Raw genomic sequence first — 84957 nt, 5'->3', positions numbered from 1 at the left:
TCGTTGTCCTGGCAGTAGGCGTTGTTGTTGCCGCGCTGGGTGCGGGCGAACTCGTCACCATGGCTGATCATGGGCACGCCCTGGGACAGCATCAGCGTCGCGATGAAGTTCCGCATCTGCCGGGCGCGCAGCCGCAGCACGTCGGGGTCGTCGGTCTCGCCCTCGACCCCGCAGTTCCAGGACCGGTTGTGGCTCTCGCCGTCGCGGTTGTCCTCGCCGTTGGCCTCGTTGTGCTTGTCGTTGTAGGACACCAGGTCGTGCAGCGTGAAGCCGTCGTGGCAGGTCACGAAGTTGATCGAGGCCAGCGGGCGGCGCCCGTCGTCCTGGTACAGGTCGGACGAGCCGGTCAGCCGCGAGGCGAACTCCGCGAGGGTGCGCTGCTCGCCCCGCCACAGGTCGCGCACGGTGTCCCGGTACTTGCCGTTCCACTCCGTCCACAGCGGGGGGAAGTTGCCCACCTGGTAGCCGCCCTCGCCGACGTCCCACGGCTCAGCGATCAGCTTGACCTGCGAGACCACCGGGTCCTGCTGTACCAGGTCGAAGAACGACGACAGCCGGTCCACCTCGTGGAACTGCCGGGCCAGCGTCGCCGCCAGGTCGAAGCGGAACCCGTCGACGTGCATGTCCGTGACCCAGTACCGCAGCGAGTCCATGATCAGCTGGAGCACGTGCGGGGAGCGCATGAGCAGGGAGTTCCCGGTCCCTGTCGTGTCCATGTAGTAGCGGGGGTCGTCCGTGAGCCGGTAGTAGCGCGAGTTGTCCAGGCCCTTGAAGGACAGCGTCGGGCCCAGGTGGTTGCCCTCGGCGGTGTGGTTGTAGACCACGTCGAGGATCACCTCGATCCCGGCCTCGTGCAGCGCCTTGACCGCCGATTTGAACTCCAGCACCTGCTGGCCCCGGTCGCCCCAGGACGCGTAGGCGTTGTGCGGGGCGAAGAAGCCGATCGTGTTGTAGCCCCAGTAGTTGTTGAGGCCCATGTCGACCAGGCGGTGATCGTTCACGAACTGGTGTACGGGCATCAGCTCCAGGGCCGTGACCCCGAGCTCGGTGAGGTGCTCGATGATCGCCGGATGCGCGAGGGCCGCGTAGGTGCCGCGCAGCTCCTCCGGGAGCCCCGGATGGCGCATGGTGAGGCCTTTGACGTGGGCCTCGTAGATCACCGTGTGGTGGTACTCGGTGCGCGGGCGCCGGTCGTCGCCCCAGTCGAAGTAGGGGTTGACCACGACCGACGTCATCGTGTGCGGCGCCGAGTCCAGATCATTGCGCCGGTCGGGGTCGTCGAAGTGGTAGCCGTAGACCTCCTCGCCCCAGCGGATCGAACCGCTGATCGCACGCGCGTACGGGTCGAGCAGCAGTTTCGCGGAGTTGCAGCGCAACCCGCGCTCCGGGGCGTACGGGCCGTGCACCCGGAACCCGTACCGCTGCCCCGGCATGATGCCCGGCACGTACGCGTGCCGCACGAACGCATCGCTCTCCCGGAGCTCGATCGCCGTCTCCGAGCCGTCGTCGTGGAGCAGACACAGCTCTACTCGGTCCGCGGCCTCCGAGAAGACCGCGAAGTTGGTACCGGCGCCGTCGTACGTGGCACCGAGTGGATACGCCTCGCCAGGCCAGACCTGCATGGATACGACTCTTTCAGGTGTGCGGCGCCGGTGGGGACGCCTTGGTCCCGAGTCTCCCCGAAAGTGAGGGAACCTCCTATGACTTATCTCCCTCTTACCGAGTGACCAGTGCATACGCGGTATGCCGAACTAGTGGGGCCAACACATACTCCCGGGGCTGTTGGGGGAGTAGGGGGAAGACGTGCGCAACATAGTGCACCGCCACCTGGGCAAGATGGTGGCCGGTACGACCATCGCGGTGGCCGGAACCGCCGTGATGGTGGCGGTGACCCTGCCGGGCACGGCGGGGGCGGACGACAGCGGGACCCGGGCGGGGCGGTCCGCCCCGCAGGCGGCCGGGGCTGCCGGGGCCGCCGGAGCCGGTGAGGCGGCGGCGGGCGGCCGGGCCGTGGCACCGGGGGTCGTCGAGGCGGCGCCCGCCGAAGGGCAGCAGGGCGAGGGCCGCGATCCGCTGACCGACGACGAACTGCGGCGGGCCGAGAAGATCGCCCTCAGCCGGCAGCTGTTCCGGAGCAGTGAGAGCGTGGACGGGGACCGCGGTCCGCAGCCCCTCGGCGTCGACCTCGCCGAGCCCGAGGCCGACGAAGCCGGCCGGCCGGACGCGCCCCGCCGGGCCGACGTGACCTTCTACGACTACCGGGACGACACCCTCGTCACCCGGACCGTCGATCTCGGCACCGGCAAGGTGGTGGCGACCGGCACCCAGCGCGGCGTCCAGCCGCCCCTGAGCCGCGCCGAGAAGGCCGAGGCGGCCGGTCTCCTGATCGCCGACCCGCTCGGTTCCGGCCTGAAGGCCGACTACAAGGACGCCACCGGCAAGACGCTCACCTCCCCTGACCAGCTCCAGCTCAGCGGAGCCGTCTACCGGGCCGCGCCGGGCGCCCAGCCCGCCGTGCTCGACCAGTGCGGAGAGCACCGCTGCGTCCGGCTGTTCCCGAAGATCAAGAACGGCCCGTGGGTCGACGCCCGGCAGCTGGTGATCGACCTGAGCGCCCGCAAGGTCGCCCGGCTCGACCGCTGACCCACCTTCTTCGCTCATCCGCCCACCCCGCTCCTCCTCGTCAGGGAGTCATCTCGTCATGCGCGTGAACAGCAACACCAAGGCCCGTACCCGGGCGGCCGCGGGCCTGACCGTGGCCGCGCTGGCCGCGGGTGCCACGGCCGGCGCGGGACCGGCCACCGCCCAGCCGAAGGCCGCCCCCGCCGCGGCGGCGGCCGAGTGCAGCGCCGCCTACCGCATCGAGCAGAAGCTCTCCTCCGGAACCACCTGGCGGATGTGCTGGCGCTACGACGGCAAGGCCGGCCTCGTGCTGGAGAAGATCTCGTACCAGCCCAAGGGCGAGCCCAAACCGATCAGGGTCCTCAACAGCGCCCGCCTCGGCCAGATCCACGTCCCCTACGACGACGGCTCGGTCGAGTACGACGACCTCACCGGCTTCGACTTCGCCCAGGGCCTGATGAACCTGGCACCGGGCGAGTGCCCCGGCGGCACCATCAAGACCGTCAAGGTCCCGGACTCCTGGAACGAGGACCCGAACGTCAAGGGCCTGTGCACCACCACCCGCTCCCGTGGCCACGCCTACCGCATGCAGGGCGACACCGCGAACAAGGTCTTCCAGGCCGAGGGCAAGGACCTCCTCGTCTACACGGTCAACCAGGTCGGCTGGTACGAGTACATGACCGAGTGGCGCTTCCAGGACGACGGCGCGATCACCATGAACGTCGGCGCCACCGGCAGCCTGTCCTGGGAGGACTACGACGCCGGCGACGGCCGCGGCTGGCCCATCGGCAAGGGCGCGAGCGCCAAGGCCACCAGCCACAGCCACAACGCCTTCTGGCGGCTCGACTTCGCCCTGGACGGCTCCACGAAGAACCGCGTCGAGCAGTACGACTCCACCGTCAGCGCGCCCACCCGCGGCCGGCGCGCCCCCACCACCAAGACCACCCGCACCAAGGTGACCAAGGAAATGGCCGGGGACAGCAAGGCCTACCGCTGGTGGCGCATGGTCAGCGCGACCGGCAAGAACAAGGACGGACACGCGCGCTCCTACGAGATCGTCCCCGGGGTCACGACCAAGTACCCCGGCCGCAGCTACACCAAGCGCGACCTGTACGTCACGCAGTACAACAAGTGCGAACTGTTCGCCAGCCACAACCCGGGCAACTGCGGCCCCGGAGCCGGGAAGTCCGTCGACAAGTGGGTGAACGGACAGACCCTGACCCACCCGGTGGTCTGGATGAACATCGGCTTCCACCACATAGCCCGGGACGAGGACCAGCAGCCCATGCCCGTCCACTGGCAGGGCTTCTCCATCGCCCCGCGCGACGTGACCGCCATGAACCCGCTCACTCCGGCCGAGCTCGCCTGGCAGAACGGCCAGTGGCGGCCCCGTCGTTGAGAACGACCCTGCCCATCCGGCTGCACCGCCGACCGCTCCCGGAGTACCCTTCCTTGATCGTTGACAAGGGGAGTGCTCGGGGGAGCGGAAGGCGGTGCGCGGGTGGGCTCGGGAGGGCTGGAGCTGCCCCCTGGTGACGAGGGTCACGAGGGGAACTCCACAGACGTCCCGACCGGTGCCGTGTCCCTGGCGCGGCCGATGGACGCGACGGGCTCGATCGGCCCGGAACTGGACTGGGACGCCGACGCCTGGCGTGAGGTGCGTACCCGCGCCCAGCGGGTCGGCCGGGCCTACATCTGGCTCAACCTCGTCGAACAGCGGTTGCGCGCCGTGGTCGCCGCCGTGCTGCGGCCCGTCTACGAACCCGTCCACGGCGAGGACTGGGTGGTGGCGGCCGCCGGACCGGCCGGCCAGGAGTGGGTGCAGCGCGCGGTGGCCGTCCGCGAGGTCAGCCGCCGCAAGGGCTATCTGCTCGACCCGGCCGACGACAACGTGCTCTCCTTCCTCACCCTGCCGCAGCTGCGCGAGCTGATGGTGCAGCACTGGCCCTGCTTCGAGCCGTACTTCGACGACCGCCGGGACGTCGAACTCGCCCTGGACGAGCTGGAGGTGACCCGCAACGTAGTCTCCCGCAACCGGGCCCTGTCCGAGGCCGTGCTGAGCCAGGCGGAGCGGGCCTCGGCGCGGCTGCTGGAGATGCTCGGCGCGGGCGGGGACGTGCCGTCGGCGCGCCGGCTGCCCGTCGACGCGGTCGAGGACCTGGTCGGCGACCGTTACGCCGACGTGGTCGCCGTCCACCCGGACCGGGTGCGGCTGATGCGGCAGTTCCCGGCCGAGGACATCTTCGGCGGTGCCCGCCGTCTCGACGCCATCGGCATCGGCCTCAACCTGCTCGTGCAGAACTTCTCCGGCCGGCGGCTGGTGCGGCTGGCCGAGTCCGGCTGCCGGGTCAGACTGCTGTTCCTCAACCCGGCCTCCAGCGCGGTCAAACGCCGTGAGCGGGAGCTCGGCATCAAGCGCGGCGAACTCAGCCGGGCCGTCGAGATGAACATCCTGCACATGCGCCGGGTGCGCGCCCGGCTGCGCGACCCGGGGGCCTTCGAGATCCAGGTCTTCGACGAGACGCCCCGCTTCACGGCGTACCTCGTGGACGGCGACGGCGCGGACGGCATCGCGGTGGTGCAGAGCTATCTGCGCCGCACCCGGGGCATGGAGGCACCCGTGTTCGTGTTGCGCAACGGCAGCAAGGTGGTGAAGCCGGGCGAGGCGGACGAAAGCGGCCTCTTTCCCACCTACCGCGAGGAGTTCGAGGTGATGTGGGCGGATTCACGACCGGTGTCCTGAACTGTGCCGTGCTGCACGGTGGTTCCCGGGCCCGCCGCCGCGGGTAACCGGAACGCGGTCCTCTGATTGTCAGTGGTGCGTGCGAAGGTGGGGACCACTGGGGGAACGCACCGCAAGAAGGGGGACCGCCCATGGGCTGGCACCGGGAGCTGCTCGTCGGCTTCGACCTGGAGACGACGGGCACCGATCCGCGCGAGGCGCGCATCGTCACGGGAGCCGTGATCGAGGTCAGGGGCGGAGAGCCGATCGGGCGCCGGGAGTGGCTGGCCGACCCGGGGGTGCCGATCCCCGAGGACGCGGTGGCCGTGCACGGCATCAGCAACGAGCGCGCGGCGGCCGAGGGCAGACCAGCCGACCAGGTGGCGGACGCCCTGGCCGACGTCCTCACCTCCTACTGGAAGACGGGCGTGCCGGTCGTCGCCTACAACGCGGCCTTCGACCTCACCCTGCTCTCCGCGGAGCTGCGGCGGCACGGCCTGCCGTCCCTGCGCGACCGCCTGGGCGGCGTGGACCCGGCGCCGGTCATCGACCCGTACACCATCGACCGCTGGGTCGACCGCTACCGCCGAGGCAAACGCAACCTCGAAGCGGTCTGCGCCGAGTACGGCGTCGTCCTCGACGCGGCGCACGACGCCATGGCCGACGCCCTGGCGGCGGCCCGCCTGGCCGGGGCGATAGCCGACCGCCACCCCAAGATCGCCATGCTCGGCCCGGCGGCCCTGCACCACCGCCAGATCGAGTGGTACGCGCAGTGGGCGGCGGACTTCCAGGCATTCCTGCGCGGCAAGGGCGACCCGACCGCCTCCGTCGACGGGACATGGCCCGTGCGGGAGCCGGCGGACGAGCCCGTCTGAGAGGGCTTCAGGCAGCGTCGGACGGCCCGATCAGAAGGGATACCACCGCACCGTCTCGTCCCCGTCCCGCAGCGACCGCACCCGCCGCTCGAACTCGGCCAGCGCCCTGGGGTTGCCCGGCGCATGCTGGGCGACCCACGCGCAACTGGCCGTCTCCCGGGCCCCGCGCAGCACACCGCAGCCCTCCCACTCGCGCACGTCCCAGCCGTAGGCCCGCGTGAACGAGGTATAGGCCTCGTCCCCGAGCCCGTAGCGGTCGTGGGACAGCGCCATCACCACGAGATCGTGCTCGCGCAGATCCGCGGACACCGTCTCCAGGTCCACCAGCACCGGACCGTCGGGCCCGACATGCACATTGCGCGGCAGCGCGTCCCCGTGGATCGGCCCGGGCGGCAGATGCGGCGTGAGCGCGGCGGCCCGGGCGGCGAACCCGTCCCGCCGCTCGCGCAGAAACGCGGCGTCCGCGGGATCGACCGCGTCCCCCGCGAGCCGCAGCCACCGCTCCACACCGCCCAGCAGGTCACGGGCCGGAAGGTCGAAGGGAGGGAGAGGCGTGGCATGCACGACCCGTAGCAGTTCGGCCAAATCCCGCGGCTGCGCGGGCCGTACGGCATCCGGCAGCCGATGCCACACCGTCACCGGATGTCCGTCGGCGAGCAGCGCCTCCGGCTCGGCGGCCCGCACCGCCGGCACGCCCGCCCCGGCGAGCCACACCGCGATGTCCAGTTCCCGGCGCGCCCGGTCCAGGAGCTCGGCATCGCGGCCGACCTTGACGACCAGGTCACCGGCGGCGAACACCGCGTTCTCGCCCAGGGCGAGCAGCCGCGCCTCCCCGGCCGCACCGGGCGGCAGCACCCCTGCCGCCGCCAGTACCTCCCGCGCCCGCGCCTCGTCCATCGTCCGCCTCCGTCGTCCACGCCTCGACCGTCGGGTTCCGGCCAGTCACCGGCCAGTGTCGCATCGGCACAGGTCGGGCGGCGTACGCGGTGCCTTGACGAGGCACACGGCCTTCACGAGCATGACCAGGCCGGCCGAGCGTGCAAAGGGGCTGATTCCGTGACATCGGTGACCGAGGCGTCGCCCCCTTCGCCACCGGCGCGGCGAGCCGGCCGCGGACCCGGCCCGGAGCGTCCCCGGAAGGCCGTCGACCACGGCGCCTGGTTCCTGGTGCTGCCCGCTCTGATCCCGATCCTCGTCCTCAGCGTCGGGCCGCTGCTGTACGGCGTCCTGCTGGCCTTCACCGACGCCCAGTCGGGCCGCACCGAGCCCACCCGGTGGATCGGCGCCCTCAACTTCCGGGACCTGCTGCACGACACGCTGTTCTGGGAGTCGTTCCGGGTCGGGCTGGTGTGGGCGGTCGGCGTCACCGTGCCGCAGTTCCTCCTCGCGCTGGGCCTCGCCCTGCTGCTCAACCAGGACCTGCGGCTGCGCTGGCTGGCCCGCGCCCTCGCGATCATCCCCTGGGCGATGCCCGAGGTCGTCGTCGGCATCATGTGGCGGCTCGTCTACAACCCGGACGCGGGCATCCTCAACGAGACCCTGCGGGGCATCGGCCTGGGCAGCGGCCGGGACTGGCTCAGCGGACTGGCGACCGCGCTGCCCGCCGTGATCGTCGTCGGCGTCTGGGCGGGCATGCCGCAGACGACGGTCGCCCTGCTCGCCGGTCTCCAGAACACCCCGCGCGAACTGCACGAGGCGGCGGCGGTCGACGGCGCGGGCGCCTGGCGCCGGTTCCGCACGGTCACCTGGCCCGCCCTCAGGCCCATCGCCCTCGCCATCACCGCGCTCAACCTCATCTGGAACTTCAACTCCTTCGCCCTGGTCTACGTCCTGACCAACGGCGGCCCGGGCGGCCGGACGAGGCTGCCCATGCTCTTCGCCTACGAAGAAGCCTTCCGCTACGGGCAGTTCGGCTACGCGGCGGCGATGGGCTGCGTGATGGTGGCCGTGATCTCGGTCGCGCTGGCCGTGTTCCTCGCCGGCCGCCTCAGGGGAGGTGACGACGCGTGAGGACCAGCCGCCCGGCGCGCATCGGCCAGTACACCGCCCTGCTTGCCTACCTCGTCTTCCTCGCCTTCCCGTTCCTCTGGCTGCTCTCCACCGCGTTCAAGCCGCCGCGCGAGCTGGGCAGCCTGCACCCGACGTGGATCCCCGAGGACCCCACCCTCGGCAACTTCCGGCAGGCCTTCGACGAACAGCCGCTGCTGCACGCCGCTCTCAACTCCCTGATCGCCGCGCTCGGAGCCGCCGTCATCGCCGTGCTGATCGCGACGCCGATGGCCTACGTCGTCGCCCGGCGCCGCACCCGGCTCGCCAAGGCCGTGGGGGGCTGGGTGGTGGTCAGCCAGGCGTTCCCGTTCGTGCTGCTGATCATCCCGCTGTTCCTGGTGCTGAAGAACCTCCGGCTGATCAACTCCGTGCCGGGTCTGGTGCTGGTGTACGTGGTGTGGGCGCTGCCCTTCGCGCTGTGGATGCTCGCCGGGTACGTACGGGCCGTGCCGACCGAACTGGAGGAGGCCGCGGCGGTCGACGGGGCGGGCCGGGTGCGGACCCTGGTCTCGGTGACCGCGCCGCTGCTCGCGCCCGGCATCGTGGCCACCGGGCTCTTCGCGTTCGTCACCGCGTGGAACGAGTTCTTCTTCGCACTCGTGCTCCTCAAGACACCGGAGAAACAGACCCTTCCCGTGGTGCTCACCCACTTCATCGGCGCCGAGGGCGTCGCTGACCTCGGCCCGCTCGCGGCGGCCGCGTTCCTCGCGACCCTGCCTTCCCTGGTCGTCTTCGCCGTCATCCAGCGGCGGATCACGGGCGGCATGCTCACCGGGGCGGTGAAGAGCTGATGCGCGCACGCCTGCCGGCCCTGGTCCTGGCCCTGATGCTGCTGCTCGCCGGCTGCTCCTCGGGCGGCACCCACGACGACGGCCGGATCACCCTGCGCTTCCAGTCCCTGGCCTGGCAGGAGGAGTCCGTCGAGGCCAACCGGCAACTGGTTGCGGAGTGGAACGCCGCCCACCCGGACATTCGGGTCGAGTACGTCCAGGGCAGCTGGGACAGCGTCCACGACCAGCTCCTCACCGCCTTCGAGGGCGGCGAGGCCCCCGACATCATCCACGACGCCTCAGACGACCTCGCGGACTTCGCCTACGGCGGCTACCTCGCCGACCTCAAGGGCCTGTTGCCCGCGAGGCTGACATCGGACATCCCGCAGCGCAGTTGGGAGACCACGACCTTCGGGGACGGCGTCTACGGCGTGCCGTTCCTCCAGGAACCGCGCGTGCTGATCGCCAACGCCACCTGGCTCAGGAAGTCCGGCGTGCGGATCCCGACGCCGGACAAGCCGTGGAGCTGGACCGAGTTCCGCCGGATCACCGAACGCCTCAGCACAGGGGGGAAGTACGGTGTCGCCTGGCCGCTGAAGGAACCCGTCTCCGCCACGCTCAACCTCTCCCTGTCGGCGGGCGGCCGGCTCTTCCACCGCGGGCCGGACGGCAAGGTGACGGTCCGGTTCGAAGCGGCCGACCGGACCGTGCCGCGCACCATCCACGACCAGGCGAACACCGACGGCAGCGCCTCGCCCACCACCCTGGGCAGCGGCGGCTCCGACACGCTGCCCGGCTTCTTCGGCGGCCGGTACGCGATGGTCCCGCTCGGCTTCTCCTACCGGCAGCAGATCGCCCAGCAGGCCCCCAGGGGCTTCGACTGGCAGGTGCTGCCCGCCCCGGCGGGCACCGACGGGCTCACCCAGGGCGTCAGCCCCCAGACCCTCTCCATCGCCGAGGACTGCCCCCACAAGAAGGAGGCCGCGGAGTTCCTCGGCTTCCTGCTGCGGCCGCGGAACATGGTCCGCCTCGCCCTCGGCGACTGGATGCTGCCCACCGGCACGCAGGCGCTGGAGGACCCCGCCCTGCGCACCACCCGGCACGGCTGGGCCACCGGCACCGCCCTCGCCGCCCACCTGCGCCCGGCCCCGGCGCAGACGGTCCGGGGCTACCCGGAGTGGAAGGACAAGGTGGCGACCCCCGCCTTCCAGGAGTACTACAGCGGAGCCATCGGCCTCGACGAACTGCGCGAACGGCTGGAGGAGGACGGCAACCTGGTGCTCGCCCGCTACCAGCGCTGACCCCGGCGGAAACCCGTTACCGGCCCACGTGTCGTCGAGGGGGACTTCCTGGCCGCGCGTCCGCCCCGGCAGGCCTTCTCGGCGCCTGCCGCAGCGGGGTGGGCTGACCCGGGTGGGGGCTGGTGGGCTGGGTGGCCCCGGCACGGTGGCTGCGTCTGCATGAGGTTCTGGCCTCGTGGGCCCACCCCACGGAGGAGGCGACCGGCTAGCCCCCGCATGCGGCCGCCCTCGCCCTGACCGGCGAGCCCGAGGTGGCCCGCCGGCTGAAGGAACTCCAGGCGCAGACCCGCCGCGGAGGGCGGCACCGGGCGGGCAGCCGACCTCATCGAGGCCGAACTGGCCGTACACAGGCCCTGAAGCCGCCGCGCCGCATCGGGCCGTCGTCACACCGCGACGGCCTGGCGGGTGAGGGTCAGGCGGGCGTTGTCGAGCGTGGCGTCCATGCGCGCCGACTGCCCCTTGGTGAACATGAACATCGCGGCGTCGTCGGTGTAGTCCATGTAGTTCATGAACATGTCGCCGTCGGGCCCGTTGCCGCACGTCACATGGGGGAAGGTCGGCGAACCGGCGTTCGCGCCGGCCTGGTTGGGGGTGTCCGCGACGAAGTCGCTGCCGCTGCACCCCTCGTCGTCGTCGCCCCAGATGTGCCGCAGGTTCAGCCAGTGCCCGATCTCGTGCACGGCCGTGCGGCCGCCGTCGAAGGGCGCCGTCGCGGTGCCGGTGGTCCCGAGGGCGGTGTGCGTGACGACCACGCCGTCCGTGGAGGCTGCGCCGCCCGGGAACTGGGCGTAGCCCAGCAGCCCGCGGCGCAGCTGACAGACCCAGAGGTTCAGGTAGATGTCCGCCGGCCAGGCGTCCTGACCACCGCTCAGGCTGAACTTGACCAGGTCGTCGGTGTCCCAGCCCGTGTTCGTGGTCTGGGTCCGCGTGATGCCGTCCGTGGGGCGGCCCAGCGGGTCGGTCCGGGCGAGGTGGAACTGCAACCGGGAGTCGGCGACCAGCTCCTGCCAGACCGCCGGGACCTTGCTCACGTCCGGGTTCGTCGCACGGAAGTCCCGGTTCAGCACGTCGATCTGACTGTGGATCTGGGCATCGCTCACGTTCTGCTCGGGCGTGTTGTGCACGACGTGCACCACGACGGGGATGTCGATGAGGCCCTGGCGGGCGGTGACCTGGTCCATCGACTCGTAGGCGAAGGCGGTGTTCTCGATCAGGGCCCGGTTCTCGGCGTACTCCGGGTTCAGGGTGAGGAGTCTGCGGTGCACCTCCATGGCGCCGCACCAGCGGCTGTAGTCGGGCGAGGTGGCGCGAAGGAATGCCTGCGCATCGGACATGGCTTGCCCCTCGGGGGAGCTGGGGTGTGCCGCGCACGCGGCTGCGGAACTGCGCGTGTCTCACGCGCCGCGAGGGCCGGGCGACGCCGGGCGGAGCGTTCGGTTGCCCGTTCCCTGCGAACCCATACACTGATAATTCTAGTCACTTCGGTGTAAGAGCGGCAATGTGGACGGCTTGGGTGAGTGAGGTGGCCGGGTCATGGGAGAGCCCCCGTCGGACCTGTTCCGTTCGTGGCTCCACTCCTACGAGGAGGATGACGACGACGTGCGGGTCTACCGGCCCGACGACTTCCCCTTCCCGCCCGCGCGCGGGCGCCGCGGCATGGAGTTCGCACCTGACGGCACCTTCGTCGACCACCCGCTGGGACGCGGTGACGCCCCCGGCACCGTGCCCGGGCGCTGGCGGCTCGTAGCGGACCGCCGTATCGAGCTCACCTTCGGGGGCGACCGCCCGGACCGGGCGCTGGAGATCGTGCGCTGCGACGCGGACGTCCTCCAGGTGCGGCGCCTGACCTGACGCGGGGCGCCTGACGCGGGGCGGCGAAAGGCCCGTTGGTTGCCCCGGCAACCAACGGGCCGATGACCCCGCAGCGGAGATCAGACCTTGAGGGGCTCGCCCTCGTCGTCCCGCACCACCGCTCCGGCGACCGCCTGCGGCGTCTCGTCGTGCGTGAGGTCCGGCAGCCGGTGCAGCCACTTCGGCAGGTACCAGTTGCGCTCGCCGAGCAGCGCCATCACGGCCGGCAGCAGCACACCCCGGATGATCGTCGCGTCGATGAGCACCGCTGCCGCGAGGCCGACGCCCATCTGCTTCATGGACTGCATCGACAGCGTCCCGAAGATGGCGAACACGGCGACCATGATGACCGCGGCACTGGTGACCACCCCGGCCGTGGTGACCACGCCGTGCCGGATCGCGTCCTTCGTCGCCAGACCCCGCAGCCGCGCCTCGCGGATCCGGGAGACCACGAACACGTGGTAGTCCATCGACAGACCGAACAGGATGACGAAGAGGAACAGCGGCAGCCAGGTGATGATCGCGCCGACGCCCTCCGCGCCCACCAGGGACGCGCCCCAGCCGTGCTGGAAGACGGCCACGAGGATCCCGTACGCGGCGCCCACCGACAGCAGGTTCAGCACGATCGAGGTGACGGCGATGGTCAGCGAGCGGAACGACAGCAGCATCAGCGCGAAGGCGAAGACCACGACGAACGCGAACACCGGGACCACAGCGCCCGCCAACTGGTCGTTGAAGTCCTTGGAACCCGCGACCTGCCCGGTGATGGGCGCCTCGACCCCGGCGACCTTGCCGAGCGTGGCCGGCCGCACCTCGTCGCGCAGCTTGTCCAGGCTCGCACCCGCCTTGTCCAGATCGGAACCGCCGACGAGCGGAACGTAGACGAACGCCATGTTCTGCGCGTCGTGCAGCTTGATCTCCACCGGCCCGCGCGAGGCGCCCGAACTGATCGCCCGGTCACGGAAGTCGGCGAGCGCGGACTTCACCTCGGGCGCGTTGATGTCGTCCGCCTTAACGACCACCTCGGCCGGCTCGGAACCGCCCGGGAAGGCCTCGTTGAGCCGGTTGTACGTCTGGACGATCGGCAGCGAGTCACCGAACTCCTGGTCCAGCGTGAGCTGCTGCGTCTTCATGCCGAGCGCGGGAGCCGCGATGGCCAGCAGCGCTCCGGTCGCGACGACCACCGCGATCACCGGCTTGGCGAGGACGCGCCGCAGCACGGCCGTCCAGAACCTGCTGTCCTGGCTGCCGCCGCTCTTCCTGCGCCGGCGCAGGAACGGGATGCGGCCCTTCTCGACGCGCTCACCGAGCAGCGACAGCAGCGCGGGCAGCACCGTCACGGACCCCACCATCGCCACGGCCACCACCATCAGCGACGCCAGGCCCATCGCCTCGAACTCGGCGAGGCCGGTGAACAGCATGCCCGCCATCGCCACGCACACCGTGACACCCGAGACGACGATCGCCCGGCCGCTGGTCGCGGCGGCGATCCTGAGAGCCGTCTGCGCGTCCCGGCCGGCCTCGCGCTCCTCGCGCTCGCGGCGCAGGTAGAACAGGCAGTAGTCGACGCCGACGGCCAGGCCGATCAGCAGCATCACGGAGTTCGCGGTGTCGCTCATCGGCATCACATGGCTGACGACGCCCATCAGGCCCATCGTCGCCATGATCGCGGTGATCGCCAGCACCACCGGCAGCAGCGCCGCCACCAGCGCGCCGAACGCGATCAGCAGGATGCCGAAGGCCACCGGCACCGCGGAGTACTCGGCCTTCTTGAAGTCGTCGCCGAACGCGTCGTCGAACGTCTTCATCATGCTGGCGCCGCCGATCTCCTCGATCCGCAGCGCCTCGTGGTCCTGCTGGACGCCCTCGACGGCCTTCAGTACCGGCTCGACCCGCTCGCCCGCGGTGTCGGACTCGCCGCGCATGTCGAACTGCACGAGCGCGCTGCGGCCGTCCTTCGAGATCGTCTTCGTGTCGTACGGCGAGGCCACCTCGGTGACCCGGCCGGTCCCCTCGACCGCCCGCACGACGGCGTCGACGGCGTCCCGGAACTCGGCGTCCGTCGCCTTCAGGTCACCGCCCTTGGCCTGGATCAGCACGTTCTCACTGGCCGGCTCGTCGATCCCGGCGTCCTCGATGATCCGCGCGGCGGTGTGCGTCTCGCCCTTCAGCTGGTCGCTGTCCTTGACGTCGACCCGGCCCGCTGCCGAACCGAGCCCCATCGCCAGGACGACGAACAGCACCCAGATACCGACGGCAGCCCATCGGTGCCGGGCGCTCCAGCCGCCGGCCCGGGCGGCGAGGCCCCGCACCCGTATGTCTCCGTTCCCCATGACGGGCTTGCCCCCTCGAAGTGTGGTGGCGGCCCCCTGCCGCCCCCTTTCGCTTCGAAGGTATGGGCCGGATAAGGCCATCTCGTCGTGCTGTCCGGTGAAGTGGCGGAGCCCGGGCTCATCCCCATGGAGCGAGCTCCCTCCCCACTGGGGAGGACCCCCACGGACTGTGGCCCCTTACACCTATCGTCAGACATATCGGTCTCCTCGGGTGTGTGGATCCTGAGCAGACGGTTGTGTCCCGCGAAGACGGGTGAGTAATTTACGGGGCCGGGCAGCTGCCCGCGGCGGCCGTCGTGCCCACCCCCACGGGGCACGACGGCCGCTTTATCGTGAGCGGATGACGACGACATACGCGGCCCTGCTGCGCGGCATCAACGTGGGCGGCAGCCGGAAGGTCCCCATGGCCGGCCTGCGCACACTCCTGACGGACCTCGGCCACGACGACGTCCGCACGTACCTCCAGAGCGGCCAGGCCGTGTTCTCCTCCGGCCACGGCAGCGAGGAGTCACTGGCCGGCGAGATCGCGCAGGCCATCGAGAAGCGGTTCGGCTTCGGCGTCGACGTGATCGTGCGCGACCACGCCTATCTGCGGGCGATCGCCGAGGCCTGCCCGTTCCCCGCGGCCGAACTGGAGCCCAAGCAGCTCCACGTCCCCTACTTCTCCGCGCCCGTCACCCCCGACCGCTTCGCGGAGATCGACCAGAACGCCTGCCTCCCCGAGGAGTTCCGCCTCGGCGACCGGGCTCTGTACCTGTACGCCCCGAACGGCCTCGGCCGCTCCAAGCTGGCCGAGCACCTGTCGAAACCGCGCATCAACAAGGGCGTGACCGCCACGACCCGCAACTGGAACACCGTCGTCAAGCTGGTGGAGATGACAGGTGTCTGAGCGCAACCCGGCCGTCGAGTCCGCGATGGAGGGCGAACTCGCCCTGCTCACCCCGAAGGTCCGCCGGTCGCCCGAGCGGGTCGGGGCGCTGCTGCACCCCGACTTCCACGAGTTCGGAGCCTCCGGCCGGCACTGGAGCCGGGCCGCCATCATCGCCTCCCTGGCCGCCACCGCCGAGTCCGGCACCGAGGCCGTCGCCGTCTCCGCGCTGAGAGGCGTGCAGCTCGCCCCGGACCTGGTGCACCTCACCTACGACACCGAGTACGACGGCAGCCACGCCCACCGCAGTTCGCTGTGGCGGCGCACGGAGGGCCGCTGGCTGCTCTGGTTCCACCAGGCGACCCCGTTCAGCGCACGGGCGAGTTGACCCTGCGGTTCCCAGGCGGGGCCGTGGCCGGAGCGGCCCCCCGGCACGGGCAACCCGCCGGCTGTTCCCGTGAACGCGCCCGTCGCCCCCTGCGTACCTACGGAGGGACGGCACGAGAACGGAGTCTCGCGAGAGGAATCGCACGGCGACCGACAGGAGCCCGCAGTCATGAGCGACACGAACCTCGTCTACACCTACGCGGTCCTGCGCCGCACCCCCGAGGCCGCGGCGGCCACGGCCCACCTGCGCGGTGTCGCCGGGGAACCGATCCACCTGGTCGCCCCGGCCGTGAGCGGCCACCAACTCGCCTTCGCCATCGGCCACGTCCCGTCCGCCGACTACGACGACGTCCCCCTCCAGGCCCATCTCCACGACGTGGACTGGCTGGAGTCCACGGTCCGTACCCACCACGCCGTGGTGGCCGCCCTGGTCGCCTCCGGCGCCGCCGTGCTTCCCCTGCGCCTGGCCACCGTCTACCCCGACGTGGACCGCGCCCGGCAGGCGCTCGACACCCGCCGCGGCTACTTCCTCTCCCTTCTCGACCGCCTCACGGGCCATGTCGAACTCGGCGTCAAGATCTACGCGGCCCCGGACATCACCCCGCCCGAGGACGGCCCGGAGCCCGCGCAGGACCCGGTCACCGGCCTCGGAGTGGGCCGCGCCTACCAGGTGATCCGCCGCCGCAGACAGCGCCGGAACGAGGAGGCGTGGCGCACGGTCGTCCAGGCCGCGGCCCGCCTCACCGACACGGCCCGCACTCTCGCCGTGGACCGCGTCGCCCACACCCCCGAGCGCGGCAGCCTGGCGGGCACGGCCCCCGGCACCAACGTCGCCAACGACGCCTACCTCGTCCCGGCCGACCGCGTCGTAGCCTTCCGCGCGGGCATCCTCGCGGCCGCCCAGGGCGTCCCCGGCCTCCGCGTGGAGATCACCGGCCCCTGGGCCCCGTACTCCTTCGCCCTCCAGCCGGAACCCCACGAGGAACCGGCGGCGTGACGGCCGGCCCGTCCGGCTGACGTATCAGGCGCTCACGGCCGACGGCAACGGCATCCGAGCCGCCTCGTACCGGTCCAGCACGACCCGCGCCACCTCCGGCGCCGGGCCCAGGACGTCCGCCAGGACGTCCGCCTGCGCCGCGCCCCGGGCGATGCGGTCCGGGAGGAAGCCGGGGGCCAGGACGTAGGGGGCGACGGCGACGCGGGTGCAGCCGAGGGCGCGGAGTTCGCGGACGGCGTCCTCCGTGCGCGGGAGGGATGCGGAGGCGAACGCAGGCCGCACGGCGCACCAACCGGTGTGCCGCCACTCCCGCGCGATTTCTGCGATCACTGCGATCGCCTCCGGGTCGGTGGACCCCGCCGAGGCCAGGACGACCCCCGTCGAGGACTTGTCGGCGGGGGTCAGGCCCGCCTCGTACAGGCGGCGTTCCAGTGCCGCCAGGAGCAGGGGTGAGGGGCCCAGGACGTCCGCCTGGTGGATGCGCAGCTGCGGGGGCGCGTCCGCGAGGACCGCCGGGATGTCCGCCTTCGCGTGGAACGCCCGGGTGAGGAGCAGGGGCAGGGCCACGACGTCGCGCACGCCCTGCACCGCCAGGGACTCCAGGACCCCCTGCACCGAAGGGACGTTGAAGTCCAGGAAGCCCGTCTCCACCCGTACGTCGGGGCGCGTCGCGCGCACCCGGCGTACCAGGGCGTGCACCGTCGCGGCATGCCGCGGGTCGCGGCTGCCGTGGGCGATGACGAGGAGAACGGGCTTGTTCGTCATGGGACTCAGCTCTTCACCAGCAGGCCGCGGCTGCGCAGCACCCACCGCTCCAGCGGGCTGAAGATCAGCAGGTCGATGGCGATGCCGACGATCAGGATGAGCAGGATCGCCTCGAACACCATGGCCATGTCGCTGGCGTTGCGGCCGTTCTCCAGCAACTGGCCGAGTCCGACGCCGAGGTCGGGGAAGGACGCGATGATCTCGGCGGCCATCAGGGAGCGCCAGGAGAAGGCCCAGCCCTGCTTCAGGCCCGCCACATAGCCGGGCAGGGCCGCGGGCAGGACGATGTGCCAGGTGCCCTTCAGGCCCGTGGCGCCCAGCGTGCGGCCCGCGCGCAGGAACAGCGGGGGGACCTGGTCCACGCCGGAGACCAGACCGTTGGCGATCGACGGGACCGCGCCGAGCAGGATCACCGCGTACATCATCGAGTTGTTCAGACCCAGCCAGATCACCGCAGGAGGCACCCAGGCGACCGACGGCAGGGACTGGAGGCCCGACAGGATCGGGCCGATCGCCGCACGGACGAACTTCACGCGGGCCACGATCAGACCCAGCGGCGTGCCGATCAGCAGGGCGAAGCAGAAACCGAGCAGGCCACGCGAGACGCTGGTCCAGATGTAGCCGAGCAGCTCGCCCTGGAGCCACGCCGTGCGCACGACGTCCCACACCGCGGACGGCGCGGGCAGCTTGGTCGGGTCGTCGACGACCTTGAACGAGACGAGCGCCTGCCAGACCGCCAGGACCAGCGCGACGGCGAGGACGGGCGGCAGGATCTTCTGGGTGAGGGTCTGCCGGAACGGGGTCCGGCTCGTCTGCCGCGTCTCCAGCGCGTCGAGACCCGCCTCGAGCCCGGCGAGATCGTTGCCGTCCTTGGCGACGGTCGGCGAATCAGTGCTGGCCATGACGGCGGATCTCCCCACGCAGTTCTTCGGTGATCTCGACGGAAAGCTCCGCCACGGCGGTGTCCTCGATGCGGCGCGGATGCGGGATGCCGACCGTCCACTCACGAGCGATCCGCCCGGGCCGGGAGGACAGCAGCACCACACGCTGCGCCAGCCGGACCGCCTCGCGCACGTTGTGCGTGACGAACAGGACGGACAGCTGGGTCTCGCGCCAGATGCGGGTCAGCTCGTCGTGCAGCACGTCCCGCGTGATGGCGTCCAGCGCCGCGAACGGCTCGTCCATCAGCAGCAGCTTGCTCTCCTGGGCGAGCGCCCGCGCCAGGGCGACGCGCTGGCGCATACCGCCCGACAGCTCGTGCACCCGCTTGCCGTACGCGCCCTTCAGCCGCACCAGTTCGAGCAGTTCCTCGGCCCGCTCCCGGCGCTCGGCCTTCGGCACGCCCCGCAGCTTCAGGGCGAGTTCGATGTTCTTGCCCGCGGTCAGCCACGGGAACAGCGCGTGCTCCTGGAACATCAGCGCCGGACGGCCGTCCGTGGCGATCTCGCCGGCGCTGGGGCGGTCCAGGCCCGCCACCAGGTTGAGCAGCGTGGACTTGCCGCAGCCCGAGGCCCCCAGGAGGGTGACGAACTCTCCGGGCGCGACATCGAGGGTGATGTCGTCCAGGACGAGCTGCTGCCCGGCGGGCCCCGCGAACGACTTGGACACGTGGTCGATCCGGGCGGCGTGCGTGGCCGACTCGGTGCCGTCGGCGGCCTTGGCGAGGGTCGTGGCCATGGTCGTCACCTCCTGGGAACTCTTCACAATGCGCCTTCGGGATGCGGCTTCGGGATGCGGGCTTACTTCACGCCGAGTCCGGCGTCGTCGACCGCGGGCAGGCCCTCGGCCTTCAGGACCTTGTTCAGCGGCGCGAGGTCGTAGATGCCCTTCAGGTCCGGCTTCTCCAGCAGCCCCGCCTTCACCGCGTGCTCCGCCTCGGTGCTGAGGGTGGAGGCCAGCGGGTCGTCGGTGAACCGGATCGACTTCCACGCCGGGTCCAGCACGTCGGCGGGCAGCGCCTTACCGGTTTCCTGCTCCAGCAGCTTGTTCGCCGCTTCCTTCGCCGCGTCCGGGTTGGCGTTGATCCACTTGTTGGTCTCGACCGAGCCCTTGAGCACCGCCTCGACGACCTTCGGGTGCTTCTTGAGGAAGTCCTGCCGCACGATGATGTTCGTGATCACGAACTTCTTGTCCGGCCACAGCGTCGACTCGTCGAGCAGGACCTTGCCGCCCTCGGCGACCAGCTTCGACGCGGTCGGCTCCGGCACCCACGCGCCGTCGACCGACCCGGCCTTGTAGGCGTCCGGGGTGACCTTGTTGTCGCTGCGGACGACCGTGACATCGCCCTTGCCGCTCTGCGGGTCGACCTTCCAGCCCTGCTCCGCGGCCCAGTTGAGGAACGCCACGTCCTGCGTGTTGCCGAGCTGCGGGGTCGCGATCCGCTTGCCCTTGACGTCCTTCAGCGACTTGATCCTGTCCGGGTTGACCACGAGCTTCACCCCGCCGGACGCCGAACCGCCGATGATGCGCAGGTTCTCGCCCGCGGACTTGGTGTAGCCGTTGATCGCGGGGGAGGGACCGATCCAGCCGATGTCGATCGAACCGGAGTTGAGCGCCTCGATCTCCGAGGGGCCGGCGTTGAAGACGGCCGGTACGACCTCCGTGGCGCCGAGGGCCTTCTGGAAGATGCCCTTCTGCATGCCGACCAGCGCGGTGCCGTGGGTGAGGTTGCCGAAGTAGCCGATCTTGACTTGGTCGAGACCCTCGATCTTCTTCGCCCCGGCGGCGACCTTGGCGGTGCCGTCGTCCTTGGCCTGGGAGCCGTAACCGCAGGCGGCCAGGGTGAGCAAGGGGACGGCGGCGATGACCGCGAGGCCGCGGCGCAGAGCGGATGATGCAGGCACGGGAGGTGGTCCTCTCGGAGGCCCGGCGGTCACGTCCGGTTCAGGTCGTGGCCGGGAGTTCGGCGGGTTTTCGTCGACGGCGGTGGGGGGTGAGGGCGCGCAGGCAGTGCGCGTACGTCAGCGCACACATCGCGCAACCCCGCCCTGCCCGCTGCCGAGAGCACCGCTGCCGACGCGGCCGCCCTCCTTGGCGAACATCGAGTAGAAGTCCGGGGAGGTCATGTCAGAAGTCCCACCCGTCGTCCTCGGACTCGTCCTTGACCGGCTCCGGGGCCGCGAAGGACTCGCCGACCATGCCGGCGGTGAGGGTCTGGCCGTCGTTCGGGTCGATCAGGATGAACGAGCCGGTACGGCGCGAGTCGGCGTAGGAGTCGACCGGCAGCGGCTCGGCGGTACGGACCTTCACCCGGCCGATGTCGTTGGCGACGAGCTGTCCCGGGTGCGGGTGCAGGGACAGGTCGTCGAGTGTGAGACGGGACGGGATGTCCTTGACGATCGCCTTGACCGTGCGGGTGCCGTGCTTGAGGAGTACCCGGTGGCCGACCGTCAGCGGGGCGTCGGCGACGTGGCAGACGGTCGCTTCGATGTCCTGCGTCGTCGCGGGCGCGTCCTTGCTCGGCACGATCAGGTCGCCGCGCGAGATGTCGATGTCGTCCTCCAGCAGGAGGGTCACCGACTGCGTCGTCCAGGCCACGTCCACCGGCTCGCCCAGCAGGTCGATGCCGGAGATCTTCGAGGCCCGGCCGGACGGCAGCACGGTGACGGACTCGCCCACGCGGAAGGAGCCGGCCGCGATCTGCCCGGCGTAGCCCCGGTAGTCCGGGTGGTCCGCGTTCTGCGGGCGGATCACGTACTGGACGGGCAGCCGGGCGTGGCAGTGGCTCAGGTCGTGGCTGACCGGCACCGTCTCCAGGTGCTCCAGCACGGTCGGGCCGCCGTACCAGTCCATGTTGGCGGAAGGCTCCACCACGTTGTCGCCGACGAGTGCCGAGATCGGGATCGCGGTCACCTCGGGGACACCCAGCTCGGTCGCGTACGCCGTGAACTCCTCGGCGATGCCCGCGAACACCGTCTCCTCGTAGCCGACGAGGTCCATCTTGTTGACGGCCAGCACCACGTGCGGCACGCGCAGCAGGGCAGCGATGGCCGCGTGGCGGCGGGTCTGCTCGACGACGCCGTTGCGGGCGTCGACCAGGATCACCGTCAGCTCGGCGGTGGAGGCGCCGGTGACCATGTTGCGCGTGTACTGCACGTGGCCCGGGGTGTCGGCGAGGATGAACCGCCGCAGGGGCGTGGCGAAGTAGCGGTAGGCCACGTCGATGGTGATGCCCTGCTCCCGCTCGGCGCGCAGGCCGTCGGTGAGCAGTGCGAGGTCCGGGGCCTCCTGGCCGCGGCTCGCGGAGACCCGCTCCACGGCCTCCAGCTGGTCGGTGAGCACCGACTTGGAGTCGTGCAGCAGCCGCCCGACGAGGGTGGACTTGCCGTCGTCGACGGAACCGGCGGTGGCGAACCGCAGAAGCGTCGTTTCCGCGAGTTCCTCGGTGGTGATGGTGCTCATCTCTAGAAGTACCCCTCGCGCTTGCGGTCTTCCATCGCGGCCTCGGACATCTTGTCGTCGGCGCGGGTGGCGCCCCGCTCGGTGAGCCGGGAGGCGGCGATCTCCACGATCACCTTCTCGATGGTGTCGGCGTCGGAGTCCACCGCGCCGGTGCAGGACATGTCACCCACGGTCCGGTAGCGCACGAGCCGCTTCTCGACCGTCTCGCCGTCCTTCGGCCCGCCCCACTCGCCGGCGGTCAGCCACATGCCGCTGCGGGAGAACACCTCGCGCTCGTGGGCGTAGTAGATCTGCGGCAGCTCGATGCCCTCGCGGGCGATGTACTGCCACACGTCCAGCTCGGTCCAGTTGGACAGCGGGAACACGCGGACGTGCTCACCGGGCGCGTGCCGGCCGTTGTACAGGTTCCACAGCTCCGGGCGCTGGCGGCGCGGGTCCCACTGGGAGAACTCGTCGCGCAGGGAGAACACCCGCTCCTTGGCCCGGGCCTTCTCCTCGTCGCGGCGGCCGCCGCCGAAGACGGCGTCGAACTTCTCCGCCTGGATCTTCTCGGTCAGCGGCAGCGTCTGGAGCGGGTTGCGGGTACCGTCCGGGCGCTCCTTGAGGACACCGCGGTCGATGTACTCCTGCACGGAGGCCACGTGCAGCCGCAGCCCGTGCCGCTCGACCGTGCGGTCGCGGTAGTCGAGGACCTCGGGGAAGTTGTGCCCGGTGTCCACGTGCAGCAGCGAGAACGGCACCGATGCCGGCCGGAAGGCCTTCAGCGCCAGGTGCAGCATGACGATGGAGTCCTTGCCGCCGGAGAAGAGGATCACCGGCCGCTCGAACTCGCCCGCCACCTCGCGGAAGATGTGCACCGCCTCGGACTCCAGGGCGTCGAGGTGGGAGAGCGCGTACGGGCTTTCGGTCCCCTCGGAAACGGTGGCGACGGTCGTCGTCATGCCAGTCCCCTTTCGCTGAGCAGGGCGTACACCGACGCCGCGGACTCCTGCACGGTCTGGTTCTGCGACTCGATGCGCAGGTCGGGCGACTCGGGCGCCTCGTACGGGTCGTCGACCCCGGTGAGCCCGGTGAGCTCGCCCGCGGCCTGCTTGGCGTACAGGCCCTTCACGTCCCGCTCGCTGCACACCTCGACCGGCGTGGCCACGTGCACCTCGACGTAGGCGGTGCCGTTCGCCTGGTGGCGCTTGCGCACCGCCTCGCGGCTGTCCTGGTACGGCGCGATGACCGGGACGAGGGCCAGCACGCCGTTGCGGGCGAGCAGTTCGGCAACGAAGCCGATGCGCTGCACGTTGGTGTGCCGGTCCTCGCGGCTGAAGCCGAGACCCGCCGAGAGGAACTCGCGGATCTCGTCGCCGTCGAGCACCTCGACCCGGTGGCCCTCCTCGCGGAGCCGGCCGGCCAGTTCGTGGGCGATCGTGGTCTTGCCGGCGCTCGGCAGACCCGTGAGCCAGACGGTGGCTCCGGTCGTCACGTCACTCTCCTGAATCGTCGTCGTCATCCGTGCAGCCCGCACTCGGTCTTGCTGCGGCCCGCCCAGCGGCCGGCGCGCGCGTCCTCGCCCTGAAGGACCCGGCGGGTGCAGGGCGCGCAGCCCACGGAGGCGTAGCCGTCCATCAGCAGCGGGTTGGTCAGCACGCCGTGTTCGGTGACGTAGGCGTCCACGTCGTCCTGGGTCCAGCGGGCGATCGGCGAGATCTTGACCTTCTGCCGCTTCTCGTCCCAGCCGACCACCGGGGTGTTCGCCCGGGTCGGGGACTCGTCGCGGCGCAGACCGGTCGCCCAGGCCTGGTAGTCCTTCAGGCCCTCTTCCAGCGGCTGGACCTTGCGCAGCTTGCAGCACAGGTCGGGGTTGCGGTCGTGGAGCTTCGGGCCGTACTCGGCGTCCTGCTCGGCGACCGTCTGCCGCGGGGTGAGCGTGATCAGGTTGACGTCCATCACGGCCTCGACCGCGTCGCGGGTGCCGATGGTCTCCTCGAAGTGGTAGCCCGTGTCGAGGAAGACCACGTCGACGCCGGGCATGGCACGGGCGGCGAGGTGGGCGACCACCGCGTCCTCCATGGAGGAGGTCACGCAGAACCGCTTGCCGAACGTCTTCGCCGCCCACTGGAGGATCTCCGGCGCGGAGGCGTCCTCAAGATCGCGGCCCGCCTGTTCGGCGAGCTGCTTCAGGTCCTCGGTGGTGCGCTCTTCCTGAGCGGTCGTCATATCTGTGCCCCTCCGGAGTCGGATCGCTTCAGTCCCTGGGCCAGCAGCCCCAGGAACTTCAGCGAGAAGGCCCGGCTGCACGCCGCGCATTCCCACGCGCCGTGCCTGCCCTCCGCGGCCTCACTCGGACGCAGGTCCTCGTCGCCGCAGTAGGGGCAGTAGAACGGTGCCGCCCGCTCGCTCATGACAGGGCCTCCTCACTGGCCCGCGCCGCCCACGCGGCGAACCGCTCGCCGTCCTCGCGCTCGGCCTGGAACCGCTTCAGGACGCGCTCGACGTAGTCGGGCAGTTCCTCGGAGGTGACCTTCAGACCGCGGACCTTGCGGCCGAAGCCGGCCTCCAGGCCCAGGGCGCCACCCAGGTGCACCTGGTAGCCCTCGACCTGTTCGCCCTGGTCGTTGAGCATGAGCTGGCCCTTGAGACCGATGTCCGCGACCTGGATACGGGCGCAGGCGTTCGGGCAGCCGTTGAGGTTGATGGTGAGCGGCTCGTCGAAGTCCGGCAGACGACGCTCCAGTTCGTCGATCAGCTGCGCACCGCGCTGCTTGGTCTCGACGATGGCGAGCTTGCAGAACTCGATGCCGGTGCAGGCCATGGTGCCGCGCCGGAACGAGGAGGGCCGGGCGGTGAGATCGAGCGCCTCCAGGGCCTCGACGAGCGAGTCGACCTGGTTCTCCTCGACGTCGAGGACGATCATCTTCTGCTCGACGGTGGTGCGCACCCGGCCCGAGCCGTGGGCCTCGGCGAGGTCGGCGATCTTCGTGATCGTGGCGCCGTCGACGCGTCCCACCCGCGGGGCGAAACCGACGTAGAAGCGGCCGTCCTTCTGCCGGTGCACACCGATGTGGTCGCGCCACAGCTGGGACGGCTGCTCCGGGGCGGGCCCGTCCACCAGCTTGCGCTTGAGGTACTCGTCCTCCAGGACCTGCCGGAACTTCTCGGCGCCCCAGTCCGCGACGAGGAACTTCAGGCGGGCGCGGGTGCGAAGCCGCCGGTAGCCGTAGTCACGGAAGATCGAGATGACGCCCTCGTAGACGTCCGGGACGTCGTCGACCGACACCCAGGTGCCCAGCCGCACGCCCAGCTTGGGGTTGGTGGACAGGCCGCCGCCGACCCACACGTCGAAGCCGGGGCCGTGCTCGGGGTGGACGACGCCGACGAACGCGACGTCGTTGATCTCGTGCACCACGTCCAGCACCGGCGAGCCCGAGATCGCCGTCTTGAACTTGCGGGGGAGGTTCGAGTACGCCGGGTTGTTCAGGACGCGGCGCTTCATCTCCTCCAGAGCCGGGGTGCCGTCGATGATTTCGTCCTCGGCGATGCCCGCCACCGGCGAGCCGATCATCACACGCGGGGTGTCGCCGCAGGCGGTGACCGTCGACAGGCCCACGCCCTCCAGCCGGTTCCAGATCTCGGGCACGTCCTCGATCCGGATCCAGTGGTACTGGACGTTCTGCCGGTCCGTGATGTCGGCGGTGCCGCGCGCGAACTCCTGCGAGATCTCGCCGATGACCCGCAGCTGCCGCGTGGTCAGCGCCCCGCCGTCGATCCGGACGCGCAACATGAAGTACTCGTCGTCCAGCTCCTCCGGCTCCAGGATCGCCGTCTTGCCGCCGTCGATGCCGGGCTTGCGCTGGGTGTACAGCCCCCACCAGCGCATCCGGCCGCGCAGATCGTTCGGGTCGATCGAGTGGAAACCGCGCTTGGAGTAGATCGTCTCAATGCGTGTCCGCACATTGAGACCGTCGTCGTCCTTCTTGAACTGCTCGTTGCCGTTCAGCGGGGTGTGGTGCCCCACGGCCCACTGACCCTCACCGCGGTGACGGCTCACCTTGCGGCGGGGAGTCGCGTCGGCAGGCTTCTGCGGGGTGGCGGCCATGGTTGATACGTCCTTCGGACAGGCGGGAATGCGGCTCTGACCTGCGCGTGCGCGCACGGGCATAGGTGCGCGTCATTGCGCGGGAAAGGAGAGGAGAAAGGGGATGTCGGGCGCGGGCTGAGTACGCTCAGTGCGCCGGACAGATGGCGCTGGACATGCGGCCGAGGTCGACGTGCCGCCGACTCACCAAGGCAATTCCAGTTCCGGACATGACGGAAGCGTGTCACGGCGATCTGGACACAGTCCAGCTTCGTCCAAAATGCGGACACCCTTGTCTCGCAGAGCAAGACAAGGGTGGTGTAGGTCACATGGGGTGGTTCTGAGGTGTCCGTCCAGGTCAGACGGGGAACGCCCCAGGCCACGGTCCCGGAGCGGCGGCCTCCGCCTCCTCCTCGACCTTGGTGTCGAACAGCGTGAAGCCCCGCCGCAGATAGTTGTCCATCGCGTGCTCGCCGTCCTTGCTGCACGTGTGCAGCCACACCCGCTTCGTCGGCGCCAGTCCCGCCCAGCGGTCCGCGAGGTCCCAGGCCCGGGCCGTGCCGTACGACAGCAGGTGACCGCCGATGCGCCGGCCCCGGAAGGCGGGGAGCAGCCCGAAGTAGACGATCTCCACGACCGCGTCGTCCTGCGCCTCCAGCTCCACGTACCCCGCGGGCGTGCCCCGGTCGTAGGCCACCCACGTCTCCACCCCGGGCCGCTCCAGGTGCTCCACCCAGCGCGCGTACGGCCAGCCGAGCCGGTCCGTCCAGAGGATGTCGCCGCCCACCGACGCGTAGAGGAACCGGCTGAACTCGGGCGAGGGCACCTCGGAGCGGACGACCCGGACGTCCCCGTCCGGCGCGACGGCCGGCAGCAGGTCGGTCGGGGCGGTCTGCTCCAGGGACCAGGTGGTCACGGCGATGGTGGTCATGCGGGCCAGAAAATCATCCGACCCACTCGTCTGTCGATCGGCCCCGTGCTCCGCGCGCGGCTCCGGTCAGTCCAGCGCCCGGTCGATCGACGTCAGCGGCAGGGCGAACAGCATCCGCCCCGACTGGGACCAGACCTCGCCCGTCTCCTCCCAGTAGGACAGGGAACCCGACCGGCCGCTCCAGCAGTGCCGCGTCCCGTCCGTGCCGCACTCCGTCGCCCGTGCGCCGTCCGTGTCCTGGCGCCACAGCGTGCCGTGCCCGCCCGGACTGCCCGACGCCCGGTCCAGGTACCAGCCGGTGCGGTGGGCCAGGACGCCCCGCACGTCCGCCGTCTTCGTCTCGTACGCCTCGACCGGGTTGGCGTCCCCGGACGAGTCGGTGGCGAGCAGCCCGGAGCGGGCCGGGTCCCGGCTCAGCGCGTAGCGCCACAGCCGGGTGGGCCGGTCACCGTCCGCCGGCACCCACTCGCTCGCGACCAGGCTGTCGGGGGAGGTGCTGCGGTCCAGGGAGACGGTGGCCGGGCGGGCCGCGTCGTCCCCGCCGGGCAGCGTGTACGAGCCGACGGCCGGCAGCACGAACCGGTAACCGTGCGCGGCCCAGCCGCCCCGCACCCGCCCGACCGCGTCGGACTCGACGGTGGCGCGCTGGATGCGGTCCATGTCGTACACGTAGAGCGCGTCCCGGTCGCCCTCGCGGGTCGTCACCAGCAGCTTGTCCTGGTACCAGACCATGCCGGACAGCGGGGAGACCAGCCCCCGGTAGTCCCGCCCGCCGTCCACCGGGACGGCCAGCAGGGCCCATGTGTAGCGCGGCGCGCCCGGGTCGTTCGCGTCGACGAAGGCGACCTTGGCCAGGCCCTGCCCGGGGGCCGGACCGTCCAGGGAGCCGCCCTCGGCGCCCCGGGTCCAGCCGGACAGGATCACGCGGTTCGCGCCCCAGCGGCCGTCGTCGTCCGCGTCGCCCGAGGTCGTGACCGCGCCGGCCCGCCAGCCCCGGGTGCCGGCGGCGCCGAAGCAGTACGCGCGCGTGGCCGCCGGGTCCACCGGCAGGGCGTGCTTCTCGGGGCCCGGGCAGTCGGCCGCCTCCCGCAGCGGGACGTCGGCGTTCTCCAGGACCGTGCCCACGCCGACGGGCCGGCCCATCTCCGACGCGAGCCGGTCCAACCACCGCCCGGGCACCCGGTGCTCGGCCAGCGGCAACCGCCCGGCACCGTCGGACGCGGAGACCGGCTTGAGAGCCCCGGGGGCGTCGGCGACGGTGGCCTGCGAGGCGCTGATCATGGTGGCGGCGGCGGTGAGCGCGAGAGCCGTCCCGGCCAGGGTCGCGCGCAGCGCCCTGCCCCGCCTGCGCCGCCGGTGTCTGCCGCGATGCTTCATAACGTCCTCCCGAGACGGACCAACTGCGCCTGTTGATCCGCACGTTGACGGAGGAGCAGGTGGGGTGGCCCGTAGAGGGATGCTACGGCAGGTGAGCGGCGCGCGGGACGAAGACCCTGCAAATATGCGAAAGATGCACCCCTCGGGGCGCCTTGTGCGGCACGCGCCGTGAACCTCAGGGTGCCGCTGCGGATCCCCGCTGCCCGCTCACCGCCGGTGCGGTCGAGTGCGGCAGCAGATCCCGCGGATCGTCCGGGAGCAGCACCTCGATCTCGGTGCCCTCGGCGAACCGGTACGGCCGGTGCTCCAGAAACGCCCCCAGATACCGCCGCACCCGCGACATCTCGGCACGCACCGTCACCGTGCGGGCCGGATCGCCGAACACGTCCCCGGCCAGGCCCGAGGCGCTGCGGCCGGCGCGGTGAACGGCGAGCAGATACAGCAACTCCGCATGCCGCGGGCTCAGTTCCCGGGTCCAGGAGCCCGCCCCGCCGAGCACCTCCACCGACCAGCGCCGCGCCTGCCTGAGGTCCAGCACGATCCTGGCCGGGCCGCGCGGCACCGGCTCGTCCCCGGCCGCCCGCACCAGCCAGCCCCCCGCCAGCGGCTCCACCGAGCACAGCCCGAGCGCCGGCAGCCATCTCGGGCCCGCCGACAGCGACTTCGGCAGCGCCACCCGCCGCGCGTACGGCATACCGCTGACCGCGGCGGTCCAGCCGTCCGGATCGACGACCAGGGCGCGGCCGCCGATCCGGGCCAGCACCGGCGCCGCCACCGCCCGCAGCCGCTCCAGCGACTCCGTGTGCATCTCCCGCAGCCGGGCCTCGGCGAGCCGGGCCACCGATCCCACCCAGGCGAGCGTGGCCGGATGCATCGTCTCCAGCGGACCGCTCACGTCCACCACACCGAGCAGCCGGCCGTCCCGCGGATCCGTCAGGGGCGCGCCCGCGCAGGTCCAGTCGGCCTGGGAGCGCACGAAGTGCTCGGAGGCGAAGACCTGTACGGGCCGGCGCACCACTGCCGGGGTGCCCAGACCGTTCGTGCCGACGACGTCCTCCCGCCAGTCCGCGCCGAGTTCGAAACCCAGCCCGTCGGCCCTGCGCAGCACCGGCGGGCTGCCCTCGCGCCACAGCACCCGGCCCTCCTCGTCGGCCACCACCATGATGTGGTGGGCGACGTCCGCGGCCGCCAGCAGCCCCTCCCTCAGCACCGGCAGCACATGGCGCAAAACCGACGTCTCGCGCCGCCGCTGCACCTCCTCGCGGGACAGCGGATCCGCCCGCACGTCGTGGTCCGGATCCACACCACTGCGCATCATCCGCTCCCAGGACCGCTCGATCACCGGACGCGGCGCCACCGGAGCGGGCTGCCCGGCCAGCCGCGCCGAGCGGACCTGCTTCAGAACCCGGGCCGCGCGCGTGCTGTCGACGGCGGCCAAGTGCGTGACGTCCATCCGCGTGCGCCCCCCGGAGTGGCTTCTGACTGTGCGTCTCATAGTGCCGTCTGCCCCCGGTGGCGCGCGCACACTCCGCACACAGTCAGCAGCAAGTTGCAACCCCCTGCAACCCTGGTGGACGGCCCGGACGTGTCCGAAACTTGAGCGGCGCCTCCCCGAGCGGCGTTCAGCCGCTCGAACGGGCCCGTACGGCGGGGGTGGTGCCGTGTCGGCGCAGCACCACCCCCGCTCTTCCGCGCACCCGTACGACGGCCCTGCGGATCAGGACACCGGCCGCGCCCGCTCCACCACCGACGCCAGGTCCAGCGTGTGCGGCAGCGTCCCGAACGCGGCCCCCGCGTCGCCGCCGAGCCGCCCCGCGCAGAACGCGTCGGCGACCTGCGGCGGTGCGAAACGGACCAGCAGCGAGCCCTGGAGCACCAGCGCGAGCCGCTCCGCGAGCCGCCTCGCCCGCCCCTCCACGCCCTCCAGATCCGCGAGTTCGGTCAGCAGGTCCTTGATCGCCCCGTCCAGGCGGTGATCGGCGCCCCGCGCCTGCCCGACCTCCCGCAGATACGCGTCCAGCGCGCCCGGCTCCCGCTGCAACGCCCGCAGCACGTCGAGCGCCTGGACGTTGCCCGCGCCCTCCCAGATCGAGTTCAGCGGCGACTCGCGCACCAGCCGCGGCATCGGGGACTCCTCCACGTACCCGTTGCCGCCGAGGCACTCCGCCGCCTCCACGGCAACCGGCGGGCACCGCTTCGTCACCCAGTACTTGGCGGCCGGCACCGCGATCCGCAGCAGCGCCCGCTCCTGCTCACCGCCGTCGTCCCAGGCCGCCGCGAGCCGCAGCGCCAGGGCCGTCGCCGCCTCCGACTCCAGCGCCAGGTCGGCGAGGACGTTGCGCATGAGCGGCTTGTCGACGAGCTTCCCGCCGAACGCCTCGCGGTACGTGCAGTGGTGCACCGCCTGCGCCACCGCCTGCCGCATCAGCCCGGCGGAGCCGAGCACGCAGTCGAGCCGGGTCGCCGCGACCATCTCGATGATGGTGCGCACCCCGCGCCCCTCCTCGCCGACCCGGCGCCCCCACGTCCCGTCGAACTCGACCTCGGCGGAGGCGTTCGACCGGTTGCCCAGCTTGTCCTTGAGCCGCTGGATCCGGAACACGTTGCGCGTGCCGTCCCGCAGCACCCGCGGCACCAGGAAACAGGTCAGCCCGCCCGGAGCCTGCGCCAGCACCAGGAAACCGTCGGACATGGGCGCAGAGCAGAACCACTTGTGGCCGGTCAGCTCGTACGTCCCGTCCTCGGCGAGGGGCCGCGCCGACGTGCGGTTGGCGCGGACGTCACTGCCGCCCTGCTTCTCCGTCATCCCCATCCCGAACAGCGCCCCGGCCTTGAGGTGCGCCGGCCGCAGCTCCTGGTCGTAGACCATGGACGTCAGCCGCGGTTCCCACTCGGCGGCCAGCTCCGGGTCGGCACGCAGGGCGGGCACCGCGGCGTGCGTCATCGACAGGGGACAGCCGTTGCCGGCCTCGACCTGCGTCCACACCACGAAGGCGGCGGCCCGCCGCAGATGCCCGGCCGGCCGGCCCCACGCCGCCGTCAGACCCGCAGAGACGCCCTTGCCGAGCAGCCGGTGCCACGACGGGTGGAACTCGACCTCGTCGGCCCGGTTGCCGTACCGGTCGTGCGTCAGCAGCCGCGGCGGGTTCTCGTTGGCCAGCCTGCCCCAGTCCTGCACCTGCGCCGAGCCGGAGGTGCGGCCCAGCGCCGTCAGCTCGCCGAGGACCTCCTCGCGCAGGTCCGGATCCAGATGCCGGGCGACCGCGTCGGCCAGGGCCCGGTCGGCGGAGAAGACGTCGTACCCGACCAGCGGCGGGACCTGGTTCGTCACGGTGTGCGTGCTGCCTGCCATGCTGCGAAAGTACCCCGCGGCGCCACCTTGGCACCCGGCGGACCCGGTCCGGTCCGCGAAGACCCGGCCTGTGGGTGAGTGGGGCCGGGCACGGCGGATACCGTTAGGGGGTGCAGCCAGCAAGTGAAACCCCCGACACACCCTCCGGGCGCCTCCACCGGGCGCGAGCCCTCTACCGGAACGTCTCCAAGCGCAGGACCGCTTGGCTGCTGCTCAAGGACACCGTCAACTCCTGCATCGAGTACCGCATCCTGGGCCTCGCGGCCGAGGCCGCGTTCTTCACTCTGCTGTCGGTGCCGCCGCTGCTGCTCAGCATGATCGGACTGCTCGGCTACGTCGACGCGTGGACCGGCGCCGACACCATCCAGAGCCTCCAGACCAACCTCCTCGAGGCCTCCCGCACCATCCTGTCCGACCAGGGCGTCCGCGAGATCGCCCAGCCGATCCTGCACGACGTGATGAAGGGCGGCCGGCCCGACGTCATCTCCATCGGCTTCCTGTTCGCCCTGTGGTCGGGCTCCCGCGCGGTGAACGTCTTCATCGACACCATCACCGTCATGTACGGCCTCGACGGCGTCCGGGGCATCGTCAAGACCCGCCTGCTGGCCTTCCTGCTGTTCATCGTGGCCCTGCTGATCGGCTCGGTCGCGCTGCCGCTGATGGTGGCCGGCCCGGACGCGGTGGTGCGGATCGTGCCGTGGTCGACGACGGTCGTACAGGTCCTGTACTGGCCCACGGTGATCCTCCTGTCGATCGCCTTCCTGACGACGCTGTACCACGTGTCCGTCCCGGTCCGCTCCCCGTGGATCGAGGACGTGCCCGGCGCGCTGGTCGCCCTCGGCATGTGGGTGCTCGGCAGCTTCCTGCTGCGGATCTACCTGACCAGCACCGTCGAGGGCCCCACGATCTACGGCTCCCTGGCCGCGCCCGTGGCCGTGCTGCTGTGGATCGGTGTGTCCGCGTTCGCCGTCCTGGTCGGGGCCGCGGTCAACGCCGCCATCGACCGGGTCTGGCCGGCCGCCGCGACGGCCGCGGCCCGCGAGGCCAACGAGCGGCTGCGGCAGGCCCAGGTCGCCGAGTACGTCGCCCGCGCCGGTGCCGCGGGCGAGGCCGACCCGGACATGCCCTCCGAGTTCCCGGAACGCTGGTCCCGCTTCCTGCCTCCGGAGGACGTGTCGGCCCGCCTGCGCACCCATGTGAAGAGCACCCACGTGAAGAACACCCAGTTGAAGACCACCCAGGTCAACGGGGAGGGGCCCCCGCCCGAGGACCAGTGACGGCGACCGGCCCTCAGGCCTGCCAGGTCCCGGCCGCGGCCTCCTCGCGCACGAAGTCGCCGAAGTCCCGGGGCGCGCGGCCCAGCACCTCCCGTACGCCGTCCGAAAGATGCGCGTTGCGGCCGTCGAGGAGCGTGCCGAAGATCTCCGTCATCCCCGCCACCTCCTGCGGCGGCACACCGAACCCGGCCAGCGCCTCGCCGTAGTCCCGCGTCGAGACGGCCCGGTACCTCAGCGGACGCCCCGTCGCCGCGGCGATCTCCGCGACGGCCTCCCCGAAGGTCAGCAGCCGGGCCCCGGAGAGGGTGAGGATCCGCTCCGCGTACCGGTCGCCCGAGGTCAGCACGCGCACCACCACGTCCGCGATGTCCCGCACGTCGAGGAACGGCTCGCGCACCCCGTCGGCCGGGAACACCAGCTCGCCGCGCTCCCGCAGCTCCGCCACCAGCGGCCCCTCGCTGAAGTTCTGCGCGAACCAGGCCGCCCGCACGACCGTCCAGTCCGCCCCCGAGGCGCGCAGAGCCTCCTCGGTGGGCAGGGCCTGGTCCTCGCCCCGCGCCGACAGCAGCACCAGCCGCCGCACACCGAGCCCGACCGCCTCCCGCGCGAGCGCGCCGACCACCTCCGCGGCGCCCGGGGCGCCGACGTCCGAGGGGTGGGCGAGGTAGGCCGCGTCGGCGCCCCGCAGGGTGTCCGCCCAGGTCGAGGCGTCCCACCAGTCGAAGCCCGTCGCCCGCGAAGCCGCCCGGACCGTGAGCCCGGCCGCCTCCGCGGCGCGCGCCACCCGGCTCCCGGTACGCCCCGTGGCGCCCGTCACCACCACCCTCCTGACCTGCGTGTTCCGTGCACTGTTCCGTGCCCTGTTCCTCGCTGTGTTCTCCGCTGTGTTCGTCATGCCGTCGAGTCAACTGCCGTACGCCGCACGGAACCATCGCCGAACGGCTCATTCCCATACGCCCGCGTCTACGCTGGCCGCATGGACGCTCTCGCCGGTCTGCTGGAGGGGCCCCGCGCGCGGGGCGCGTTCATGATCAGGGCCTGCTTCGACCCGCCGTGGGCGGTACGCGTCGAGGACCGGGCCCCACTCACCGTGATGCTCGTCGTCCGCGGCGAGGCCTGGATCGTCCCCGACCGGGGCGAGCGGACGCGGATCGGGGCCGGGGACCTCGCCATCGCCCGCGGCCCGGACCCGTACACCTGCGCCGACACCCCCGGCACGGCACCGCAGGCGGTGATCCTGCCGCACCAGGAGTGCCACTACCCCGACGGACGGCCCCTCAACGGCTCCATGGACCTCGGCGTGCGCACCTGGGGCGACCGGCTCGACGGGGACACCGTGATGCTGATCGGCACCTACCCGCTGCGGGGCGAGGTCGGCGGACGGCTGCTGGACGCCCTGCCGCCGCTGCTCACCCTCCCCTCCGACGTGTGGGACTGCCCGCTCACGCCGTACCTCATGGAGGAGATCGTCCGGGACGGGCCCGGGCAGGAGGTCGTCCTGGACCGGCTGCTGGACCTGCTGGTCATCGCCGCACTGCGGGCCTGGTTCGCACGCCCCGAGGCGGAGGCACCGGCCTGGTACCGGGCCCTCGCGGACCCCGTCGTCGGCGGCGTGCTGCGCCTGCTCCAGGACGACCCGGCCCACCCCTGGACCGTCGCCTCGCTCGCCGCGAAGGCCGGGGTGTCCCGAGCCGCGCTGGCCCGCCGCTTCACCGCCCTGGTGGGCGAACCGCCGATGACCTACCTGACCGGCTGGCGCCTCGCCCTGGCCGCCGACCGCCTGCGCGACTCCGCCGACACCCTCGACGCAGTGGCCCGCAGGGTGGGCTACGGCAGCGCCTTCGCCCTGTCGACGGCGTTCAAGCGGGTCTACGGGGTGAGCCCGGTGGAGTACCGGGGGCGGGCGGCGTAGCGGCACCGGCACCGGTACTGATCCTCGCGCCCGTCGCCGGGCCGCGGCGTAGCCTGGCCCTCGTGTACGAGGAACGGGCGTCGCGGCTGCCCGGGGCCGTCGTGTGGACCAACACCCCGACGGGGCCCGGGGCGGGGCGTGTCCTGCCCGACGGGTGCATGGATCTGCTGTGGCACGACGGGCGGCTGATGGTCGCCGGGCCCGATACCCGCGCGTACCTCCCGGACGGTGTGACCGGGCCCTGGGCCGGCATCCGCTTCTACCCGGGCACGGCCCCGGCGCTCCTGGGCGTGCCGGCGCACGAGCTGCGCGACCGGCGCGTCGAGCTCGCGGACCTGTGGCCGGCCGCGCAGGTACGGCGCATGTCCGGCCGGGTGAACGCGGCCCCCGACCCGGCGAGCGGCCTGGAGGAACTGGCGCTGCGGCGTGCGGCCGGTGCCGAACCCCCCGACCCGCTGCTCCGGCAGATCGTCACCGCCCTCGACGCGGGCCGTCCGGTCGCCGCCACTGCCGACGAACTCGGCCTGGGCGCGCGCCAGTTGCACCGCCGTTCGTTGTCCGCCTTCGGCTACGGCCCCAAGACCCTGGCCCGCATCCTGCGGCTGCGCCGCGCCCTCGCACTGGCCCGGGCCGGTGTGCCCTTCGCGGAGACGGCCGCCCGGGCCGGATTCGCCGATCAGGCCCATCTGGCCCGTGACGTAAGGGACTTGGCGGGACTGCCGCTGGGTGAGCTACTCGGCGGCGGCTAGCGGGGCGAACAGGTCCACCCCGTTGCCGTCCGGGTCGTGCACCACGGCGTACCGCTGGCCCCAGAAGGCGTCCCACGGCTTGAGCTCGCCCTCGCAGCCCGAGCCGACCAGCTCGTCGTACAGGGCGTCCACCTCCTCCGGTCCGTCGCAGCGCAGGGCCAGCGAGGCACGGCCGCCGCCCGCGGGCGGCTGCCAACCGGGCATGAAGGAGCGGACCGTCTCCTCGGTGTCGAGCAACAGCCGCAGCCCGCCAAGCAGTTCCGCTTCGGCGTGCGGCTGGTTCTCGGCGCCGTCCGGGAAGGCGAACCCGATCCGGCGGTAGAACGCGACGGAGGCGGCCATGTCGGAGACGACCAGGCCGATGGCATCGAATCGTGCAGTCATGAAGCCACCGTAGGCAGGCCCGCACCGCCCGGTCTTGAAGAAAACGGACGTCCCGTGCCGCCCGCCCTCGAACGACCTCCGGACGCCTGCGGGGCGGTGGTGTTCCTCTCCGCAGGCGGCGGCCCTTGCGGGTCCCCGGCGGCCCGTCTCCCGCCGGGACGCCGCCGCACCGCGCGTGAACCGTCCCAGGGCGGTCCGGGGACGCCGGCAGGGCTCGCCGCGGGTACCGCCGGCCCGTGAGGTTGTGCCGTGCCAGACGAGACGAGCCGCCCCAGGGGAAACCCGCCGGGGGACGGCGGTTCGGAAAGGACAACCGCATGAGCATGCGCAATCGGGCCGTGGCGATGGCGACGGCCGTGATGCTGGGGGCCGGGGGGACCGGCATCGCCCTGGCCCCGGCGGCGAACGCCGCGCCCGCCTACTTCGGCATCGACGGCAAGGGCATCGTGACCAACGACTGGGAGGACGAGGAGAACCTCGGCGTCGACGCCTACTCCAGGGGCAACGCCATCGCCCTGTGGGAGACCGTGCTGTGGGCGGACGGCGCCGAGTGGGAGGACGACGAGGGCGAGTCGCAGCCCTTCAGGAAGAGCCGGATCGACGGCTCCTTCGGGCCGGAGACCGAGTCGGCCACCCAGTGGTGGCAGAGCCGGCACAACCTCCCCGAGACCGACGGCACCGTCGACAGTGAGAGCTGGGACTTCGCCCAGAGCCGGCTCCAGAGCCTCCCGGGCAACATCGTCCAGTACAAGGGCCTCGTGCGGAACGTCAACTTCAAGCGCGTGGGCGGCAAGTACCAGGTGAAGCTGAAGAACGTCGGGCCGTGGAAGTACGCCCACTACCGCACGGTCGGCTGAGCCGCACCGCCGCCGGGGGAGCGGCCGGCCGTGACGGTCATCCGCTCCCCGAGGGCAGCATCCACAACAGCCCGGCCAGCAGCACGACGATGACCCCGAACGACACCAGGGCCGCCGCCCGCCAGCGCCGGTACTCGGCACCGGCCGGCGGTGCGTCCGCCACCGGCCCCGCGGGCCCGGCCGCCGCCGGCACCCCGTGGGGCCACGTCGTGTCGGCCAGATCCCACAGCGCCAGCAGCCGCGCCTGGTCGGCCCCCGCCACCCGGCACAGCGCCTGCACCGCTCCGCGCGGCGGCTGTTTGGCCCCACTGAGATACCGCTGCCACGACGACTTGCTGTAGGCGGTCCGCCGGGCCAGCTCGGCGAGGCTCAGCCCGGTGCGGTCCTTCAGGGTCCGCAGCTGCTCGACCAGGTGCCGCGCCTCCCTCGGCAGTACGTCCGGAAGCGGCCGCCAGCGTGTCATGGTCGTCCCCCCACTGCTCGCCGCCGCCCCGCCCCCGGACACCGGCCCCTCCCCACCGCACCGTTCGACGCCGGTCCGTCCCGGCCAGTTCCCCCGGGTGGCGGGCGCGCGACGCGTACGAGGGGTGTGCGGCAGACGCCCGCACGCCCACGGGCCGGGCCCTGTGCGCCGGTCGGGGCGGGGCGCTGGGGGCCGAGCGCTCGTGCCCGGCCCGGAGCGCTCCTACGCGCGCGGCGCCGCCGTACTCGCCCGTTCCACCAGGCGCGTCGACAGCTCGGTGCGCGTGCTCTCGGGACGGTGCCCGTCCATCATGCGCAGCAGCGACCGCAGGGCCGTCGCGGCCATCTCGGACAGCGGCTGGCGGACGGTGGTCAGGGCGGGGGAGGCCCAGCGGGCCTCGGGCAGGTCGTCGAAGCCGACCACACTGATGTCGTCCGGGACCCCCAACCCCCTTTCGGCCAAGGCCTCGTAGACACCCAGCGCCATCCGGTCCGAGCAGACGAAGACGGCGGTCGGCGGCTCGGGCAGGTCGAGGAGCTCCAGCATGCGGCGGTGGGCCACGCTCTCGTCGAAACCGGCGTGCCGGACGTACTCGGCGCGGTGCCGGACCCCGGCCGACGCGAGCGCCGAACGGTATCCGGCGACCCGCGCGCTGCTGCACATCGTGCGCCGTGGACCGGCGATGACCGCGATCCTCTCGTGGCCCAGGGACAGCAGATGCTCCGTGGCCGTCAGACCGCCCTGCCAGTTCGCGGCGCCCACCGAGACCACGCCCTCCGGCGGTTCCTGCACCGGGTCGATCATCACGAACGGTATGCGGTGCTGCTCCAGCCACGCGTACTGCGAGTCGCTCAGCTCGGCCAGGTTGAACAGGACCCCGGAGGAACCGCGGGCGACCAGCTTGTCGAGCCAGCCGCGTTCCGGGCGGCCGACCCGGGAGCGGATCAGGGCCGCCGACACCACGACCTCCAGGCCCGCGTCGTGCGCCGCGTCCTCCGCCCCGTGCAGCACCGCGCCCGACCAGGAGCTCTCCAGCGAGTGCACGACCAGATCGACCAGCCGGGGTGCCTTCGCCGCTTCGAAGCGGGGTCTGCGCACGTAGCCGAGCCGGTCGAGTGCCTCGGTGACACGGCGGCGGGTCTCGGGTGCCACGTCCTCGCGGCCGTTGACCACCTTCGACGCGGTCGGCACCGACACCCCCGCCTCGCGCGCCACGACCGCCAGCGTCGGACCGGCAGCCGTGCTCGCACTCGCCGTACGGACCATCGGGAACCCACCTCTCCGGCCCGCCCGAGGGCCGTGGAAAGTTTCGACCAGCTCTGCGCACGGCGGACACGGAGGACCGCAGGGCAGAAAGCGCTTCCTACTGTAGGTGCGGCGCAGGACGGGTGGAAGAGAAGTGAATTCGCCGCTTGACGCCGGTCAAAACTTTCGAAACCCCGAACAACTCGCTCAGCAGGGTGTGCAGATCAGCCGAAACGAGGCAGTCGCACACCGCGATCGGCTCCGTCTCGCGCGGCCAGGTCGCCGAGTAACCCGAACAGCCCTCCCGCCCGCCCGTGCACCGGAATACCGGAACACAATGAGTTGCTCTGATCTTCACGGTGCACGAGCGCGGTGAGGAGGCTGGTGGACGGATGACGGCAGACCAGACGGACCCCGTGGTGAGGACGCCCTTCGGTGCCCTGCGGGGCCGGTACGAACGCGGTGTCGCGGTCTTCCGCGGCATCCCGTACGCGGCCCCGCCCTTCGGCCCCCGCCGCTTCCGCCCACCCGTGCCCGTGCCGCCCTGGGACGGTGTCCGCGACGCGGGCGCCTTCGGCCCCACCCCGCCGAAACCGCCGTACTCCGACGCCTTCGCCCACTACCTGTCCGACCCGGTCGTGCCCGGTGACGACTGCCTCAACCTCAACGTCTGGACCCCGCAGCCCGCCCCCGGGGCCCGCCTGCCCGTCCTCATCTGGTTGCACGGGGGCGCCCTGACCCGAGGATCCTCCGCCGTACCCGTCTACGACGGCCACTCCTTCGCCCGCGACGGCGTGGTCTGTGTGTCCATCAACTACCGCCTGGGGGTCGAGGGCTACGGCCTGTTCCCGGACACGCCCCCCAACCCCGGCCTGCGGGACCAGATCGCCGCTCTGGCCTGGGTGCACGAGGCCATCGAGGCCTTCGGCGGCGACCCCGGCCGCATCACCCTGTTCGGCCAGTCCGCCGGGGCGATCAGCATCGGCGCCCTCCTCGCCGCCCCGCAGACCCAGGGGCTGGTGCGCCGGGCCGTCCTGCAGAGCGGACCGCCCGAGGCGTCCGAGCGGGCCAAGGTGCGGCGGATGGTGCGCCGGATGGCCGCACGGCTGAAGATCCCCGCCACCGCGGAGGCCTTCGCCGCCGTCGACCGCGACCTGCTGCTGCGCACCCAGGCCGAGGTGGGGAAGCGGAGCAGCCCGGTCGTCGGCGGCCCCGCCTTCGGCCTCGTCGTCGACGGCGACGTCGTCCCCCGCGACCCCTTGGAGGCCCTCACGGACGGCGGCGCCGCCCCCGGCGTCGAGCTGCTGCTGGGCTGGACCCGCGACGAGTACCGGCTGTGGCTGGTGCCGGGCGGTCTGCTGGAGCGCGTCGACCGGCTCGGGGCCGTCGCCGTCGCGGGCGCCATGGCCCGCTGCCACTGCGGCAGTGAGGTCCCGCGCGGCTACCGCACCCTGCATCCCGAGGCGGGCACGGCGGAGATCGTCGGCCAGCTCGTCACCGACCACCTGCTCCGCCTCCCCCTGCACCACCTCGCCGACGCCCGCACGGAACCGTCGTACGTCTATGAGTTCGCCTGGCCCTCGAACCTGCCCGGCCTCGGCTCGTGCCACGCGCTGGAGCTGGGCTTCGTCTTCGACACCGGGGAGGCCGCGGAGTCCCGGAAACTGGCGGGCGAGGGCGCGCCGCAGGAACTGGCGGACGCCATGCACGCGGCCTGGGTGCGGTTCGCCACGGACGGCGACCCGGGCTGGGAACGCTGGGACGCGGCCCACCCGGTGCGCGTCTTCGGAGACCGCGCACCGGACGCCGAGGACGGAGTCTCCTACACGGCGTACGGCCCCCGGGACCGAGAACTCGCCCTCTGGCAGGCAGACGCCCTCAGGCCCCCGGAACCCGCCCCCGTGACGGTCCCGGCCGATGTCTCGCCCGCCCGCGGTGCCGAACTGCGGTCGGCCGTACGGCGGCTGCGCCGCTCCGGCGCCCTGCGGCGTCACTGACGGCTGCTCACTCGCCGGGCGGGCAGGGTTCAGCGGGCCCCGCGGGGCTCAGCGGGCCCGGGGCGGTTCTTCCTCGTCATGGGGACCGCCGGGAGTGCGGTCCGCCGGCGCGCTACGCCGCCTCCAGCGCCCCCGCGATGCCCGCGACGCCGTCCGGACCGACCCGGCAGCAGCCGCCGATCAGCCGGGCCCCGGCCTGCTGCCAGCCCTTCACCTGGCCGGCGGTGAAGGTGGACCGGCCGGTCCAGGCACGGGCCCCGGCGTCCCAGATCTCCCCGCTGTTGGGGTAGACGACGACCGGCTTGCCGGTGACCCGCGCCGCCGTCGCGGCCGCGCCGTCCACGTCCTGCGGAGCGCAGCAGTTCACCCCGACCGCGATCACCTCGTCCGCCTCGGCGGCCAGGGCGAAGGCCTCCTCCAGCGGCTGCCCGGCCCGGGTGCGGTCACCGGCGACGGAGTACGTCAGCCAGGCCGGCACCCCGAGCCCGCGCACCGCCCGCAGCAGGGCCGCGGCCTCGTCCGCGTCCGGGACCGTCTCCAGGGCGAGGACGTCGGGCCCCGCCGCGGCCAGCACCTCGAGGCGCGGCCGGTGGAAACGTTCCAGCTCGTCCACGCTCAGCCCGTAGCGCCCCCGGTACTCCGAACCGTCCGCGAGCATCGCCCCGTACGGACCGGCCGAGGCCGCCACCCACAGGGGTCGCGACACCCCCGCCCGCCGGGCCGCCTCCCGGGCCGACTCCACGCTCAGCGCCATGAGTCCGGCCGCCCGCTCACGGGCGATCCCGCGCTGGGCGAACCCCTCGAACGTGGCCTGGTAGCTGGCCGTGATCGCCACGTCCGCCCCCGCCCGGAAGTAGGCGAGGTGCGCCTCGGTCACCGCCTCCGGCTGTTCGGTGAGCAGCCGCGCCGACCACAGCTCGTCGCTCAAGTCGTGCCCGGCCGATTCGAGCTGGTTGGACATGCCGCCGTCGAGGACGACCGTCCCGGCGGCAAGGGCTTCGGCGAGGGTGATGGTGCTCGTCATGCGAACGACCGTAGCCGAGATCCGTCCGCGGCCCCCAGCCGAATGTGTCCATCAAATGAACAGGTCGACCAGCATATGGGATGCCGGTTACGATCAGGATCCTCCCCCTCCGCTTGTACAGGAACCCTCATGACCGTCCCCAGCCCCACCGAGGCCGCCCAACCCGCCGAGCCGGCCACCCCCGCGGCGCCCGCTCCCCGCCGCACCTTCGGCCTCGCCGCCGCCACGGCCCTCGTCATGGGCAACATCATCGGCGGCGGCATCTTCGCCCTGCCCGCCACCGTCGCCCCCTACGGCACGGTCAGCCTGCTCGCCTTCCTCGTGCTCTCGGTGGGAGCCGTCCTGCTCGCGCTGCTCTTCGGCAAGCTGGCCCGGCGCAGCCCCGTCACCGGCGGCCTCTACGTCTACCCGCGGGACGCCTTCGGCGAGTTCGCCGGGTTCCTGTCGGCCTGGTCGTACTGGACGATGTGCTGGGTCAGCATCGCCGCCCTGGCCGTCGCGGTCGTCGGCTACGTCGACGTCCTGATACCCCTGCACGGCGACCACACCCTCCAGGCCCTCGTCGCCCTGGCCGCCCTCTGGCTGCCCGCCGCCGCCAACTTCGCGGGCACGCGCTGGGTCGGCACGGTGCAGGTCGTCTCCACGATCCTGAAGTTCGTCCCGCTGCTCCTGCTCGCGACGGTCGGCCTGTTCTTCGTCGACGCGGACAACTTCGGCCCGTTCAACGCCTCCGGTCAGAGCGTCTCCGGGGCGCTCGCCGCCTCCGCCGCCCTGCTGCTGTACAGCTTCCTCGGGGTCGAGTCGGCAGCCGTCAGCGCCGGTGAGGTCCGTGACCCCGAGCGCACGGTCGGCCGGGCGAGCGTCCTCGGCACGCTGGCCTCCGCCCTCGTCTACGTCCTCGGCACCGTCGCCGTCTTCGGGTTGGTCCCGCACGACCGGCTCGTCGGCTCGGGCGCCCCCTTCGCCGACGCCGTGAACGCGATCACCGGGAGCGGCTGGGGCGGCACCGCCATCGCCCTGGTCGCCGTCGCCTCGATCACCGGCTGCCTCAACGGCTGGATCCTCATGGCCGCGCAGATGCCGTACGCCGCGGCCCGCGACGGCCTCTTCCCGGCGCCGTTCGCCCGTCTCGGCAAGGGCGGCGTCCCCGGCTTCGGGGTGTGGGCCTGCGCCGTCCTCGGCACCCTCCTCATCGGCCTCAACTACACGGCCGGCCCGGACACCACCTTCCGCGTCCTCGTCCTGATCACGACGTTCACCGGCTGTGTGCCCTACCTGCTGTCGGCCGCCGCCCAGTTGTACTGGCTGGCCCGCGGCACCCGCGAACGCGTCCGTCCCGCGGGGCTCGCCCGGGACCTGACGGTCGCCGTGCTCTCCTTCGGCTTCTCGTTCTGGCTGATCGCCGGTGCCGGGTACGCCGCCGTGTACCAGGGCGTGCTGTTCCTCTTCGCCGGGATCCCGGTGTACGTGTGGCTGCGGGGACGCAAGGACACCGCGGGGGCGGCGGCATAGCATCGGGGGATGCCCGAGGTCGCTGAAGCGCATGCCGAAGTCCGTGAGGTCCTGGGAGTCCCGGCGCACGAGGCGGTGTTCGAGCCGCTCCCGCACAACCCGTACAACGGTGTCACGGCCGGGGTGTGGCGGGTCACCGGCGGCGGCCGCTCGGCCGTCCTGAAAGTGCTGACGCGCACGAAGGAGACCAGCACCGCGTGGTCGGCCTCCAACGACCCGCGCCACTGGAACTTCTGGCGCCGGGAGGCGTACGTCTACCGGTCCGGGCTCGCCCGGGTCTGGCAGCGGCACGGCGTCCGCGCGCCCCGGCTGCTGGAGTGCGCCGAACGCCCGGACGGCGACGTGGCGTTGTGGCTGGAGGACGTGCCGGGCGAATCCGCGACGACCTGGTCCCTCGACCGCCACGTCGACCACGCGCACCGCCTGGGCACCGCCCAGGGCGCGGTCGGCGCGGGGGAGGACGCCCCGTGGCTCTCGCAGGGCTTCCTGCGCCACTACACGTCGGACAGGACCACGGGTGAAGCCCTGCTCGACGACGACGAGTCGTGGCAACACCCCCTGATCCAGCGGCACTTCCCGCCCGGCCTGCGCGAGGACATGGTGCGCCTCCACCACGACCGCACGTGGTTCCTCACGGTCATGGAGTCACTGCCCCGCGCCCTCTGCCACCTCGACCAGTGGCCGGCCAACGTCCGCTGCGGCGGCGCCGGCACCAGCGTCCTGCTCGACTGGGCGTTCACCGGCGACGGCGCCCTCGGCGAGGACCTCGGCAACTACCTCCCGGACTCCGTCTTCGACCTGTTCGTGCCCGCCGCCGAACTGCCCGGCCTGGCCAAGGCGGCGTACGACGCCTATGTGCACGGCCTGCGCGAGAGCGGCTGGCGCGGCGACGAACACCTCGTACGGCTCGGCGTGTGCGCCTCCGCCGTGAAGTACGACTGGCTCACGGCCCTGATGCTGGCGCGGGCGGACGAGGAGCCCGTGGCCTACGGCGGCGAGGGCACCGTGCCGGCCGAACTCCGCTACCGGGAACGGGGCCTGGCCCTGGCTTTCCTGGCCGAATGGGCGGCCGAGGCACGACGACTGGCTCCCCGGCTCGGGTTTCCCGAAGCCCCCAGCGGCCGCTGAACCCCGCAACGGAACGGAACGGTCATGGCACGCGTCGTCGAGTTGTCGTACTACCCCGTCAAGGGCTGCGCCGGCGCGTCGGCGGCCGAGGCGCTGGTGACGCCGGCCGGACTGGCGCACGACCGCAGCTTCATGGTCGTCGGTGAGGACGGCGTCCACCGGACGCAGCGCCGCGATCCACTGCTGGCCGTCATCCGCCCCCTCATCACGCCCGACGGCGATCACCTCACGCTCACCGCACCCGGCGCCGAGGCCCTCCGCCTCCGGGTGGACACCTCCGGCGCCCGCCGGAAGGTCGACCTGTTCGGAACCGCTTACCAGGGCATCGACCAGGGCGACGAGGTGGCGGACTGGCTCACGGACGTGCTCGGCGCACCGAGCCGTCTGGTCCGGACACCGCCGGAACACCACCGGGTGACCGACGGCCGGACACCCGGCACCTCGGGCTACGCCGACAGCAGCGCCCTGCACGTCATCTCCCGCGCCACCCTCGACCTCCTCGACACCCGGCTGACCGCCCGCGGTGCCCACCCCGTCCCCCTGAACCGCTTCCGCCCCAACATCGTCATCGACGGCTGGGACGACCCCCACACGGAGGACCGCGCCCACCGCCTCCGCATCGGCGACACCGACCTCGGCTACGCCAAACTCGCCATCCGCTGCGCGGTCACCCTGGTCGACCAGCACACCGCCACCCGAGCGGGACCGGAACCCCTGCGCACCCTCGCCGCCTACCGGCGCGCCGCCCAGGGCGGAGTCGCCTTCGGCACGAAGTGCGCGGTGCTCCGGCCCGGCAGGATGGCGGTGGGGGACGAGGTGACGGTGACGGTGTGGGGGGATTCGGAGCTGTGAGCACCGGACGGGTCAACGCCGCGCGTGGCCCGCGTGCCGCCCGCCCCGGCGGCCGCCCCGCCCCCGTAGCGCCGCCAGCGGCACCGCGAGGCTGATGGTCAGGCCGGCGGCGAGGGCGTAGGGCCACCAGCCGAAGCCGACGGCTTCCGAGACGCCGGCGCTGCGCGGGTTCGCCGGGGCCGGGGCGGCCGGGGCGGTGGCAGAGCGGCCGGGGGAGGTGACCGCCGTCAGGACGACGTCGTTGCCGTCGCCGCCCCGGTAACTGATCCGGTAGGGCGCGTCCGCCCGCTCCAGAAGGGCGCCTTCCCCCAGGCCGGTGAAGGTCCCCGAGGTTCTGGCCCTGCCCTTGTTGTCGAGCACGGTGATCTCGCGAGCGGCGAGGGAGGCGGCCGGCACGTCGAGGCGCCCGGCCAGCCGGGCCCGGCCCGTCACCGTCAGCGGCTTGTCCCGCAGGACCAGCGTGCCCTTCGGGCTCTGGGTGTAGGGGCTGTCGACGGAGAGGCCCGTCGTGACGGTGCCGGCGTTGGTGACCGCGCCGCTCACCGTGCCCTTGCCGGTCAGCGTCGTCACCACCCGCAGGCCCGCCCGGCCCGCGTCCAGCCGTGCGCCGGACGAGGTGAGCCGGATCGACCTGCTGTGGGTGAGAGTGGCTCCGCCGCGCAGGGCGAGGGTGCCTTCCAGGACCGTCGTCGGCCCGGTGTACGTCACCGCCCGGCCGGTCAGGGTCGTCGGGGCGGTGCCCGACCGGGTGAGGGAGCCGCTGCCGCCGACGCGGGACAGGGTGAGGGGCCTGGTCCTGTTGCGCAGCACCAGGGAGCCGTCGTTGACGAGCCGGTAGTGGGCGCCGGCGGTGTACAGGCCGCCGTCGCCGCCCCGTTCGCCGCTGCCCAGGCGCAGGACAGCACCCTTCTCCACCGTGGTGGAGCCGTCGTAGTACTGGACGGCCGCGAAGGTCACGTCGTTGCCGGGGGTGCCCGCGATGACGACGTCGCCGGCGCCGGGGGCCGAGAGGGTGTCGTGGAATCTGCCGCCGCCGATGGGGGCGCCCAGTGTCACCGGGCCGTTGTAGTCGAAGGTGAGCCGGGAACGGGAGCGGGCCGCCAGCAGGTTGATGTAGACGGTCTCCGCCGTGCCCGGCATGAAGATCCGGTCGGTCGTGCCGTCGCCCCAACGGACGTCCGCGCCCTTGATGTTGGTGCCCCGCTTGTTGACGTTCCTGCGGGCCGGCGTCCAGTTGAGGGCCGGGTCGCTGAGCGACGGGTCCGTGTCACCGCCCCGGTCCGACCAGCTGTACTGCCCGCTCAGGACGACTTTTCCGCCCGGCCGCGACTGGACGTTGATGTCGCTGCCGTACTCGCGCTGGTAGAAGTCCGTGTCCATGGTGACGGTCCGGCCCAGCGGGGTGTCGACCGTCCAGGTGCCCTGGTTGAGGATCTTGCGCACGCGCGGGAGTGAGGTCGCGTACTCGGGCCGCCCGGCGTTGGTCTGCGTGCCGTTGTCGATCACCCCGGAGAAGGAGTGGGTGCCCGACAGGTCCCAGGTGCCCCACAGGAATCTGGGCTGCGTGATCAGGCCCGAGCCGCTGATCGTGCCCAGGTTGTAGGCGCTCTTCAGCGACAGCCGCAGGGTGCCGTCGACCCGGATGTTGTCCTGGTTGAGGCGGAACGCCGGGGTGTTGTACGGGAAGCGGCCGATCAGGCCCGTCGTACCGCCGTTGCCGTACTGGAGCGTCGCGCCCCGCTCCACCGTGACCGCCGGCGGGTCGGGGCGGGTGACGGTGACGTACGGGTGATGGCCGCCCGGCGTCCGTACCTGCTGCCGCTGCCGGGACTTCGGGAGCGTGAAGTCGCTGTCCCTGGTGAGGACCAGCGTTCCGCTGCCGCGCACGGTGAGCGTCCCCTCGCCGCGGAAGACGCCGTCGTACGTCGTCGTCCCGGGCGGCACGGTGACGACCGTGTCGCCGTCGAGCGTCACGCTCCGGCCGGCCAGCACGTCGGCCGTGACGTCCCGGGGACCGGCGGCGGCCGCCGGGGGAGCGGTGAGCAGGGAGGCGACCGCCGCGAGGACGCCCGCGGCCGCTGCTGTGGTGTGGGTGAGGCTGGGCACATCACCGGAGACGGGCCATGTCCCCGCCGATAACAGAAACTTCGGCGGCTTCCGTCTCCGGGCCGGGCCGGACGGGTTCGTCCCGCCGGACCCGTTGACCTGCTCGTGTCACCCCCTTACCTTTCCAGCGTTCGTAATGACAGATGGCGTTCGAAATCTCAGACGCCGCATCGGACGACGACGCCGTGTGTCCCCCATGGAGAGGCAGGCCCCACCGCATGAGCCGCGACCGCGACCACGCTCTGCCCGAACCCCCCAGCCGCAGACTGCTGCTGAAGGGCGCCGCAGCCGCCGGTGCCCTGGCCGCAGTCCCCGCCCTCACCGGCGTCGCCGAGGCGGCGCCCCAGGGTGAAACCGCTGCCGGAACACCCGCCGGGCGCCCCCAGCCGGCCCCCTTCGTGAACCCCCTCGTCCGCAACCGCGCCGACCCGCACATCCACCGGCACAAGGACGGCTTCTACTACTTCACCGCCACCGCCCCCGAGTACGACCGCATCATCCTGCGGCGCTCCCGCACCCTGGGCGGACTCGGCACGGCGGACGAGTCCGTCATCTGGCGCGCCCACCCCACCGGCCCCATGGGCGCCCACATCTGGGCGCCCGAACTGCACCGCATCGGCGGCAAGTGGTACATCTACTTCGCCTCCGCGCCCGCCGAGGACGTCTGGGCGATCCGGATATGGGTGCTGGAGAACGCCCACCCCAACCCCTTCAAGGGCACCTGGGTGGAGCGGGGCCAGATCAAGACGGCCTGGGAAACCTTCTCCCTGGACGCCACCACCTTCACCCACCGGGGCAAGCGCTACCTCGCCTGGGCCCAGCACGAGCCCGGACTGGACAACAACACCGGCATCTTCCTCTCCGAGATGGCGAACCCGTGGACCCTGAAGGGCCCGCAGGTGCGGCTCTCCACCCCGGAGTACGACTGGGAGTGCATCGGATTCAAGGTCAACGAGGGCCCCTACGTCCTCAAGCGCAACGGCCGCCTGTTCATGACGTACTCGGCCAGCGCCACCGACTCCAACTACTGCGTGGGCCTGCTGACCGCCGACGCCGACAGCCACCTCCTGGACCCCCTGAGCTGGGTCAAGTCGCCGGTCCCGGTCTTCACCAGCAACGACACGACCAAGCAGTACGGCCCCGGCCACAACTGCTTCACGGTCGCCGAGGACGGCCGCACCGACGTCCTCGTCTACCACGCCCGTCAGTACAAGGAGATCAACGGCGACCCGCTGAACGACCCCAACCGCCACACCCGCGTCCAGACACTCGGCTGGAAGCGCGACGGCACCCCGGACTTCGGCGTCCCCGTCGCCGACGCGGTGAAGGTGAGCGAATGACATGAGACGTGCGTACGCCACCCTTCTCGCCCTGTGCCTGGGCCTGTTCACGGCCCTCGCCACCGCCGGCCCCGCCCAGGCGGCGCCCCAGACCGTCACCAACGGCACCCAGTTCAGGGACACCTCGGGCAACCCCCTCCACGCGCACGGCGGCGGAGTCCTCAAAGTCGGCTCCTACTACTACTGGTTCGGCGAGCACCGCAACGCCGACAACACCTTCCGGTACGTCGACGCCTACCGCTCGACCGACCTGAAGAACTGGGAGTTCCGCAACCACGTCCTGACCGAGGTCGGCGACCCGGAGCTCGCCACCGCCAACATCGAGCGGCCGAAGGTCATGTACAACGCCGCCACCGGCAAGTTCGTCATGTGGATGCACAAGGAGAACGGCACCGACTACAGCGAGGCCCGCGCCGCCGTCGCCGTCTCCGACACCGTCGACGGCGACTACACCTGGAAGGGCAGCTTCCGGCCGCTCGGCCAGCACATGTCCCGCGACATCACCGTCTTCACCGACACCGACGGCGCCGGCTACATGATCTCCGCCGCCCGAGAGAACTACGACCTCCAGATCTACCGCCTCACCGCCGACTACACCGGCATCGCGAGCCTCGTCGCCAACCCCTGGCCCGGCGGACACCGCGAGGCCCCCGCCCTGTTCAAGCGCAACGGCGTGTACTTCATGCTGACCTCCGGCGCCACGGGCTGGAACCCCAACCAGCAGCAGTACGCCACGGCCACGAACATCGCCGGGCCCTGGTCCGCCATGAAGAACATCGGCGACGCGACGACGTACGGCTCGCAGACCGCGTTCGTCCTGCCCGTGCAGGGCACCTCGGGCACCTCGTACCTGTATCTCGGGGACCGCTGGGGCAACTCCTTCGGGGGCACCGTCAACGACTCGCGGTACGTGTGGCTGCCGCTGACCTTCTCGGGCTCGACCACCATGTCCATGTCCTGGTCGCCGGAGATCACCCTCGACACGGCGGCCGGAACCGTCACCGGTACGGCCGCCACGTACAACACGCTGATCGCCCGCCACTCCTCCAGGTGCGCGGACGTCACGAGCCAGTCGCTCTGGGCGGGCGCCCAGCTCAAGCAGTACGACTGCAACGGCGGAGCCAACCAGAAGTACTGGTTCAAGTCCGTCGGAAGCGGCTACTACCAGCTGATGGTCCGCAACAGCAGCCTCTGCGTGCAGGAGAACGCGAGCACGGTCACGCAGGAGAACTGCGCCTCCTCCACGACGAGCCAGCAGTGGTCGCTGACGACCACCGGCTCGTACGTGAACGTCAAGTCCCGCGTGAGCGGCGAGTGCCTGGACGTGAACGGCGCGTCCACCGCCAACGGCGCCGCGCTCATTACGTACACGTGCAACGGAGGCACCAACCAGCAGTGGACGCGCGGGACCTGACCGGCGCCGCGCCGGCAGGCCGATCGCGTCGATCGCGGTCCCCGCGCCGAGTCCCCGTGTCCGTCTTGCGGACGGACACGGGGACGCTGTGCGTGAACGTGTGATCGCCGCCTGCCCGGAGGTGTTGAATCGATTGCACGAAAGGGCTTTCATGCGTTCCAAAACAAGATCTGGGGAATGCTGCTCGGGGTCTAGAAAGCGCTTGTCCTGAGGGGTACGGTCCCCCTCCAGGTCTTGTCGTGCGCTGGGAGGAGCCCGAGTGAGACGTTTCAGCATCGCCGTCGTGGCAGCGGTGACCCTGGGGACCGCGCTGTCGTCCCTACCCGCCCACGCCGACGGGGAGAACGGCGGCCGCGGCCTCGCCCACTGCGCGGCCGGCACCTGCCACTTCGACGTCCCGCCCGGCACCTACGACGTACGGGTCACCCTCGGCGGGCAGGCGGCGTCCGGCACGAGCGTCAGCGGTGAGACCCGCCGCTCCCTGCTGCCGGAGACGGCCGTCCCGGCCGGCGAGCACGTCACCCGCAGCTTCACGGTGAACGTCCGCACCCCCGAGGGCGAGCCCACCGGCCCGGCCGGAACCCCCGGCCTCGACCTGCGGATCGGCGGCTCCGCCCCGGCCCTCGCCGGGATCGAGGTCAAGCGGGCCCGGCACACCCGACAGATCTTCCTGGTCGGCGACTCCACCGTCTGCGACCAGCCCGGCGACCCGTACTCCGGCTGGGGCCAGCAGCTGCCCCAGTACCTCCGCGAAGGGGTGTCTGTCGCCAACTACGCCGATTCCGGGGAGAGTACGGTCTCGTATCTGGGGAACCCGAAGCTGTGGGCCACCGTACGGCCCCTGATCCGCCCCGGCGATTCGGTGCTCGTCCAGCTCGCGCACAACGACAAGACCACGGACGAGGCCACCTACCGGGCCAACCTGGAGACCCTGGTCGCGGGCGTCCGGGAACGGGGCGGACAGCCGGTCCTTGTCACTCCCATCGTGCGGCGCTGGTTCAACTCCGACGGCACGCTGAACAACGGAACCGCGCTCCTGGTCAACGGCCTCGGTGTCGACCACCCGGCCGTCATCCGCTCGGTCTCAGCGGCGCACGGCGTTCCGCTGATCGACCTCACCGCGAAGACCAAGGCGCTGGTGGAGTCCCTCGGCGTGGAAAGCTCCAAGGCGCTGTATCTCACCAACGAGGCGCGGGACAACACGCACACCTCCGTGCGCGGTGCGGCGGCCTACGCCGCCCTGGTCCGCGATGAACTCGTCACCCGGCATCTGGTGCCCAAGGGCAAGGTGAGGGTGGGTTGAACCCCTGGGGCGCCCCGACCGGAACCGGGGCGCTCCAGGTCCGATCCGCATTTACCGGCCCCAGCACGAAAGACACCCGATGCAGCTGCCTCCCGACGACCGCACGACGTCCCCGTTCACCGGCTACACCCGCGCCCACTGGGAGGCGGCGGCCGACTCCCTGCTCACCGCCGTGGAGCCGTACGCGAGCGAGGACCGGGCGCTCTACCACCTGCCCGGCGACCGGGCCAGCTGGTCGGGGCGCCTCTCCGACGGCCTGGAGGGCTACGCCCGCACCCTGCTGCTCGCCGCCTTCCGCCGCGACGAGAAGGCCCTGGAACGCTACGCGACCGGCCTCGCCGCCGGCGTCTCGGGCGTCTGGCCCCGCATCGAGGACCGCAGCCAGCCCCTGGTGGAGGCGGCCTCCATCGCCCTGGCCCTCCGCCTGACCCGGGACCTGCTCTGGGACCGCCTCGACGACGGCGTACGCCGGCGGACGGCCGCCTGGCTGGGCGACGCCCTCACGGCGGAGCCCTGGCCCTGCAACTGGGAACTGTTCCCGGTCACGGTGGGCGGCTTCCTCGCCGACATCGGTTACGAGCCGGACGCCTCCCGCGCGGCGATCGACCGCGGCCTGGAACGCATCGAGCAGTGGTACGTCGGCGACGGCTGGTACACCGACGGCGACGGCCGCAAGTACGACTACTACAACGGCTGGGCGATGCACCTCTATCCGGTGCTGCACGCCTGGCTGGAGCAGGACGAACGACTGCTCGCCCTGTACGGCGACCGCCTCTCCCGGCACCTGGGCGACTACGCCCGCCTGTTCGGCGGCGACGGCGCGCCCCTGCACCAGGGGCGCTCCCTGACGTACCGCTTCGCCACCACCGCCCCGCTCTGGCTGGGCGCGCTGGCCGGCCGTACGCCCCTGCCGCCCGGCGAGACCCGGCGGCTGGCCTCCGGCGCGCTGAAGTACTTCCTCGACCGGAACGCGGTGGACGACCGGGGCCTGCTCACCCTCGGCTGGCACGGCCCCGACGAGTCCGTCCTCCAGGGCTACTCGGGCCCGGCCTCGCCGTACTGGGCGAGCAAGGGCTTCCTCGGCCTGCTCCTGCCGCCGGACCACGAGGTCTGGACGGCACCCGAGCAACCCGCCCCCGCCGAACGAGCGGACTTCGTCGCCCCCGTCGGCCCGCCCAACTGGCTGCTCCAGTCCACCCGTTCCGACGGTGTGGTGCGCCTCCACAACCACGGCAGCGAGGACGTCCGCTACGACCCGTACTACACGCGGCTGGCGTACTCCACCGTGACCACGCCGGCGGACACGTACGACAACAGCGTCCTGGTCGCCGGCGACCCGAGCCGCACCGGCATCGAACCGCTCGGCGCGGGCGAGGGCTGGGCGGCGTCCCGGCACACGGCGGGCGGGGGAGCCCGGGTGACGAGCGTGGTGCTGGCGCACGGGGCGGTGGAGGTGCGTGCGCATCTGGTCGCCGGGGCGGAGCCGGGGACGGCGGTCCGCGTGACCGGCTGGAACGCGCCGGACGGTCTCCGGGCGGAACTGCTCCCCGCGGTCGGCCTCGACGACGACCTCACCGGCGTCACCGCCGGGGATTCCACCCTGTTCGTCGCCCTGGCCCGGCTCACCGCCGACACGGACGCCGTCCCCCTGCCGGAAACCGTCGCAGTGATCGCTTCCGGGGACGGGGAGTTGACGGTCCGCTGGACTACGGGGAGCGAGGTTCGGGTCCGGCTGGACGGATCCGGCGTGCAGGTCGGCTGAGGTCATCGCGGCGAGGCCGGCCCCGCGGCCGCCGTGGTTCGGCCCGCGCCGAAGCGAACCGGGCCCACCATGGCGGCATGACCGCAGAACTGCAGCAGACACCGTCCGACAAGGCCGCGACCGACTTCGCCGGCCTCCACCGTGCCGGGGAGCCCCTGCTCCTGCCGAACGCCTGGGATCACGCATCCGCCCGGGCCCTGGCGGGGCAGGGCTTCCCGGCGATCGGGACGACGAGCCTGGGCGTCGCCGCGGCGGCCGGTCTGCCCGACGGGGCGGCGGCGACCCGGGAGGAGACACTGCGGCTCGCCGTCGCCCTCGGGTCCGAGCCGTTCCTGCTGTCCGTCGACGCGGAAGGCGGATTCAGCGACGACCCGGACGAGGTGGCGGAGTTCGCGCGGGAGCTGTACGCGGTCGGAGCGCTCGGCATCAACCTCGAAGACGGCCTCGGACCGGCCGCCCGGCACGCGGCGAAGATCACGGCGGTCAAGCGGGCCGCGCCCGGCCTGTTCGTCAACGCCCGCACGGACACCCACTGGCTGGGCGACGGCGACGGCACCCTCGCGCGCCTCGACGCCTACCAGCAGGCGGGCGCGGACGGGGTGTTCGTGCCCGGCCTCACGGATCCGCGCGGCATCGAGACCCTGGTGCGCCACCTGGAGGTGCCCCTCAACGTCCTCTACTCGCCCGGCGGCCCGCCCCTCGCCCGCCTCGCCGTCCTCGGCGTCCGCCGCGTCAGCCTCGGCTCGCTGCTGTACCGGCGGGCGCTGGGCGCGGCCCTGGAGACGGCGGCGGACCTCAGAGCCGGCCGGACGCCGACGGGGCCGACTCCGTCGTACGACGAGGTGGCGGGGTTGGCCGTGCCCGGCCGCGCGGCCGGGCCGGTGCCGACGGCGGAGTGAATCCAGCCGACGGCCGCTCGCCCGGTCCCACGCGTCGAGGACGGCGACCAGCGACGGGGACCATGGCCCAGGGGCCGGCGCCGAGGGGGTAGAGCTCGGCTATGACACCGGCCCCGTCACCGGATCGGGTGCGGTCGGGCAAGGTCCGTCGTCCTCTGGCGGGGCCAGTTCAGGAGCAGTACGTGCAGGGCGTCGATCGCCCGGTCCCAGGACGCCTGCACGTCACGAGCCGCGCCGAAGGCGCCGGTGGACTCCAGGGCGCAGTAGCCGTGGAAGGTGCTGCGCAGCAGGCGCACGGCATCGGTGAGGTCGGGTTCCTCCAGGCCGTAGGCGCGGAGCATGCCGTAGGTGACGTCGGCCGTGCGGCGCAGCGCGGGAGAGCCGGTGACGAGTTCCCGGTCGATGCGGATCTGTGTCGCGGCGTAGCGGCCGGGGTGCTCCAGGGCGTAGGCCCGGTAGGCGGCGGCGAAGGCGCCCAGCGTGTCCCGGCCGGCCTCCCGCCCCTCGACCGCCTCCGCGATCCGGTCGATCATCTCGCCACCGGCCAGCAGGGCCATACGGGTCCGCAGATCCTTCAGGCTCCGCACGTGGGTGTACAGACTCGCGTCCTTGACCCCGAAACGGCGGGCCAGCGCGGACAGGGTGACGTGCTCGAAACCGGCCTCGTCGGCGAGATCGGCTGCGGCCGCGACGAGACGCTCGGGGGTGAGACCGGCTCTGGGCATGGGGAGTTCGGGGTTACCTCTCGAAGAGGGCCATGTCGTTGGCGAAACAGATGATGAGCTGATTGTCGACGGCGGTGGCGGCGGTGGCGACGAGAGGGAGGCCGATGGTCTCGACACACTCACCGGTGCGGAGGTTCCACAAGCGGGCGGTGTGGTCGTCGGCGGCGGTGAGGGCGTGAGGCTCGCCGTCGAGAGTGACACCACTGATCGTGTGGATCGGGGCGCTGTGTCCGGTGAGGCGGAGAACGGTTTCTCCGGTGTGGAGGTCCCACAGGCGCACGATGTGATCGTGGCTGGCGGTGAGCAGGTGGGGGCGGTTGTCGAGGGTGATGCGGCACATCAACTCCACGGAGGCGGTATGCCCTGTGAGGACGCGCACGCACTGTCCGGTACGGAAGTCCCACAGGCGTACGTCGGGGCTGTAGGCGGTGGTGAGCGCGTGAGGCTGATCGCCGATCACCACACCGACGATGCGCTCGACGTTTGGGTCATCGGTCTGGAAGGTCTGCGAGCACTCTCCGGAACTCACGTCCCACAGCGTGACGGTGCCGTCAAAGGAAGAGGCGGTTACCAGGTGAGGACGGCCGTCGACGGCGAGGACGTCGTCGCCGCTGAGTTCGCCGGATCCTCCGCTGAAGCTGCGCACCTGCTGTCCCGTTCGCGCGTCCCAGAGGTGCGTGGTGCCGCCCTCGTCGACCGTGAGGGCGTGGGGTCGCTCATCGACGATGACGCAGCCGACGGCCTCCCCCCGATCCAGCAGTGCCAACACGTTGACGCACTCACCGGTGTCGGTTCTCCAGAGGCGAACCGACCCGTCGTAACTGCCGGTCAGAACGTGCGAGGGAACGTCCCGCACGACTGCCGTGATGTCGGTGATCCAGTCGGTGTGCCAGTCGCGGGACGGGACCGTGTCGGTGCTGGTCAGGTCCCAGAGACGGAGTGTCCCGTCGTACCCGGTGGAAATGGCGTGAGGGCGCCCGTCCATGTCCGAAGCACACAGAGACTGCACGAAGTTCGTGTGCCCGGTGAGGACCAGCCTGCATTCCCCGGTCCTGAGGTCCCAGAGTCGTACCGATTCGTCGTCACCGCCGGTGAGGGCGTGCGGATGATCATCGATGATGATGCCGCAGACGGCGCGTACGGAGCGGGTATGTCCCGAGAGGGAGCGGACACACACCCCGGTGCGCAGGTCCCAGAGGTGCACCTGAGCGCCGCTGGCGGTGAGGACGTGAGCGCCGCCGTCGACGGTCAAGACGCACGTCGCGCCGCCGAAACCGGCGAGAACGAGAGTGCGCTCTCCCGTGTGCAGGTCCCATGTGGCTGCGTTCCCGCGGAAATCCTGGGTGAAGACCTGGGGCCGGTCGCCGGCATTGGTGCCGCACACCCGCACGATGGCGTTCGCTGTCTCGAGCACCAGCTTGCATTCCCCGGTGCTCAGGTCCCACAGGCGCGCGGTCTCGTCCAGACTGCCGGTGAGGGCGTGCGGTCGGCCGTCGATGTCGATACCGTCGATGGTCTGGACGGCTGCGTAGTGGCCCTCCAAGGTGCGGACGGGCTCGCCGGTGTGCAGATCCCACAGGCGTACGGTCCCTTGGCCGTCGCTGATGAGGGCGTGGGGACGTCGGTTCAGCGTGACACCGCAGACGGCCATGGCCACCTCCGGTTCAGTCAGCGTGAGCGTGCACTCCCCGGTCCGGAGGTCCCACAGCTCCACCTTCGCACTGCCCCGGGTGAGAACATGCGGCCGGCCGTCGATGCCGATCTGACCCAGTGCGTGGACGCCAGGCCTCCCCACGGCCACCGTCCGCCGGTGCGCCGGATGCACCAGCCCTCCGGTGGCCCACCGCACCCGCCACGGGCGGCCCCGGGCCAGCCGCTGTGACAACTCCCCCCACCCGTACCGGGCCGCGTCCACCGACAACACGTCCCGCCGGTTCTCGATCGTCAGCCGCGGCAGCAGATGCGCCGACGCCCGGTAGACCGAGGCGACCCGCCGCCCCTGCTCACCGCCTGCCGAGTCCAGTGCGCGCAGCAGTGACGCCGGGTGCGCGTGCACCAAGTACTCCGCGTCGGTGAGCAACTGGTCCAGGATGCCTCCGGCCGCCGCGTGGCTGGCCAGGTGCGTGAGGATGTACGGGTGGGCCGTGGCCCAGTCCCGCTCCCCGGCGATCGGATCGGCCGGCACCAGAGCGGCCAGCCCCGTCGCGACGGCCCGGTGGTGCTCCGCCGCCCTGCTGGGCACCCGCAGGTACTCCGCCATCGTCTCGTGGTACAGCCGGTACACCGACCCGGAACCGTTGTCCGACTCCGTGATGTACGACCCGGCGTTCTCGAACAGCCAGTCCAGGTCGTCGTTGGTGCAGGCCGTTCCGGACAGCGCCTCGGCCAGGGGCGCCCAGACCGTCGACCACGGCAGCCCCTCGCCCTGTGCGTACGCCAGGGGCCGCAGCAGGCGTACGACCCGCTGCCGTTCCGCCCCGAAACGGTCCAGGTACGCCGCGAACGCCTCGCGCGCGTCCCCCGGCAGGGACCGCTCCCAGCCGTCCGCCGACGTGTCGACGATCTCCTGCCGGTGCACCAGTGCCCGCGCGTTCATCCGGGCCACGAGGAAGGAACGCCCGGCCTGGGCCGCGATGCCGGAGGCGACCGTCCGGGCGAGCACGGGGTCATCCCGGTACGGGGAGAGGCTGTCCGGGTCGTGCGCGTCCAGCAGGACCGCGTGCGCGTACTCCGTCACCGCCTCGTGCGCGTGCTCGTCGGCGTCCAGGTCGATGACCTCGACCGCGTGGCCCAGGGCGGGGATCAGGTTGCGGCGGGTGCCGATCAGCAGACGCACCGCGGGCATGGCGGACAGCGGCTGGAGCAGCTCGCGGGCGATGCGCCGTCCCTCCGACTGGTCGCCCGCCGTGCCGGCCTCATCGAGGGAGTCGATCACAACGGTCACCGGGTCCGTGCGTTCGCCCAGCGCCTTGAGGAGTTCGTCCCGTTCCGCGTCCGGCAGGGCGAGGGCCGCCCCCAGGTCGCGGACCAGGTCCGTGCCCGTGACCCGGCGCGCCCAGAGGCGTATGACGTTCATGCCCGGCGGCGGCAGCCAGCCGGCGCCCGGATACGTCGTGCGGGCCGCGTGCTCCGCGTCGGTCAGTTCCAGGAAGCGGCCGAGCAGTGCGGACTTGCCTGAGCCCGGATCACCTGTGACGACTCTGGCCTTACGGTCGTGCGGTGCCCTGAGCCAGCCCGCCAGGGAGGACAGCGCGGGGATCCTGCCGGTGAAGTAGCTGCCCCGCTCGCCCGCGTGCTCCAGACCCCGTCCACGCGGCCCGTAATGGCCCTCGTGGCGCTTGCGCAACCGGGCGAGGACGGCGAGGTCCAGCCCGTCCCGCTCCGTCGCCGGTACGTACAGCCGGTTGTCGAAGAACGGATCCTGGCCCGCGCTGTCGACGACGGAGTGACTCGCGTGCTGGGTCGGGGAGTCGAGCAGCTCGTTGATCCGCGCGGTCACCTCCCGCACACTCAGGTACCGCTGGGACGGTCCCGCCTGCGGCTTGGCCAGCACCCGGGCCAGGGCGTCGACGAACTTGTTCTCCTTCGCCAGTTCCTTCCCGCGGGCCGCGGCCAGCACCGCGCGCTGGGCACTGCCGCGCCGCCGGTCCGTGAGCTGCGCCGCGAGCGTCGCGACGCTTTCCGTGCCGGCGCTCGCGAAGCAGGTGTCGAGGACGACCAGCAGATGGCCGACGTCGCTCTGCACGAGGGGCTCGGCGAAGTCGTCGCTCTTGACGGCCGTGGACGACCACAGGCCCGGGCGGTGGTTCGCGCACAGCAGGTGGTGCTTCGGGCCGTTCTTCTGGCCGTGGCCCGCGAAGTAGACGACCACGACGTCGTCGGCGCCCAGCCCCGTCTCCAGGGCCCACTCGTCCAGGCCTTCGACCAGCGCGTTGCGGGAAGGGTTGCGGGACAGGTCCTCCAGGACCCGCGTGTACCCCATGGGCGCGAGCAGCGCCGCCACCCGGTCCGCGTCCGGCACCGCTCCCGGCAGGTCCGGAACGCCGGAGTCCTTGTACACACCGACACCGACCGAGATCAGGAACCGCCTCCCGGCCCCCGGGCCGGTCACAGCAGCCCCTCCGCGACCGCCCGGCCCGTCTTGTGGGCCGTCAGGTAGCGCAGCAGGCTGTGCGGCTTGAGGCCGTTGTCGAGGGACTCGTCCGCCACCGCACCGAAGCGCGGGGCGAGTCGGTGGACGACCGCCACCACGTCGCCCGGGTCGGTCAGGTTGGTCCAGCGCCGGACGCCGCCCGGCCAGGCCCCCCGGCCCTCCTCCGGCAGCGGGCTCAGGCGGTTGAAGATCAGGGACAGGCCGAGCGGGGAGCCGACCGTCACCAGGTCGGTGACCGGCCACTCGGGGTGCTCGCACAGTGCCTCGTACGCCACCACCGAACCCAGCGAGTGCGCGACGACCACGCGCGTGTCGGGGCCGATCTCCTCCGCCACCCGGGCCCGGGCCTCCTGCCAGACGACGGGCTCGTTCATGTACCGCCGCACCTGCTTCAGGGCGAGCACCATCATGCGGTCGGAGTACGTGCCGAAGAACCGGGACCCCGACAGCGCGTCCAGCGCGGAGCGGACCCGCCGGGACAGCAGCCGTCCCGTGCCCGGGATCGCGCGGGTGCCGGGCTCGTCCGGGGCCGTGACCGCCGGGTCGGTGGCCGCGGCGGCCTCCCACCACGCCGTGAGCAACTCCGCTTCGAAACCGTCTTCGACGTCGTGCTCGTCCCAGGGCGGCACGCCGAGGCCGCGGGTGCCCTCTTCGAAGAAGACATTGCCGTAGAACGCGCAGGCGACGTCGTCCTCGGTGAGCCGCAGCCCCGAGCCGTGCCGTACGCCGTCACGCAGGGCCGGGACGACGTCCCGGCCCATCAGTGCCGACCCCGACCACTCGTGCCCGATCCCGTGCACCACCACGACCCGTGCCATCGCCCGTTCCCCCGGTGTCCGTCAGCGCAGTGCAGAGGGACCGAGCGTAGTACGGGGCACGGACCGGCGGAGCCGTTTGCCGTCACCGGGGACGCAGGAGCCCCAGGTCCGTGCCCCACGCGTCCAGGACCTCGTCGTGACCGGCCCGGCGCGCCGCCTCCTCGACACCGGCGAACAGGGCCCGCCGGGTGGGCGGGTCCCCGTCGGCCAGGATGCGCCACAGGGCCGGCAGGAGCCGGTCCGCGTCCCACCGGGGGTCCCCCAACGGCTGCCGCTCCAGCTCCCACCGCAGGTACTTGTTGCGCACGCCCTCGTCGCGCACGACGACGTGCAGGTCGTAGTCGGAGTGGACCGTCGGCATACCGGCGTGCACCCGGGAGCCGCTGAGGACGAGCCCGACGACGCCGGGATCGGCGGTCGCCCGGGAGATGAAGGCGTGCAGCGTCTCCTCGGGGGTCCGGCCGGGGACGGGGGCGTAGCTGTCGCGCACCATGACGATCTCTCCATGCGGAAACGTCCGCGGCGCACGCGCGGGCGGCGGCCGCGGAGACGGATCGGTTCGCATCTGCGGCGCCGGGGTGCGCCGCCCGAGAGATCACGTCACGGTCCCGAGGCTGCCCGTCCGGGCCGGCGGATTCAGGTCGTCGGGCAACCTGGCGCCTGTGAAAGGAAGTTGGCGGTCCTCCCGTCCGTCCGACAGTCGTAGGGTGGCCGGGAGGACGCAGTTCGGGGCGCGGGGGAGGCGGCATGACGCACGGGGCGGCGCGGCGAGAGGACGAACCCGGCAGCTCAGCCGGCAGCCCGTCCGCCGACGCGCCGTCCGACCCGCGCCCGCTGTGGCGGCAACGCGACTTCGGGATCTTCTGGGCCGCACAGACCCTCTCGGTGCTCGGCGACTCCTTCGCCCTGATCGCCCTGCCCCTGCTGGTGCTGGAGGCCACCGGATCGGTCGCGCGGATGGGCCTGCTGACGGCCGTGGGAGGGGCGGCGGCGGTCGTGGCGGCGGTGTTCGCCGGGGCGGTCGTGGACCGGGTGGACCGGCGCCGGCTGCTCATCGCCTGCGACCTGGTACGCCTGGTGCTCTACGGGCTGATCCCGCTGGTGTGGCTGTTCGGCCCGCAGCTCTGGCTGCTGTACGTGGTGCTGCCGCTGTGCGAAGCCGTCGGCATGCTGTTCGCGGTCGGCTACGTCACGGTCGTGCGCGCGCTGGTCGGCACCGGGCAACTCACGGAAGCCAACGGGCGGTTGAACGCCACGGCCGCCGCAGCGGGCGTCCTCGGCCCGCTGTGCGCCGGTCTGGTCGCCGCCTGGTCAGGACCGGCGGCGGCCGTGGGCGTGGACGCTGTCAGCTTCGGGCTCTCCGCCACCTGCCTGCTCTTCGTCCGCTTCCGCAAACACGCCCCCGACGACCGGCAGGACAGCCGTACCGGCCTCTGGCAGGACCTGCGCACCGGTGTCGCCTTCCTCCGCGGCCATCCCGTGCTGCGCTCCCTCACCGCCCTGCTGTTCGGCTTCAGCTTCCTCACTCTCGGCCTGAACGACCTGGTCATCTACCACCTCAAGCACGACCTCGGCCATGACGACCGCACGGTCGGCACGGTCATGGCGGTCGGCGCGCTCGGCGCCATCACCGGCGCCCTGCTGGTGGCCCGGGTCCGCCGCCGGTTCGGCTTCGGCCCGACGTGGACCGGCTCCGTCGCCGTGTGCGGCCTGGCCTTCGCCGGTCTCGGCTGGGCCCGCGACGTCCCCGTCGTCGCGGCCCTGAGCGCCGCTTTCCTGGCCTGCGCCGGCATGGCGGGCACCTGCTCGATGTCGCTGCGCCAGGAGGTCACCCCCGAACACCTCCTGGGCCGCGTCACCTCCGCCTTCTGGACCCTCCAGTACGCGGCGGCGCCCATCGGCGCGGCCGTCCTGACCTGGGCCGCGGAGGAGCAGGGCACGACCCCGGTCGCCCTGGTGGCCGGGGCGACCTGCGTCGCCCTGGCCGCCACGGGCCTGCTCACCCCGATCCGGGGCGCCGGCCGGACCGTCAGCCGTTGATCCCGCTGTAGTGCCGCAGGCTCCACCGCCACAGCATCCGCGCCGCCAGGTACGCCAGCAGCCCCAGCAGGGGTGAGGCCGCCGCCACCCAGTACGGGACGCCGGTCGAGTGGCCGTGGCCCGTCAGGACCGCCGCCGGGAAGTACGCGACGAACGCGAGCGGCAGGCCGTAGGTGAGGAAACCGCCCACCGCCCTGGGCAGGACGTTCAACGGGTAGCTGCCGAAGGTGCCGAGGAGTTCCTCCAGCCAGCGGCCCCACATGTCGGCGGCCGGGAAGCGCAGGGACGCGCTGGCCACGACCGTGAACAGGGCGGCCTCCAGCAGCATCCCGCCGAGCACGGCCGCGACGAGGTAGCCCACGCGGCCCGTCGTCCAGTCCAGGTCGCTGCGGGAGAGCGCGCCCACCATCAGGCCCGCCGCGACCGTCAGGTCACCGATGGCGTTGGTCGGGAAGAACGCCAGCTGCACCTGACGGTGGACCGGCATCGGACGCATCAGGTAGATGTCGATACGGCCTTCCTGGACCTGCCGGCCGGCCCAGTGCATGCGCCCCAGGAACAGCACGAACAGCCCGTGCGCCAGCATCCGCGTCGCCGGGATCAGCAGCACGTCGGAGCTGTCCCAGCCGCCCATCCCGGCGAACCGCGACAGCAGCACCGTGGCGAACACGATCACCGACACCTGCCAGATCGCGCCGATCGCGATCATCAGCAGGAACTCGGTGCGGTACTCCATCTGCGCGCGGAAGTTGAGCGCCGTCACGCGCCACACGATCCGCAGAGCCTTGAGCGACATCTCAGCCTCCCTGCGAGATCACGCGCCGGGCGGCCCGCCGCCACAGCAACCGGGTGAACAGCGCCAGCACCGCGACCCAGGCTGCCTGCACGGACAGCTGGAACCCCGCGTCGGACAGGGGAATGCGCCCCACGTACAGCGACAGCGGCACACTCAGCGTGGCCTGGAAGGGGAGGAACGCGCTCATCGTCACGAACCAGTCCGGGAAGAACCACAGCGGTGCGTACACCCCGGACAGCAGGTTCTGGGCGAACATCAGGATGAGCATCGCGGCGGTGTTGCGGACCGTCCAGAAGCACAACTGGTCCAGCACCAGCATGACGTAGTACAGGACCCACTGGCCCAGCAGCATGCTGAGCACGAACACCCCGGCCGCGCCGGCCGACGCGGGCGGTTCGACGACGCCCGCGGCCAGGCAGATCAGGTACCCGGTCAGCGCCCACGCCAGCCCGTACAGCTGCTCGCCGGCGGCCCGCAGGGCGTAGTAGCGCTGCGGCGGCAGCGGCCGCAGGTACCAGTAGACGATGGTGCCGAAGTGCATGTGCTGCAAGACCGTGTCGCGGCCCGCGTACTGGTCCAGCTCCCGCAGCCGGGACGCCAGCACGGCCAGCACGGCGTAGGTGACCGCCTGGTCGCGGCTCAGCCCCGCGGTCGTGCCGGTCTGCGCGTACAGGCCCCGCCACAACGACCAGACCAGCACCACCTGCACGGCCAGCCGGAGGGCGACGGCGGTCATCCGGGGCGGTGCGTTCAGCTCGCCGAGCGGGGTGACGCGGGCGGCGCGCCAGGCATGGAGCACGGCCATGTCAGACCTCCCCGGCGTGCGCGTACGCGGCCCGCATCACGTCCTCTAGGTCCGCCTCGTCTAGGGCGATGTCCGTCACCTCGAACCGCTCGATCACCGCCTTCAGCGCCTGCTGGACGGTGAGCGCGGCGGGCCCGTCGGGCCCGAAGACGACCTGCGCGCCCGCGTGCCGCAGCAGCGCGGTGCCCGGCGGCGGGACGACCTCGGCGTGCGGATCGGCCAGGGTGGCCCGCACCTGCCACGTCGAGCCGAACGTGCGGCGGATCTCGTCGAGCGAGCCGTCCAGCATCAGCCGGCCGTGGTTGACCAGCACGACCCGCTCGGCGAGGCGCTCGACCTCCGTCATGTCGTGCGTGGTCAGCAGCACGGTCCGCCCGCGCTGCTCCACCTGGTGCCGCAGGAACTCCCGCACCTGCTCCTTCACCACCACGTCCATGCCGATGGTCGGCTCGTCGAGGAACACCACCGGCGGGTCGTGCAGCAGGGCGGCGGCCAGATCGCTGCGCACCCGCTGGCCGAGCGAGAGATGGCGGACCCGGGTGTCCCAGAACGACGACAGCTCCAGGATGTCGTCGAACTCCTTGAGGCGGGCGGCGTGTTCGGCCTTCGGCACCTCGTAGATGTCCCGCAGGATCGCGAACGACTCGCGCACCGGCAGGTCCCACCACAGCTGGGTGCGCTGCCCGAACACCGCCCCGACGTTGCGCGCGTTGCGCTCCCGTTCCCGGTACGGCACCACGCCCGCGACCCGGGCCTCGCCGGACGTGGGCGTGAGGATGCCGGTGAGGATCTTGATGGTGGTGGACTTGCCGGCGCCGTTCGGCCCGAGCAGGGCGAGGAGTTCGCCCGCGGCCACGTCGAAGGTGATGTCGGAGACGGCCTGCTTGGCCACCCGCTCGGGGTTGACCAGGGACCGGACGGCGCCCGCGAAGCCGGGGCGGCGGACGGTGGTGTGGAAGGTTCGGGACAGTCCTCGGACCTCGATGGCGACACTCAACTGACCCACCAACTCCCTCGCGGCGAACGCAGCAGCGGCCGGTCGGCACGAGGGCCGACCGGCCGCGAATGACATCCCGACACTCTCGGAATGTCGATCAATCGGTCAATCGATTAATCAGTTTCTTACCTGGTGGTCGAGAACACGAACGAGAACTCCACCGGCTCCGCCTTCAGGAAGTACTGCGGCAGCGGGCCCGGGCCGCAGGACTGCGAACCGATGCCGTGCAGCCCGTGGTCGAGGTTGACCCACACCGTGTCACCGGCCGCGAGGTCGGTACGGTGCCGCGCGGCGTCCAGCTGCTCGGTCGTCCAGCGCCGCGCAGTGAACCAGAACTCCGGGTCGCCCTCGATCCTCAGACCGCCGAGCTCCACCCACCGGACGTCGGCACGGGCGCCGTTCTCCTGCGGGCGGACGTACGGCGTCTGGAGCCGGTCCACCGTCGACCGCCAACGTCCGATCATGGACGCCGCCTTGCTGTCCGGGTACGCCTCGCCGGGACCGCCGCCGAACCACTCCACCCGGTCCGCCTCCGGCAGCCCGAAACGGACGCCGAGCCGCGGCAGCGGCACCGTCCAGTCGCCCTCCGGGGTCACGGACACGTTCAGCCGCAGCCGCTCGCCGTCGGACGTCCAGCGGTACACCGTGTCGAGGCCCACCTCGCGGGCCGCGGGCGCCACCCGGGTCCGCACCGTCAGCGCGTCGTCGCCCGCCTCGACCGAGACGAGGCGGTGCCGCATCCGGTGCAGGCCGAGCGTGCGCCACAGCACCCCGTAGCGGGTGTCCGTCTGCCACTCGGCACCGTCGTCGTTGTCGGTCGGCGCCCGCCACACGTCCAGCCGCGGCGTCGCGCCGACCTCCACCCCGCCGACCGAGAGCAGCGCACCGGTGCGGGCGTCGAACCCGGCCGGGCCCAGCGTGATCCGGCCCTCCTCGACCACGGGCCGGTCGTTCGCGGGGAAGGACGGCAGCGGCCGTGCCCCCACGGCGAACTGGCCCCAGGCCACGACGTGGCCCTTCGGAGCCCAGGACGTGTCGTCCGCGAGCAGCGCCCGCACCGTCCACTGCCGTTCGCCACCCCGGCCGTCCGCGGGCGGCTCGGGCAGCTTGACCTCGGCGCTCCCGCCCGGCGCGAGCGCCGGCACCGCGAGCGAACCCGACTCGACGGTCTCGCCGTCCACCTGGCACGACCACTCGAAGGCCAGCGCCGACAGATCGGCGAAGTCCTGCTTGTTGGTGACGTGCACGATGCCGTTGGCGCCGTCGCCCTCGATCCGGACGGGCTCGATGACCTTCTTGTACTCGATCAGGCCCGGCGACGGCGTCCGGTCCGGGAAGACCAGTCCGTCGCAGACGAAGTTGCCGTCGTGCAGCTCCTCGCCGAAGTCACCGCCGTAGGCGTAGCCCAGCTCGGCGTGCTTGACGCCGTGGTCGATCCACTCCCAGATGAACCCGCCCTGAAGCCGGTCGTACTTCTCGAACAGCTCCTGGTAGTCGGCGAGCCCGCCGGGGCCGTTGCCCATGGCGTGCGCGTACTCGCACTGGATGAAGGGCAGCTCGCGGCGCTTGTGGGTGCCGCCGTCGAGCTGCTGCCCGATCTTCTCGACCTCGTCGTGGAAGGCGTACATCCGCGAGTACACGTCCGTGTCGCGGCAGTTCCAGTCGCCCTCGTAGTGCACCAGCCGCTCGGGGTCACGGTCGTGGATCCACTCGGCCATGGCGGTCAGGCCGCGGCCGGTGCCGGCCTCGTTGCCCAGCGACCAGAACACGATCGACGGGTGGTTCTTGTCCCGCTCGACCATGCGCGCGGCGCGGTCCAGCAGGGCCGGGGTCCAGCGGTCGTCGTCGACCGGGTTGTCCCGCCAGTCCTGCTCGGTGAAACCGTGGGTCTCCAGGTCGCACTCGTCGATGACCCACAGGCCGTACTCGTCGCACAGGTCGAGAAAGGCCGGGTGCGGCGGGTAGTGCGAGGTGCGCACGGCGTTGAGGTTGTGCCGCTTCATCAGCAGCACGTCCTCGCGCATGGTCTCCAGGTCGAGCGCGCGGCCCCGCTCGGGGTGCCACTCGTGCCGGTTGACGCCCTTGAAGAGGACCGCCGTGCCGTTGACCTTGACGAGCCCGTCCTCCAGGACGACCGTCCGGAAACCGATCCGCAGCGGCACCCGCTCCCCGTCCGTGGCCAGCACGCCGTCGTAGAGCCTCGGCGTCTCGGCCGTCCAGGGCTCCACGGCCACCGTCACCGGCTCGCCGGTGGCGACATCGATGTCCAGGGCCGGGACGAGCACCCGCCCGTGGACATCGGAGTCGACGCGCAGAGTGCCCTCGCCGGTGGTGTGGTCGTAGGAGGCGTGCACGAAGAAGTCGGCGACGCTGCCCGCCGGGCGGTGCAGCAGCGTCACGTCACGGAAGATGCCCGGCAGCCACCACTGGTCCTGGTCCTCCAGGTACGACCCCGCCGACCACTGGTGCACGCGCACCGCGAGCACGTTGCTCCCCGGCTTCAGCAGCTCACCGACCGTGAACTCGTGCGCGAGGCGGGAGCCCTTGAACTCGCCGAGCTCGGTGCCGTTCAGCCAGACGCGGGCGCAGGACTCGACCCCGTCGAAGCGCAGCACCGCCCCGCCGTCCGACGGCCAGTCGGACGGCAGGTCGAAGACACGCAGGTGGTCACCGGTCGGGTTCTCCGTCGGGACGTACGGCGGGTCCACCGGGAAGGGGTACAGGTGGTTGGTGTAGATCGGGGAGCCGAACGCCCCGTCGCCCTGGAGGACCCAGTGCCCGGGGACCGTGACCTCGGCCCAGTTCCCGGCGTCGTAACCCTCTTCGGCGAACGAGTCGTCCTCGGCGCCGGCCGTGGCGGACAGCCGGAACCGCCAGCTGCCGTTCAGCGACAGGGACCGCGCGTCCGAGGACGCGTACCAGGCACGGGGCGGCAGGGCACCGCTGCCCGGGGAGACGTCCTCGACGTAGTCGACGGATGGGGTCGTGCGGAAAGACATCGGTCTCCTAGCTCAGCCCTTGATGCCGGTCTGTGCGATCCCCTGCACCAGCCAGCGCTGGAGGAAGAGGAAGACGAAGATCAGGGGCAGGATCGAGATGGCGGTGGCCATGAAGATCAGGTGGTAGTTGACGGTCTGGTTCGTCATATACGACGACAGCGCCACCTGGACTGTCCAGGCACTCGGATCCTGTCCGATGACCAGGGGCCACAGGAAGGCGTTCCAGCCGTTGATGAAGGTGATCGTGGCGATGGCCGCGAAGAAGTTCAGCGAGTTGGGTACGACGACCCGCCAGTACGCGCCCCAGTAGCCGAGCCCGTCCACGCGCGCCGCCTCCTCCAGCTCCTTGGGGAATCCGAGGAAGTACTGCCGGAACAGGAAGCAGGTGAAACCACTGAAGAGGCCCGGGATGATCAGACCCCGGTAACTGTCCACCCAGCCGAGGGACGAGACCAGAACGAAGCTCGGCACGAAGGTGACCGCTGTGGGAACCATCAGCGTCGCCAGGACGGCGTAGAACACCTTGTTGGCGTGCTTGTACGGGATGCGGGCGAGGCCGTACCCGGCCATCGAGCAGATCAGCAGGATGCCGGCGGTGTGCAGGACGGCGACGACGACGGAGTTCCACAGGGACCGGGCGAAGTCGACGGTGACGTCGTTGAAGGGTTCGGTGATGTTGCCCCACTGGATGGCGGTGGGGAACCACTTCCACTCCTCGCCCGTGATCTCCGGGTCCGTCATCAAGGCGTTGCGGACGATCAGGTAGAAGGGGATCAGGAACAGGAGGGTGGCGACGCCGGTCGCGATGTACAGACCGGTGTTCCCGATGACTCCGCCGCGCTTGACCTTGACCGGCTTCGCGGCCTTGTCGATGTCGGGTGCTGTGATGGTCACTTGGACTCCTCACCCCTTCCGAAGCCCATGATCTTGCCCTGGAGCAGGGTCACGGCGCAGATGAGCAGGGTCAGGACGACCGCGCCCGCGCTGCCCGCGCCGTAGTTCTGGTTCTCGCCGAGGGCCATCTTGTAGAGCTCCACCAGCGGCGGCTGGCCCCACGTGGCCTTGGGCAGCAGGTTGAAGAACTCGTCGAAGGCCTGGTAGGCGGCGACGAGCAGGAGCAGGATCACCGCGGTCGAGGTCGCCCGCAGCTGGGGCAGTGTGATGTGCCGGAAGGTCTGCCAGCCCGGCTTGGCGCCGTCGAGGGAGGCCGCCTCGTACAGCTCCCGCGGGATGTTCTGCAGCGCCGCGATGAAGAGGATCATGTAGAAGCCCGACTGGAGCCACAGGCGGACGGTCACGATGACCAGCCAGTACCAGGGCGGATCTGGGCTGGACAGCCAGGCGATGTTCTCGATGCCGAACCAGCTGAGAACGGTGTTGGCGAGGCCGAAACGGACGCCGTTGAAGATGGACATCTTCCAGATCAGCGAGGCGGCGACATAGCTGACGGCGGTCGGAAGGAAGAACACCGACCGGGCGAACGCCCGCATGAACCGCAACCGGTTGACCAGCAGAGCCAGGCCCAGCGAGAGGGCCCAGGTGGCGGGCACGATGAATGCGGCGAACACGGTGAACGTGACGAGGGAGTTCCGGAAATCCTCGTCCTGCAGGATCGCCGCGTAGTTTTCGAAGCCGACGAACTGGCTGGGTGTGACGGTGAAGCGTGCCTCGAAGAAGCTGAGCCAGATGCTCCAGCCGATGGGCACGAAGACGAAGATCACCAGGCCGATGAGGAAGGGCCCGGTGAAGAGCCAGAAGTTGAAGGTGCTGTTCGCCCTGAGGCCCCGCCGCGGCCGGTCCTTGGAGACCTTGGCCGGGGCGGGGTTCTTGGCGACCCCGCGCGTGGTGGTGGTCGACATGTCGAGATCCGTCCGGCGGTCTAACCGAAGAGCTTCTTGAGCTCGGTGTTGACCTTCTTCTCAGCGGCGGCGAGCTGGGCCTTCGGGTCGCCGTTCTTGCGGACGGAGTTCGCCATGACATCGTTGATCGCGGCGATCATCGCCTGGGTCCAGCCGATGTTGTCGAAGTGGCCGAACTCGTTGAAGAGCTTGACGCCCTCGGCCGGCAGACCGGACTTGAGCTTGGTGGCGGACTGCGCGAGGGAGGTGCGCGGCGGGATGTGGAAGCCGTAGGAGGTGGCGAAGTCCTCCTGGTGCTTCTTCTGGTCGATCCACAGCCACTTGACGTATTCCTTGGCCGCCTCGACGTTCTTGCCCTTGGCGTTGACGAACATCGACCAGCCGCCGTTGTAGACGGACTCCTTGCCGGCGGAACCGACCTTCGGGAAGGGGAAGATGCCGATGTCGTCGCCGAGCGCCTTCTGCATGACCGGCATGGCCCACATGCCGCACCACTGCATCGCCGTCAGGCCCTGGGTGAAGGCCGACGGGTCCCACCAGTCGGCGGGGGCGCCGAGCAGGAGGTCGCCGCTGGTGAACAGACCGCGCAGCTGCTTGAGGCCGTCGGCGACGGCGTCGGTGTTGAACGCGGGCTTGTTGTCGGCGGTGAGGGTGTCGGCACCGGCGGACCAGATCAGGTTGTGCTGCACGGGCGTGAGGTCATTGCCGAGGTAGGCGCCCTTGACCTTGCTGGTCTTGAGCTTCGCGGCGGCCTCGATCAGCTCTTCGAGGGTCTTCGGCACCTCGACCCCCGCCTTCTCGAACATCGAGGGACGGTAGAAGAAGAACTGCGGGTCGTCGATCATCCGGACGCCGTATATCTTGCCGTCGACCGTGTGCGACTTGATGTCGGCCTGGTTGAAGTCGTCCTTGACCGGCTCGATGATGTCGGTCAGGTCGGCCACCTGACCGCTCTTGACGAGCTGGATCTGCGGGTGGAACTCGAAGACGTCCGGCGCGTTCTTGGTGAGCAGCGCGGCGAACAGCTTCTGCTCGAAGTTGGAGCCGGTGATCCACTGGGTGGTGACGTTGGCGCCCTTGTAGTCCTTCGCGTACCGCTTCACAGCCTGCTCGACGCCGGCCTCGCCGTACGCGTGGAAGTACTGGACGAGGGCGTCGCCCGACCCGCCGCCGCTGCGCCCGGTGTTGCCGCCGCACGCGGCGAGTCCGCCCGCGGCGGCCAGGCCCATCGCGGCCCGCAGTACGTTTCGGCGGTCCCAGTTCATGTTGCTCGATGCCGACATGCTGACGTCCTTGTCTCGAGTGCGGCTGCGGCTCTGCGGCTCACTGCCTGATGGCTCACGGCCCGGGGGCTCGCGCCAGATGGCTCAAAGAGAGGTGCGGTGCGGGACGCTAGAGCTTCGGCTAAGGCTTCGGCAAGGGGTTGGACGAAGTCTGTGCGAAGCGTTGTGTCCGGTTCGCGATTTCGAACACGCGGGAGGTGTGGAGGAGTTGGTTCCGCCGCCGCGAGGTCGCTACGACGGTGGGGTGGTGGTGCGGCTCCTCACGGGTGCGGTGCGTTTGCCGTTCTTCTGCCCGACGGCCTGGAGGGCGCCCTCCAGCGCGAACGTCGCCGCGCCCAGGCACACCGGGTCGGTGGGGATCGGGGAGAGGACGATCTCGGTGGCGGCCAGCGGCCGCGGCAGCGCGTGCCGGGTCACGGCCTCGCGCACCTCGTGCAGCAGCGGTTCGCCCAGGGTGCGGGCGACCCAGCTGCTCAGCACGACGATCTCGGGGTTGAACAGGTTCACCAGGTCGGCGACACCGGCGCCCAGGTAGCGGGCGGTGTCGTGGACGGCCCGGCGTGCCACCGGATCGTGAGCCGCGACCCCGCGGGCCAGGGCGTCGATGGTCGCCGTCTGGTCGTCCGCGTGCAGCAGTTCGCTGTCGGGGCCGATCTCCCGCAGGTTCAGCATGATGCCGCGCGCGCCCACGTACGTCTCCACGCAGCCGTGGTTGCCGCAGCGGCACAGGCGCCCGTCCAGCACCATCGTGGTGTGGCCCCACTCGCCCGCGCTGTTGCTGACGCCCCGGTGCAGCCCGCCGCCCAGGACGAGCCCGGCTCCCACGCCGGTCCCGAGGTTGACCACCACGGCGTTCCCGCGTCCGCGCGCGGCCCCGAACCACAGCTCGGCGACCGCGCTGGCGCGCAGCGGGTTGTCCAGGTAGAGCGGGTAGGCGATGTGCTCGGTGAGCAGGTCGAGGAGCGGCACGTCGTGCCAGTCCCAGTTGGGTGCGTACTCCGAGATGCCGGTCGCGCGGTCCACCTGCCCCGGCACGCTCACGCCGACCCCGAGCACCCGGGCGCCCTCGATGCCGGCCTGCATGACCACCGAGCCGACGGCTGCGGCCACATGGCCCACCACCTGCTCGGGCAGGCTCTCGCCGGGCCGGACGTCCTCCTCGGCCCGGGCGAGCACGTTCAGCCCGAGGTCGAACAGCTCGACATGGACGTACGTCTCGGCGATGTCGACGCCGATCAGCGCGCCGCCCGAGGAGTTGACCGCGACCAGGCCCCGGGGGCGCCCGCCCGCCGAGTCCTCGAAGCCGACCTCGGTGATCATGCGGAGGTCGAGCAGTTCTCCGACGAGCGTGGCGACCGTCGCGAGGCTGAGGCCCGTGGCCGCCGCCAGCTCCTGCCGGGAGGTGGGTGACTCGGCGATGATCTGGCGCAGCACCTCGTAGCGGTTCGCGGTGCGGATGTCACGTGATGTGCGCTTCACCGGGGTGCCCCATTCCTTCCCAGACCGGCCGGGCCGGGTCGACGTCGGCACCGGCGCGGCGCAAGGCTATGGGCTGCCGGGACTTTCGACAAGGGGTTTGGAAAGGGGCTTTATAAAGTGCTCGCCCGCTGAGGAGCGGAGGTGGCCGGGCGTGGCCTGCTCATGATGCCTCAGGTCGGGCGCCCCGACTCCACCGGTGTGTCAGTCCGGGTCCTGTACCGGGCCGCCCGTCGGGCAGGCGGCCGCCTCGCCCGGACGGCCGGCGCCGGCGACCGCGGCGGACAGCTGTCGCTGCACCTGCTCCGGCAGGGTGCTGCCGCGTACGGTGCCCACCAGGTCCTGGGCCAAGTGGTGCAGCTTGGTGTTGGTGTTCTGGGAGGTCCTGACCAGCACGCTCCAGGCCGCCTCGGGGCTCAGGTTGAAGGAGGCCATCAGGATGCCGCGGGCCAGGTCGATGGTGGGCCGGGTCTGCATGGCGCGGCGCAGCTGGGCGACTTCGGCGCGCAGTTCCCGGCTGCTCTCCTGCGGGGGGCCGGTGTCGGGCGTGGCCGGGGGAGCGGGGGGCTCCGGGAGGGCGGAGTCGGTGAACAGCTCGCGCGTGCCGGTCAGGTCGAGAAGGCGCTCGACCGCGACGCCGCAGGAGCGGATGGTGACGGTCTTGCCCTGGTCGACCGCGCGGGTGCGCAGATCGAGCAGCGCGTCGAGGCCGGAGCAGTCGCAGAACCCGACGGCGTCCAGGCACAGGTCGACGCCGCCGCCCGACAGGGTGAGCATGTCGTACAGCTCGGGCAGCAACCGTCTGCTGCCCAGGTCGAGTTCGCCCCACATGGACACGGTCATGCGGTCGCCGTCCGGAGAGACGTCCATGGTCGCCATGCAGGGCGGGACCGCCGCCGGTGCACTGGCGCCGGCCGTGGGTTCGGCGCCCTCCTGCGTGTGAGACCGCGCAGAGTACGCAGGCTCCGGCATGGCCCTGTTCTCCCTTGCTCTTCCGCCTTGCCTCCGCTTTCAGCGTTGCCTCTCTACCCCATGCACGTCAATTGATACATGAAACGGAGTACGTGTTTTTGGGTGCATGAATGTTCGGTCGCTAGAGTTGAGGCATGGATGGAGTGCCCGAGCCATACAGCGGATGGACGTTCCTCACGAACCATGCCCGCGTGCTGGCCGCCATTGCCGACGATCGCAGCGTGCGTATCCGGGACATCGCGGCCCACTGCCGGCTCACCGAACGAGCCGTGCAGAAGATCATCGCCGACCTGGAGCAGGACGGTTACCTCTCCCACACCCGGGAGGGACGCAGCAACACGTACCGGATCGACCCCGGCAAGGTGCTGCGCCACCCTGCCGAGGCGGGTCTGACCGTGGCGTCACTGCTCTCCCTGCTCGTCCAGGCCGAGGCCGACCGTGCCACGGCCCCGGGCGACCGGCCGCACGCCACGACCTGACCTGCCGGCGGCCCGCCGCGGGGCGGACGGCCCCTATGCCGGGGCCAGCACCTCCCGCACGAAGGCGTTGGCGAACTTCCCTTCCGGGTCCAGCTCCAGCGCCAGCCCCCGGAAGTCGCCGAGCCGGGGATACAGCCCGCGCAGGACCGGCGCGGGCACCGTGAACACCTTCCCCCAGTGCGGCCGCGCCCCGAAGGGCTCCAGTGCCTCTTCGACCCGCCGGACCACCGGCAGCACCGCCTGGGTGTCCTCGACCCACGTGAAGTGCACCGCGACGGTGTCGCGCCCGTAGGAGGGGCTCAGCCACTGGTCGTCGCCGGCCACCGTGCGCACCTCGCAGGTCTGAAGGACGGGGGCCACGGTCTCCCGGATCGCGTCGAGCGCGTGCAGCATCCGCACGGCGTGCCCGCGCGGCAGCAGGTACTCCGACTGCAGCTCCGCCCCGCTGCTCGGGACGAACTCCGCCCGGAAGTGCGGCAACCGCTGGTGCCAGGGCCCCGGCACGCCGAACTGCTCGGTGCAGTTGACCGCGGGCATGCCCGGCACCGGGTGCATCTTCTCGGTGGCGGGAGCGGCCCAGGGGAAGGCGGGCAGCGGCTGGTCGGTGCGCCGCTTGAGCCACACCTGCCGGAAGCCCGGCTCCCGCCAGTCGGTGAACAGGCTGACGCTGTACCCCGTCGCCATCACCGTCTCGAACGCACCGGAGTCCAGCCCCGCGGACGGCAGTCCGGTGAACACGTGCTGCTCGACCTCGAAGGCCGGCTCCAGGTCCAGGGTGAGCGCGGTGACGACCCCGAGCGCGCCGAGCGAGGTGACGACGCCGCCGAACCGCTCCTCGCCCCGGCCTATCGTCACCGCCGAGCCGTCGGCCGTGACCAGCTCCACCTCGCGCACGGACACCGACAGCGGCCCGTTGAGCACCCCCGAGCCGTGAGTGCCGGTCGCGACCGACCCGGCCACCGAGATGTGCGGCAGGGACGCCATGTTGTGCAGCGCGAGACCCTGCCCGTGCACCCGGCGGGCCAGTTCCGCGTAGCGCACACCGCCGCCGACCCGGACCGTCCGGGCCGCCGTGTCCACGTCCACCTCCTGGGGCAGGCCGGCCAGCGACAGCAGGACGCCCCCGGGGCCCGGTTCGGCGATCTCGTTGAACGAGTGCCCGCTGCCCAGCACCCGCACCCGGGCACTGTCCGCGACGAGTGCGCGCAGCGCGGCGAGCGACGCGGGCCGGTGCAGTTCCTTGGCCGCGTAGGTGATGTTGCCCGCCCAGTTGGTCACGGTCCCGTTCATCCACGTCGTCCTTCCCCGAGGCAGCGGGGACCGGGAAGCCCCCGCCGGAACCTACCCCGGCCCCGGCGTCCATTGCCGCCACCGCCCGGCTCGGCCTACGGTGGGCGCGGTAGAGAGCGGTTTCTGCCCCATCCGCTTCTCCGCGTCCGCCGAGCCGGAAGGTCACCTCCCTTGAGCCAGCGCCCCCAGGCACTGTTCGCCATGGCCGCCGAGAACGTGCCGCAGGTCTTCCCGCCCGAGGTGCTGGCGCGGCTGCGCACGTCCGTGGACATCGAAGCGGACCTCGTGGCCGAGGACTTCACCGACCCGCGTGTCCTCGACGCGCTGGCCCGGGCCGAGATCCTGGTCACCGGCTGGGGGTGCCCCCGGCTCGACGGGACGGTCCTCGACGCCGCTCCCCGGCTGCGGGCGGTGCTGCACTCGGCCGGATCGGTGAAGTCCTTCGCCACCCACGCCCTCCGCGAGCGCGGCATCGCCGTCTCCTCGGCCGCCGTCGCCAACGCGCTGCCGGTCGCCGAGTACACCCTCGCCATGATCCTGCTCGCCGGGAAGGACGTCCTCGCCGCCCGCGACCGGCTGCGCGCCACCCGCGCCTGTGCCGGCTGGGGCGTCATCCCCGGCATCGGCAACTACGGCCGCCGGGTCGGCGTCATCGGCGCCTCCCGCATCGGCCGCCGCGTCCTCGAACTGCTCCGTCCCTTCGACCTGCGGCCCGTCCTCAGTGACCCGTACGTCGACGAACAGCGGGCCGCGGCACTCGGCGTCCCCCTGCTGCCCCTGGACGAGCTGCTGCGCACGTCCGGCATCGTCACCGTCCACGCCCCGCAGACGCCCGAGACCCACCGCATGATCGGCCGTCGTGAGCTGGCACTGATGCCCGACGGGGCGGTGCTGATCAACACCGCGCGCGGCGCGCTGGTCGACCACGACGCCCTCGTGGCGGAGCTGCGCACCGGGCGCCTGAGCGCGATCCTCGACGTCACCGACCCGGAGCCGCTTCCCGCCGACTCGCCCCTCTACGACCTGCCCGGCGCCTTCGTCACCCCGCATCTCGCGGGCTCCCAGGGCAACGAGCTGGCCCGGCTCGGCCTGACCGTCGCCGAGGAGGCGGAACGGCTGCTGGCCGGGGACAAGCCGGCGTACACGGTCGACTGGGCGGCGCTGGAACGCGAAGCCTGACCCACGCGGCCCCCGGCCAAACCGCCACGAAGGGGGCATTCCATTGGCTCGGGGGGACCCGGTACCGGCCGCGTACACCGATGGGCATACCGTGAGGAGTCGTACGTCCGAACCGGGAGGAGAGTCGGGATGGGCAGCCGTACCGCGCTGGTCGAGGATCTGATGGAGCGGTTCCCGCACGTGCCGCGGGAGGCCGTCTTCAAGGAGGACCTGCTCCGCGGCGGCGTCGCCTTCGACCCGTCCGCGCTCAGCGACAACGAGGGCGGAGAGGTCAAGCCGAAGTCGTACTTCATCTTCTCCTTCGACCACGGAACCCTGCCCGAACTGGGCGAGGCCGCGCTGCGCCGCCCGCCGGAGGAGATCATCCTCACCGGCGGCCCGTACGACCTGCGCCGCACGGTCGTCTCGGTGCGGGTGAACCCGTCCTCGCCCTACCGCGTCGCGGCGAACGAGGACGGCGTGCTCGGCCTCTACCTCGACGGCAAGCGGATCTCCGACGTCGGCGTGCCGCCGATGCCCGAGTACTACCGGCACACCCTGGCCAGCGGGAAGTCGGTCATGGAGGTCGCCCCGACCATCCAGTGGGGCTACCTGATCTACCTGACCGTCTTCCGGGTGTGCCAGTACTTCGGTGCCAAGGAGGAGTGCCAGTACTGCGACATCAACCACAACTGGCGCCAGCACAAGGCGGCCGGGCGGCCGTACACGGGCGTGAAGGACGTCGACGAGGTCCTGGAGGCGCTGGAGATCATCAACCGGTACGACACCGCGAAGGCGTCGACCGCGTACACGCTCACCGGCGGCGCCATCACCTCCAAGTTGCAGGGCCGTGACGAGGCCGACTTCTACGGCATGTACGCCAAGGCCATCGAGGAGCACTTCCCGGGCCGCTGGATCGGCAAGGTCGTCGCGCAGGCGCTGCCCAAGGACGACGTGCAGCGCTTCAAGGACTACGGCGTGCAGATCTACCACCCCAACTACGAGGTGTGGGACCGCCGCCTGTTCGAGCTGTACTGCCCGGGCAAGGAGCGGTACGTCGGCCGCGACGAGTGGCACAAGCGCATCCTCGACTCGGCCGAGGTCTTCGGCGCCCGCAACGTCATCCCCAACTTCGTGGCCGGCGTGGAGATGGCGGCGCCCTCCGGTTTCACCACCGTCGACGAGGCCATCGCGTCCACCACCGAGGGCCTGCGCTTCTTCATGTCGCACGGCATCACGCCCCGCTTCACCACCTGGTGCCCGGAGCCCACGACGCCGCTCGGCAAGGCCAACCCGCAGGGCGCGCCGCTGGAGTACCACATCCGTCTGCTCCAGGCCTACCGGCAGACCATGGAGGACTTCGGCCTCTCCTCGCCCCCCGGCTACGGCCCGCCCGGTGCCGGCAACGCGGTCTTCTCCGTGAGCTCCTTCATGGACAGCCTGCCGGCCGACGAACCCACCGCCGTCCGATAACGGTTCGATGACGTCGTCGCCCGGGGTGACGGGATACTGAGTCACAGGGCGGCCGCACCCGTATGACACTCCGAGGCCGGAGCCATGGGGTGCGGCCGCCCTGTCCTGATATCTGAACAGGGCGCTTGTCAGTTGTGTGGGAGGCGTGAAAAGCTCTTGCACTGCCGCGAGGTTCCCCCCAACTCCGATGCCGATGTGGTGAGTTGACCTCGCCTGTCCACGCAGGAGACTCATGCCCGACCTGCCGACCCCTCAGGACGCCTCCGAGGCCGCGCTGTTCTCCGAGTGCTGGGACGCGGTCCTCGCCTACGCGGACCTGTGCACGTCCGGTTCCACGGCCGCCGCACAACTGGGCCGCGAGGCGTTCGCGCACGGCATCCGCGAGGCCCGCGCCGCCGACCGCGGCCCGGTCCGCGGCACCGGCCGCCGCCCGGCCCGGCTGCCCCGCATACCCCTGCTGCTGACGTCCGTACGCACCACCGCCGCGGCCTGGGAGGAGGAGGGGCAGGGCCACAAACTCGACCCCGACCTGCGCCTGTGGCTCAACTCGGACAAGGCGGCCCGTTACACCGGCCCGCCCCTGCAGCGCCCGCTCGCGCTGCGCGGTCTGCGCGACCTCCAGCAGGCGGACGCCGAACTGCTGTGGTTCACCGAGGTGGAGGCGCTGCCTCTGTCCCTGGTCGCCGGCCGTCTGGGCCTCGATCCGGCCGGCGCCGCCGAGGAACTCCAGCAGGTCCGCACCCTGTTCCGGGACCGCTGCCACCGCAACCACCTCGACACGCCGATGGACGCCCGGTGCCGCAGCTACGCCCGGCTGCTGGACGCCGTCACCCGCTCCTCCGCCGCCGAGACCCCCGGCGACCTCTCCCGGCACCTGGCCACCTGTGTGCAGTGCGCCGAAGCCGCCGCCTGCCTGCGTCTGCACGGCGGAGCCCTGCCCCAGGCGCTGGCCGGCGGCGTGATCGGCTGGGGCGGCCTCGCCTACCTGGAGCGCCGCCGCAGGGCCGCCGAGGTACGGCTCGGTGCCGGCCGGCCCGGTTCCGCGGACAAGGCGGCCGGTGCACCTGACGACGGGGAGCAGAAGGCGCGCGTCGCCCGCAACAGCCTCCTCGTCGCCGCGGTCCTGGTCTCCGTGCTGGCCCTCGGCGTCTCCCTGATGCCCTTCGGCGGCTCGGGCGACGACCTCGGCGCGTCCGGTGGCACCGACCGCCAGCCGGTGGCCGACCCCGCACCGCCCCTGCCGTCCGCCCCGTCCCTGCCGCCCGCGACCTCGAAGCCGGCCGAGCGGACCACCCAGGGCACGAAGCAGCCGGAGAAGTCCGGCAAGCCGGAGGGCAAGGACCGTCACACCGAACCGCAGGGCACCTCCTCGCCCACCGCCCGGACCGAACCCGACGAGGACGCGGACCCCGGCTGCCGGGTCGAATACGACCTCGTCAACCAGTGGCCCGACGGTTTCCAGGCCACCGTCACCGTGACCAGCGCCGAGCCGCTGGACTCCTGGCGCGTCGCCTGGTCCTTCCGGGACGGCCAGCGGGTCGGCCAGATCTGGGACGCGTCGGTCTCCCAGGACGGCTCCCGCGTCACCGCCACCGCCGCCGACTACAACAAGTCGGTCCCCGCCGGCGGCGACCTGGCCTTCGGGTTCATCTCGTCCTGGCGGGGCAAGAACTCGCCGCCGTACGACTTCGAGCTGAACGGCCACGCCTGCGCGAAGAGCGGGTGACGAAACCACCCGCCCGTCAGGCTGCGAGCGGCACCTGCTCGCCCTCTTCCGCGCCCTGGTACCGGTTCCAGATCTGATTCAGCTCGTGCTGGTAGTAGAGCGGGAACAACACGACCACGATGAAGAGGATGAGGCCGATCCAGGGATTGCAGCTCCGCTGCTTCCCGGCCGACTGCTGCATCCGGGCAACGCGCAGACCGGTGTTGCAGACCGACACGAAGGGCGGGACGATCACCAGCCAGCCGACGGTGACGGCCAGCACGGCCAGCGCCGGGTTGACCTCGATCCGTGAGTCGAAGTCCCGGGCCTCACGGTTCACTTTGTAGTACCAGACCAGGTGGTAGATGCCCAGTGTGATCAGCGGCCAGATCAGCCACACGAGAATGATGTTGCGGGTCTTGCCTGCGCGACCTGACATGCTGCACCTCCCGTGATTCCAGTGCACCACGGCCGGCCACCACGTGCGCGTCGTGCGCCGGGGCGGACAGGGCGTCCCCGGCGGCCCCGCAGGGGGGACTAATTCCGTGGCGCCCGGGGGGCGTGCGCCTCTATGGTGGGGGCGAATCGCGCGGCGGCACGTTGCTGCCGCCGTCGGCTGTGTGACGAGCAGGAGGTGTGATCGATGGCTGTCTCTGAGATGGGCGCTGCCCGCATCCGGAAGTTCATCAAGTCCACCTCCGTGGCCTCCGGCTGACCTCTTACCCTCAGCGCCTTCGAGCGCGTGCCGGGGCCACCCTTGTGAAGGGTCACCCCTTGTCTTTCTCTTCTCTCCCGGGTTCGTCCTCGTCCACCTCGCATCCGCTCGAGCCGTACGGCTGGGACGCGGGCTGGGAGGCCGAGTTCGCCCCGTACGAGGCCGAAGGCCTGCTGGCCGGCCGGGTCGTCCGGGTCGACCGCGGGCAGTGCGACGTCGTCACCGCCGACGGCCCGCTGCGGGCCGACACCGCGTTCGTCACCCCGCACGACCCCCTGCGCGTCGTCTGCACCGGCGACTGGGTTGCCGTCGAACCCGGCGGCAATCCGCGCTACGTCCGCACCTACCTGCCGCGGCGCACCGCCTTCGTCCGCTCCACCTCCTCCCAGCGGTCCGAGGGCCAGATCCTCGCGGCCAACGTCGACCACGCCGTCATCGCCGTGTCCCTCGCGGTCGAGCTGGACCTCGGCCGTATCGAGCGCTTCCTCGCGCTCGCCTGGGAATCCGGGGCCCAGCCCGTCGTCGTCCTGACCAAGGCCGACCTCGTGCCGGACCCCGTGACCCTGTCCCACCTCGTCCAGGACGTGGAGACGACCGCCCCCGGTGTGCCGGTCGTGCCCGTCAGTTCCATCGGCGGGGACGGGCTCGACACGGTCGCCGCGCTCGTCGGCGGGGGGACGTCCGTGCTGCTCGGCCAGTCCGGTGCGGGCAAGTCCACCCTCGCCAACGCGCTGCTCGGCGAGGACGTCATGGACGTCCAGGCCACCCGGGACGTCGACGGCAAGGGCCGCCACACCACGACCACCCGCAACCTGCTCGCCCTGCCGGGCGGCGGTGTCCTGATCGACACCCCCGGCCTGCGCGGCGTCGGCCTGTGGGACGCCGAGACCGGCGTCGGTCAGGTGTTCTCCGAGATCGCCGAGCTGGCCGAGCGCTGCCGCTTCCACGACTGCGCCCACGAGGCCGAGCCGGGATGCGCCGTGCTGGCCGCCGTCGACGCCGGTGAGCTGCCGGAGCGGCGGTTGCAGAGCTACCGCAAGCTCCAGCGCGAGAACCAGCGCATCGTCGCCAAGACCGACGCCCGCCTCCGGGCCGAGATCCGCAAGGACTGGAAGCGGAAGGGGGCGATGGGCAAGGCCGCGATGGAGGCCAAGCGGGGAGCGCACTGGCGTTCGTAGCCACGCCATGACCGGCCGGTTATGATCAACGGCCACCGAGAGGTGGCCACGTGTTCGAATAGACACGTGTTCGGATTGAGGGGGGACGACATGCGTTTCAGGGCTCTGGGTGCGGTCGCCGCCGCGGTGGGTGTTCTCGCGCTCACCGCGGCGCCGGCCGGCGCCGCGCAGAACTGGCAGACGGTGAGCACCGACTCCACCTGGCACTGCAGTGCCTACAAGACCCACAAGGTGTCGGACAACGTCAAGTTCAAGGTCTGCGCCGTGGTCAACGGCAGCAGGTACGCCCAGGCCGTCCTGGTCGTGCAGAACGCGGCGAGCGTGGCGGTGTCCATCGGTGGCGCGGTGAGCAGCAACTTCGGCAGCAACGTCGACTGCGCGAGCTCCACGCTCAACCCCGGCTTCACCCGCGGCTGCCTCGCCCCGACCAAGTACGTCGGAAACGAGTCGATCTTCACGGTGGCCGCCCGGCTGCGGCTCAACGGGGTCGACGACTGGTACTACGACACCGAGTTCTACGCCCCCTAGGTCCATCGTCATGTCCGATTTCCGCCAGCGGCTTCCCGGCCCACGGCGGAGACTGGACGGGTGATGGACCAGGGAACGGACGAAGACACCAGGTACGAGGCCGTACGCGGCCGCGACGCCCGTTTCGACGGCGTGTTCTTCTTCGCCGTCGAAACGACCGGCATCTACTGCCGGCCGAGCTGCCCCGCGGTCACCCCGAAACGGGCCAACGTACGGTTCTTCGCCACGGCCGCCGCCGCGCAGGGCTCGGGTTACCGGGCCTGCCGGCGGTGCCGGCCGGACGCCGTGCCCGGCTCCGCCGAGTGGAACGTCCGCGCGGACGTGGTGGGCCGGGCGGTGCGGCTGATCGCCGACGGCGTGGTCGACCGGGAAGGCGTCGCCGGGCTCGCCGGACGCCTCGGCTACAGCGCCCGGCAGGTGCAGCGGCAGCTCACCGCCGAACTCGGCGCCGGCCCGGTCGCCCTGGCCCGGGCCCAGCGGGCCCACACCGCACGCGTCCTGGTGCAGACCACCGAGCTCCCGATCACCGAGATCGCGTTCGCGGCGGGCTTCGCCAGCGTGCGGCAGTTCAACGACACGATCCGGGCGGTGTACGCCTCGACCCCGAGCGAGCTGCGCGCCGCCGCACCGAAGGCCGGCCGGGGCCGCCGCGCGGCCACCCCCGACGCCGGCATCCCGCTCCGGCTCGCCCACCGCGGCCCCTACCGGGCCGGACCCGTCTTCGACCTGCTGGCGCGCGAGGCCGTAGCCGGCATCGAGGACGTGAGCGGCCCACCCGGCACCCGCACCTACCGGCGCACCCTCCGCCTCCCGTACGGCACCGGCATCGTCGCCGTCGACGAACGCCCGGGCGCCGCCCGGCCCGGCTCCGGCGCCCACCCGGGCGGCTGGCTCGACGCCCGGCTGCACCTCACCGACCCGCGCGACCTCACCACCGCCGTCCAGCGGCTGCGGCGGCTGTTCGACCTCGACGCCGACCCCTACGCTGTCGACGAGCGCCTCGCCGCCGACCCGCGGCTCGCACCCCTGGTCCGCGCCCGGCCCGGGCTGCGCTCACCGGGCACCGCCGACCCGCAGGAACTCGCGGTGCGTGCGCTGACCGGCCGCACCGAGGCGGAACGGCTCGTGCGTCGCTACGGCAAGGCCCTCGACGCCCCCTGTGGCAGGCTCACCCACCTCTTCCCCGAGCCGGCCGTCCTCGCCGGGGCCGAACCCGGCGGCACCCTCGGCGCGCTCACCGCCGCCCTGGCCGACCAGATCGTGCGGCTCGACCCGGGCGCCGACCGGGACGAGGCGCAGGACGCCCTGCGTGCCGTGCCCGGCCTGGACGCCCGTACGGTGGCCGAGATCCGCACCCGCGCCCTCGGCGACCCGGACGTGGCGCCGCCCGGCCTTGACGTCCCCGACCACTGGCGCCCCTGGCGCTCGTACGCCGTGAACCACCTGCGCGCAGCAGGGGAGTGGGAGTTGTGATGACCGACCCGACCTACTGGACGAGTGTGACCGGCCCCCTCGGGCCGCTGCTCCTCACGGCCGCCCCGACCGGCGAGCTGACCTCCCTGTCCGTACCCGGTCAGAAGGGCGGACGCGAGGTGCGGGACGGCTGGCGGCGCGACCCCGGGCCGTTCCGGGAGGCCGAGGAGCAGCTCGCCGCCTACTTCGCCGGGGAACTGAAGGAGTTCCGGCTGGCCTGGCGGACCGACGGCACCGCCTTCCGCGAGAGGGTCTGGGCCGCGCTGGACGACATCCCCTACGGCTCGACCGCGACCTACGGCGAGATCGCCGCGCGCATCGGAGCGCCCCGGGCGGCCGTGCGGGCCGTCGGCGGTGCGATCGGCGCGAACCCGCTGCTCGTGGTCCGCCCCTGCCACCGGGTGATCGGGGCGGACGGCACGCTGACCGGTTACGCGGGGGGCCTGGACCGCAAGGTGCGGCTGCTGACGCACGAGGGTGTGCTGCCCGCACAGGACACGGCCCGGGGCTCAGCCCCAGAAGACGGCGCCCACCCAGGCCGCCGCGATCAGCTGGCAGGTGAACAGTTCGGCCAGGATGCTTGAGCCGCCCGCGCGCATCACCGTGCGCAGGGCGGCGACCGCGTCCGCGTGACGGCCGAGACGGACCCGTTCGAAGAGGTAGACACCGGTCAGGAATCCCGGGATCGCGCCCAGTACGGGGACCAGGACGAATCCGAGCAGGGAACCGGCTCCGGCGCAGGCCAGCATGCGGCGGGTGGTGGCGTTCATCCGCAGGCGCCGGGGCGGCAACGACCAGCGGACGGCCTGGGAGACGAGCAGCAGCACCGTGGCCCCGACCAGCACCCACCAGGCGACGGGCTGCGGATCCTTCAGCGCCCACCACATGACCGCGGCCCACACCAGCAACGATCCCGGCATGGCGGGCAGCAGCACTCCGCACAGCCCGAGCAGGATGACCAGCCCGACCAGCAGGAGGTCCCACACTCCCATCTGACCAGCCTGCCGGAACACGCGAGAACACGCAGGTCAGAAGCGTGCCAGAGGGCCAGACCCGCAGGTCAGCCGCCCGCTGTCGGCCGGGCCGCGATTTCGCATGACCGTTCTACGGCTCACTCGACGTGCCGTTCACCGCCCCGCGACGGGCCGGTTTTTTCCACAAGCCCCGTTTTCATCCCGCTCGTGCGGTGGACAATCAGGGCATGAGTCAGCAGGGGGGAAGGCCCACCGGTCACGAGGACGACTGGTGGAGGGAGTTGTACGACGACTCCACCGACGACACGGGCCCCACACCGGCACGCGATTCCCTCGACGACCGGTTCGCGTCGGCGTCCGGAGCCGTGGGGGACGCCGTGCGCGAGGGGGCGGAGGAGTGGATCCGGTCCCCGGACCGGCCGGCAGCACGGCCCTTCGGCGCGGAGCCGGCCGTCCCGGCGCCCCGGACGGGAGCCGACGACGTACCGGACACACCCCGCCCGAACGTCCGGCCCCCGCAGCGCGCCCCCTGGGAGCCGCCACCGGCCCGGCCCTCCGGCCCCACGAGCTTTCCGACTGCGGCGAAGCCGCCGGGCCACACGGGGCGGCCACCCGCCGGCCCGCCCATGGCCCCACACCCGGGCGACGCGGCCCCGACGACGGGACCCCGTACGCCGTCGGACGCGAGCCCGGCTGCCGCCGGCTCCGGCGGGCTTCCGGGCGCGGGGCGAAGCGGCGAGCCGTTGCCCTCACCCGGCCCGCGTGGGCCTTCGGACGCGCCGCCGGGCGTCGTGAGCCGGTGGGCCGCCGACTCCGGCGGGCCCCCGGGCGCGGTGACGGAGGGCGGGCCCCCGTCCTCAGCCGTCCCCGCCGCGCCCTCGGACGCCGCACGCCCTCCTGTGGCCGATCCCGGCAAACCCCCGGGTGAGCGGCCCGGTGACGTGTCTTTGCCCTCGGCCGGCCCCCGCACGCCCCCGGCGAGCCCCGCGCAGCCTGCCGTCCCGACCATGCCCGGCTCACATCCGGCTCCGGTTCCCCCTCCCCCCGCGTCCCCTCCGGCCTGGCCGGCCGCGGCCGCGGCCGGGGACCCCGCGCCTCCGGCCCCGGCCGACAGGCCCCCCGTGCCGCCGTGCCCCGCCGGGCCGCCCCCGTCCCCGGCCGACCGGCCGC

At 71.9% G+C, this 84957-nt stretch carries 73 protein-coding genes and 1 pseudogene; 33 read left to right on the top strand and 41 right to left on the bottom strand.

The window, feature by feature from the left end; all coding sequences use genetic code 11:
• On the bottom strand, nucleotides 1-1622 hold a 1622-nt coding region (gene glgX / locus GTY56_RS07730; RefSeq protein ID WP_161363815.1), incomplete at its 3' end, for a glycogen debranching protein GlgX.
• 181 nt (nucleotides 1623-1803) lie between these two features.
• Here glgX and GTY56_RS07725 point away from each other — a divergent pair.
• The 4 genes from GTY56_RS07725 (at nucleotide 1804) to GTY56_RS07710 (ending at nucleotide 6219) form a co-directional block, all read left to right on the top strand.
• Nucleotides 1804-2643 carry a Tat pathway signal sequence domain protein gene (locus GTY56_RS07725; protein ID WP_161363814.1) on the top strand — a complete coding sequence of 280 codons (840 nt, stop codon included), beginning with the start codon at nucleotides 1804-1806 and terminating at the stop codon, nucleotides 2641-2643.
• A 58-nt stretch (nucleotides 2644-2701) separates the two neighbouring features.
• Nucleotides 2702-4021, top strand: coding sequence for a copper amine oxidase (locus GTY56_RS07720; protein ID WP_161363812.1), 1320 nt, complete (start codon nucleotides 2702-2704; stop codon nucleotides 4019-4021).
• 102 nt (nucleotides 4022-4123) lie between these two features.
• A complete protein-coding gene (locus GTY56_RS07715) occupies nucleotides 4124-5365 on the top strand; it encodes a DUF5919 domain-containing protein (protein ID WP_161363810.1) in 1242 nt (413 codons plus the stop codon).
• A gap of 131 nt (nucleotides 5366-5496) precedes the next feature.
• A complete protein-coding gene (locus tag GTY56_RS07710) occupies nucleotides 5497-6219 on the top strand; it encodes a 3'-5' exonuclease (protein WP_161363808.1) in 723 nt (240 codons plus the stop codon).
• A gap of 30 nt (nucleotides 6220-6249) precedes the next feature.
• On the opposite strand, the gene GTY56_RS07705 is transcribed toward GTY56_RS07710, so the two are convergent.
• A complete protein-coding gene (locus GTY56_RS07705) occupies nucleotides 6250-7116 on the bottom strand; it encodes a phosphotransferase enzyme family protein (RefSeq protein ID WP_161363806.1) in 867 nt (288 codons plus the stop codon).
• A 159-nt stretch (nucleotides 7117-7275) separates the two neighbouring features.
• On the opposite strand from GTY56_RS07705, the gene GTY56_RS07700 reads away from it, so the two are divergent.
• Genes GTY56_RS07700 through GTY56_RS07690 form a run of 3 tightly spaced genes read left to right on the top strand, consistent with a single transcriptional unit; the run spans nucleotide 7276 to nucleotide 10339 of the window.
• Nucleotides 7276-8229 (top strand): carbohydrate ABC transporter permease, encoded by a 954-nt coding sequence (locus tag GTY56_RS07700; protein WP_524540084.1) that lies wholly within the window; start codon nucleotides 7276-7278, stop codon nucleotides 8227-8229.
• Nucleotides 8226-9059 carry an ABC transporter permease subunit gene (locus GTY56_RS07695; protein ID WP_161363803.1) on the top strand — a complete coding sequence of 278 codons (834 nt, stop codon included), beginning with the start codon at nucleotides 8226-8228 and terminating at the stop codon, nucleotides 9057-9059. Before GTY56_RS07700 ends, GTY56_RS07695 begins: the two co-directional genes overlap by 4 nt.
• Nucleotides 9059-10339: an ABC transporter substrate-binding protein gene (locus GTY56_RS07690; RefSeq protein ID WP_161363801.1), complete on the top strand. Its 1281-nt coding sequence runs from the start codon at nucleotides 9059-9061 to the stop codon at nucleotides 10337-10339. Before GTY56_RS07695 ends, GTY56_RS07690 begins: the two co-directional genes overlap by 1 nt.
• Nucleotides 10340-10722: 383 nt before the next feature.
• Here GTY56_RS07690 and GTY56_RS07685 read toward each other — a convergent pair whose 3' ends face one another.
• Nucleotides 10723-11673 carry a zinc metalloprotease gene (locus tag GTY56_RS07685; RefSeq protein ID WP_161363799.1) on the bottom strand — a complete coding sequence of 317 codons (951 nt, stop codon included), beginning with the start codon at nucleotides 11671-11673 and terminating at the stop codon, nucleotides 10723-10725.
• A gap of 199 nt (nucleotides 11674-11872) precedes the next feature.
• Here GTY56_RS07685 and GTY56_RS07680 point away from each other — a divergent pair, with 199 nt between their 5' ends.
• Entirely contained in the window at nucleotides 11873-12190 is a 318-nt protein-coding gene (locus GTY56_RS07680; protein ID WP_161363797.1) for a hypothetical protein, read from the top strand.
• Nucleotides 12191-12270: 80 nt separating this feature from the next.
• Here GTY56_RS07680 and GTY56_RS07675 read toward each other — a convergent pair whose 3' ends face one another.
• A complete protein-coding gene (locus GTY56_RS07675) occupies nucleotides 12271-14523 on the bottom strand; it encodes an MMPL family transporter (RefSeq protein ID WP_161363795.1) in 2253 nt (750 codons plus the stop codon).
• A 340-nt stretch (nucleotides 14524-14863) separates the two neighbouring features.
• Between GTY56_RS07675 and GTY56_RS07670 the strand changes: the two genes are divergently transcribed.
• The 3 genes from GTY56_RS07670 to GTY56_RS07660 all read left to right on the top strand — a co-directional run bounded on the left by GTY56_RS07670 (nucleotide 14864) and on the right by GTY56_RS07660 (nucleotide 16775).
• Complete coding sequence (locus GTY56_RS07670) at nucleotides 14864-15412, top strand: DUF1697 domain-containing protein (protein WP_161363793.1); 549 nt, start codon at nucleotides 14864-14866, stop codon at nucleotides 15410-15412.
• Nucleotides 15405-15779 carry a DUF4440 domain-containing protein gene (locus GTY56_RS07665; protein ID WP_161363790.1) on the top strand — a complete coding sequence of 125 codons (375 nt, stop codon included), beginning with the start codon at nucleotides 15405-15407 and terminating at the stop codon, nucleotides 15777-15779. The genes GTY56_RS07670 and GTY56_RS07665 overlap by 8 nt, the downstream gene beginning before the upstream one ends.
• Before the next feature lie 168 nt (nucleotides 15780-15947).
• Nucleotides 15948-16775 carry a GvpL/GvpF family gas vesicle protein gene (locus GTY56_RS07660; RefSeq protein WP_161363788.1) on the top strand — a complete coding sequence of 276 codons (828 nt, stop codon included), beginning with the start codon at nucleotides 15948-15950 and terminating at the stop codon, nucleotides 16773-16775.
• Nucleotides 16776-16799: 24 nt separating this feature from the next.
• Here the strand turns inward: GTY56_RS07660 and GTY56_RS07655 are convergent, their stop codons facing one another.
• From GTY56_RS07655 to GTY56_RS07585, 15 genes are all read right to left on the bottom strand, one after another.
• The gene (locus tag GTY56_RS07655; RefSeq protein ID WP_161363786.1) at nucleotides 16800-17540 is read right to left on the bottom strand and encodes a sirohydrochlorin chelatase; all 741 of its coding nucleotides are present in this window, start codon (nucleotides 17538-17540) and stop codon (nucleotides 16800-16802) included.
• Nucleotides 17541-17545: 5 nt separating this feature from the next.
• Nucleotides 17546-18442, bottom strand: a complete 897-nt coding sequence (locus GTY56_RS07650) for an ABC transporter permease (RefSeq protein WP_161363784.1) — start codon at nucleotides 18440-18442, stop codon at nucleotides 17546-17548.
• A complete protein-coding gene (locus GTY56_RS07645) occupies nucleotides 18429-19217 on the bottom strand; it encodes an ABC transporter ATP-binding protein (protein WP_161363783.1) in 789 nt (262 codons plus the stop codon). Before GTY56_RS07645 ends, GTY56_RS07650 begins: the two co-directional genes overlap by 14 nt.
• Before the next feature lie 62 nt (nucleotides 19218-19279).
• Nucleotides 19280-20383: an aliphatic sulfonate ABC transporter substrate-binding protein gene (locus tag GTY56_RS07640; RefSeq protein ID WP_161363781.1), complete on the bottom strand. Its 1104-nt coding sequence runs from the start codon at nucleotides 20381-20383 to the stop codon at nucleotides 19280-19282.
• A 223-nt stretch (nucleotides 20384-20606) separates the two neighbouring features.
• Nucleotides 20607-21941, bottom strand: coding sequence for a sulfate adenylyltransferase subunit CysN (gene cysN, locus GTY56_RS07630; protein WP_161363779.1), 1335 nt, complete (start codon nucleotides 21939-21941; stop codon nucleotides 20607-20609).
• A 2-nt stretch (nucleotides 21942-21943) separates the two neighbouring features.
• Nucleotides 21944-22882, bottom strand: coding sequence for a sulfate adenylyltransferase subunit CysD (cysD, locus tag GTY56_RS07625; protein WP_161363778.1), 939 nt, complete (start codon nucleotides 22880-22882; stop codon nucleotides 21944-21946).
• Complete coding sequence (cysC, locus tag GTY56_RS07620) at nucleotides 22879-23415, bottom strand: adenylyl-sulfate kinase (RefSeq protein WP_161363776.1); 537 nt, start codon at nucleotides 23413-23415, stop codon at nucleotides 22879-22881. Before cysC ends, cysD begins: the two co-directional genes overlap by 4 nt.
• A gap of 23 nt (nucleotides 23416-23438) precedes the next feature.
• A complete protein-coding gene (locus GTY56_RS07615; RefSeq protein WP_161363774.1) occupies nucleotides 23439-24149 on the bottom strand; it encodes a phosphoadenylyl-sulfate reductase in 711 nt (236 codons plus the stop codon).
• Complete coding sequence (locus GTY56_RS07610) at nucleotides 24146-24334, bottom strand: hypothetical protein (RefSeq protein WP_031133932.1); 189 nt, start codon at nucleotides 24332-24334, stop codon at nucleotides 24146-24148. The genes GTY56_RS07615 and GTY56_RS07610 overlap by 4 nt, the downstream gene beginning before the upstream one ends.
• On the bottom strand, nucleotides 24331-26028 hold the full coding sequence (locus GTY56_RS07605; RefSeq protein ID WP_161363772.1) for a nitrite/sulfite reductase: 1698 nt from the start codon (nucleotides 26026-26028) through the stop codon (nucleotides 24331-24333). Before GTY56_RS07605 ends, GTY56_RS07610 begins: the two co-directional genes overlap by 4 nt.
• Nucleotides 26029-26155: 127 nt before the next feature.
• Entirely contained in the window at nucleotides 26156-26239 is an 84-nt protein-coding gene (locus GTY56_RS41290) for a putative leader peptide (protein ID WP_311241247.1), read from the bottom strand.
• 126 nt (nucleotides 26240-26365) lie between these two features.
• Entirely contained in the window at nucleotides 26366-26938 is a 573-nt protein-coding gene (locus tag GTY56_RS07600; RefSeq protein ID WP_161363771.1) for a GNAT family N-acetyltransferase, read from the bottom strand.
• 66 nt (nucleotides 26939-27004) lie between these two features.
• Entirely contained in the window at nucleotides 27005-28315 is a 1311-nt protein-coding gene (locus GTY56_RS07595; protein WP_161363769.1) for a hypothetical protein, read from the bottom strand.
• Nucleotides 28316-28490: 175 nt separating this feature from the next.
• Nucleotides 28491-29768 carry a GAF domain-containing protein gene (locus tag GTY56_RS07590; protein ID WP_161363768.1) on the bottom strand — a complete coding sequence of 426 codons (1278 nt, stop codon included), beginning with the start codon at nucleotides 29766-29768 and terminating at the stop codon, nucleotides 28491-28493.
• A gap of 264 nt (nucleotides 29769-30032) precedes the next feature.
• On the bottom strand, nucleotides 30033-31667 hold the full coding sequence (locus GTY56_RS07585) for an acyl-CoA dehydrogenase family protein (protein WP_161363766.1): 1635 nt from the start codon (nucleotides 31665-31667) through the stop codon (nucleotides 30033-30035).
• Nucleotides 31668-31777: 110 nt separating this feature from the next.
• On the opposite strand from GTY56_RS07585, the gene GTY56_RS07580 reads away from it, so the two are divergent.
• Nucleotides 31778-32944, top strand: a complete 1167-nt coding sequence (locus GTY56_RS07580) for a YhjD/YihY/BrkB family envelope integrity protein (protein WP_161363764.1) — start codon at nucleotides 31778-31780, stop codon at nucleotides 32942-32944.
• Nucleotides 32945-32957: 13 nt separating this feature from the next.
• On the opposite strand, the gene GTY56_RS07575 is transcribed toward GTY56_RS07580, so the two are convergent.
• Entirely contained in the window at nucleotides 32958-33839 is an 882-nt protein-coding gene (locus GTY56_RS07575; RefSeq protein ID WP_161363762.1) for an NmrA family NAD(P)-binding protein, read from the bottom strand.
• A gap of 81 nt (nucleotides 33840-33920) precedes the next feature.
• On the opposite strand from GTY56_RS07575, the gene GTY56_RS07570 reads away from it, so the two are divergent.
• Together GTY56_RS07570 and GTY56_RS07565 are read left to right on the top strand one after the other, a co-directional pair.
• Nucleotides 33921-34856, top strand: a complete 936-nt coding sequence (locus GTY56_RS07570; protein ID WP_161363760.1) for an AraC family transcriptional regulator — start codon at nucleotides 33921-33923, stop codon at nucleotides 34854-34856.
• Nucleotides 34857-34918: 62 nt separating this feature from the next.
• On the top strand, nucleotides 34919-35605 hold the full coding sequence (locus GTY56_RS07565) for a helix-turn-helix domain-containing protein (protein WP_161363758.1): 687 nt from the start codon (nucleotides 34919-34921) through the stop codon (nucleotides 35603-35605).
• Here GTY56_RS07565 and GTY56_RS07560 read toward each other — a convergent pair.
• Nucleotides 35588-35989: a VOC family protein gene (locus GTY56_RS07560; protein WP_161363754.1), complete on the bottom strand. Its 402-nt coding sequence runs from the start codon at nucleotides 35987-35989 to the stop codon at nucleotides 35588-35590. The genes GTY56_RS07565 and GTY56_RS07560 overlap by 18 nt on opposite strands.
• 317 nt (nucleotides 35990-36306) lie before the next feature.
• Here GTY56_RS07560 and GTY56_RS07555 point away from each other — a divergent pair, with 317 nt between their 5' ends.
• Complete coding sequence (locus tag GTY56_RS07555; protein WP_161363752.1) at nucleotides 36307-36846, top strand: peptidoglycan-binding domain-containing protein; 540 nt, start codon at nucleotides 36307-36309, stop codon at nucleotides 36844-36846.
• A 37-nt stretch (nucleotides 36847-36883) separates the two neighbouring features.
• On the opposite strand, the gene GTY56_RS07550 is transcribed toward GTY56_RS07555, so the two are convergent.
• Together GTY56_RS07550 and GTY56_RS07545 are read right to left on the bottom strand one after the other, a co-directional pair.
• Nucleotides 36884-37309 (bottom strand): helix-turn-helix domain-containing protein, encoded by a 426-nt coding sequence (locus GTY56_RS07550; protein ID WP_033306724.1) that lies wholly within the window; start codon nucleotides 37307-37309, stop codon nucleotides 36884-36886.
• Nucleotides 37310-37531: 222 nt separating this feature from the next.
• Nucleotides 37532-38575, bottom strand: coding sequence for a LacI family DNA-binding transcriptional regulator (locus GTY56_RS07545; protein ID WP_161363750.1), 1044 nt, complete (start codon nucleotides 38573-38575; stop codon nucleotides 37532-37534).
• 371 nt (nucleotides 38576-38946) lie between these two features.
• On the opposite strand from GTY56_RS07545, the gene GTY56_RS07540 reads away from it, so the two are divergent.
• Nucleotides 38947-40551, top strand: a complete 1605-nt coding sequence (locus GTY56_RS07540) for a carboxylesterase/lipase family protein (RefSeq protein ID WP_161363749.1) — start codon at nucleotides 38947-38949, stop codon at nucleotides 40549-40551.
• 112 nt (nucleotides 40552-40663) lie between these two features.
• Here the strand turns inward: GTY56_RS07540 and mmuM are convergent, their stop codons facing one another.
• Complete coding sequence (gene mmuM, locus GTY56_RS07535; RefSeq protein ID WP_161363747.1) at nucleotides 40664-41575, bottom strand: homocysteine S-methyltransferase; 912 nt, start codon at nucleotides 41573-41575, stop codon at nucleotides 40664-40666.
• Between the two features lie 129 nt (nucleotides 41576-41704).
• Between mmuM and GTY56_RS07530 the strand changes: the two genes are divergently transcribed.
• Genes GTY56_RS07530 through GTY56_RS07520 form a run of 3 tightly spaced genes read left to right on the top strand, consistent with a single transcriptional unit; the run spans nucleotide 41705 to nucleotide 45067 of the window.
• Nucleotides 41705-43087, top strand: a complete 1383-nt coding sequence (locus tag GTY56_RS07530; protein ID WP_161363745.1) for an amino acid permease — start codon at nucleotides 41705-41707, stop codon at nucleotides 43085-43087.
• Between the two features lie 9 nt (nucleotides 43088-43096).
• Entirely contained in the window at nucleotides 43097-44215 is a 1119-nt protein-coding gene (locus GTY56_RS07525) for an aminoglycoside phosphotransferase (RefSeq protein ID WP_161363743.1), read from the top strand.
• A 24-nt stretch (nucleotides 44216-44239) separates the two neighbouring features.
• Nucleotides 44240-45067, top strand: coding sequence for an MOSC domain-containing protein (locus GTY56_RS07520; RefSeq protein WP_161363741.1), 828 nt, complete (start codon nucleotides 44240-44242; stop codon nucleotides 45065-45067).
• 12 nt (nucleotides 45068-45079) lie between these two features.
• Here GTY56_RS07520 and GTY56_RS07515 read toward each other — a convergent pair whose 3' ends face one another.
• Complete coding sequence (locus GTY56_RS07515; RefSeq protein ID WP_161363738.1) at nucleotides 45080-47173, bottom strand: autotransporter; 2094 nt, start codon at nucleotides 47171-47173, stop codon at nucleotides 45080-45082.
• Between the two features lie 218 nt (nucleotides 47174-47391).
• Here GTY56_RS07515 and GTY56_RS07510 point away from each other — a divergent pair, with 218 nt between their 5' ends.
• The 5 genes from GTY56_RS07510 to GTY56_RS07490 all read left to right on the top strand — a co-directional run bounded on the left by GTY56_RS07510 (nucleotide 47392) and on the right by GTY56_RS07490 (nucleotide 53891).
• Entirely contained in the window at nucleotides 47392-48513 is a 1122-nt protein-coding gene (locus tag GTY56_RS07510; protein WP_161363736.1) for a glycoside hydrolase family 43 protein, read from the top strand.
• A 1-nt stretch (nucleotide 48514) separates the two neighbouring features.
• Nucleotides 48515-49927, top strand: coding sequence for an RICIN domain-containing protein (locus tag GTY56_RS07505; protein ID WP_161363734.1), 1413 nt, complete (start codon nucleotides 48515-48517; stop codon nucleotides 49925-49927).
• Nucleotides 49928-50186: 259 nt separating this feature from the next.
• A complete protein-coding gene (locus tag GTY56_RS07500; RefSeq protein WP_161363732.1) occupies nucleotides 50187-51230 on the top strand; it encodes a GDSL-type esterase/lipase family protein in 1044 nt (347 codons plus the stop codon).
• Between the two features lie 79 nt (nucleotides 51231-51309).
• Nucleotides 51310-52992: a DUF2264 domain-containing protein gene (locus GTY56_RS07495; RefSeq protein ID WP_161363730.1), complete on the top strand. Its 1683-nt coding sequence runs from the start codon at nucleotides 51310-51312 to the stop codon at nucleotides 52990-52992.
• Between the two features lie 77 nt (nucleotides 52993-53069).
• Nucleotides 53070-53891, top strand: coding sequence for an isocitrate lyase/PEP mutase family protein (locus GTY56_RS07490; RefSeq protein ID WP_161363728.1), 822 nt, complete (start codon nucleotides 53070-53072; stop codon nucleotides 53889-53891).
• A 116-nt stretch (nucleotides 53892-54007) separates the two neighbouring features.
• On the opposite strand, the gene GTY56_RS07485 is transcribed toward GTY56_RS07490, so the two are convergent.
• The 4 genes from GTY56_RS07485 to GTY56_RS07470 form a co-directional block, all read right to left on the bottom strand.
• The gene (locus GTY56_RS07485; RefSeq protein WP_161363726.1) at nucleotides 54008-54616 is read right to left on the bottom strand and encodes a TetR/AcrR family transcriptional regulator; all 609 of its coding nucleotides are present in this window, start codon (nucleotides 54614-54616) and stop codon (nucleotides 54008-54010) included.
• Between the two features lie 13 nt (nucleotides 54617-54629).
• Nucleotides 54630-58727, bottom strand: coding sequence for a caspase family protein (locus GTY56_RS41085; RefSeq protein WP_161363724.1), 4098 nt, complete (start codon nucleotides 58725-58727; stop codon nucleotides 54630-54632).
• A complete protein-coding gene (locus tag GTY56_RS07475) occupies nucleotides 58724-59587 on the bottom strand; it encodes an alpha/beta hydrolase (protein ID WP_161363722.1) in 864 nt (287 codons plus the stop codon). Before GTY56_RS07475 ends, GTY56_RS41085 begins: the two co-directional genes overlap by 4 nt.
• A gap of 82 nt (nucleotides 59588-59669) precedes the next feature.
• Entirely contained in the window at nucleotides 59670-60080 is a 411-nt protein-coding gene (locus GTY56_RS07470) for a nucleotidyltransferase domain-containing protein (protein ID WP_161363720.1), read from the bottom strand.
• A gap of 254 nt (nucleotides 60081-60334) precedes the next feature.
• Between GTY56_RS07470 and GTY56_RS07465 the strand changes: the two genes are divergently transcribed.
• Nucleotides 60335-61627, top strand: coding sequence for an MFS transporter (locus GTY56_RS07465; RefSeq protein ID WP_161363718.1), 1293 nt, complete (start codon nucleotides 60335-60337; stop codon nucleotides 61625-61627).
• On the opposite strand, the gene GTY56_RS07460 is transcribed toward GTY56_RS07465, so the two are convergent.
• The 9 genes from GTY56_RS07460 to GTY56_RS07420 all read right to left on the bottom strand — a co-directional run bounded on the left by GTY56_RS07460 (nucleotide 61617) and on the right by GTY56_RS07420 (nucleotide 72721).
• On the bottom strand, nucleotides 61617-62423 hold the full coding sequence (locus GTY56_RS07460; RefSeq protein ID WP_161363716.1) for an ABC transporter permease: 807 nt from the start codon (nucleotides 62421-62423) through the stop codon (nucleotides 61617-61619). The genes GTY56_RS07465 and GTY56_RS07460 overlap by 11 nt on opposite strands.
• 1 nt (nucleotide 62424) lies before the next feature.
• The gene (locus GTY56_RS07455) at nucleotides 62425-63228 is read right to left on the bottom strand and encodes an ABC-2 family transporter protein (RefSeq protein WP_161363714.1); all 804 of its coding nucleotides are present in this window, start codon (nucleotides 63226-63228) and stop codon (nucleotides 62425-62427) included.
• A gap of 1 nt (nucleotide 63229) precedes the next feature.
• Nucleotides 63230-64225, bottom strand: coding sequence for an ABC transporter ATP-binding protein (locus GTY56_RS07450; protein ID WP_161363712.1), 996 nt, complete (start codon nucleotides 64223-64225; stop codon nucleotides 63230-63232).
• A gap of 125 nt (nucleotides 64226-64350) precedes the next feature.
• On the bottom strand, nucleotides 64351-67224 hold the full coding sequence (locus GTY56_RS07445; RefSeq protein ID WP_161363710.1) for a glycoside hydrolase family 2 TIM barrel-domain containing protein: 2874 nt from the start codon (nucleotides 67222-67224) through the stop codon (nucleotides 64351-64353).
• 12 nt (nucleotides 67225-67236) lie between these two features.
• Nucleotides 67237-68118 carry an ABC transporter permease subunit gene (locus GTY56_RS07440; protein ID WP_161363708.1) on the bottom strand — a complete coding sequence of 294 codons (882 nt, stop codon included), beginning with the start codon at nucleotides 68116-68118 and terminating at the stop codon, nucleotides 67237-67239.
• Nucleotides 68115-69083 carry a carbohydrate ABC transporter permease gene (locus GTY56_RS07435; RefSeq protein ID WP_161363706.1) on the bottom strand — a complete coding sequence of 323 codons (969 nt, stop codon included), beginning with the start codon at nucleotides 69081-69083 and terminating at the stop codon, nucleotides 68115-68117. The genes GTY56_RS07440 and GTY56_RS07435 overlap by 4 nt, the downstream gene beginning before the upstream one ends.
• 20 nt (nucleotides 69084-69103) lie before the next feature.
• Entirely contained in the window at nucleotides 69104-70366 is a 1263-nt protein-coding gene (locus GTY56_RS07430; protein WP_161363704.1) for an ABC transporter substrate-binding protein, read from the bottom strand.
• Nucleotides 70367-70597: 231 nt separating this feature from the next.
• Nucleotides 70598-71845 (bottom strand): ROK family protein, encoded by a 1248-nt coding sequence (locus GTY56_RS07425; RefSeq protein WP_161363703.1) that lies wholly within the window; start codon nucleotides 71843-71845, stop codon nucleotides 70598-70600.
• Nucleotides 71846-72046: 201 nt separating this feature from the next.
• Nucleotides 72047-72721 carry an ANTAR domain-containing protein gene (locus tag GTY56_RS07420; RefSeq protein ID WP_237524432.1) on the bottom strand — a complete coding sequence of 225 codons (675 nt, stop codon included), beginning with the start codon at nucleotides 72719-72721 and terminating at the stop codon, nucleotides 72047-72049.
• A 227-nt stretch (nucleotides 72722-72948) separates the two neighbouring features.
• Between GTY56_RS07420 and GTY56_RS07415 the strand changes: the two genes are divergently transcribed.
• The gene (locus tag GTY56_RS07415; RefSeq protein ID WP_161363699.1) at nucleotides 72949-73293 is read left to right on the top strand and encodes a helix-turn-helix transcriptional regulator; all 345 of its coding nucleotides are present in this window, start codon (nucleotides 72949-72951) and stop codon (nucleotides 73291-73293) included.
• A gap of 33 nt (nucleotides 73294-73326) precedes the next feature.
• Here GTY56_RS07415 and GTY56_RS07410 read toward each other — a convergent pair whose 3' ends face one another.
• Nucleotides 73327-74583, bottom strand: coding sequence for an FAD-binding protein (locus tag GTY56_RS07410; RefSeq protein ID WP_161363698.1), 1257 nt, complete (start codon nucleotides 74581-74583; stop codon nucleotides 73327-73329).
• A gap of 171 nt (nucleotides 74584-74754) precedes the next feature.
• Here GTY56_RS07410 and GTY56_RS07405 point away from each other — a divergent pair, with 171 nt between their 5' ends.
• From GTY56_RS07405 to GTY56_RS07395, 3 genes are all read left to right on the top strand, one after another.
• Nucleotides 74755-75762, top strand: a complete 1008-nt coding sequence (locus tag GTY56_RS07405) for a hydroxyacid dehydrogenase (RefSeq protein WP_161363696.1) — start codon at nucleotides 74755-74757, stop codon at nucleotides 75760-75762.
• 129 nt (nucleotides 75763-75891) lie between these two features.
• Nucleotides 75892-77214 carry a radical SAM protein gene (locus GTY56_RS07400; RefSeq protein ID WP_033306698.1) on the top strand — a complete coding sequence of 441 codons (1323 nt, stop codon included), beginning with the start codon at nucleotides 75892-75894 and terminating at the stop codon, nucleotides 77212-77214.
• Nucleotides 77215-77446: 232 nt separating this feature from the next.
• The gene (locus GTY56_RS07395; RefSeq protein WP_161363694.1) at nucleotides 77447-78940 is read left to right on the top strand and encodes a cellulose-binding domain-containing protein; all 1494 of its coding nucleotides are present in this window, start codon (nucleotides 77447-77449) and stop codon (nucleotides 78938-78940) included.
• Between the two features lie 16 nt (nucleotides 78941-78956).
• Here the strand turns inward: GTY56_RS07395 and GTY56_RS07390 are convergent, their stop codons facing one another.
• Nucleotides 78957-79358 (bottom strand): DUF4234 domain-containing protein, encoded by a 402-nt coding sequence (locus GTY56_RS07390; protein WP_161363692.1) that lies wholly within the window; start codon nucleotides 79356-79358, stop codon nucleotides 78957-78959.
• Nucleotides 79359-79693: 335 nt separating this feature from the next.
• Here GTY56_RS07390 and rsgA point away from each other — a divergent pair, with 335 nt between their 5' ends.
• The 4 genes and pseudogenes from rsgA to GTY56_RS07370 all read left to right on the top strand — a co-directional run.
• Nucleotides 79694-80812: a ribosome small subunit-dependent GTPase A gene (rsgA, locus tag GTY56_RS07385; RefSeq protein WP_161363690.1), complete on the top strand. Its 1119-nt coding sequence runs from the start codon at nucleotides 79694-79696 to the stop codon at nucleotides 80810-80812.
• A gap of 90 nt (nucleotides 80813-80902) precedes the next feature.
• A complete protein-coding gene (locus GTY56_RS07380) occupies nucleotides 80903-81340 on the top strand; it encodes a hypothetical protein (RefSeq protein WP_161363688.1) in 438 nt (145 codons plus the stop codon).
• A gap of 63 nt (nucleotides 81341-81403) precedes the next feature.
• A complete protein-coding gene (locus GTY56_RS07375; protein ID WP_161363686.1) occupies nucleotides 81404-82813 on the top strand; it encodes a DNA-3-methyladenine glycosylase 2 family protein in 1410 nt (469 codons plus the stop codon).
• A pseudogene (locus tag GTY56_RS07370) lies at nucleotides 82813-83298 on the top strand (methylated-DNA--[protein]-cysteine S-methyltransferase); the annotation flags it as partial. The gene GTY56_RS07375 and the pseudogene GTY56_RS07370, both read left to right, overlap by 1 nt.
• Before the next feature lie 24 nt (nucleotides 83299-83322).
• Here the strand turns inward: GTY56_RS07370 and GTY56_RS07365 are convergent.
• Complete coding sequence (locus GTY56_RS07365) at nucleotides 83323-83805, bottom strand: DUF456 domain-containing protein (RefSeq protein WP_161363684.1); 483 nt, start codon at nucleotides 83803-83805, stop codon at nucleotides 83323-83325.
• Nucleotides 83806-84957: the final 1152 nt, after the last annotated feature.

Source organism: Streptomyces sp. SID5643, from assembly GCF_009872555.1.
In the GTDB taxonomy this organism is placed as follows: Bacteria; Actinomycetota; Actinomycetes; order Streptomycetales; family Streptomycetaceae; genus Streptomyces; species Streptomyces iakyrus.
Note: the sequence above shows the minus strand (reverse complement) of the source record. Positions and strands in the feature narration are given on the sequence as shown.

What these genes read in the sequence shown, in the direction of transcription:
- GTY56_RS07720 (WP_161363812.1), top strand. Translation starts at nt 2,702, where the DNA reads ATGCGCGTGAACAGCAACACCAAGGCCCGTACCCGGGCGGCCGCGGGC.
- GTY56_RS07710 (WP_161363808.1), top strand. Translation starts at nt 5,497, where the DNA reads ATGGGCTGGCACCGGGAGCTGCTCGTCGGCTTCGACCTGGAGACGACG.
- GTY56_RS07705 (WP_161363806.1), bottom strand. Translation starts at nt 7,116, where the DNA reads ATGGACGAGGCGCGGGCGCGGGAGGTACTGGCGGCGGCAGGGGTGCTG.
- GTY56_RS07690 (WP_161363801.1), top strand. Translation starts at nt 9,059, where the DNA reads ATGCGCGCACGCCTGCCGGCCCTGGTCCTGGCCCTGATGCTGCTGCTC.
- GTY56_RS07685 (WP_161363799.1), bottom strand. Translation starts at nt 11,673, where the DNA reads ATGTCCGATGCGCAGGCATTCCTTCGCGCCACCTCGCCCGACTACAGC.
- GTY56_RS07680 (WP_161363797.1), top strand. Translation starts at nt 11,873, where the DNA reads ATGGGAGAGCCCCCGTCGGACCTGTTCCGTTCGTGGCTCCACTCCTAC.
- GTY56_RS07675 (WP_161363795.1), bottom strand. Translation starts at nt 14,523, where the DNA reads ATGGGGAACGGAGACATACGGGTGCGGGGCCTCGCCGCCCGGGCCGGC.
- GTY56_RS07670 (WP_161363793.1), top strand. Translation starts at nt 14,864, where the DNA reads ATGACGACGACATACGCGGCCCTGCTGCGCGGCATCAACGTGGGCGGC.
- GTY56_RS07660 (WP_161363788.1), top strand. Translation starts at nt 15,948, where the DNA reads ATGAGCGACACGAACCTCGTCTACACCTACGCGGTCCTGCGCCGCACC.
- GTY56_RS07655 (WP_161363786.1), bottom strand. Translation starts at nt 17,540, where the DNA reads ATGACGAACAAGCCCGTTCTCCTCGTCATCGCCCACGGCAGCCGCGAC.
- GTY56_RS07650 (WP_161363784.1), bottom strand. Translation starts at nt 18,442, where the DNA reads ATGGCCAGCACTGATTCGCCGACCGTCGCCAAGGACGGCAACGATCTC.
- GTY56_RS07645 (WP_161363783.1), bottom strand. Translation starts at nt 19,217, where the DNA reads ATGGCCACGACCCTCGCCAAGGCCGCCGACGGCACCGAGTCGGCCACG.
- cysN (WP_161363779.1), bottom strand. Translation starts at nt 21,941, where the DNA reads ATGAGCACCATCACCACCGAGGAACTCGCGGAAACGACGCTTCTGCGG.
- cysD (WP_161363778.1), bottom strand. Translation starts at nt 22,882, where the DNA reads ATGACGACGACCGTCGCCACCGTTTCCGAGGGGACCGAAAGCCCGTAC.
- GTY56_RS07615 (WP_161363774.1), bottom strand. Translation starts at nt 24,149, where the DNA reads ATGACGACCGCTCAGGAAGAGCGCACCACCGAGGACCTGAAGCAGCTC.
- GTY56_RS07610 (WP_031133932.1), bottom strand. Translation starts at nt 24,334, where the DNA reads ATGAGCGAGCGGGCGGCACCGTTCTACTGCCCCTACTGCGGCGACGAG.
- GTY56_RS07605 (WP_161363772.1), bottom strand. Translation starts at nt 26,028, where the DNA reads ATGGCCGCCACCCCGCAGAAGCCTGCCGACGCGACTCCCCGCCGCAAG.
- GTY56_RS41290 (WP_311241247.1), bottom strand. Translation starts at nt 26,239, where the DNA reads ATGTCCGGAACTGGAATTGCCTTGGTGAGTCGGCGGCACGTCGACCTC.
- GTY56_RS07600 (WP_161363771.1), bottom strand. Translation starts at nt 26,938, where the DNA reads ATGACCACCATCGCCGTGACCACCTGGTCCCTGGAGCAGACCGCCCCG.
- GTY56_RS07595 (WP_161363769.1), bottom strand. Translation starts at nt 28,315, where the DNA reads ATGAAGCATCGCGGCAGACACCGGCGGCGCAGGCGGGGCAGGGCGCTG.
- GTY56_RS07590 (WP_161363768.1), bottom strand. Translation starts at nt 29,768, where the DNA reads ATGGACGTCACGCACTTGGCCGCCGTCGACAGCACGCGCGCGGCCCGG.
- GTY56_RS07585 (WP_161363766.1), bottom strand. Translation starts at nt 31,667, where the DNA reads ATGGCAGGCAGCACGCACACCGTGACGAACCAGGTCCCGCCGCTGGTC.
- GTY56_RS07575 (WP_161363762.1), bottom strand. Translation starts at nt 33,839, where the DNA reads ATGACGAACACAGCGGAGAACACAGCGAGGAACAGGGCACGGAACAGT.
- GTY56_RS07570 (WP_161363760.1), top strand. Translation starts at nt 33,921, where the DNA reads ATGGACGCTCTCGCCGGTCTGCTGGAGGGGCCCCGCGCGCGGGGCGCG.
- GTY56_RS07560 (WP_161363754.1), bottom strand. Translation starts at nt 35,989, where the DNA reads ATGACTGCACGATTCGATGCCATCGGCCTGGTCGTCTCCGACATGGCC.
- GTY56_RS07555 (WP_161363752.1), top strand. Translation starts at nt 36,307, where the DNA reads ATGAGCATGCGCAATCGGGCCGTGGCGATGGCGACGGCCGTGATGCTG.
- GTY56_RS07550 (WP_033306724.1), bottom strand. Translation starts at nt 37,309, where the DNA reads ATGACACGCTGGCGGCCGCTTCCGGACGTACTGCCGAGGGAGGCGCGG.
- GTY56_RS07545 (WP_161363750.1), bottom strand. Translation starts at nt 38,575, where the DNA reads ATGGTCCGTACGGCGAGTGCGAGCACGGCTGCCGGTCCGACGCTGGCG.
- GTY56_RS07540 (WP_161363749.1), top strand. Translation starts at nt 38,947, where the DNA reads ATGACGGCAGACCAGACGGACCCCGTGGTGAGGACGCCCTTCGGTGCC.
- mmuM (WP_161363747.1), bottom strand. Translation starts at nt 41,575, where the DNA reads ATGACGAGCACCATCACCCTCGCCGAAGCCCTTGCCGCCGGGACGGTC.
- GTY56_RS07530 (WP_161363745.1), top strand. Translation starts at nt 41,705, where the DNA reads ATGACCGTCCCCAGCCCCACCGAGGCCGCCCAACCCGCCGAGCCGGCC.
- GTY56_RS07525 (WP_161363743.1), top strand. Translation starts at nt 43,097, where the DNA reads ATGCCCGAGGTCGCTGAAGCGCATGCCGAAGTCCGTGAGGTCCTGGGA.
- GTY56_RS07520 (WP_161363741.1), top strand. Translation starts at nt 44,240, where the DNA reads ATGGCACGCGTCGTCGAGTTGTCGTACTACCCCGTCAAGGGCTGCGCC.
- GTY56_RS07510 (WP_161363736.1), top strand. Translation starts at nt 47,392, where the DNA reads ATGAGCCGCGACCGCGACCACGCTCTGCCCGAACCCCCCAGCCGCAGA.
- GTY56_RS07505 (WP_161363734.1), top strand. Translation starts at nt 48,515, where the DNA reads ATGAGACGTGCGTACGCCACCCTTCTCGCCCTGTGCCTGGGCCTGTTC.
- GTY56_RS07495 (WP_161363730.1), top strand. Translation starts at nt 51,310, where the DNA reads ATGCAGCTGCCTCCCGACGACCGCACGACGTCCCCGTTCACCGGCTAC.
- GTY56_RS07490 (WP_161363728.1), top strand. Translation starts at nt 53,070, where the DNA reads ATGACCGCAGAACTGCAGCAGACACCGTCCGACAAGGCCGCGACCGAC.
- GTY56_RS07485 (WP_161363726.1), bottom strand. Translation starts at nt 54,616, where the DNA reads ATGCCCAGAGCCGGTCTCACCCCCGAGCGTCTCGTCGCGGCCGCAGCC.
- GTY56_RS07475 (WP_161363722.1), bottom strand. Translation starts at nt 59,587, where the DNA reads ATGGCACGGGTCGTGGTGGTGCACGGGATCGGGCACGAGTGGTCGGGG.
- GTY56_RS07470 (WP_161363720.1), bottom strand. Translation starts at nt 60,080, where the DNA reads ATGGTGCGCGACAGCTACGCCCCCGTCCCCGGCCGGACCCCCGAGGAG.
- GTY56_RS07465 (WP_161363718.1), top strand. Translation starts at nt 60,335, where the DNA reads ATGACGCACGGGGCGGCGCGGCGAGAGGACGAACCCGGCAGCTCAGCC.
- GTY56_RS07460 (WP_161363716.1), bottom strand. Translation starts at nt 62,423, where the DNA reads ATGTCGCTCAAGGCTCTGCGGATCGTGTGGCGCGTGACGGCGCTCAAC.
- GTY56_RS07455 (WP_161363714.1), bottom strand. Translation starts at nt 63,228, where the DNA reads ATGGCCGTGCTCCATGCCTGGCGCGCCGCCCGCGTCACCCCGCTCGGC.
- GTY56_RS07445 (WP_161363710.1), bottom strand. Translation starts at nt 67,224, where the DNA reads ATGTCTTTCCGCACGACCCCATCCGTCGACTACGTCGAGGACGTCTCC.
- GTY56_RS07435 (WP_161363706.1), bottom strand. Translation starts at nt 69,083, where the DNA reads ATGTCGACCACCACCACGCGCGGGGTCGCCAAGAACCCCGCCCCGGCC.
- GTY56_RS07430 (WP_161363704.1), bottom strand. Translation starts at nt 70,366, where the DNA reads ATGTCGGCATCGAGCAACATGAACTGGGACCGCCGAAACGTACTGCGG.
- GTY56_RS07420 (WP_237524432.1), bottom strand. Translation starts at nt 72,721, where the DNA reads ATGGCGACCATGGACGTCTCTCCGGACGGCGACCGCATGACCGTGTCC.
- GTY56_RS07415 (WP_161363699.1), top strand. Translation starts at nt 72,949, where the DNA reads ATGGATGGAGTGCCCGAGCCATACAGCGGATGGACGTTCCTCACGAAC.
- GTY56_RS07410 (WP_161363698.1), bottom strand. Translation starts at nt 74,583, where the DNA reads ATGAACGGGACCGTGACCAACTGGGCGGGCAACATCACCTACGCGGCC.
- GTY56_RS07400 (WP_033306698.1), top strand. Translation starts at nt 75,892, where the DNA reads ATGGGCAGCCGTACCGCGCTGGTCGAGGATCTGATGGAGCGGTTCCCG.
- GTY56_RS07395 (WP_161363694.1), top strand. Translation starts at nt 77,447, where the DNA reads ATGCCCGACCTGCCGACCCCTCAGGACGCCTCCGAGGCCGCGCTGTTC.
- GTY56_RS07390 (WP_161363692.1), bottom strand. Translation starts at nt 79,358, where the DNA reads ATGTCAGGTCGCGCAGGCAAGACCCGCAACATCATTCTCGTGTGGCTG.
- GTY56_RS07380 (WP_161363688.1), top strand. Translation starts at nt 80,903, where the DNA reads ATGCGTTTCAGGGCTCTGGGTGCGGTCGCCGCCGCGGTGGGTGTTCTC.
- GTY56_RS07375 (WP_161363686.1), top strand. Translation starts at nt 81,404, where the DNA reads ATGGACCAGGGAACGGACGAAGACACCAGGTACGAGGCCGTACGCGGC.
- GTY56_RS07365 (WP_161363684.1), bottom strand. Translation starts at nt 83,805, where the DNA reads ATGGGAGTGTGGGACCTCCTGCTGGTCGGGCTGGTCATCCTGCTCGGG.